Source organism: Aquimarina aquimarini, from assembly GCF_900299535.1.
GTDB classification, from domain to species: domain Bacteria; phylum Bacteroidota; class Bacteroidia; order Flavobacteriales; family Flavobacteriaceae; genus Aquimarina; species Aquimarina aquimarini.
In genome coordinates, this window is record NZ_OMKE01000058.1 from 1 (window position 1) to 115,343 (window position 115,343).

Annotated in this window: 98 protein-coding genes and 2 tRNA genes (1 of these 100 running past the window's edge); 49 read left to right on the forward strand and 51 right to left on the reverse strand. The window is 31.4% G+C overall.

Annotation, left to right across the window (positions count from 1 at the left end; genetic code table 11):
• Positions 1 to 165: 165 nt before the first annotated feature.
• Positions 166 to 1,011, reverse strand: a complete 846-nt coding sequence (locus tag DG508_RS19860; protein ID WP_159090941.1) for a helix-turn-helix domain-containing protein — start codon at positions 1,009 to 1,011, stop codon at positions 166 to 168.
• Between the two features lie 703 nt (positions 1,012 to 1,714).
• On the opposite strand from DG508_RS19860, the gene DG508_RS19865 reads away from it, so the two are divergent.
• The 4 genes from DG508_RS19865 (at position 1,715) to DG508_RS19880 (ending at position 11,181) form a co-directional block, all read left to right on the forward strand.
• On the forward strand, positions 1,715 to 3,298 hold the full coding sequence (locus DG508_RS19865) for a long-chain-fatty-acid--CoA ligase (RefSeq protein WP_108870001.1): 1,584 nt from the start codon (positions 1,715 to 1,717) through the stop codon (positions 3,296 to 3,298).
• Between the two features lie 71 nt (positions 3,299 to 3,369).
• Complete coding sequence (locus tag DG508_RS19870) at positions 3,370 to 4,254, forward strand: TauD/TfdA dioxygenase family protein (RefSeq protein ID WP_108870003.1); 885 nt, start codon at positions 3,370 to 3,372, stop codon at positions 4,252 to 4,254.
• 14 nt (positions 4,255 to 4,268) lie between these two features.
• On the forward strand, positions 4,269 to 4,802 hold the full coding sequence (locus DG508_RS19875; protein ID WP_108870005.1) for an FcoT family thioesterase: 534 nt from the start codon (positions 4,269 to 4,271) through the stop codon (positions 4,800 to 4,802).
• A 103-nt stretch (positions 4,803 to 4,905) separates the two neighbouring features.
• The gene (locus tag DG508_RS19880; RefSeq protein WP_108870007.1) at positions 4,906 to 11,181 is read left to right on the forward strand and encodes a non-ribosomal peptide synthetase; all 6,276 of its coding nucleotides are present in this window, start codon (positions 4,906 to 4,908) and stop codon (positions 11,179 to 11,181) included.
• Positions 11,182 to 11,343: 162 nt separating this feature from the next.
• Here DG508_RS19880 and DG508_RS19885 read toward each other — a convergent pair whose 3' ends face one another.
• From DG508_RS19885 to DG508_RS19925, 10 genes are all read right to left on the reverse strand, one after another.
• Positions 11,344 to 12,036, reverse strand: coding sequence for a DUF2490 domain-containing protein (locus DG508_RS19885; RefSeq protein WP_108870009.1), 693 nt, complete (start codon positions 12,034 to 12,036; stop codon positions 11,344 to 11,346).
• A 210-nt stretch (positions 12,037 to 12,246) separates the two neighbouring features.
• The gene (locus DG508_RS19890) at positions 12,247 to 13,110 is read right to left on the reverse strand and encodes an AraC family transcriptional regulator (RefSeq protein WP_108870011.1); all 864 of its coding nucleotides are present in this window, start codon (positions 13,108 to 13,110) and stop codon (positions 12,247 to 12,249) included.
• Positions 13,111 to 13,693: 583 nt separating this feature from the next.
• Positions 13,694 to 14,383: an SH3 domain-containing protein gene (locus DG508_RS19895; RefSeq protein ID WP_108870013.1), complete on the reverse strand. Its 690-nt coding sequence runs from the start codon at positions 14,381 to 14,383 to the stop codon at positions 13,694 to 13,696.
• Positions 14,384 to 14,560: 177 nt separating this feature from the next.
• A complete protein-coding gene (locus tag DG508_RS19900; RefSeq protein WP_234418270.1) occupies positions 14,561 to 15,124 on the reverse strand; it encodes a hypothetical protein in 564 nt (187 codons plus the stop codon).
• Between the two features lie 852 nt (positions 15,125 to 15,976).
• Positions 15,977 to 17,791, reverse strand: coding sequence for a WG repeat-containing protein (locus tag DG508_RS19905; protein ID WP_234418271.1), 1,815 nt, complete (start codon positions 17,789 to 17,791; stop codon positions 15,977 to 15,979).
• Between the two features lie 956 nt (positions 17,792 to 18,747).
• A complete protein-coding gene (locus tag DG508_RS19910; RefSeq protein ID WP_159090942.1) occupies positions 18,748 to 19,434 on the reverse strand; it encodes a hypothetical protein in 687 nt (228 codons plus the stop codon).
• A 1-nt stretch (position 19,435) separates the two neighbouring features.
• On the reverse strand, positions 19,436 to 21,286 hold the full coding sequence (locus tag DG508_RS19915) for an Ig-like domain-containing protein (RefSeq protein ID WP_108870021.1): 1,851 nt from the start codon (positions 21,284 to 21,286) through the stop codon (positions 19,436 to 19,438).
• 445 nt (positions 21,287 to 21,731) lie between these two features.
• On the reverse strand, positions 21,732 to 21,875 hold the full coding sequence (locus DG508_RS21125) for a hypothetical protein (protein WP_159090943.1): 144 nt from the start codon (positions 21,873 to 21,875) through the stop codon (positions 21,732 to 21,734).
• A 95-nt stretch (positions 21,876 to 21,970) separates the two neighbouring features.
• Complete coding sequence (locus tag DG508_RS19920) at positions 21,971 to 22,504, reverse strand: hypothetical protein (protein ID WP_108870023.1); 534 nt, start codon at positions 22,502 to 22,504, stop codon at positions 21,971 to 21,973.
• Between the two features lie 383 nt (positions 22,505 to 22,887).
• Positions 22,888 to 22,962, reverse strand: a tRNA-Pro gene (locus DG508_RS19925).
• A 293-nt stretch (positions 22,963 to 23,255) separates the two neighbouring features.
• Between DG508_RS19925 and DG508_RS19930 the strand changes: the two genes are divergently transcribed.
• The 22 genes from DG508_RS19930 to DG508_RS20030 all read left to right on the forward strand — a co-directional run bounded on the left by DG508_RS19930 (position 23,256) and on the right by DG508_RS20030 (position 38,847).
• Positions 23,256 to 24,554 (forward strand): cytochrome ubiquinol oxidase subunit I, encoded by a 1,299-nt coding sequence (locus DG508_RS19930; RefSeq protein ID WP_108870025.1) that lies wholly within the window; start codon positions 23,256 to 23,258, stop codon positions 24,552 to 24,554.
• A gap of 6 nt (positions 24,555 to 24,560) precedes the next feature.
• The gene (locus DG508_RS19935) at positions 24,561 to 25,598 is read left to right on the forward strand and encodes a cytochrome d ubiquinol oxidase subunit II (protein WP_103867196.1); all 1,038 of its coding nucleotides are present in this window, start codon (positions 24,561 to 24,563) and stop codon (positions 25,596 to 25,598) included.
• Positions 25,599 to 25,634: 36 nt separating this feature from the next.
• A tRNA-Pro gene (locus tag DG508_RS19940) sits at positions 25,635 to 25,709 on the forward strand.
• Positions 25,710 to 25,961: 252 nt separating this feature from the next.
• A complete protein-coding gene (locus DG508_RS19945) occupies positions 25,962 to 28,151 on the forward strand; it encodes a tetratricopeptide repeat protein (RefSeq protein WP_234418272.1) in 2,190 nt (729 codons plus the stop codon).
• Positions 28,148 to 28,885 (forward strand): LytR/AlgR family response regulator transcription factor, encoded by a 738-nt coding sequence (locus DG508_RS19950; RefSeq protein WP_108870027.1) that lies wholly within the window; start codon positions 28,148 to 28,150, stop codon positions 28,883 to 28,885. Before DG508_RS19945 ends, DG508_RS19950 begins: the two co-directional genes overlap by 4 nt.
• Positions 28,886 to 29,047: 162 nt before the next feature.
• The gene (locus DG508_RS19955) at positions 29,048 to 29,614 is read left to right on the forward strand and encodes a hypothetical protein (RefSeq protein ID WP_159090944.1); all 567 of its coding nucleotides are present in this window, start codon (positions 29,048 to 29,050) and stop codon (positions 29,612 to 29,614) included.
• A 29-nt stretch (positions 29,615 to 29,643) separates the two neighbouring features.
• Positions 29,644 to 30,030: a hypothetical protein gene (locus tag DG508_RS19960; protein WP_108870031.1), complete on the forward strand. Its 387-nt coding sequence runs from the start codon at positions 29,644 to 29,646 to the stop codon at positions 30,028 to 30,030.
• A gap of 56 nt (positions 30,031 to 30,086) precedes the next feature.
• Positions 30,087 to 30,566 (forward strand): hypothetical protein, encoded by a 480-nt coding sequence (locus tag DG508_RS19965; RefSeq protein WP_108870033.1) that lies wholly within the window; start codon positions 30,087 to 30,089, stop codon positions 30,564 to 30,566.
• 741 nt (positions 30,567 to 31,307) lie between these two features.
• On the forward strand, positions 31,308 to 32,591 hold the full coding sequence (locus DG508_RS19970) for a PA3715 family protein (RefSeq protein WP_108870035.1): 1,284 nt from the start codon (positions 31,308 to 31,310) through the stop codon (positions 32,589 to 32,591).
• Between the two features lie 11 nt (positions 32,592 to 32,602).
• Positions 32,603 to 33,337 (forward strand): hypothetical protein, encoded by a 735-nt coding sequence (locus DG508_RS19975; protein WP_108870037.1) that lies wholly within the window; start codon positions 32,603 to 32,605, stop codon positions 33,335 to 33,337.
• 84 nt (positions 33,338 to 33,421) lie between these two features.
• Positions 33,422 to 33,592 (forward strand): DUF7677 family protein, encoded by a 171-nt coding sequence (locus DG508_RS21130; RefSeq protein ID WP_159090945.1) that lies wholly within the window; start codon positions 33,422 to 33,424, stop codon positions 33,590 to 33,592.
• Positions 33,582 to 33,773, forward strand: coding sequence for a hypothetical protein (locus tag DG508_RS19980; protein WP_108870039.1), 192 nt, complete (start codon positions 33,582 to 33,584; stop codon positions 33,771 to 33,773). The genes DG508_RS21130 and DG508_RS19980 overlap by 11 nt, the downstream gene beginning before the upstream one ends.
• A gap of 96 nt (positions 33,774 to 33,869) precedes the next feature.
• The gene (locus DG508_RS19985) at positions 33,870 to 34,109 is read left to right on the forward strand and encodes a hypothetical protein (protein WP_108870041.1); all 240 of its coding nucleotides are present in this window, start codon (positions 33,870 to 33,872) and stop codon (positions 34,107 to 34,109) included.
• A gap of 17 nt (positions 34,110 to 34,126) precedes the next feature.
• Entirely contained in the window at positions 34,127 to 34,627 is a 501-nt protein-coding gene (locus DG508_RS19990; RefSeq protein WP_108870043.1) for a hypothetical protein, read from the forward strand.
• Positions 34,628 to 34,745: 118 nt separating this feature from the next.
• A complete protein-coding gene (locus DG508_RS19995; protein ID WP_108870045.1) occupies positions 34,746 to 35,027 on the forward strand; it encodes a hypothetical protein in 282 nt (93 codons plus the stop codon).
• The gene (locus tag DG508_RS20000; RefSeq protein ID WP_108870047.1) at positions 34,993 to 35,304 is read left to right on the forward strand and encodes a hypothetical protein; all 312 of its coding nucleotides are present in this window, start codon (positions 34,993 to 34,995) and stop codon (positions 35,302 to 35,304) included. The genes DG508_RS19995 and DG508_RS20000 overlap by 35 nt, the downstream gene beginning before the upstream one ends.
• A gap of 4 nt (positions 35,305 to 35,308) precedes the next feature.
• Positions 35,309 to 35,614, forward strand: a complete 306-nt coding sequence (locus tag DG508_RS20005) for a hypothetical protein (protein ID WP_108870049.1) — start codon at positions 35,309 to 35,311, stop codon at positions 35,612 to 35,614.
• A 9-nt stretch (positions 35,615 to 35,623) separates the two neighbouring features.
• Complete coding sequence (locus DG508_RS20010) at positions 35,624 to 36,130, forward strand: DUF6678 family protein (protein WP_108870051.1); 507 nt, start codon at positions 35,624 to 35,626, stop codon at positions 36,128 to 36,130.
• 45 nt (positions 36,131 to 36,175) lie between these two features.
• Complete coding sequence (locus DG508_RS20015) at positions 36,176 to 36,874, forward strand: DUF6304 family protein (RefSeq protein WP_108870053.1); 699 nt, start codon at positions 36,176 to 36,178, stop codon at positions 36,872 to 36,874.
• Between the two features lie 3 nt (positions 36,875 to 36,877).
• A complete protein-coding gene (locus tag DG508_RS20020; RefSeq protein ID WP_108870055.1) occupies positions 36,878 to 37,864 on the forward strand; it encodes a hypothetical protein in 987 nt (328 codons plus the stop codon).
• Between the two features lie 19 nt (positions 37,865 to 37,883).
• On the forward strand, positions 37,884 to 38,165 hold the full coding sequence (locus DG508_RS20025) for a hypothetical protein (RefSeq protein ID WP_108870057.1): 282 nt from the start codon (positions 37,884 to 37,886) through the stop codon (positions 38,163 to 38,165).
• 4 nt (positions 38,166 to 38,169) lie between these two features.
• On the forward strand, positions 38,170 to 38,847 hold the full coding sequence (locus tag DG508_RS20030; RefSeq protein ID WP_108870059.1) for a hypothetical protein: 678 nt from the start codon (positions 38,170 to 38,172) through the stop codon (positions 38,845 to 38,847).
• A gap of 53 nt (positions 38,848 to 38,900) precedes the next feature.
• On the opposite strand, the gene DG508_RS20035 is transcribed toward DG508_RS20030, so the two are convergent.
• Positions 38,901 to 40,988: a thioredoxin domain-containing protein gene (locus DG508_RS20035; protein ID WP_108870061.1), complete on the reverse strand. Its 2,088-nt coding sequence runs from the start codon at positions 40,986 to 40,988 to the stop codon at positions 38,901 to 38,903.
• A gap of 254 nt (positions 40,989 to 41,242) precedes the next feature.
• Here DG508_RS20035 and DG508_RS20040 point away from each other — a divergent pair, with 254 nt between their 5' ends.
• From DG508_RS20040 to DG508_RS20055, 4 genes are all read left to right on the forward strand, one after another.
• Positions 41,243 to 44,566, forward strand: a complete 3,324-nt coding sequence (locus tag DG508_RS20040) for a VCBS repeat-containing protein (RefSeq protein WP_108870063.1) — start codon at positions 41,243 to 41,245, stop codon at positions 44,564 to 44,566.
• 51 nt (positions 44,567 to 44,617) lie between these two features.
• On the forward strand, positions 44,618 to 45,091 hold the full coding sequence (locus tag DG508_RS20045) for a hypothetical protein (protein WP_108870074.1): 474 nt from the start codon (positions 44,618 to 44,620) through the stop codon (positions 45,089 to 45,091).
• Positions 45,092 to 45,214: 123 nt separating this feature from the next.
• A complete protein-coding gene (locus tag DG508_RS20050) occupies positions 45,215 to 45,667 on the forward strand; it encodes a carboxymuconolactone decarboxylase family protein (protein WP_103865987.1) in 453 nt (150 codons plus the stop codon).
• A gap of 122 nt (positions 45,668 to 45,789) precedes the next feature.
• Positions 45,790 to 46,074 (forward strand): YciI family protein, encoded by a 285-nt coding sequence (locus DG508_RS20055; RefSeq protein ID WP_103865986.1) that lies wholly within the window; start codon positions 45,790 to 45,792, stop codon positions 46,072 to 46,074.
• Between the two features lie 137 nt (positions 46,075 to 46,211).
• Here the strand turns inward: DG508_RS20055 and DG508_RS20060 are convergent, their stop codons facing one another.
• The 6 genes from DG508_RS20060 to DG508_RS20085 all read right to left on the reverse strand — a co-directional run bounded on the left by DG508_RS20060 (position 46,212) and on the right by DG508_RS20085 (position 58,183).
• A complete protein-coding gene (locus tag DG508_RS20060; RefSeq protein ID WP_108870076.1) occupies positions 46,212 to 48,140 on the reverse strand; it encodes an Ig-like domain-containing protein in 1,929 nt (642 codons plus the stop codon).
• A gap of 50 nt (positions 48,141 to 48,190) precedes the next feature.
• Positions 48,191 to 50,485, reverse strand: coding sequence for a family 20 glycosylhydrolase (locus DG508_RS20065; RefSeq protein ID WP_108870078.1), 2,295 nt, complete (start codon positions 50,483 to 50,485; stop codon positions 48,191 to 48,193).
• Entirely contained in the window at positions 50,485 to 51,345 is an 861-nt protein-coding gene (locus DG508_RS20070; protein ID WP_108870080.1) for a BadF/BadG/BcrA/BcrD ATPase family protein, read from the reverse strand. The genes DG508_RS20065 and DG508_RS20070 overlap by 1 nt, the downstream gene beginning before the upstream one ends.
• Before the next feature lie 132 nt (positions 51,346 to 51,477).
• Entirely contained in the window at positions 51,478 to 53,394 is a 1,917-nt protein-coding gene (nagB, locus tag DG508_RS20075; protein WP_108870082.1) for a glucosamine-6-phosphate deaminase, read from the reverse strand.
• Positions 53,395 to 53,520: 126 nt separating this feature from the next.
• A complete protein-coding gene (locus tag DG508_RS20080) occupies positions 53,521 to 55,128 on the reverse strand; it encodes a RagB/SusD family nutrient uptake outer membrane protein (protein ID WP_234418273.1) in 1,608 nt (535 codons plus the stop codon).
• Between the two features lie 31 nt (positions 55,129 to 55,159).
• On the reverse strand, positions 55,160 to 58,183 hold the full coding sequence (locus tag DG508_RS20085; RefSeq protein WP_108870086.1) for a carboxypeptidase-like regulatory domain-containing protein: 3,024 nt from the start codon (positions 58,181 to 58,183) through the stop codon (positions 55,160 to 55,162).
• A gap of 450 nt (positions 58,184 to 58,633) precedes the next feature.
• Here DG508_RS20085 and DG508_RS20090 point away from each other — a divergent pair, with 450 nt between their 5' ends.
• From DG508_RS20090 to DG508_RS20115, 6 genes are all read left to right on the forward strand, one after another.
• Positions 58,634 to 59,455, forward strand: a complete 822-nt coding sequence (locus DG508_RS20090; protein ID WP_234418274.1) for a sensor histidine kinase — start codon at positions 58,634 to 58,636, stop codon at positions 59,453 to 59,455.
• Positions 59,452 to 60,180, forward strand: coding sequence for a LytR/AlgR family response regulator transcription factor (locus tag DG508_RS20095; RefSeq protein ID WP_328515284.1), 729 nt, complete (start codon positions 59,452 to 59,454; stop codon positions 60,178 to 60,180). Before DG508_RS20090 ends, DG508_RS20095 begins: the two co-directional genes overlap by 4 nt.
• 5 nt (positions 60,181 to 60,185) lie before the next feature.
• Positions 60,186 to 62,021, forward strand: coding sequence for a sodium:solute symporter family protein (locus tag DG508_RS20100; protein ID WP_108870090.1), 1,836 nt, complete (start codon positions 60,186 to 60,188; stop codon positions 62,019 to 62,021).
• Positions 62,018 to 63,112: an acyltransferase family protein gene (locus tag DG508_RS20105; RefSeq protein ID WP_328515285.1), complete on the forward strand. Its 1,095-nt coding sequence runs from the start codon at positions 62,018 to 62,020 to the stop codon at positions 63,110 to 63,112. The genes DG508_RS20100 and DG508_RS20105 overlap by 4 nt, the downstream gene beginning before the upstream one ends.
• A gap of 240 nt (positions 63,113 to 63,352) precedes the next feature.
• Positions 63,353 to 66,013, forward strand: a complete 2,661-nt coding sequence (locus DG508_RS20110; RefSeq protein WP_159090946.1) for a glycoside hydrolase family 19 protein — start codon at positions 63,353 to 63,355, stop codon at positions 66,011 to 66,013.
• Positions 66,014 to 66,103: 90 nt separating this feature from the next.
• The gene (locus DG508_RS20115) at positions 66,104 to 68,578 is read left to right on the forward strand and encodes a glycosyl hydrolase family 18 protein (RefSeq protein WP_108870094.1); all 2,475 of its coding nucleotides are present in this window, start codon (positions 66,104 to 66,106) and stop codon (positions 68,576 to 68,578) included.
• A gap of 473 nt (positions 68,579 to 69,051) precedes the next feature.
• On the opposite strand, the gene DG508_RS20120 is transcribed toward DG508_RS20115, so the two are convergent.
• Positions 69,052 to 69,768, reverse strand: a complete 717-nt coding sequence (locus DG508_RS20120; protein ID WP_108870096.1) for a LytR/AlgR family response regulator transcription factor — start codon at positions 69,766 to 69,768, stop codon at positions 69,052 to 69,054.
• Between the two features lie 341 nt (positions 69,769 to 70,109).
• Here DG508_RS20120 and DG508_RS20125 point away from each other — a divergent pair, with 341 nt between their 5' ends.
• On the forward strand, positions 70,110 to 74,507 hold the full coding sequence (locus DG508_RS20125) for a glycosyl hydrolase family 18 protein (protein ID WP_108870098.1): 4,398 nt from the start codon (positions 70,110 to 70,112) through the stop codon (positions 74,505 to 74,507).
• Between the two features lie 145 nt (positions 74,508 to 74,652).
• Entirely contained in the window at positions 74,653 to 75,027 is a 375-nt protein-coding gene (locus tag DG508_RS20130) for a hypothetical protein (protein ID WP_159090947.1), read from the forward strand.
• A gap of 510 nt (positions 75,028 to 75,537) precedes the next feature.
• Here DG508_RS20130 and DG508_RS20135 read toward each other — a convergent pair.
• The 7 genes from DG508_RS20135 to DG508_RS20165 all read right to left on the reverse strand — a co-directional run bounded on the left by DG508_RS20135 (position 75,538) and on the right by DG508_RS20165 (position 83,481).
• The gene (locus tag DG508_RS20135; protein WP_108870102.1) at positions 75,538 to 76,359 is read right to left on the reverse strand and encodes an OmpA family protein; all 822 of its coding nucleotides are present in this window, start codon (positions 76,357 to 76,359) and stop codon (positions 75,538 to 75,540) included.
• 69 nt (positions 76,360 to 76,428) lie between these two features.
• Entirely contained in the window at positions 76,429 to 76,863 is a 435-nt protein-coding gene (locus DG508_RS20140) for a hypothetical protein (RefSeq protein ID WP_159090948.1), read from the reverse strand.
• 232 nt (positions 76,864 to 77,095) lie between these two features.
• Positions 77,096 to 78,343, reverse strand: a complete 1,248-nt coding sequence (locus DG508_RS20145; RefSeq protein WP_108870106.1) for a PepSY-associated TM helix domain-containing protein — start codon at positions 78,341 to 78,343, stop codon at positions 77,096 to 77,098.
• Positions 78,344 to 78,412: 69 nt separating this feature from the next.
• Positions 78,413 to 80,746, reverse strand: a complete 2,334-nt coding sequence (locus DG508_RS20150) for a TonB-dependent receptor domain-containing protein (protein ID WP_108870108.1) — start codon at positions 80,744 to 80,746, stop codon at positions 78,413 to 78,415.
• Positions 80,747 to 81,249: 503 nt separating this feature from the next.
• Positions 81,250 to 81,636: a hypothetical protein gene (locus tag DG508_RS20155; RefSeq protein ID WP_108870110.1), complete on the reverse strand. Its 387-nt coding sequence runs from the start codon at positions 81,634 to 81,636 to the stop codon at positions 81,250 to 81,252.
• A 97-nt stretch (positions 81,637 to 81,733) separates the two neighbouring features.
• Positions 81,734 to 82,666 (reverse strand): TolB-like translocation protein, encoded by a 933-nt coding sequence (locus DG508_RS20160; RefSeq protein WP_108870112.1) that lies wholly within the window; start codon positions 82,664 to 82,666, stop codon positions 81,734 to 81,736.
• Positions 82,667 to 82,854: 188 nt separating this feature from the next.
• Positions 82,855 to 83,481, reverse strand: a complete 627-nt coding sequence (locus tag DG508_RS20165; protein ID WP_108870114.1) for a trimeric intracellular cation channel family protein — start codon at positions 83,479 to 83,481, stop codon at positions 82,855 to 82,857.
• Positions 83,482 to 83,653: 172 nt separating this feature from the next.
• Here DG508_RS20165 and trxB point away from each other — a divergent pair, with 172 nt between their 5' ends.
• On the forward strand, positions 83,654 to 84,622 hold the full coding sequence (gene trxB, locus DG508_RS20170) for a thioredoxin-disulfide reductase (RefSeq protein ID WP_108870116.1): 969 nt from the start codon (positions 83,654 to 83,656) through the stop codon (positions 84,620 to 84,622).
• A gap of 191 nt (positions 84,623 to 84,813) precedes the next feature.
• Here trxB and DG508_RS20175 read toward each other — a convergent pair whose 3' ends face one another.
• Positions 84,814 to 85,680: a GIN domain-containing protein gene (locus DG508_RS20175; protein WP_108870118.1), complete on the reverse strand. Its 867-nt coding sequence runs from the start codon at positions 85,678 to 85,680 to the stop codon at positions 84,814 to 84,816.
• Between the two features lie 270 nt (positions 85,681 to 85,950).
• Between DG508_RS20175 and DG508_RS20180 the strand changes: the two genes are divergently transcribed.
• Positions 85,951 to 86,703, forward strand: a complete 753-nt coding sequence (locus DG508_RS20180) for a DUF5995 family protein (RefSeq protein WP_108870120.1) — start codon at positions 85,951 to 85,953, stop codon at positions 86,701 to 86,703.
• 81 nt (positions 86,704 to 86,784) lie between these two features.
• Here the strand turns inward: DG508_RS20180 and DG508_RS20185 are convergent, their stop codons facing one another.
• From DG508_RS20185 to DG508_RS20200, 4 genes are all read right to left on the reverse strand, one after another.
• The gene (locus DG508_RS20185; protein ID WP_108870122.1) at positions 86,785 to 87,504 is read right to left on the reverse strand and encodes a head GIN domain-containing protein; all 720 of its coding nucleotides are present in this window, start codon (positions 87,502 to 87,504) and stop codon (positions 86,785 to 86,787) included.
• Between the two features lie 65 nt (positions 87,505 to 87,569).
• A complete protein-coding gene (locus DG508_RS20190) occupies positions 87,570 to 89,336 on the reverse strand; it encodes a PspC domain-containing protein (RefSeq protein ID WP_108870124.1) in 1,767 nt (588 codons plus the stop codon).
• A 1-nt stretch (position 89,337) separates the two neighbouring features.
• Complete coding sequence (locus DG508_RS20195; RefSeq protein ID WP_103866433.1) at positions 89,338 to 89,673, reverse strand: PadR family transcriptional regulator; 336 nt, start codon at positions 89,671 to 89,673, stop codon at positions 89,338 to 89,340.
• 161 nt (positions 89,674 to 89,834) lie between these two features.
• Positions 89,835 to 90,287: a DUF4870 domain-containing protein gene (locus DG508_RS20200; protein ID WP_103866432.1), complete on the reverse strand. Its 453-nt coding sequence runs from the start codon at positions 90,285 to 90,287 to the stop codon at positions 89,835 to 89,837.
• Positions 90,288 to 90,444: 157 nt separating this feature from the next.
• On the opposite strand from DG508_RS20200, the gene DG508_RS20205 reads away from it, so the two are divergent.
• The 3 genes from DG508_RS20205 (at position 90,445) to DG508_RS20215 (ending at position 92,290) form a co-directional block, all read left to right on the forward strand.
• The gene (locus tag DG508_RS20205; protein ID WP_108870126.1) at positions 90,445 to 90,903 is read left to right on the forward strand and encodes a DUF4442 domain-containing protein; all 459 of its coding nucleotides are present in this window, start codon (positions 90,445 to 90,447) and stop codon (positions 90,901 to 90,903) included.
• Positions 90,904 to 91,159: 256 nt separating this feature from the next.
• Positions 91,160 to 91,960 (forward strand): TIGR00266 family protein, encoded by an 801-nt coding sequence (locus DG508_RS20210; protein ID WP_108870128.1) that lies wholly within the window; start codon positions 91,160 to 91,162, stop codon positions 91,958 to 91,960.
• Between the two features lie 132 nt (positions 91,961 to 92,092).
• A complete protein-coding gene (locus DG508_RS20215) occupies positions 92,093 to 92,290 on the forward strand; it encodes a hypothetical protein (protein ID WP_025664664.1) in 198 nt (65 codons plus the stop codon).
• An 18-nt stretch (positions 92,291 to 92,308) separates the two neighbouring features.
• Here DG508_RS20215 and DG508_RS20220 read toward each other — a convergent pair whose 3' ends face one another.
• The 11 genes from DG508_RS20220 to DG508_RS20270 form a co-directional block, all read right to left on the reverse strand.
• A complete protein-coding gene (locus tag DG508_RS20220; protein ID WP_108870130.1) occupies positions 92,309 to 93,259 on the reverse strand; it encodes a LysR family transcriptional regulator in 951 nt (316 codons plus the stop codon).
• Between the two features lie 34 nt (positions 93,260 to 93,293).
• Positions 93,294 to 94,301, reverse strand: a complete 1,008-nt coding sequence (locus DG508_RS20225; RefSeq protein ID WP_108870132.1) for a hypothetical protein — start codon at positions 94,299 to 94,301, stop codon at positions 93,294 to 93,296.
• 380 nt (positions 94,302 to 94,681) lie between these two features.
• Positions 94,682 to 95,326, reverse strand: a complete 645-nt coding sequence (locus tag DG508_RS20230) for a hypothetical protein (protein ID WP_108870134.1) — start codon at positions 95,324 to 95,326, stop codon at positions 94,682 to 94,684.
• A 3-nt stretch (positions 95,327 to 95,329) separates the two neighbouring features.
• On the reverse strand, positions 95,330 to 96,022 hold the full coding sequence (locus DG508_RS20235) for a HupE/UreJ family protein (protein ID WP_108870136.1): 693 nt from the start codon (positions 96,020 to 96,022) through the stop codon (positions 95,330 to 95,332).
• A gap of 14 nt (positions 96,023 to 96,036) precedes the next feature.
• Positions 96,037 to 96,249, reverse strand: a complete 213-nt coding sequence (locus DG508_RS20240; protein WP_108870138.1) for a hypothetical protein — start codon at positions 96,247 to 96,249, stop codon at positions 96,037 to 96,039.
• A gap of 162 nt (positions 96,250 to 96,411) precedes the next feature.
• On the reverse strand, positions 96,412 to 97,743 hold the full coding sequence (locus tag DG508_RS20245) for a DUF58 domain-containing protein (protein ID WP_108870194.1): 1,332 nt from the start codon (positions 97,741 to 97,743) through the stop codon (positions 96,412 to 96,414).
• A gap of 5 nt (positions 97,744 to 97,748) precedes the next feature.
• Positions 97,749 to 98,789, reverse strand: a complete 1,041-nt coding sequence (locus DG508_RS20250; protein WP_108870140.1) for an AAA family ATPase — start codon at positions 98,787 to 98,789, stop codon at positions 97,749 to 97,751.
• A 30-nt stretch (positions 98,790 to 98,819) separates the two neighbouring features.
• Positions 98,820 to 100,034, reverse strand: a complete 1,215-nt coding sequence (locus DG508_RS20255) for a DUF4350 domain-containing protein (RefSeq protein WP_159090949.1) — start codon at positions 100,032 to 100,034, stop codon at positions 98,820 to 98,822.
• A 1-nt stretch (position 100,035) separates the two neighbouring features.
• Complete coding sequence (locus DG508_RS20260; protein WP_159090950.1) at positions 100,036 to 100,785, reverse strand: DUF4129 domain-containing protein; 750 nt, start codon at positions 100,783 to 100,785, stop codon at positions 100,036 to 100,038.
• Position 100,786: 1 nt separating this feature from the next.
• A complete protein-coding gene (locus tag DG508_RS20265; protein WP_108870146.1) occupies positions 100,787 to 101,659 on the reverse strand; it encodes a hypothetical protein in 873 nt (290 codons plus the stop codon).
• Positions 101,652 to 102,614 (reverse strand): stage II sporulation protein M, encoded by a 963-nt coding sequence (locus DG508_RS20270; protein ID WP_108870147.1) that lies wholly within the window; start codon positions 102,612 to 102,614, stop codon positions 101,652 to 101,654. The genes DG508_RS20265 and DG508_RS20270 overlap by 8 nt, the downstream gene beginning before the upstream one ends.
• 36 nt (positions 102,615 to 102,650) lie before the next feature.
• On the opposite strand from DG508_RS20270, the gene DG508_RS20275 reads away from it, so the two are divergent.
• Together DG508_RS20275 and DG508_RS21135 are read left to right on the forward strand one after the other, a co-directional pair.
• On the forward strand, positions 102,651 to 103,367 hold the full coding sequence (locus tag DG508_RS20275; RefSeq protein WP_108870149.1) for an RDD family protein: 717 nt from the start codon (positions 102,651 to 102,653) through the stop codon (positions 103,365 to 103,367).
• A 98-nt stretch (positions 103,368 to 103,465) separates the two neighbouring features.
• Positions 103,466 to 103,627, forward strand: coding sequence for a hypothetical protein (locus DG508_RS21135; protein WP_159090951.1), 162 nt, complete (start codon positions 103,466 to 103,468; stop codon positions 103,625 to 103,627).
• Between the two features lie 37 nt (positions 103,628 to 103,664).
• Here DG508_RS21135 and DG508_RS20280 read toward each other — a convergent pair whose 3' ends face one another.
• Positions 103,665 to 104,423, reverse strand: a complete 759-nt coding sequence (locus DG508_RS20280; RefSeq protein ID WP_108870151.1) for a peptidylprolyl isomerase — start codon at positions 104,421 to 104,423, stop codon at positions 103,665 to 103,667.
• Positions 104,424 to 104,461: 38 nt separating this feature from the next.
• Here DG508_RS20280 and DG508_RS20285 point away from each other — a divergent pair, with 38 nt between their 5' ends.
• Both DG508_RS20285 and DG508_RS20290 read left to right on the forward strand, forming a co-directional pair.
• Positions 104,462 to 105,061, forward strand: coding sequence for an NUDIX hydrolase (locus DG508_RS20285; RefSeq protein ID WP_234418275.1), 600 nt, complete (start codon positions 104,462 to 104,464; stop codon positions 105,059 to 105,061).
• Between the two features lie 44 nt (positions 105,062 to 105,105).
• Positions 105,106 to 105,909, forward strand: coding sequence for a lysophospholipid acyltransferase family protein (locus tag DG508_RS20290; protein WP_108870156.1), 804 nt, complete (start codon positions 105,106 to 105,108; stop codon positions 105,907 to 105,909).
• 44 nt (positions 105,910 to 105,953) lie between these two features.
• On the opposite strand, the gene DG508_RS20295 is transcribed toward DG508_RS20290, so the two are convergent.
• The 7 genes from DG508_RS20295 to DG508_RS20325 form a co-directional block, all read right to left on the reverse strand.
• Positions 105,954 to 106,709 (reverse strand): LytR/AlgR family response regulator transcription factor, encoded by a 756-nt coding sequence (locus tag DG508_RS20295; RefSeq protein WP_108870158.1) that lies wholly within the window; start codon positions 106,707 to 106,709, stop codon positions 105,954 to 105,956.
• A 55-nt stretch (positions 106,710 to 106,764) separates the two neighbouring features.
• Positions 106,765 to 107,073 (reverse strand): 2TM domain-containing protein, encoded by a 309-nt coding sequence (locus DG508_RS20300; RefSeq protein ID WP_103865431.1) that lies wholly within the window; start codon positions 107,071 to 107,073, stop codon positions 106,765 to 106,767.
• Between the two features lie 77 nt (positions 107,074 to 107,150).
• Positions 107,151 to 107,498, reverse strand: a complete 348-nt coding sequence (locus DG508_RS20305; RefSeq protein WP_199912821.1) for a 2TM domain-containing protein — start codon at positions 107,496 to 107,498, stop codon at positions 107,151 to 107,153.
• Complete coding sequence (locus tag DG508_RS20310) at positions 107,498 to 108,838, reverse strand: 2TM domain-containing protein (RefSeq protein ID WP_108870162.1); 1,341 nt, start codon at positions 108,836 to 108,838, stop codon at positions 107,498 to 107,500. Before DG508_RS20310 ends, DG508_RS20305 begins: the two co-directional genes overlap by 1 nt.
• A 49-nt stretch (positions 108,839 to 108,887) precedes the next feature.
• The gene (locus tag DG508_RS20315; RefSeq protein WP_108870164.1) at positions 108,888 to 109,520 is read right to left on the reverse strand and encodes a tetratricopeptide repeat protein; all 633 of its coding nucleotides are present in this window, start codon (positions 109,518 to 109,520) and stop codon (positions 108,888 to 108,890) included.
• Positions 109,521 to 109,660: 140 nt separating this feature from the next.
• Complete coding sequence (locus tag DG508_RS20320; RefSeq protein WP_108870166.1) at positions 109,661 to 111,814, reverse strand: TonB-dependent receptor; 2,154 nt, start codon at positions 111,812 to 111,814, stop codon at positions 109,661 to 109,663.
• A gap of 662 nt (positions 111,815 to 112,476) precedes the next feature.
• On the reverse strand, positions 112,477 to 113,772 hold the full coding sequence (locus DG508_RS20325) for an NAD(P)/FAD-dependent oxidoreductase (protein WP_108870168.1): 1,296 nt from the start codon (positions 113,770 to 113,772) through the stop codon (positions 112,477 to 112,479).
• Between the two features lie 145 nt (positions 113,773 to 113,917).
• Here DG508_RS20325 and DG508_RS20330 point away from each other — a divergent pair, with 145 nt between their 5' ends.
• A complete protein-coding gene (locus DG508_RS20330; protein WP_108870170.1) occupies positions 113,918 to 114,412 on the forward strand; it encodes an RNA polymerase sigma factor in 495 nt (164 codons plus the stop codon).
• A gap of 5 nt (positions 114,413 to 114,417) precedes the next feature.
• A complete protein-coding gene (locus DG508_RS20335; protein WP_103865424.1) occupies positions 114,418 to 115,041 on the forward strand; it encodes a hypothetical protein in 624 nt (207 codons plus the stop codon).
• 8 nt (positions 115,042 to 115,049) lie between these two features.
• On the opposite strand, the gene DG508_RS20340 is transcribed toward DG508_RS20335, so the two are convergent.
• Positions 115,050 to 115,343, reverse strand: partial view of an LETM1-related biofilm-associated protein gene (locus tag DG508_RS20340; protein WP_108870172.1) — the 3' end only. 891 nt of this gene lie beyond the right edge of the window; 294 of the gene's 1,185 nt are visible here — the last part of the coding sequence; its start codon lies off the right edge, out of view; it ends in the stop codon at positions 115,050 to 115,052.

The following is a 115,343-nucleotide window of genomic DNA, read 5'->3' on the forward strand; positions in this document are numbered from 1 at the left end:
TCTTAAATTCAAGATTTAAGATACAAAAAAGGAGCGAAAACATTGTCGTTTTCACTCCTCGTATTTTAATCCTTTTAAAGGACTTTTTCAGTGCCCTCCTAATTTTTAGCCCTCTCTTACTTAGAGTTAACTATACTATTATCTAGTATAAAAAGAAAATGTTTGTTATAACACTTGCTTTCTGTATGCCTCTGGGGTATTTCCTGTTTGATTTTTGAAAAAAGTAGAAAAATAAGAAACATTTTTAAAACCAAGTTCTACTGCTATCTCACTAATCGAATAATTTGTATGATACAGTAATCGTCGTGCTTCTATACACAAATGATTTCTAATAAAGGTTCCTGCAGTTTTTCCTACCTCTTGTTTACACACCTTGTTTAGGTGATTTGTTGTAATATTTAATAGGAAAGCATATTCAGAAGGAGATTTTTTGTTCTTATAATGAACTTCTATCAACTTCCGAAATCTAGAAACCCTGCTTTTGCCCAATGTGTTTCTTTCAATTGGTCTTTCTGGTCTATGATTTCTTTCTAGTTCAAACAATATAATATTTAGGTAAGATCGCAATGCTTTCTTTGTATGTTTTGCATAATCTGTGTATTCTTTATCAAGTAAATCCATAATATGAACCCATTTTTTATGCTGACATTCATTAAAATCTACAGTAGGAGTCGTGTAGTTTTTAATAAATGAAAATTCATTGAGTACATTACTATTGTATCTCAAAGAAAAAAAATCTTCTGTAAAGCATATAACCTTTCCTTTTGCATCATCATCAATTCTAATTCTGCTTACACTACCAGGTTTGATAAACAATATTTTTTTTGAATCTATCGAAATATTAAATTCATCAATTACTATAGATCCAAAAGCTTTTTCTATGTAAATAATTGAATAAAAATCTTGGGTACGTGGTAGCCTTAGTTTAGGAAAACGTTTGGTAATACCATGTAAATCATAGATGCAAAAATCTTCTATATTGTTACCTAGAAACCTCATAGAGCAAGCCATAAAACAGGTGGTTTGCATTTTAATATATTTTAGGTTTATAGTAAATAATTATGTGCAAATAAAGAAAGAGTTAAGCCGAGGAGGGTGAAAAATAGAGGCTTTATAAAAGTAATGATACAATGAATTAAATGATAAAATTTTATCTGTTTTTCCTGTTGAAAAATCAAGAATAGAACACTCTTTGATCAGGATGCATAAAAAATCTTTAACTTCTATTTTCTTACAGCTAGGTGTTTTTGTTGAAGAAGTGCTTTTCCTATATTTTTTTAACCTAGAAGATAATATACATTTTCCGTTGCAAGCAGACTTTATGGTAAACCTGTTTACACATTCATTTTTGGAAATGTACTCTTGATTGATATAGAAATCTACTAATATCCATATGTTTAATGCTAACTGATTCAAAAACAGCACACAAAAAAATACGGATATCAATTTTGTCATTTTTGTTTAAAATTTAAGAGAAACAATAATCAATGATATATTCTATTTTACATCCAAGGTAAATACTTTCATCTTTATTTTAACAGTTTCTCAAGATAAATTTAAACCATTTGATAGGTGATTGATTGGTTTTTGAAAAACATTCCCTTTTTTGCGATATTCTTAGATTGATTATTGAGAAGTATTTCTTTTTTTTCAGAACGATTAGCTCATCAGATAATAAGAAATTTACAATAAAAACAAATCATATTTTATTATAATGAGTCATGATGAGATAATAAATAAGACTTTAGCAGGGGCAACTGCTTTATTGTCTGAATCTTACAAAGATAAAATAGCAATTATTGCTCAAGATACATCTTTAACCTACTTAGAATTTGATGAGCGTACCAATCAAATCGCTAATGGATTATTAGAAGAAGGAATTAAACCAGCAGCTCGTGTTGCCTTTTTAGGAAAAGACACTCATATTAATTATGAGCTATTATATGGGTGTGCCAAAGCAAAAGGAGTTCTTGTACCTATTAATTGGCGATTAAGCCCTCAAGAGGTTTTAACTATAATAGAGGATGCAGAAGCAGAAATCCTTTTTGTAGATCAGGCATTCTATACAATTATCTCACAGATAGAAGAACAACTTGTATCGCTTGTCAAAATAATAGGGTATAACAAACCACATGCTATTTGGAGTGAGTATGAACAATGGAGATCAAAACAGAAAAAAACAACTCCAGATGTATTCTATGATAGAAAAGATGTTGTGCTACAAATGTACACCAGTGGTACTACAGGAAAACCAAAAGGAGTACAATTATCAAACGATAGCTTTTTTAAGTTACTAGATACAATGCGATCAAAACATAATGATCCTTGGATGGATATTAATGGTGAGGATATTTTGTTACATTGTGTACCTTTTTTTCATATCGGTGGCCTATGGTGGGGAGTTCAAGGTTTGATTACAGGAGCAACGCTCATAATGCAGGAATCTTTTATTGCATGGCAAGCACTTGAGTATATAGAGAAATATAAGATTACTAAAATGGCAATGGTACCAGCCATGCTACAATTCATATTATCAGAACCCAATTGTGATACAACAAATCTATCGTCATTACAAGGGTTTCTCTATGGTGGTTCACCAATTAATCCGCCGCTTATGCGCCAAGCTATAGAAGTCTTGAATTGTGATTTCTATCAGATTTATGGTATGACAGAAACAGGTAATATGGCAGTATGTTTAAGGCCAGAAGATCATACTGATATTGATAAAAACTGTATAAAAGCTGCAGGAAAGCCATTGCCAGGAGTAGTATTAAAAGTGGTAACTCCCGATTTTATAGAGGTTCCGTTGGGTACTATTGGTGAAATCTGCATACAATCTCCTTCTAATATGATTGGGTATTGGAAAAGAGAAGAAGCTACAAAAGGCACATTGATAGATGGGTGGATACGCACGGGAGATGCAGGATATCTCGATGCCGATGGATATGTGTATATCTGTGACCGTATCAAAGATATGATCATTTGCTCAGGAGAAAATATATATCCCGCAGAAGTAGAAGCTGTATTGAGTGAGCATGAGGCAATACAAGAAATAGCTGTGATCGGTGTTCCTGATGAGCATTGGGGGGAAACAGCAAAAGCATTTATAGCCCTCAACACAGGATATTCATTAAAAAAACGTGAATTAATGAATTATGCCAGAGGAAAAATCGCAGATTATAAAATCCCACAGTCAATAGAGATTATAGAGAGACTACCAAGAAACTCTAGTGGCAAAATTATGAAGCGTGAATTGCGAAAACCGTATTGGCAAGAAAAAGAGCGATTGGTAAATTAAGATACAAATCTCGTATTATAAAAAATAACAATTATCAAAACCAGATTAATCATTAATATATTAAAATCTTTATGGAGATCACACAAAAAATTAATATTCAAGAGGCTAAACCTAATGAGATAGGTGGAATTATTAGCGGGGTAGATATAAGAGATTTATCCCCAGAAAGTGAAGAGATCACAGAAATAAGAAATGCCATTTATAGAAACAAATTGGTAGTGATTAGAAATCAAGACTTTACTCCATCAGAATATGTAGAATTCACAAAAAAATTAGGAACTCCTCAAATTTATTTTCAAGAAAATTACCATCACCCTGATTTTCCAGAAATTTTTGTATCCTCCAACGTAAATAAAGAAGGAGAGAAGGTAGGAGTTGCAGGAACAGGACATTATTGGCATACAGACTGTCAGTTTGAACAAAATCCTTTGTCATTTACATCGATTACTCCTATAGTGATTCCAAAAACAATACGAGAAACACGCTACATTGATATGCATCAGGTATATAATAACCTCCCTGATCACCTTAGAGAATTTGTAAAAGATGGAACGCTTATTCATGGTGGAAACAACCGATATAAAGTAACCCCAGAAGATATCGATCAATCAATACAGCAACTTATTGATAAAATGAACGAAATGGTTCCTTTTGTAAAACATCCAGCTGTAATCAAGCATCCTGTAACTGGAGATAAAATACTATATGCTAGTAGAGGGTTTACCATAAAATTTGATGGTATGACATATGAAGAAAATCAAAAAGTTTTGAATGAATTGTTTGATTTTATAGAAAGAGACGAACACATACATACACACTCATGGGAAAAAGGAGACCTTATTATCTGGGATAATAGATATTTATTACATATGTCTTCACCTCTAGTACCTGGAGATAAAAGTAAAAGCTATCGCATAGGTATTTATGATGATCAACCTTTTTATGTAGGACTATAAAATCTAAGGTATTTATGAAAACGATAGTCGAAAAAAAAGCAAAGAAAATCACAATCGATCCTGAGTTTGTAAAAAAAATATTACAACCTTATACAGAGGATGCATGTTATCTAAAAAAAGCAGTTTTTGAATATGATAAGAAGCATAGCGAATATCCTATTGTAAAAGGAGAATTTGAGATTAAAGAGTCATGTTATATCGATGATACAGGTCATTTTAATGCCGTAGAATTCAATATCTGTTTTAATCAATTAGGATATACATATCTGGGGTATTGTATCAAAGAAGGATTAATACCCGGACTAGAAGGATTCTCTAATAATGATTGTAATGATTTTTTTGAAAAACAATTATCACATTTTTTAATTGCTAATATCCAATCATCTTATAAAAGACCTATTAACTCTAATAAGTTCTACGGTGAAATTGGCATTAAAAGTATTATCAGAAAAGCAAATTGTACATTCATTGTAATACCATGCAATTATTATGATGATGATGAGGGGCGATCTTTTGGTGAAGTAACACTTGCAATATTACACCCTTAGATAACACCGTTTTATAAACAAACAATGAATAGTAGTATCACATGCATACTACTATTCATTTTTGATTGAATACACCACTTATTTCTTTTTACTCTATAAACATATGGCTACCTCTTTGATTATTAAACAACTTAACAATAGTAAAGCAGCATCAAGAATAGATGTTTTTACAGAATACATACGAATATCATTGGCTGAATTTTTAGAACTCGATGATAAAAACGAAATAGCGATTGATCAGGATTTTGTAGCGTTAGGAGTAAGTTCTATGGAGGCAGTAAATTTTAAAATACAATTAGAAAATGAACTGGAATGTTCTCTAAAAACCACTTTATTTTTTGATTACCCAACATTGGATGTTTTGGTCAAGTATATAGTCAAAGATATTTTGAAATTTGAGATAGAAGCTCCTGAAATAGAAACCAAATCAACTCAAGAAAAAGAAAATAGATCTACAGTATTAAAAAAAGATACAGAGCCGATTGTTATTATAGCAATGGACTGCATGTTTCCAGACGCGATGACTCCCAATGAATTATGGGAACAGTCTATAATTGGTCAAAGTGTTGATAAAGAGATGGCAAGCAAATCATTTTTGTATAATAAACTTCCTGCGATAGCCTATCAAAAAGAATTATTATCATTAGGAATAACAGAAGAGGCATTCCTAAACATGTCTAAGCAGCAAAAAATTGCTTACACCACGATCAACAATGCTATATGTGAATATAAAGTTTCTGTAAATGAATTAACTGTATCAAAAACGGGCGTGTTTTTTGTCTCTGATGGAGTAACAGAAGATCTTTCTACAAATACCCCATATCAAATACCATTATCTAACGAAATATCATTTGAATTAAACTTAAATGGTCCTAGTGAAACTATAAATACATTTTGTACCAGTATCTATGTTGCCATGCATAGAGCAATACAAAGTATACAAGCACAAGAATGTGAACAAGCGATTGTAGGTGGTGTAAATACAGTTTCTAAAAAAACATTTCAAAGACTAACAAATCAAGGGATATACAATGATTTGTTAAGTATTGATAATAAGATGCTTAGTTTTAGTGATCAGGCAAATGGATTTGTAAGAAGCGAAGGCGCTGGTGCTATCATAGTAACCACATTATCCAAAGCCCTAAAAAATAATGCGCAGATTCTGGCACTAGTAAAAGGAACAACAGTTGGTCATGGAGGAAGAAATTTTTCTATAGAAGCTCCCAAAGCAACAGGTATAAAAAATACAATCAAGTCATGTATTCAGAAATCTGATATTGCTGTAGCTACCATAGATTATATAGAGGCACATGGTATTGCCAATCCACTTGCTGATGCTGTAGAGTTATCTTCATTACATGATAGTTATACATCATTATGTGATCAACAAGATAAAAAATGGCATATAAGTACCGTAAAACCTGTAGTGGGACATCCAGAGTTGGTCTCAGGAGTAGCTTCATTGATAAAAGTAATAAAGGCATTTGAGTATGAAATGATCCCAGGAGTAAGGAACTTGCAAACGATCAATACAGAGATTCCTAGTGATAATAATTTATCAATTCAAAAAGAAACAATCCCATGGGTGAAAACTTCCTACCCAAAACGTGTAGGACTTAATAGTTATGCGATTGGAGGTGTAAATGCTCATATGATTTTAGAAAAATATAATGATGCAGCAATTGATAAGCAAACACAATCACAAGAAAACAATATAAAGAACTCAGATGATGTTGTGATTCGTTCAGAAAAAAGAAATACAACGATTATCGCAAATACCTTGTTAGAGGTTTTTGATTTGGAATTAGAAAAAATAGATGTCTCACTATCTCCTATGGAGTATGGTTTTGATTCTATAAAGATGATACAATTCATCAGACGAATAAATGAAAAGTTTGCAATCGATATAAAAATAGGAGAAGCATTGGGAGTGAATAGTTTTGAAGATTTTTTTCAACTAATAGCGACCAAAAAGCAAGTATCTTCCTCTACTTTAGAAATCACCCCTGTAGAATTAAACGTGTCACATGATTTTTCTCATGAAGCAAGCTTGTTTCAAAAAGGGCTTTGGTTGACTCATGAATTAGACCCCTTATCAAGCACTTACAATTTACCTATCATTTTTTTAGTAAAAAAAGAAATTCGATCCAATATCGTATTACAAGCCATGACTTTTTTACTAGAAAAACATCCCGTTTTGAGAGTCTATTTTCAGAACGAAAAAGAGCAAATTGTTCAAAGAATACATCCAATATCTTATTGCCTGAATATAGATGAAGATATTTTTACAACGACTCCAGAAGAAGCGTTTAAAAAATTAACCAGAAGACCTTTTGATTTACAAAAAGACTGTTTACTTAGGGTTTATAAAAGAGTTGATAAAAATAATGAGCAACAATTTTTAGTATTTGTAATTCATCATACAATTTTAGATGGGTTATCGGGGACTCTATTTATGAAACTCTTCTGGGAAACATACCATACAATAGAGAAAGGAGAAAAAAAGAACTTAGAAAAAGTAAATACTCATTTTTTTGATTTTGTGACCTGGGAACATCAATATATGAAAAGCTCTCAGGCTAATATTGATGTATCATGGTGGAAAAAACAATTGGCAAATATTTCTCCAATATTACTACCCTATGATCATACTAAGAATATTGCAGTACCATATCAAGACAAAGATATTGTAACTACTCAAATCAAAGGAGTAGCATTACAAAAACTCAAAGAGACAGCTACTAGAATGAAGGTAAGTTTGTCTGTGTTATTAATGGCAGGTTTTAAGATATTACTTCATAAATTAACCTTGCAAGAAGACATTACCATTGCTACCCCTACAGAAGGTAGACAAAAAACAATCTATGAAGATAGCTTAGGGTGTTTTGTAAATGTTATTTTGATGCGATCACAACTCGATACTCAAAAAACAATAGCGCAAAATGTGCTGAGTGTAAAAGAAAACTTTTTATCAAGCTTGGATCATGCAGCATATCCTTTAACAGGTTTACTGGCTGAGTTATCAGAAGAACAAGAAAGATCAAAAGAATTTAATATTGCAGTATCATATACCTACCAAAATATTTTTGATACAATTCTAGATACTACACTTCTAGGAGATACAATTACCCCAGTATATGACGTGTATCAAGAAACACAAGATGAATATGCAATGGAGGTATATGATTTTAGAGATACATTACAGCTAAATTTTAAATACAAAAAGCTTCTTTTTGAAAAACAAACAATAGAAAAACACCTACAGTACTTTATACGTATTATCGATCAAATTATTACCAATGAAAAACTTTTACTGGGAGAGGTAGAAATCCTTTCTAAAGAAGAAAAAGCAACCTTTTTTACTGATTTTGATAAAACCAATATAGGATACCCAAAAGAAAAGACACTAGTAGATTTGTTTGAGGAACAAGTAGTGCATGTTCCTGATCATAGTGCATTAACTTATATAGATCAGCAAATCAGTTATCAGGAACTTAATATAAAAGCAAATCAATTTGCCAATTACTTAAGAAGAAAAGGAGTTGCCCAAAAAGATAAAGTAATTCTCTGTATCGATAGGTCGATAGATATGATAGTAAGTATTTTGGCAGTGGCCAAAACAGGAGCTACATACGTTCCTATAGATCCTTTGTATCCGATAGAACGTATAAAATATAGTATTGACGATGCAAAACCTAAAGCTATTGTTTGTACTGCTGTTTTATCTGAAATTTTAAAAGAAATAGATGCCAAACCTGTTATTATTAACAATGTAGAAGGTAAAGAGATAGCAAAAGAAGCATCAGAAAATTTAGACCTCACGATACATCCAGAAGATGCTTTATATGTGATTTATACATCTGGAACTACAGGATACCCAAAGGGAGTAGTAATTACACATAATAATGTAGTTCGATTATTGAAAACGGATCAAGCTTTATTTGATTTTAATAAAAAAGATGTCTGGACACTCTTTCATTCCTATTGTTTTGATTTTTCAGTATGGGAGATGTATGGGGCTTTACTGTTTGGTGGTCGTTTGGTGATTGTTCCAGATCATATAAGAAAAGATACAGTTTTGTTCTATCAACTATTAGTCTCTCAGGGAGTAACAATACTTAATCAGACTCCATCCTCTTTTTATGCATTACAGGATCAAATAGGCATACATCCAGAGAAATTAAATGTTAGATATGTGATTTTTGGTGGCGAAGCATTACAACCCGCATTATTAAAACAATGGCATACGACATATCCAAATTGTAAATTGATCAATATGTATGGGATAACAGAAACAACCGTACATGTAACCTATCAAGAAATTACAGCTACAGAAATTAATGAAGCAGTTAGTACTATTGGAGTCCCAATCCCAACACTTAGTTGTTATGTACTGGATAAAAATATGAATTTGTTACCTAATGGAGTAGCAGGAGAATTATATGTAGGAGGAGAGGGAGTAGCAAAAGAATACCTAAATAGACCCGAGCTTACCAAAGAACGTTTTGTAAGAAATCCTTTCAACAGAAATACACGATTGTATAAAACAGGAGATATTGTGAAATACAATTATAAAAATCAGCTAGAGTATATCGGTAGAATAGATGAACAAGTAAAAGTAAGAGGTTATAGAATCGAATTAGCAGAAATAGAAAATGTATTACTCAAAAACCCCACGATACTACAATGTGTAGTTGCTATCAAAGAGATATCAAAAGATAATCAGCAAATTATAGCATATATAAAACAGAAAGAAGCTATAGATGAAAAGCTAATTTTTGAATTTCTAGAGAGTCAAATTCCGAGCTATATGATACCAAACACCATATGCTTAATAGATGATTTTGTATTGACTTCTAATGGGAAAATTGACAAAGAAAAACTACCATTACCTGATTTTACAGAAATAGAGCAAAATTATATTGCGCCGACAAATGATATCGAAAAAGAAATAGTCACAATTTTTGAAGAGATATTAGAGGTAAAGAAAGTAGGAATTTTGGATCATTTTTTTGAATTAGGAGGGCATTCACTTCTAGTGATGAAAACTATACATAAGATAAATACAATTGTACATTCTAAACTGGCTGCAAAAGACCTGTTTAAGTTTCCTACCCCTCAGGAACTTGCAGTATGTATAAACAATGGATCGAATATCGATCAGGCAGTAAACTTACAAGAAGAAATACAATTTGATCCTACTATTCATTTTCCGTTAACCAAATTTGTTTTTCCTACAACGCCTCAACATATTTTTGTGACAGGGGGGACAGGGTTTGTAGGCGCATTTTTACTTCGCGAGCTATTAGAAAATACCAACGCTCAATTATATTGTTTGACCAGAGCAAACTCTAAAGAAAAGGCTTTTTTAAAAATCAAAAACGTGATGATCACCTATGATTTATGGTTGGATGCGTATACAACACGAATACAGAGTATGGTGGGAGATATCGGAGCTCCATTACTAGGACTCAGCCCTGAAACATTTGATAAATTATGTACAACCATTGATGTGATTTATCACAATGCTGCACATATGAATCATATGGCAACCTATCAAGATCTTAAACCTGCAAATGTAGAAGGTACGCTAGAGATCATTAAACTTGCATCAAAGCACAAAATAAAACCATTGCATTATACCTCAACTCTGGCAGTGTTTAATAATACAGTTCGCAAAGAAATTCAAACGATAACAGAAAAACACACATCGGAAAATGAGATTCATTATGAAAGTGATGGGTATCCTACGAGTAAATGGGTTGGTGAGAATGTAATTTTAAAGGCGCAAAAAGCAGGATTACCTTGTGTTATTTATAGACTAGGGTTAACAATTGGAGATACCATAAAAGGAAGATTAGATGATAAACAATGGTTTTATGGTTTTATGAAAAGTTGTGTTAGTCTAGGCGCTATGATTAATCAAGATCTAGATATAGAATTACCAATGATGCCTGTGGATATAGTTGCAAAATCACTGGTATATTTATCTCTCAAAAAAAATACGTTGAATCAAACTTTTCATTTAGTGGGAAAACCATCTTCATTACATACTATTTTTAAAAAATATAGTGTGTCAAATGATGGTGTATCGCTCAAGGAGTTATCTATGTATGATTGGTTACAACTTATAAAATTAAATCCAGAACTTCCCGTTCCTCCGTTTATGCTTGAGTATTTAGAATTAGATAAAGAAGAATTAATAACACGCAAAAATAAAGAACTTACTGCCAAATTAGAGTTTGATACTACATTTACAGAGAGAGAAATAGAAGAAAGTAACATTTTGTTTCCTAATATTGATTCTGAAATTGTATTGAAGTACTTTGATTATGTAAAAGAAAAAGAAAACCTTGTAAGAGATATCATCACTCAATAACAGCTAGGAGTTTATGCAAATTTGTATAATCAAAATTAGAAAATATTCATTTTATATAAAAATAGACTGTAAGAATAGAAAAAGAGATAGACTACTGCCAAGATTTATGGCTTTGTAGGATAATATAGATTACTAAAAATAAAATGTTTAGTTGTATTTTGTTCAAAAACCTAACTTATGAGATAAACTAACCATAAGTGTATGATCATTCTCAATACGGCTATCATTTATTATAATGTATTGATTCATATAACCTATTCCTACTGTTAAAGAATTATGGATAGGAATATCGAAACCTCCATAGATTCTATTTTGTCTTAGATGTTTTCCATTAGCATATGTATCGATGTCAAAAAATAAATGATTAAAAAATGAGATACCTAGTTTTATGTCTCCTTTTTTGCTGTATACAATAGGCATTTTTGCTCCCAGTAATACTCTTAATCGGTGTCTTGTTATAGTTTGCATAAAACGTTGTTCTAGCAACACTCCATAATTGAGAGAAATATGTTGAATCTTATTTTTTAAACTAAGTCGTTCATAAATACGGTGTTCAGTTCTTTTTTTGGAAACAGGATGTTTTCCATATGGATAAAGTACCACCCATTCATATCCCGTATCAAAGGAAGCATTTTTAAAAAGAATATAACCTGCACCAAGTTTTAATTTTGATTGTTGCCAATCTTTTACAAAATTGTGCCTGCTCCAAGAGTAAAGGGATTGAAGATTAATTCCCTGAGTTATTTTATACTTTCCAGAGTAATACCACCAAGAATTAAATTGATCTGCTTTTTGAGCCTTTATATTTGAACATATTGAGATTAAAAGTAATATTTTTAGAAGTGCTCTTTTCATTATTAAAATTTATAGGCAACAAACCAACTTTTATTATAACTTAAAACTTGCAACTACTTATTGGTAAAGCTTTGTTGTTTTTAAGAATATAAAAATGAACTCAAGATGAGCTTAACGTGATAAATAGAACGTTAGTTGATTATTTTGTAATAGCAAAACTATAACTAGATAGGACTATCAGGATAGGATAAAACTAAAGTAGTATTGGACTTATTTTAGGTTATTTCTAAAAGCTTCAGGAGAATAGCCAGTATGTTTTTTGAAAAATCTAATAAAATATGAAACATCATCATATCCGAGATGATATGCAATTTGATTTATTTGATTGAATGTTGCCAAAAGATATCTTTTGGATTCTAGTATAATTTGATCATTTATAAGCTCAGAAACAGTTTTTCCTACTAACTGCTTTGTGATGGCATTGAGCTGATAATTTGATAAATTCAACATATCTGCATATTGAGACACTTGTTTCTTACTAGTGATATTAGTTTCTAAAAGTTGTAAAAACTCTTCGAGACGTTCTTGAGCATATAGATTTTTATTATTTGATTGGGGAAGGTTCTTATTTCGCAACCGAATCAATTCTATAAAGAAAATTCGAAGATACGATTTTACCACCTCTCGATATTCTTCTTGTTTGTTTTTGGATTCATCAAAAATGGATGACAATAACACATCTATTTTTTTGAAACGGTGTTTTTGAAACTGATAAAAATTCTTAGTACCAACCTTTTGTAATAAAGTGCATAGTTCTTTTTCTATAGGGGAGCAGAATTCAGAATTAAATTGAATCATAAAACCAATACTATCACTTTTGATTTTTAATTGATGCACTTGACCAGGACGAATCATAAAAACAGAATAATCAGTAACTGTATAATTAATAAAATCTATCTCATGAGTACCAGATCCTTTTTTTAAAACTAAAATAAAATGAAAATCATGTCTATGAAGTTCATGAATCATGTCTTTACCACCAAGCATCTCTGGAAGGCTTTTTATAATAAAGTTCCCTAATAAATTGGGTGTTGTTTGAGTATCATCAAGATGTCTTACAGGAATAGTTTTCATTCAAAAAAAAAGAATTTGAAATGATTTAATAATACTTCAAATTTAACTAAAATAAAGATAGTGTTTGGTTAAAAATGTAGTGATAGCATCTTTATTTAAAAAATGGAGATGTCTTTGATACATCATTTAATAGTTGATTTGATATAAATGATGTATTGAAATTAAAAGCTAGATGTATTTTTTGTAAAAAAAAATCAATATCAAGAAAAGGAACTAAGAAGATGTATTATTATTACGTAATTATTTATAAACACTTGTAGAATTAGAATAATAAATAAGTATAAAGTATAGATTTTTCATGAAACTAGTATGAGTGAAAACAATATCTGATATCTTATAATAAGATAAAAATGATCAATGAGAAAAATAATAATTACTATCATAACAATAATAGTAGCAAGCACTTTATCGGTGCAAAAACAAAAAAACTATTAAAAGCACTTCCCTTTTCAGTATAATAATCTTTGGAGTATTGTTGATGCAATACAAAACATTGTTATAAAACCTACTTATAGAAATATGAGAGTACTAGGTGATATGGATTTTATTGTTTTTGATGATAAAACTATTCTTAATAGTTATTTTAACATCCTTTTCCATAATTCCATACATTAAGGGTTTCTTCTTCTGAAATAAGTTTAACCCAACCTGAGTATGTTTTAATAATAAGATTGTCTTCACCTGAACATGGGTGTTTCCGATATTCTGTAACTTTCACTTTACTCCATTTTCCTTTTTTTTCAGCTGTCAGAGTAATTCCAAATAAATCTCCTTTTAGTGTTGTTATTTTTTTAAAATTAGTTGAAGGACCTTTTCTTAAATTTAATCCAGGTTTATTCGCATACCATTCTGTATTTTTTTCAATAGCGTAATTCATCCAAGAAACTAATCTTAAGTTTTTAGATTTTAGTTCTTTAGAACTAATCCAGTACCCGTTGTTAAGTTTTACGAATCCAAATTTTGAGTTGATAAATACCAAAGCCATTATTTCATAACCAACCATTTCAAGATTTGGGTATTCTAAGTTTTTCTTAATTCCGTTTTTTTCAATAAGAGCTGTGTAAAATTCATTGTTATTATCAGCCTTACCTAAATAAATTTTTCCTTGAGTTTTTCCATTTGGTCTGTCATAAATTTTAAGTCCAGAATTTGGGATGTAAATACAACATAATTTAAATTTTTTATTTGGTATTATAAGTCCAGCTTTAAATTCTTGAGAATAAATAGCGTTAGAATTAATTATAATAAATATTGTTAATAGAAGGTTTTTCATTTTTTTTTGCTGTTCGTCAATCGAGATGGTTTATACAAGTTAAAGATTAGGGTTTACACTAAATTAGTTTCTGTTATTGTTTGTTTTTTTTAAAATCACTACAAAAAATGAATTTTTTTATAAGAAATCATAGGCTTGCGCAATAACGTTTACTGGTGTTAGTTGTAGTTTTTTACATCATTCTGATATTCTCTTTTGGACTAAATTATTAATTTTTTCACTATCACTGAAAGGACTAAATATATAGACTGTTCCGAATTCAATCTTTTTAAAGTCAGTTATTATGTTGTTGTCTTTTAAATATCCAATTCTGAATTTTGATGAATGATAGGAATTCAACATAATTGCTGGAATTATATACATTTTTCTATTTTGTTCAAAATATCCATTTTTTACTTTCCCCTTAATTACATATGATTTTAGAATTATATCCTCAACTTTAATTTCAACTTTCAAATTATTTTCATTGAGTACTTTCAAGGTAATGAAATAAGGGACTTTTTTTTTATGAACTAATTCATAAACAGATTTATATTCTTTCATTTTGTAAAATGAACCCCAAAAATATTCTAATGGGAATGATCCTTTGCTTTCATTATTTTTATAAGTACCGTTTATCAAGTTTAAGTTTTCGTTAGTCAAATAGATTTGATTTTCAGCTAATTCACTTTTCTTAAATGAAGCACAGGAGGATAGTGATATGATTCCAATTACAAACATAATGATATTAATAAATTTCATATTTTAATAGGAATAAGAAGTTTAATTATTAGTTTTTTATTGTTGTAACTTCAGTTTATCTAAAAACCTCGTTATTTTGATTTTATTGGTTAAATATAAGCTGATTTACGAGTTTTTAAATATAAACTACTCAATCTATTCAGATATATGGAAGCCTTAAAATAACTTATTTTCCTTATAGTTACACTTAATTATGGGAACTAGATAAGAAATGATCTTTTTGAAGTACTCTTTTTAACTCGTTTTTGTCTAGGATATTGAATATTCTTTTAAGGTTTTATGCTAGAAACATCAATCCTACATCTGCACTGGTTCTTTGTTTATATTTTTTGTCTTGATAAAAGTAGATATTCCAACCAACATTCTAACTCCAGTTAGCAGATAAAGAGGTAGAAACCATAGCTGAGTAGTAGTAGATCAGAAAATCTTACACCAACGTTCTAGGCTTTATAAAAAAAAGACTTTAATTATCTTAGTTACCTTTGATAGTTGTGGACTGCCAAAAAACCATAAAGTAACAATAATACCTAAAATACTCAAATACAAATGATAAGGCTATAACACTATGCCATACAGGAAACTATTGCCTAAATTATGGTAATTGAATTAAAAACAGTGAATTATAAATTATTGAGAATAAAAATAGTTGCTAAATAGATACTTTTATGGAAGTGAGTAGGTTTTTGTTTACTCATTCCTAAACTTTTTTCTTTTAATAGAGGGTTCAAAAAAACGTATTCCTCTTACTCAAATCTGGATCAGTCAACAAGACATATAGTGCTAGCCTATCGGCACGCCATATGTTTAGTTACTGTGTGTTCGTTTTTATTCTTTTTTTAGTGTGTTAAGAGTTTAGTTTTGTTCAACTTCTATAATATGTTCTGCTTCAATTTCTTTTTTGTGAAAGTCTTTTTTACCTATTAAATCATTATTTGTATCGATAAAATATGATGTTCTATTTCCTTTTTCATCTACAGTTGAAACACTGGCTTTAGCAGGGGTTTCTTTGCTAAATTTAACAAAACGAGTAGCAGTAGAATACATAAAAGGTATTACTAAATTTCCTTTTTTATCGAGATAGCCGTATAATCCTGTTGTTTTATTTTTGGCTTGAAGTAAATAGGCACTGTATTCTGATTTTGGAATAATGTTCTTATCTAATATCTTGATTAGTTTTCCAAATTTATCTAAAATTGAAAAAATACCCTTTTTATCTTTTACAATAAATCGATCATAAGATTTTATTACTTGACTATATTTTTCTCCATCAATTGCTATTTCTCCATTGTTTGTTAAATAATCTGAAGCTTTACCGTCATTTTTTGACGCTCTAAAAAAAGGTTCTTCCTCTAATTCTTCAATAGTCGTATTATAGTGGGGAGCATCAATTTTAGAATAATCTCTTGATGTTAATAATTTTGGCTGTTTATTAATTGTATCTAACTTAAATAAAAAATCTTTTTCGTTTTTTGTAATAATAACTAAATTATTAGCACATATCTCAATATCATGATTTTCTAAACCAAAAATTATGTTTCCTTCTAAATCATATAGCCCTTTTAAAACAAGGTTTTTTTCAAGATTTTTTTTAACGAAATAAAAAGATTTATCAGCTTTTATAAAAATTTCTTTCTCTACAGGTAAAATTATTTCTTTTTTAATAGCATCAAATAATCCATAACCAGTGGTAGTGGTATATTCTCCTATTTTATATTTTTTTTCAATAAGCATATTATTTTTAGAAATTACAAAATCGTATTTTGTTTTCTTTTTATTGTCTGGACTAATCCATATTGTTTCGTTGTAATTTTTACTGTAATAATCTGGGAAATATTCGTTTTCTGATAAACGACCATCAGTTGGCTTTATAATCCAATTACCATTAGTATCTATAAGTCCATATTTGTTATCAGATTTTGCTATAAAATTATTTTTATTCAAATTTTCTGAAAAAGAAACCACTATTTGCTTGTTATATTTATTTCCTAAAACTCTGAAAATTATTTCTTTTGGATAAACTGAAAAATCAAAATTATAAAGCTTATTTTTTTCTGAAATGCTAACTTCTTCAGGTTGTTTTTCTTTAATATATTTTTTAAGCTCTTTTTCGTCTATAAATTTATTATTATTCAATGCTATTTTTAAATCTTTCAAAAACAATAGTAAAGAGTTATAATAAGCAATATCCTTATTCGTAAGTTTGGTTACAGATGAAGAACTTATTGATTTATAAAAAAGCCCTTTTTCATCGGATACATAAATTTCAAAATTATTTTCATTATCAGTTTCCTTTTTAATAAAAGAAATTGTTTGGTCATTTATCTGAATATCTTTAACTTGTAAAGTATCTATAGAAGTCTTCTTGTTGTTAATTGTGAAATTGAAGTATTCTTCGGCTTCAATTAAAATTTTTAAATCAAAATTCTTAATTCTTTTTCTTTTAACATTTAAAGGAAACTCTATGTTGTAATGGTTGTCGGCTTCTATTTTTTTATAATCCTTTTTATTGTTATAAAATTTTATATTTTCAAGTACGATCTCTTTAATATTTACATTAGGGTAATCTCCAAATATTGTTTTTTCTAATGAAATAATTGTTTGATTATCAATTACATGTTGTTCCCATTTTGAAGCTTTAATTTTTGATTTTAATTCCTCAAAATTCATTTGTAATGGAGGTAATTCTATTGGCTCGGGATGTAAAGAAACTCCTGATGAAAATTTTAAAGGAGTGTCATTTAGTGTGCCTAATTTTATTATAGATTGTAATTGTTCCTGAGATTTTGATATTTCTTTTAAAATAGATATTTTTTTCTCTTCAAATTCAGAATTTTGAGCTTTTACAGAAGAAATAGAGCTTATAATTATGATTACTAGTAGTATTTTTTTCATTTTAAAGTTTGATCAATTGATTTATTGAATATATTTTTTCTCAATGCTTAAATAATGGTGAATAATTGAATGGATGTAGTTTTTATTAAAATGCTCGTTAAGGGACATGATTTACACAAGTTAAAGATAAGGGATTACACTAAATTAGTTTCTATTCTTGTTGCTTGTTGTTTCTTTCTGAGGTCCTTTTTATCAAAAAAACTAAAATACATTTCTAAAAAAGACTTACCAAATCCTAATACCAATATCTTCAATAGATATAGATTTTCCTTTTAAAGCAGTTGATACATATGCCCAATAATATGATTTCCACCTCACGGCTCTGCTCTTAGTTACTTTTAATATTTTATATTTAGAATCATAGTGAAAATCTTTTATTTTTTCAGGGAATGATCTGGATACATTACTATGGTAAAATAAAGCGTAACTCACTAAAACCTGTCTTTTATTACCTGCATCATCGAATCCTTAAATGGATTTTGAACAAGTATAAACGCTTCAAAAGAAGTCGAGTTTTATCCGTAAAATGGTTAAAGCGTATTACGAGAGATTATCCAAATATGTTTTATCATTGGGAGTTAGGTTTAACGGTTGACTACATAGTAAAAGCCGTATGAATTGAGAGATTTAGCAGTGAAAATCCCTTTTTTCTATTCGACTAGTAGTAGGCTTTTTAACCTCAACAATTTGGTCGACTGTTCAACGTGGAAATTAGAGGGAATATAAATTTGCTATTTAATAGGGATGGCTATGCCGACACTAGTTCTTAATCCCGTCCAATTTGTTTTAACCTTATCACCGGCATTATTTTCTAGATGAAATTCGCTATTCTCTTGAAACTTTAAGGTTCCGCCAAAAGTAAGATCAAAACCTAAAGATGCTCTTATGATAAAAAATGAAACTGGATATTCATATAATACTCTAGCTCCAACACCCAAGTTAATCGATTGAAAATCTATGCTTTCTTTGGTTATATCTTCCAATATTTCGTTGTAGCTCTTTAATTCCATAGTTGAAAACATACCGAAACCTCTCAATCCTAATGTGAAATTGTTATTTGTTTTAGAGAAATGTATTAAATATTCTCCACCTAAGGTATACGATTTTAGGATTTCCGTAATTCGTACTACACCAGAAAAATCTGAATAAGATAATTTTCCACCAGTGGTATTGTAACTGGCAAAAATAGTAACATTCGCACCTACCATCTCATAACCTAATGTAAAACCTATATTCCCTGAAAAATCATCCGTTGTCTGAATAGGTATTTCCTGAAGGTCATCTTTAAATTCTTTTTGAAAATCTGAAAGTGATGCGTGCGAAAAAGTATTGTAATTGATTTCAAAAAGGACTTTTCCATTTTGAGAAAAAACGCCTGTCGTTGCAAACATAAGTAGTATTAAAATTATTATTCTCATATTATTGGAAATTTTTTATAACATATCCGTTAGGCGAAATTAGAAAGTCTTTTTGCGCTAAATAAAAGTACGCGTCATCTTGTATTTCTATTCTTTTTCGGTTCTCTTGATTCGAGTTTAAATCATAGAAAACCAAATAGTATTCCGAATGCAGCGATAGAGTTTTACCTTGCGAGGGTATGTAATCTACCCGATCCATATTTGAATGATTAGGTATTTGATTTATTGATGATGTTAATAAACCTATTTCTCTAACAAAGCCTGTTGCTAAATACACTTTATTCGTTTCGGTGCTATAATCCGTATGCAACTCGTTGTTATCATATTCATGAGCATAGACCTCTGAAAAAGTAGTATTTGTTTTTCGATATATCTTACTATTAATATTGAAATAATCGCCGTTGGTCGACATACCAAACGTATTACTCTTTCTTCTGTAACTTTTTAAAACTAATGTTTTGGAAGGAATATCATAGACCAATACCGTCTTAAAATTCTCTACATCATCAATAGCTAAAGTGTTTGCTCTAAACCGAACAATAGTAGTCGCGGTTTGTGCTTGGCTATTAAATTCTGTAAGGTTGTATTCTTTGATTATTTGAAACGAACTATTGACTTCCATAGATTTTGTGTTTAAGTCAATAACAAAATTCTTGTTTTCATTAAAAGAAAAATCACCAACTACATTGTTTGAATTTGTGATAAAGTTTCTATTTATTAGAGCTAAGGTATTTGAATTTAATTCATCTATATAAACCAAGCCACTCTCATTAATACTTAACGCATATAGTTTATCTAACAGTTCATCGTATAAAAAATTCTTATAATCATTTACTTCAAACTGTTCACCTCTATAGAATTCACCCTCGATATGTTTTCTTGGCGTTTCATAGTAGGATAGGTTATTATCGTTCGCAGTTAACTCTAAACGATATTCATATTTTCTACCAAAAACATAATTACCAGAAGATGTATTATTAGATATTAATTCATTGTCTGTAATATTGATATCAATTTCATCTCTAAAGCCATACTTGTCATATACTAAGAGTGCCCTTTTTATATTATTATATAAGGGATAATCGGTCCATTTAAAATGAAAATAACCTTCAGCTGTGGAAGGTACGGTAAGACTAAAAGTATCAGGGATATTAATCTCTTTCACTTCGGAATCAATGAAACCAAAACTGTTCTCAATTCTTATAATATAGCGTAAATTAAGGTCTAATGATATATTGTCATTTACAACACCACTTTCTATAATTTCTTTTGTTAAATCTAATTGACCTATAAGTTGATTTACTTCATTATAGATTAAAAGCCTTGGAGTTAAAGTTTTTCCTATTTCATCGATTAACAAATAGTCTTCAAGGTATACGAAAATAGTACCATATAACAATTCAACGCGCTCTATTTCTAAGGCAATTCCTGTTTTATCTACAGTAAAAGAAAACTCTTCAACTTTAACAAAAGATTCTACTCCAGTAACTTCAGCCAAACTGCCCGAATTGGTTTTAAAATAATATTTAACTTTTAAGGTGTGATCTCCGTCTGCTAAACTTTCAATAGCAAGAAAAAACGATCCAACAGCTTCGGTATACGTTTCTACAAGCGTATCATTTACATAAAATTGTATTTCGTACAACTTATTACTGCTTGAAGCTGAATAGTTATATTCAATATTTTTCGAATCTCTTAAAGTATCACCGTTACTGAAATTGATTAGACTTAGACTACCAGAAGATTCTTCTAGCTCAATTTCTTTATAGTAATCATCAGAAAATTGGTACTCGCAGCTCAAAAATAATACTACTACAGCAACTGATAAAAGACTTAAAAATTTGTTTTTCATTAAAATGTTTGTTTTAAACGTATTAGATTTAGTTAATCTAAAGTAGTACAAAAATAGTTTTTAAAATGGTTTCAGTATTTCTGTCAAGGTCTTATTTTTTAGCTTACTGGTAACGCTAAATATATGAATCGGAGCAAGGCAAGTATTGATCTATCTGCGCATTTTTATTTCTTATTCAATTTATAAAAATTCGACGCCACTGCAAAAAGGAAATGACCTTTCAATTAATACCGAACTTTGCTCTGATTTCATATATTATGTTACAGCACGTACTTTTTTTTCAGATTTCGTTTGAGTTTGGATATTTAGTTGTTGGATTTTTATTCAGATTCCAGAGAGATTTCCGCAATAGGTTTTATATTTTCCGACCTAGTCTTGTCCGCTTTGCATTCAGCTTGCATTTCGTTTATCAGATTCAATTTGTTAGTTTTTTGATACTAGCTAATTAAAAACAGTCACTTCCAGCTCCTTCAACAGGTTTTTCTATGCAATTTCCATCACCAAAACATACAGTTTCAGTACAAGGTTCGTCATCCTGAGAACAAGAGAAAAAGGCAAAAGCAAAAACAGTCAAAAATAGATATTTCATTTGTATAATAATTTTAGTGTAAACATATGTGTCTTAGTAGAGAAAAATGTTACCACGTTGTTGATATTTTTGTTCTAACATTGTAGGTGACTTTTTTAAATACAATTATTATTGTAGAAATTAACAACTTTATAAATGTCCTTTTTTTTGAATTCCTTTTTCTTTATTTTCTTAAGTAGCAAAGGGCAATCTTCAAAAAATTTTAGCTCATTTTTATTAAGTTTTCGTCCGACTCTAATGGTTACTTTATTTTTTTCCATAAAATATAGTAAACTTGTTGATACTTTTACTCCAGTTGAAATTTCTCTATTTGCAACAATTATATTGTAGAGATTAATTTTTCCTAATCGCACTACTTTCATAATTTGAGGAAAATTACTTCCAACTTTTTTGTAACGATATTTTACAACTCCTTTTTCCGTAATGTCATAACCAGTTATATGCTTATAATCATATGGTTTGGCCTTTGAATTCTCATTGTCTTTATATTTTATTCCTCCAAATTTTCTTTCTTTAATTAGTCCATTTTTAATGTTTCCATCTTTTAGATAAATTTTTCCTGCCTTAAATTGTGCATTGGTAATTGAAAAAAATAACATTAAAAAAAAAGTAATATATCCTTTTTTCATTGTAGATTTTGATTTAATTATTTGTAAGATTTTCTTCTTTCGGGAAAGATCATTTTATTCCATTTTGAACTATGTGCTGTAACAATGTTGTAATAGCAATTGCTATTACATTCCATGTATTTTTCACAAATTTAGCAGATTTTTAATTGATTTGAAATTGTTTACTACTATGCCCTAAAAGAGTTTGAATATATCCTAAATCTGTGGTATTTCCTAATAGAGGAGTAGTGAAACTATGCCTTAGATATGTTTTTTAAAGATACTCTTTTTTCGGAATCTTTTGTTATTTTCTAGGTCTATTTACTGACGCCAAAACTGACGACAAATCACCTTATAAATAAAAAAATCCTTGCTATCTATTGATAACAAGGATTTTGATTCAGTCGGGGTGGCAGGATTCGAACCTGCGACCTCCGCGTCCCAAACGCGGCGCGATAACCGGGCTACGCTACACCCCGAAGTATAGTGTTTCTCTTTCGAGGGTGCAAATATAGGTAAATCATTTAAAATAAAAACAAATAGTTTCATAAAGTGAAAAATATTTTAAAAAGTTAGTTATTATATAATTCTATAACACTAGAAATATCGAATTATTCCATGAATTATAATAAAGATATTTATCGTTAGTTTTCAGAATGTTAAAGTGTATCTTTTTAATAAAAAACACTAGTAAGATCAAGTGATAAACCACACTTAGATTGTATCTTTGTACTATTAATTTTGAAGTCAATTTCTTCTCTAAATTTTATCTATGGAAAATCTTGATGCGGCAAGACTCCAAATGGCATTTACCCTTATATTTCATATTGTTTTTGCTTGTATTGGTATGGTCATGCCTTTTTTTATGGTGGTATCTCATTATAAATGGTTAAAAACACGAGACCAGATATACCTCACTTTGACCAAATCATGGCAAAAAGGAGTCGCTATATTTTTTGTTACTGGAGCGGTCTCGGGCACTGCATTATCTTTTGAGTTAGGATTACTCTGGCCAGAGTTTATGAAACATGCTGGGCCGATTATTGGAATGCCTTTTTCATTAGAAGGAGCTGCTTTTTTTGTAGAAGCAATAGCGCTGGGGTTTTATTTATATGGATGGAATAAACTACCAGAAAAATTTCATTGGGTTACAGGGATTATTATAGGTCTATCTGGTGTAGCCTCAGGGATTTTGGTTGTAGCCGCAAATGGTTGGATGAACTCTCCCAGTGGATTTGATTATATAGATGGTCAATTCTTGAATATAGATCCTATACAGGCAATGTTAAACCCTGCTTGGTTTACACAGGCACTACATATGACTTTGGCTGCTTTTACAGCTACTGGTTTTGCCGTTGCAGGAATTCATGCATATCAAATATATAAAAATAGAAAAGTAGCCTTACATAAAAAAGCTTTCAAAATAGCAATCACTTTTGGAGCCATTGCAGCAATTTTACAACCTATAAGTGGTGATATTTCTGCAAAAGATATAGCAGAACGCCAACCTGTAAAACTGGCTGCAATGGAGGCTCATTATACTACCGAAAAGAATGTTCCATTATATATAGGAGGAATTGTAAATGCAGAAAAACAAGAGGTAAACTATAAAATAGAACTTCCTGGAATGTTATCTTTTCTTGCTTTTTCAGATTTTAATGCAGAAGTAAAAGGGTTAAATGATTTCCCTGAAGATGAACGTCCTAATGTAGCTATGGTACATTATGCTTTTCAAATTATGGTGGGTATAGGTACACTATTACTTTTTGCAGGTATTTTATATTTTGTTTCCTTAAAAAAGAAGCATTGGTTTAACAATAATAAATATTGGTTGCTATTTATTGTATTGGCTCCCATGGGATTTTTAGCCTTAGAAGCTGGGTGGATAGTTACAGAAGTGGGAAGACAACCTTGGATTATACATAAAGTTATGAGAACTAAAGATGCTGTGACACCAATGCCTGGTATTGTATTTAGTTTCTATATGTATATTGTCGTGTATCTGGCATTATCGGTTGCAGTTACATGGCTAATGCTAAGGCAGATTAGAGTATTAAATAATTCAAATTAGTAGATTATGTTATATGTAGTATTATTCTTTTTGATGTTTTCTTTATACCTATATGTCGTTTTAGGTGGCGCCGATTATGGGGCTGGAATTGTAGAACTTTTTTCATCTAAAGAGAATCAAAAAATCACTAAGAAGACTATTTATCGTGTAATGGGACCCGTTTGGGAGGCTAATCATATTTGGATTATTATTTTGATCGTAATTTTATGGATTGCCTTTCCTGTCTACTACAATATTATGGTAGTCAATTTACATATACCTCTTACTATCGTATTATTAGGAGTTACACTTAGAGGAGTAGCTTTCGTGTTCAGACATTATGATGCTGTAATCGATAATTCTCAAAAATTATACGATAGTCTTTTCATGATATCTAGCTTGATCACTCCTATATTTTTGGGAATGGTTTTTGGTGCTTTAATATCAGGTAAAATAGAAGTGGTAGAAGATGTAACAGCATTGACATTTTATGAAGCTTTTGTACAACCTTGGTGTAATGTTTTCAGTATTCTGGTTGGATTATTCTTTGCCGCACTTTGTGCCTTTTTATCTTCGATTTTACTAATTGGTGAATCAGATGAAAAAAATGAAAACATATATATTAGGAAATCTGCTATTGCTACAATTGTGGTATTTACTATAGGGTTACTCACTTTTGGGTACGGATATAGTAATGGAAATGTATTTATTCTAGATTTTTTGAAAAGTCCATTTGCAATAGTTGCTGTTATTTTTTCTGCAATGTTATTGATTCCACTATGGAGAACTATTAAGAAAGGAAATAAAATATGGAGCCGTTTTTTTGCAGGATTACAAGTGTTTTTAATTCTACTGGCCGCTTTGATATCACATTTTCCAGATATACTTATTACCAAAACAGGAAGTATTAGTTTGATAGAGGATATAGCTCCAGATAGTGTTATCAAAGTCTTAGGAATTTCACTTATTATAGGAGGTACAGTCATTTTACCTGGGTTATTTCATTTACTGAAATCTTTTAAAATGATAAAAATTTTAGAACGAGATAATAATCCTCTAATTTAAACTGAAGATTATTATATTTGCTATCTAAAAATTTTTCGGGTAGTAGCTTAGTCCGGTTAAAGTGCTGGTCTGGGGGACCAGAGATCGGAGGTTCGAATCCTCTCTACCCGACTGAACTAAAACCCTATTTGTCAATAGACAACGAGGGTTTTTCTGATTATATAGGGTAGTTCACGTCAGTAAATTGTATTTTAAGCTCTCTTTTTTAAGGAAAAACGACAGGAGTAAAAAAATGATATTACCCCTTTGATGATTTCTTCATAATTTTTTTACGATAGAAAGTTATTCTACCCTAATCTAAAAAATAGTAGATTTAGCACAGCCTATTTATATGAATACTAAAAATTAGTTTAATAATTTATTATGAGTCCTATCAGCAGATATATTCTTTCTTTACTTAGTTTTTTGTTTTTGGTAGGGAACATGCAAGCGCAAAATAAAAAGATAGATAGCTTAAAGAATGAATTAAAAATCTATACAAAGAAAGATACGGTTCGTGTAAAAATTCTCAATCACTTAGCTTTTTATCATTATAGAAGTAATCCGCCACAATCATTAGTATATGCTGAACAAGCAGGTAAACTTGCAGATGAAATAAAATCAACAAAAGGAAAAGCCCGCAGTTTTTATATGAAAGCGATTACCTATATGGAACAAACTAAGTTTGCAGTTTCTATTACAAATTATGAAAAAGCAATAGAGCTATATGCCTCAATAGATGACTTAAAAGGAATAGCTGGTTGTAAGAACGGTATGGGAGCTTTATACAATTATAGAGGTAATCAGAAACTTGCTTTAAAATATTTTAAAGAGGCATTGGCTATAGATCAGAAACTTGGAATAAAAAAGAACATGCCTAACTACCTCTATAATATAGGCAATATTTACTCTGGTATGGGAAAATATAAAGAGGCTTTAATTAATTTTAAAAAAGCATTAAACGCTTATACAAATAGTAATAATAAACATGGGATACTTAGTTGTTTAAATGCAATAGCTGTGGTATATATAGAGCAAGGTAATTACCCATTATCTTTGGAGTATCATAACAAATCATTAGACGTTGCTGAAAAGTCTAATGATTCTATTGGTATTTTTCAATCCCTAAATAATATTGGTAACATCTATAAACAACAAAAATTTTATGATAAAGCATTAAGTTTTTATAATAAGGCTTTGAGTATTCAACAGGCTAAGCATAATACCAAAAACATTAATTCTATAACAAATAATATTGGGAGCATCTATATCAATAAAAAGGAATTTAATAAAGCTATCCTTTATTTTAAAAAATCTATTAAGGTGAGTAAAGAGATTAATGATAATGATTATTTAGCCATTAGCCTTAATGGTTTAGGTTTTTCATATTTGGGAATTAAAAAATATTCAAAAGCTTTAGCTAGCTTTCAAGAAGCAAATAAAATCACTAATACTACCCAAAAAAAATACGAATTATTAGAGTCTTATATAGGTATTGCAAGTGTGTATTACTACATGAATAAATACAACTTGGCATTAATTAATGCTGAAAAAGGAGCTCAATTAGCAACTAAATATAAATTTTTAAAACACCAACGAGATGCTTATGAGTTACTCTCCAAAATAAACAATAAAATAGGAGAGCACGAAAAAGCTTTTTTAAGTCATCAACAGCTAAAAAAATTAAATGACAGTCTTTTTAATAGAGAAAACATTAAGAAAATTACAGAATTAGAATACGAATATAAATACAAAAATGAGTTAGCATCTGCAGAAAAAAGAGAATTAAGGTTGACCAAAACGGTAAAAACAACCTCTCAAAGTTTAGAAAAATCACAACGTAACTTATTACTTGGTGTAATAGCTTTTTTAATAACAATTTTAATTTTCGGAGCAACAATTTTCTTTTTAAAATTAAGAAACGAAAAATCTAAAACACAGAATATAGTAATTGAACAAAAATTGTTACGCTCGCAAATGACACCTCATTTTATTTTCAATTCACTTTCTGTATTGCAAGGCATGATTTTAAATAAAGAAGAGAAAAAATCTGTTTCTTATTTATCAAAATTCTCAAAATTGCTTCGAATTATTTTAGAAAACTCAAGAGACAAAATAGTTTTACTTTCTCAAGAGTTAACTGCCATAGAAAACTATCTAGCACTCCAGAATTTGGAAAACGAAGCATATACATATACTGTTTTTGTAGAGGACACCATAGATGTATCTGTGTTTAAAATCCCGCCAATGCTTATTCAGCCATTTGTTGAGAACGCCATAGAACATGCATTTGTGGATCAAAAAGAAAATAGAATACTTGATGTTCATCTATCCTATTTGAATAAAAAGTTAATTTGTACGATTACTGACAACGGTATTGGGGTTGACTCTCTAGTAAAGGGTAAAAATCAAGGTAAAAAATCATTGTCTACAACAATAACCTCTGAACGATTAAAAATGTTATCTAATGATTTTAAAATGAAAGGCTCGGTTACTGTAGAAGATAGACAGAAATATAACGAGCAAGGAACCATAGTTACTTTAATAATTCCTTATAAAATTTTAACCACATGAAAACATTAATAATAGAAGATAAGGAATACATAAGAAAAGGCTTACTCAACCTATTACAATTAATAGATGCAGAGATAGAAGTAATAGGAGAGTGTGAATCGGTAAAAGATGCTGTTGTCGTAGCAAATGCTTGTAAGCCAGAATTAATTTTTCTAGATATCAACCTTACTGATGGTACTGCGTTTGATTTTTTAGAACAAACAGAAAACTTATCTTTTAAAATTATCTTTATTACCGCGTATGAAGAACATGCCTTACAAGCCTTAAAAATTGGGGCAGTAGATTATCTTTTAAAACCTGTAGATATAGAAGAACTGCAAATGGCATTACAGAAAGTGGCTGAATTACCCATAACAAAACAAAAACAGCAGGTTAAGATTGCAAAAGAAGCTTGGAGCAATGAAGATTCTAAATTAATATTGTCACTCCATGACAGTTTTCAAGTCGTAGATTTAAATGAATTGTTATTTTGTGAATCAGATAAAGGGTATACAACATTTTATTGCAGTGACAATAAAAAATATATGGTTTCCAAAACCTTAAAAGAATTTGAAGAACGTCTTTCTAAAGCTAGTTTTACACGCCCACACCAATCATTTATGGTTAACTTGAAATTTATAGATAAATACGACAAGTCTGGTATTATTTATTTAAAAAATGGAAAAAAAATACCAGTATCTTCTCGTAAAAAGGAACACTTTCTAAGTACATTTTTAAATTGGAATAATCACTAAATTTCTTCCTTTTACAGATATTTAATCAAATATCTCATTTATTTGTTCTACTACCTCAGAAATAGATTCTCTATTTTCTAATACATCCTTACACACTACTTTTATTGGTATATAAATAAAATCATTATAAATATTATGATGATAAACCAAAAACAAATTAAAATGAAAGTATTAAAATTTACAGCACTAGTAGGAGTAATAATTACACTACTATCTTGTGGAGGAGGAACTAGTAAACAATCAGCCAATGCAGAAGGATTTGCAGTATTAGAGAAGGAAATAAAAAGCAAATTTGGGGATGAAGCTTATTTTACAGATTTATCAATTGCATACAATAAATCTATTGGCAATATTATTGGAGTAACTGTTACAGAAGATCCAGAGTCTTTAAAAATGGGGCAATGGAATTTATCCCAAGATAACTGGACACAAAATTCAGAAATATCTTTAGAAGTTCCAGAAGGAACAAAAGCTGTAGACTTTATGTTTCAGTTAAACGAAAAAATTACTCTCTCAAAATTAGGAGAATTAGTTGAGAGTTCTTGCAAACAATTAAAAGAAGAAAAAAATATAGAAAATCCAATTTTGAGTATGGCACAGATAAAATTTCCAAAAAATGGAGATATAACCAAAACTGAATATATTGTAATAATAATACCAGAAAATGGAGGAACTAATTTTATCTTTAGTTATGAGCTAAACGGAGATTTTATTGGATTGAATTACTAATCTTTCTTACTATCAAATTTATTATACAGATGGAAAAAATAATTACAGTTAATGATCAGTACAATTCATTAGATACACTTCATGGTTTTTTGAAAACAGCATCTTCTTTTGAATGTTCTAAAAAGTATGATATCTGGGAAGTTAGAAAAGATCATAACGGACAAATAGCGGAATGTGTAATTCTTAAAAAAAGCGCCATGCATGGAGTTAAACTATATTTTATAGACGATAATATGGTGAAAATGAATCATGTTATACCAAGTTCGATTATGAATGTTTATTTTGGTAAAAGTGTAAAGATACGAAGAGGGATTATTGAATTAATTGCTGGAAAAATAAAAGACGTGTTATTAGAACCTGCTCAGAAAAAAGCGTTTCAAGAGTTGGAAACGGTGGTGAATAAAGTAGCAGTATAATATAATAAACTTCAATAGTGGAAGAGAATAGTAAAAGGTTTCATATATAGTAAACTATGAAAAGGCTTTTAATAATTGTAATAGCAATAAGCTTGATAAGTTGTGGAAATGGTTATTTTTTTGAGACAGAAGCAATATATCAAGCAAGCATTTCAAACCTTAAAGTTAATATCACCGCAACAGGACATGTCTTAGATGGTGATGATCTTACTGATGGATTGGCAACAGGTATGATTACAAGTGTGAAGTTTTCAGATACTATTTATTTTAAGGCAAATTCGATTAAGTTTATATCACTTAGCTGCAAGAAAAATAAAATCACTACTCCAATAAGCTTTACAACTTCATTAGAGTATTGTCTTAATAAAATTGGATATTTAAGCTATAACAGACAAGAATTAATAGAGCTTGGAGAAATTATTAAATCAACAGCTTATGGTCCAAAAGGAACTTATATTGATGGGCAAACCGATTTAGTTAAGATACTAAGTGTAAATTTTGAAACACATAGAGGATATCAAAAAAAGGAAGAGTAAACTATTGTAATTCGTCGCGAATTTTGAAACTAAACCTATAAAAAAATGTCAATTTGAGCGTTTTTTTATAATAAACTACCTCTAGGAAAGCGCATGAAGTTTTTGTTTGAAAGGAACCTTTAATTTCGAAGCAAGCTTCAGAGTATTAAAATCTCTTTAGTAAGTAAAACGAAGAAAAACTGTATCGAGAATAGCTTTTTGATCTTATATTTAATGATTAATTTAGTACTAAACCCTATTCTCGATACACTTCTTCTTAAGGGCGAAGTATTTGAATTGACGAATTTGGGATTCAAAAACGTCAAAACGCAGAGTAAGTTATTATATATAATCTAAAAATATATGAATATCTTAAAACAAATTCTAACCTATATAATTTGGATACTATCGGCGCTGTTACTAGGTATCTGTTATATGTCGATTCTCTTAGGACCCCATAAAGAATCTTCAACACGAGTATTACATCTGTCTGATGTACTTTATGACTTAGCCCTGTTTTATGTAGGTTTGATAATCGGGAGTATTATAGCAGTGTTGTATATATTTATTGACATTTTTTACCTGAAAAAAAAAACTGAAAAACAGCTTAAAGTCAACAACTGTTCGTTTTATTGTTCTTCTTGCTATTACTATAGTTGTAGGAATAATACATTATACATTAGAAAAGATTATAGACATCATTTAAAAGTAATAGAATTGAAGAAATTTTAAACCACTTCACTATATAGCAAACTTAAAAAAATGAAAATAAAATATCTTTTATACGTACTTATACTGCTAATCTCTTGTACTCAAAACACAAAAGAAAAAAAAGAACCTGTAGTGAAGGTAGAAGACGCTATTAGAAAATCAATAGATGCGCAAAAAAAGAGTGATGCTGTAAGTTTTGATGAAATCAGTACTGACATTATAAAAACACCTCGAATAGATATTACAAAATTTGATAATGTTATAGAACAACTCAATATAGAAAAAACAAAGATTAATACTGATTTATTGGTCACCAAAATAATGTCTGATAATCCTGATGAAACCATTATGGTTATTCCAGAATATGCTAATAAAGACATCGATCTTTTTGAACTTAATAGTTACATTGTAATCGTAAATAGTAATACAGGAAAAATAACACATAAATACTTTGAAAGCTATAAAACAAATGGTTGGATATCAGATGCAATTCGCCTAGATGAAATAAAAATTGATACTGCGTCATATTTTGTAGATAACCATACAAGAGCTTTTGGTATACGTGTGCATTATTTTGGCTCTTCTAGAGCCAATCCTTATTACAATCAAACTCTTTCTTTGTTTATAAAAGAAGGCGACACTTTAAAAAAAGTACTACATAATTTTAGTGTTGAAGAAAATACAGGTGAATATGATGGAGCTTGTTCAGGTCAATTTCTAGCCGAAGCTAAAATACTGATCATGGCAAAAGAAAAAACCAATGGATACTTTGATATTGTAGTAAAAAATAAAATTACTAAAACAAAAAAATATCAAGACGAAAATGGTGATTGTGATAGCAAAGAAAAAATTATTACCAAAACTTCGGTATTAAAATTTAATAGTAAAGAGTATAAAAAAAATACCTGTACATTTTCATCATTAGATGTTTATATAAATGATGCAGACCCAAATGGAACAAATATTAGAGGAGAACCTAATGGAAAAATAATTCTGAACCTTAATAATCAAAGTGAATATTTTATTTTAACAATCACTGAAGCTAATAATGGATGGTTCAAAGTTTTAAATATTAAAGATTTAGAATACAAGAAGATAAAAATTCCAGGTGACACAGGTTGGGTTCACAATTCTGTTATTGAAGCATCAACAAGTAAAAAAGTAACGCTGGTCGACACCATAGAAAGCAATACGACAACAGGAGTAATAGATGTAGAAACTCAAGTTCGCATAAAAGACAAATGTGCTGATTGGGTAAAGATAGAATATAAAGATTTAAACGGATGGATTGAGTCAAAATGGCTATGTGGAAATCCAGTTACAACCTGTCCTTAAATAAAAAACGTATGAAAATTAAAGTATTTTTTTTAAGTATAGGGAGTATGTTTTTAACCCTGTCAGTGTGTGCTCAAAACAGCACTTTAAAAACGCAATTACAACTATTACAAAAACCACCAACATATAAGTTCGTTTTAGATAGTACAGGTTTTTCAAAAATTAAAGACGCTACATTCTTTACGATTAATGGTGATACAGATGTGTTTAATATCAATAGTGAAAACATACATTTGGTAGACTTTACTAATGATGGCCAAAAAGATATCATCTATCAAGATACTCGACGTTATCAAGCAACCGTATTACTAGCAAAAAAGGGCAATGATTTTTTTGAAATTTGGAGTGGGCCAGGAGCATTAGTAGATATACAACAAGGAGAACAAAAGACTATCTATGTTTTAAGCAGTCCTATCGGTTGTTTTAATATTATTTTGTTGTCAGAGCTTATTATGAAAAGCGATAATACCTTTATTACAGAGAATACAATAACCCTTCACCCAGATGTAAAACTGAATAAACTTGAAAAAATATTTAAGCAGGAAATACTGTCAGGAATACTAAGAACGCAACCTATAATAAATGATGAGAAGAAGAAAGATCCTTGTACTGGAGATTTCATAACAGGAAATCAGATAAGAACTATAAAAAATAAAGAAGTGATGGTGATAAAAAAGCAGAAGGAGTGGTTGTTGGTAGCTTTACAAGAAAAGGATACTAGTATAATAGGTTGGATAAAAAAATAAAAAAGATAGTGTAACGTCCGTTTTTGCAGAACTTACAAGATGTAATAGATTTTCTAATACATAAAGCGGGTTAAATATAAATATATGAAATTGAGTAATTCATTTAGTGGAGCATTAAGAACATTCGCTTATTTTATGGCTAGCGGTACGCACTACCAGTTAGAAGGAGTGAAGTACCTAGATCTGTACGGAAAAGAACCTAGCGCCATAGAAAAAACATTTCAGACAGGAAAGCAATTTGAAAATGAAGAATAAGATAAAATCACTTTTGTTATTTACCGTTTTATGTAGCATTTGTTTTAATGCTTGCAAAGACAAACCTGTAGAGGTTGAAAAAAGTGAAAAAAAGACAAATCAAGAATTAGAGAAAAAAAACGCTATTCCAAGTGAGTTTAGTAGTGCGTTAAGGCCCAATGAAAAAATTAAACACAGATAACATAAAATTAATTAGTAAACACAAAAATACGAACTCTTAGAATCAGGATTAAAAATTTATGGATTTGGAAAAATATATAGAGATACAGTAAACTATTTGAAATTTAATGATGATTATGATGAGTTTCTCATTTTTGTAGAAACAAATAATGATACCATCACATTGATTTATAATAATGAGAAACAAAACAAATACAATAAAGGAGATAAAATCACTATAAATTGGAAAATAGACAGTATACGATATGCAGGTGATAGTGAGTTTTTAGGCTTTAAAGAATTTTTAATTTCATCAAAAAAAATAGAAAATAGCACATCGTCTAAACTCTATCAATAACCCTCAAAAGAAGAAAATTGAAAACACGCATAGAAATCGATGTGCTTGAATTTTTTAAAACAGGAAAATTTGATAACTTAAAATTAGGACAAACCAAAGAATGGATTCTAAATAATTTTCCACATCCAGATAATTATGGAGATGATTTTTTAAGTGAAAAAGTTAATATTTGGACCTATGGAGGGATTGAATTACATTTTGAAAAAGGAAAACTCTATTTAATATATTCTGATTATTGGTATGAAGGGAAACTAGATAGTGGTTATCAATTAAAACTAAATAAATGGATTTTTGAAGATATAAGTAAACTAAACCTGTTGTATGTTTTAACTAAATTAAATGAACACGATATAGATTACAAGAAAAAAGCTGACAACTTAGGGGTTTTACTTAGACTAAAAAGCGGAGTTGAATTGACTTTTGAAAATATAAATGATATTGAAGGGTTAAAATCAAATGACTTTCATATTACATCATTTGCACTGGTAGCAGAAAACCCATACCGATGGAAAGAGTAAAGTTTTTATAAAAAAGTGATTAAAAGTGTCTAAATTGTATGTAGATTTTAATGAAAACATAGAAAAATTTGGGAAGCTACATATAAATAAAAAGAATAGTTACTAAAATAAGTATCAGATGAAATATATACACTACATAGTAATCATACTAGTGGGAGGATTTACCACTTTGTGTAGTTGGATTTATATCAAAAGAGCAAACTTTGACTACAACACTCAAGGTAAATTTTTATCCCCCGAAGATGGAGTTGTTTATAATGAACAAGCAAAAGAAATATATGGGTTTCTAGCTCTTTTTGGCCTGATTTTGATGGGAATAATTGTTAATAGATTGATAAAAAAAGCAAAAAAAAAAGAAAAAAAAAATGCAAATAAAACAAGCCCGAGAATTGATACATAAAGAATTTATTTCTGATAATGGTTTGGATGTGCTCTTTAGAATGAGTGCAGATGTAGAAGCAGAAAGAATTGCAAAATTTATAAAGGCTTTAAAATGTCTAGAACAACATTATCAGCATAAAGATGTTATAGAAAAAGAATTGATCTATCAACTTTTTAGTATGCATCAAACTCTACAAGCAAGTATGGGGCATTGGAAAGTGAGTAACCCAGAAGGTTTAAATAAGCGTACTTGTTTTCAAATTTTTGATAGTATAAAAAGTATTTTTACAAGTTAAATTTATGGCACTAGATTTTCATAGACTCGACAATAATGAGTACTTATTCGGACTCGATGACCACATTTATACACATCTCGAAGTAATATTTACAGAATATAAACACCAAACAGGGATTTTTGTAGATCCATATGGAGATACTGAATTAACAGTAGACAAGCAAAAAATAATTCTAAAAATTATTGATACTTACATTAATACAACAGATTTGAATGTAAATAAGGAAAAAACGATTGAGATCATGTGGTTTAGAGCATTAATTAGCTATTTCTCTGATAAAGAAATTATCATTAAAATATTAGGAGATTAAATTGATTTTATGACAAACAAAGAAAAATATAATCTCTATAAATCGACAAATGCAAAGGCCATGACAAGGTATGAACAATATAAATATTTTACTGAAAATGATAAAGATATTGTAAAGTTGAAACAGGAAATAGAAGAAATTGTAGTACGCAAAAACCTGTCATCGATAATGAATGATACCAAATGGCTCGAATTACAAAAAAGAATTGAAACCCTACCTTTTCCTCCAGCATACAATGAAAAATTGATGCATTGGGAGAAAAGAGAATTTATTTTTAATAATTTAAAAAATGAACCAGGGTATTTAGGGGATTGGTCAAATTACTGGGAAGAAGGCTTTCCTATTTTTTTTACTATCGAATGGCTAGAAATTAGGCCTAAACACAGAAAAAATCAAGGCCGTTTAGTACCACCAAAAATAGTAGATGAAACAGAAGAATTGATTCAATTATTAAACAATTTAAATATCCCTTTTGAGCAAAACAAAGGTTCTATAATTATATATGGCTATAAGTAAAAATAAGTGCAGTCATGAATTAAATACTGTTGAAAGAAAAGGACTATGCGAGAATATTTAGCAACATATCAAGACAAAAGAGGAGCAGAAACTATCTATATAAAATCAGATGGGAGTGATATGTTTTTTACTTTACGAGGTATTGACTTTGAAGGTCATGATTTTGAGATATTAACTGCTACTGAAATTGATGAAACAAAATTTGATTATGAACTATTTGCAGATGGTTCAGGTGATTTAACCAACTTTAGGCTTACAATTCAAATTCCTATACTACTTTTTAATGCAGTTACTAAGAATACATTTACAGAAACCTTAATCGCTTATATTGAAGTAGGAGAAACCACAACAATAGAAGAAGTAGATAGTGAAATAAACAGTTTGCTAATAACCACATCTTTTGGTGAATTTGGAGTTAAAAACAAGTTAGAATGGATGGAAGACGCTTTAATTGCTTTGCAAAAACAATTACCTGAAAACATCTATCTAAAAACCTGTTTAAGTTGTAAGTACAGTAATTACAGCCCGTATGGCAATGGAATGTTTGGAAATATATATTGTTTTAAAAATTTCAAAAAAGAATTAAAGCGAGTAAACGATAAACATGATCTGTTAGATATATGGACTAAAGAAGCTATGGACGAAGGAAATATATTTTCGGTTCAAGAAACCTTTGATTGCCCAGAGCACCATATACCTAATAATGGTGATTGGTATTATAAAAGTTGGACAAAAACTATTTAAAATATGAATAACTTAGAAATTGTAAAAAGAAGTGAGTTTTATATCATGCTCAATACAATTTTAAGAGAACAGCTACCCAAAATAAAACAACGTATTACTCCGATATACAGTCAAATTTTAAAAGATAGAAAATTTCAGCACCCATTACCTATTATTTATCAATTTGAATATACCACTTGGGGAGGGAATTCGCAATGGCGATTAGAATTAGACTTTGATGATTACCAATGGTCAAACAAAACAGTAAAACCACATTTTTTAATAGCCTTTGTTAATATAGAAATAGCCAAAGATGAAGTTCATTTTAAATACCAATTTGGTAATTCGTTTAATGATGCATTACAACCAATACAACCTGAAAAAATAAAAATAGACCTACTAAACGATGCTGCCTTTGTAGCAGAAAAAATAAAAGAAGTAAACCACTTTTTAGATAATCTAGCTAAGCGTTTTATCCAGGAAATAGAAAAAATAAATTTTAACGAATTAGAATTTCTAGAAGATGATGTAAGAATGAATAAAAAGATACAAGAGAAATGGAAAGAAGGTGCAGTCATCGGGTATGACTGTATTACATATGGAGACGGTAGTGTAATTATGGGCGATACATACTGCGTAAAAGATAGTGAAACAAAAGAAGTAAAAAGGTATTGGTTTCCACTATGTGATACTACACTTACAGGTATTGAAAGGCATAACGAAGATATTTGGACAGAGGTAGATATTTTTCACGGAGCGTTTGAGTATGAAAATCAAAAATTTGTATTTGGAGATGGAGCAATGGGGAATGAAGGTTATATTGCCTCTATAGCATTAAACGGAGAATTAAATTGGGTCATCTTTTTTACATTTTCAAACCCTATCAATAAAGCAGAAGTAAAAAACGAACACCTAATTTGCTATGGAGATACAGGAGCAATTATTGATATTGATCTAAACAATATTACTAAGATAGAAATAGTAGAACAAAACGATTGGACTAATCAGTAAGTCCTATAGACTATTCAATATGGAAGACTTATTTCTAGATTTAAAAAACAGATATGGGCAAGCAAAAATTGACTTAATCGGTTCAGAAACGATAGAAGTTTATTTTAGTAAAGCTAAAGAATCCGTAATAATTCAAAGAAGTATAACCTCAAATCATTTTATGGTTTCCTACCCCAAATTAACACTTGTTCATACTAAGAAAAAGGATGAGTATGTAACACACCATAATATAGTATTAGAAGGCCTTCTTTGGATTTTAAAAAAAGTAAATCAAGAAGGGAAAGTAGTCCCTGAAAATTAAAGGAATGAATTACAATTTAATAGCTGTTTTACAACAATTATCCACCACATTTTTTAAAGAAATAGAGGGTAATTTTACAATCCAAGAATTGTGGGAATGGATGCTTTTTGATCAAGAGAATAGTCTTCTAAATGATACCTTGCAAATTCATCAAGCATCTGGTGTGCCTACCAAAGGCAGAAATATTGAATTGGATAAAAATACAAGTATTGCAGGTGATTATTATTGCTTTACATATATAGATCATCAACCATCTTATCACCTGCAAAAAGTAAAATCCCCTGATGATTTAGCAAATTTACTACTCTCAAAAAGTGGCATAACCAATATGTTTACAACAGTAATAACCCCTATTGTTAAAGGAAAAATATTACAGATTACCAAAAAAGAAAATCTAACACAAATGGAATCAGAGTTAATCAACGAAATACAACAACTTATAAATTGTTTTGATGATTCAAATTTTGATAAACTTGCAAAAAAAGGACATTCTTGTTTAGTAAAATATAAGAAATTCGGGCTATCTCAACAAGACACGTATGATACAGTACATTTTATCGCAAAAGTATACCAAACATTGGACTTAGAGGCTAAAAGTGATTTAGTACATGAATTTTTAGATTATATAAGTGGGTATATAGGAGATAAAAAACGTTGGATTTGGAGTAATCAATTATTATAAATTTAGAAAAACTATAGGTGTTCTATTTTCAAAAAGTTCATAAAGAATCTCGATTACAACTGTTTTAGCGCCATATCTATACTTTGCACAGGAAGTTTACATGCACCTTCTTGACAGACATAAATAAACGTTTCATTTTCTACATATTTATTTTTAAAAATAGGCAATGTACTTTCTACAGTACTACCCACCACAATAGTATTAGGAAGATAGAGTGAACTAAAAACTTTGGCAATAGAATCAGCTTTTGGCCCTACAATCACAATCTCATAAAAAGGATAAATTGTATTGAGTTGCAAAGCACTCCACTTTGAAAAATCTTTGGCATTATCATTTACATATGCATTCATAGCAGATAACATCTGATCAGATTTTTTTGTGAAATCAGTATTGTAATTTAAAATCCCTAGTTTTTTTAGATTATGAGCCATAACAGCATTAGGTGATGGTATAACACCGTCATCAACTTTGATAAGAGGAGAGATCAATTTGCTTTCTCTTGTATAAGTATACATGGGGGTAACCTTATCTGTAAAATGTGCTGTAACAGTTTTATGCAATTCATTTGCTAGATCGAGATATTTGGTATCCAAAGTAGCGCTATATAGATCGATACATGCATCAGTAAGAAATGCATAATCTTCTAAAAAACCTTCTTGTTTCTTATCTCCTTTTTTATAACTGTGTACAAGAAAACTATCTGAGGTATTATTCTCTTTAATAAAACTAGACAATGCAATAGCTTTGTCCAAATATTCCTGATTTTCAAAAGCTTTGTAAGCATCAATAAAACCCTTTATCAATAAGGCGTTCCATGATGTGATAATTTTATCATCAATAGCAGGAGATGTTCTTTCTTGTCTTTTTGTAAGAAGAGTTTTTTGCCAGCTATTTTTTAAAGAAGTAAGCTGTCTTATAGAAATATCATTCTGAATAGCAAAAAGACTATCATTATAAGCTTGAGTAATGATTACTGCTGTATTTGTTGCAGTATCTTCGGGAGTATCAAGCGTGTAATATTTTGTGAAATTTGAATATTCATTTTTTAAAATGTGTTGCAAATCCTTTTTGTTCCATTGGTAGTATCCACCTTCTGTACCCTGACTATCGGCATCGATAGCAGCATAATACCCTCCAGCTTGGCTTTTCATTTCACGTTCCAAAAAAGTAATGGTTTGCATCACTACTCTTTTGTATAATGGGTTTTTATAAATAGTATAAGCCTTGGCATATAAACTTATTAATTGCGCATTGGTATAGAGCATTTTTTCAAAATGAGGAACTTTCCAATGTGGATCAGTACTGTATCTAAAAAAACCTCCCCCAATATGATCATAGATTCCTCCAGAAATTATGTTGTCTAGCGTATTTATAACATGCTTTTTGGTTTCTTGGTCATTAGTTAATTGAGCATAATCAATTAAGAAATCAAGACTTTGTGGTCTGATAAACTTTTGATTTTCGATATTCCCTCCTGAGATAGTATCCCATTTTTTTTGCCATTTTTTGACACTAAGACTCAATGTGTCTTTAGAGAATTTCGTTATTTTTTCTTGAGGTTCAATAAGGTTGGTTGCTCGAATTCCTGCAGCGATCGAATTAGCGTATTTATTAAGTTTTTCTGGATCTTTTTTATATAACTCATTAAGTTTGGCTAGTACCTCTGTCCATTGTTCTTTGGTATGATACGTTCCTCCGTATACAGGTTTACCATTAGGAAGAATGATAACATTAAGAGGCCACCCACCATTACCCTGCATTAGTTGTACCGCGGTCATATATAACTGATCCAAATCTGGTCGCTCTTCTCTATCAACTTTGATATTTACAAAGTTAGCATTCATCGATTTGGCAACACCTTCATCAGTAAATGTTTCTTTTTCCATTACATGACACCAATGGCAAGAAGAATATCCAATACTTACAACCACTAATTTATTACTTTGTTCAGCTTCTTTGAGAGCCTCGTCACTCCAAGCTCTCCAATCAACAGGGTTATGAGCATGTTGTAGTAGATAAGGACTGGTCTCATCAATTAGTTCGTTTGTGAATTTATATGCGTCATGTTGAGGTTGATTGTTCTTACATCCTAATGTACATACTAGTAAGAATAAGGAAAAAGCAAGTTTTGTAATTCGCAAATCTGTAAGTGTTTATTTATAAAAAATCTAATGTCTACGACCAAAATACAATATTCTATAAAATATCTCTCTTTATGTAAGTAGAGAATTATCATATTGAGATAATACGTAATTTTACTTTGCTTACATTTGTTTATAGGCAGATGTTGTTTGTCTATAAAAATAAGTTGTTTGGGAGATAAGTTTATAATCAAATAAAATGTTTCCTATTTTCAGTATTTCCAGAGGGGAGTCGTAAATTATCTAAAAAAACCATGCATAAAATATCATACTTACTAGTATTTGTTCTAGTGTTTTCTGCCTGTTCAAAAAAACAGAATTCAAAAAAAACAGTCACCAAAAAAGAAGATAAAGAAGTAGTAGAGAACCCTATTTTTGAAACAATTCCTGAAACACAAAGTACTATTGGTTTCAAAAATAAAATAGAAGAAACACTGTATTTTAATTTTCTAAATTATTCATATATCTATAATGGAGGAGGCGTATCTGTAGGAGATATTAATAATGATGGTTTTGAAGATATATATTTTAGTTCAAATCAAGGTAGTAATAAACTGTATTTGAATAAAGGAGATTTTATATTTGAGGACATTACAGAAGCAGCAGGAGTTACAGATCATGAAGGTTGGTCTACAGGAGTTTCTATGGTAGATATTAATGCAGATGGTTGGTTGGATATCTATGTGTGTAAAGCAGGAGCATTAAAAAACCCTATAAAAAGAAAGAATAAATTATATATCAATCAGAAAGATGGTTCTTTTAAAGAGCAAGCTGATCAATATGGAGTAGCTTCTAGTGCTTTTTCTACTCAGGCATACTACTTTGATTTTGATAAAGACGGTGATATAGATATCTATTTATTGAACCATAGACCAGATTTTAATAATAATGTAACCATAGATCCCAGAATTCAACAAGATTATCGTCCAGAAAGTACAGATCAGCTATTTGAGAATATCAACGGAAAATTTAAAGACATAACTCAAAAATCGGGATTATTGAATAAAGCATGGGGTTTGAGTGCCTCTATAGGAGATTTTAATGATGATAATTGGCCAGATATTTATGTAGCAAATGATTTTTTAGAATCAGATTTTCTATATATAAATAACCACAATGGTACATTTACCAATACAATACTCAATACATTTGACCATATAGCAGCCAATAGTATGGGATCTGATTTTGCAGATATAAATAATGACCTGAAACCTGATTTGGTAGTGTTGGATATGGTAGCGGCAGATCATAAAAGAAGCAAAGAAAACATGGCAACGATGAGTACCGAAAATTTTAATGAGCTAGTGAGATCAGGCTATCATCATCAATATATGTCTAATATGCTACAAGTCAATCTAGGTAATGGAGTATTTAGTGAGATTGGGCAACTATCAGGAATAGCAAAAACAGATTGGAGCTGGGCACCTGTATTAGCAGATTTTAATAACGATGGGTTTAATGACCTTTTTGTTACCAATGGGATACACCATGATTTATCTAATCAGGATTTTAGAAATAGAATGAAAACGAACATTCTGAATAGAAAAAAAGTTACGCTAGAAGAAGCTATAGGAATGATGCCTTCTACCAAGATAAGTAATAAAATGTTTATTAATAATGGAGATTTAACTTTTGTAGAAGCGGATCAAAAATGGGGATTAGATAAAAAAGTAAACTCAAACGGAGTGGCCTATGCAGATCTTGATAATGATGGGGATCTTGATCTAGTTCTTAATAATCAAATGCAAATAGCAAGTGTTTATAAAAATAACCAAAAGAAGAACTATATTTCTATAACTCTTTTAGGGAGTAATAAAAATCCAAATAGTATAGGAGCAAAAATTAATGTCTATACAAAAGAACAACAACAATCAAAGGAATATTATCCTGTAAGAGGATTTCAATCCTCTGTTACTCAACGATTACATTTTGGAGTAGGAGATATAACTACAATTGATAGCATATTGATAAAATGGCCAGAAGGTACTTATAGTGCTTTCAAAAATGTAGAAGCTAATCAGATGCTTACCATAGATCAGAAAAAATCAACAATAACAAAAGCTATTTCTAAAAGCAAAGAAACTAAAGAAGTAATTCTGGACGCTACTCAATTTGGAATAACTTATAAAAATAAAGAACGTAATTTTAATGATTATGAACTCCAATTGTTATTACCACAAAAGCAAAGTGAAAAAGGAAAAGCCCTTGCTGTTGCAGATGTAAATAATGACGGTAAGGACGATTTCTTTGTAGGAAATGCCAAAGGAGCATCAGCCTCATTATATCTACAAAAAAAGGATGGAACATTTAGAGAGTCTAGTAGTTCTGTTTTTCAGAGTGATATAGAGTTTGAAGATAATAAAGCTTTATTTTTTGATATAGATAATGACAACGATCTGGACTTGTATGTTGCTAGTGGAAGTTATGAAGATGCACAAAATAGCAAATGGCTTCAAGATAGAATCTATATCAATGACGGAAAAGGAAATTTTAGAAAAGGAGAGGCGCTTCCAGAGATGAAATCAGTGTCATCCACTATTGCAACATATGACTTTGATAAAGATGGAGATCTAGATCTTTTTGTAGGAGGAGGAGGAGTACCAGGTAAGTATCCGATAGCATCATCTTCGTATATGTTAAGAAATGATAAAGGAACTTTTGTCAACGTAACCCAAGACATAACAAAAGGTTTTGAAAATTTACGTATGGTAAGTGAAGCTATTTTTTCTGACTATGATGGAGATGGAGATAAGGATTTGTTGGTAGTAGGAGAGTGGATGCCAATAACTATTTTTGATAATGAAAAAGGTGTGTTTTCTAAAAAAAGTAACACCATATTAGAGAACTCTTATGGATGGTACTTTACAATAGAGTCTATTGATATTGATAAAGATGGCGACATAGATTATTTGATAGGAAATATAGGAGAAAACACCAAGTACCATCCTAAAAAAGATAAACCATTGCATGTATATGCCAAAGATTTTGATAATAACGGAAGTTTAGATATAATTTTAAGTAAAGAATCTAAAACAGGATTATTACTACCAGTAAGAGGAAAAGAATGTTCTTCTGAGCAGTTACCTATGTTAAAAAACAAATTCAAAACGTATGGGGCGTTTGCCGATGCATCTTTGTCTGATATCTACGGAGATGCAGACCTACAAGAAGCAACTCATTATACCGTAACAAATTTTAGTACCGTATTGCTTGTTAATAATGGAAAAGGAGACTTTGCAATGACTTCGTTACCAGTACAAGCACAGTTTGGTCCAACAACAGATTTTATTATAGAGGATTTTGATGGGGATCAAGTTGATGATATTATGGGATTAGGTTCATTATATGAAGCTGAAGTAGAAACGATACGATATGATGCCAATAAAGGGTACTTCCTTTTTAAGAATCAACAAAAACCGACGAATGAATCATCAAAAGAGAGCATAAGTTTTTCAGTAAAACTACCCACAGGGTTACAAGGGTTACAAATAAAAGTTGCAAGTCCTATTGAGATTAAAGGCAAGAAATATATTCTCATGCAATGTAAAAATGAAGGATTGAAATTATTAGCCATATAGGTTTGAGAAGAATTTCGTAAGATTATTTAGATAAAAACAATAATAGATAAAATGAAAAAAGTATACTTGTTGATGATAGGCATAACAGCTTTTATGTCCTGTACTTCAATAGCCGAAAAAAAAGAAAATTCTTTAGAAAAAACATCACCATTAGTAGGTACATGGAAATTAATTTCTGGTACTACCATAAAAGGTAATGATACTATAACCACTGATTACACAAAAAATCAGGAAATGATCAAAATATTTAATGAATCTCACTTTTCTTTTTTAAGACATGATTTAAATCAAGGTAAAGATTCTACCAATACTATCTATGTAGCTGGGGGAGGTAGGTATACTTATAAAGAAAATGAATATACCGAATATCTTGATTACTTTAATATAAGAGAATGGGAGAATAATCAATTCAGTTTTGAATTTGAAATATCTGGTGATACGCTAATAACTAGAGGTGTAGAGGAGGTCAAAGAGTTAAATGTAAACCATATCAATATAGAAACTCTGATCAGAGTAAAGAAATAATATATATAACCATTTTTTACTAGGAATGGTATGATTGAAGGAGTGTATTTCTTAATCTTGATTAATAAATATAGAATATTATCTGAATAATTTTGTGGTATTAATATATAAAAACACATTATTATGAGTACAAAAAGGATTAATATTTATCAAGTAACCCCAGAATATTACAAACCATTACTAGAATTAGATAAAATGTTAAGAGAAAAATCTCTTACAACCACAGAATTATTATTAATCTATATTCGAGGTTCGCAAATTAATGGTTGCGCATTTTGCATACAATATCATATCAAAGAAGCAATAGAGCTAGGAGAAAAACAATATAGAATTCATGCATTATCAGCGTGGGAAGATGCTCCTTTTTTCACAACAGAAGAGCAACTTATTCTTAAAATGACAGAAGAAGTTACTCTAATTGCAGATGCAGGGCTATCAGATATAACATATAAAAAAGCAATACAAGTATTGGGTGAAACAAAAGTAGTAGATGTACTTATGGCGATTACTTGTATAAATGCATGGAATAGAATGGGTAGAGCTACTTTATTAGTTCCAGATAAATCTCAGGATTAAGAAAGGTTACTTTTTCTTAAACTAATACTACATTTGGAATATATATGCTGTTTTTTGTAAATGAAAAATGAATGTATTATTTTATACAGATTAGTGAAATTATAAAAACTTGAAGAAGTAGTATGTATATTATTAATATAACCTATAAAGTGCCATTAACAAAAATTGATAGTTATCTAAACGATCATATTATTTTTTTAAAAGAACAGTATCATTTAGGTCATTTTTTGGCTTCTGGAAGAAAAGAACCGAGAAATGGAGGCATTATCTTGTCTACTGTAGACAAGAAAGAAGCATTGTTAGATATATTAGAGAAAGACCCATTTAAGATTCATGATCTTGCAGATTACGAATTAATAGAGTTTATTCCAGCAATGACCTCTAAAGAAATGGAATTTTTGTTGTAGCACTAAAGATAGTATGAAAAAATCCTCCTTCACAATTTAATTGTGTCGGAGGATTTAACAATCAAAAACTAATTTTTAATACTATTTTTTGTTTTGAAAAAAGGCTATAGGGGAAGCTTTCAAAACGATATCTTGTGTTAATTACAAGTTCCTATGGTTTTCCACCAATGCTCACCACTACCTGGGGTAATCCATAAAGGACCAGTTTGTGCTTCGTATAGAGTACCTTGGTATACTGCACGATCTCCTTGGTTATAGATAGATGGATATGGAGCCCAATTTGCTACACCAGCACAAGAACCTCCACCACCAGAAGGAGTAATAGTAATTGATACTCCAGTAGAAGTAGTCGTTGCATTTTCATTATCGGTAGCAACTGCGGTTAGATTATAACTCCCCACAGGAGCATTAGCCCAAGAATAACTATAAGGGCTACTTGTATCCTCACCAAGTTTTGTATTACCTTGATAGAATTCAACCTTGCTTACAGAACCGTCAAAATCAGATGCACTTGCTGTAATACTGATTGTTTGTCCTTGGGTTACGCTTTGATTATTTGTAGGAGATGTAATTGATACTATAGGTGCTTGGTTATTACCACCACTAGTAGTCACCGTTACTGATACAACAGCAGATGTAGCTGTAGCAGTAGCATTATCTGTTGCGACAGCGGTTAGGTTGTAACTTCCCACAGGAGCATTAGCCCAAGAATAACTATAAGGGCTAGAGGTATCTTCTCCCAGTTTTGTATTTCCTTGAAAGAATTCAACCTTACTTATAGATCCATCGGTATCAGAAGCATTTGCTGTAATATTGATAGTTTGTCCCTGAGTTACACTCTGATTATTTGTTGGAGACGTTATAGATACAGAAGGAAGTTGATTACCATCGCCTGGATAAGGAGAAAGCGGGTAATTTTCTGCATTAGCAATAGCTTGAGATTGCGATACACCACTTAATATCTGACTAGATATGTATAAATATCCATAAGCAGAAGATGAGGTGTTACCCAATAATAATTGCCATATCATGACACCATGATTAGCAGTATTATTTACAGCAATGTGGGCTGATAAATCAGCTACAGTTTGGTAGGTATATTCATAATATGGCCCCCATGGTTCATTCGGATAATGTACCCCGGCAGCAATAGAAAAACCATATCTATCTGCATAGTATTTGTATGCATCGTACATAATTTTTCTGTTACTAGCAGCCCCTGTATTATATCCTTGATAAGCAATAAGATCTATTTTATCACCAACAGCTTCCATTACAGGGATCATATGTCCTGTAGTAGCAAATCCATATAAACTAATTGCTTGATTAGGAGTAGTCGCATTATACAAATTAGCATCAGATTCTCCTGTAACAGCATTTCTTTTACTGTATGCATAAGGAGAAGCAGGGTCATCATTGTTTTGACCGCCTAAGGCTCCAACTCCAGCAGGGGCACAAGCAATTAGATATTGCCCTTTTGGCATGATTGCTCTTGATTTTGTAAAGAATTCGATAAACCGTTGTACATTAACAGGGTTACCAATTGTAGCAAAGCTACCATTAGGCTCAAAATCCCAGTCAATACCTTCAAATCCCATGTCATCTACCAAATCTTTGATTTGTTGGTAATTAATGTCATAAGCCGCATTAGAACCCCAGTAGGTTTCTCCACCAATAGATAGAATTACTTTGATTCCTTTTGACTTCAATGCAGCAACAGATTCCCTTAGAGTTTCTCCTCCGTAAGGAGTTTGTATTCCTGTACCCGTTATATCCAGAGATCCTTTTTGATATCTAAGATTAGGTCTAGCAAATGCTAAAAAAACATGAGTTACATGGGTAGGGATATCTCTAAGTGTCGACCCCTTTCCTGGTTCTGCCCAACTCTCTGACCAGGAAGGAAAATATCCTAGTACAATAGGTTTGGTTAAAGCGGTTTTGCCGACCGAATTTGATACAGAATCTTGAGGTTCCAGAACTTCGTCCTCAACTAAGTTTTCATTTGTACACGAAAATAAAAATACATGTACAAGCAAAACAATTGTCAACTTTTTAAATAAGTCCATAATGTTTAAATTTAAGAGTTTGTGAATATGGCTGAAGAGAGTACCTCCTTTTAATGAAAAATCATATTTTCATCAACTTCCCGGTAATCTTCTTCAGAAGCTTTTCTATATTTTAGTTCGACAGTATTCCAATCTGTTGCCCAGCCTTTGGCAATGTTATTTAGATATACAATCTTTAGTTTATGTTTTCCTTTTTGTAATGCAATAGAGCTTTCTATAGGATGTTTTTTTAGAGGAGTGTTATAATCAAGTACTAATTGTCCTGCGATCCATACCTGATCTTGTGCACTAGCAAAATAGTATACCCCATCTTCAGGAATATCTATATACCCATCTAGAAAAACAGCTTTGAAATTATCTTTGTTAAGCTCATGACCCCAATCATATGTAGTATTAGCATCTTTGATTTTTGTGATTGCTGATGTACGTATGTTGGTTGTATCTTTTATTTCTGTAATATTTGTAAAATATCCTTTTACCTCCTTCATTAATAATCCCTTTGATTCTTTTGAAAGAATTACAGGAGCTATAGGTTTCTCTTTTACTACTGATATTTTTCTTATAGCACTCATTTTACCATTTTTTAGGATAGAGGCTATTCTAAGGTCTGTATTTTTGGTGAAATTTAATGTGTCTGTATATACATTACTGTTAGCATCAGGATTAGTTCCATCTGTAGTATATACCATTTTTACAGGGTGCGTTGTTGTAAATGATACACCTACACTATCTATAAAAGCAATCTTATTAGATGTTGGTCCTTCTGGTAGAGGTATATGATACTCTATATTGTTATAATCTAATAGGTTGTATACCTCGTGTAATCTATTTAAGAAGTCATCATATTTTTTGTTTTCTTTCTGAGTCCAAGTAGTTTCTGCTATTGCGATGATACGTGGATATAATAGATATTCTATAGTTTCATCTTTATAGGTATACTCGGTCCAGACATTTCCTTGTGCCCCTAGAATATGTTTTTTCTTATCCTCTTCAATTTCTTTAGGTATAGGATCATAGGTGTATACTTTCTCTAATGGAATATATCCTCCAAAAGCTAGTGGCTCTACTTTGAAATCTCCTTGATAGAAATTAAAATAACAAAATTTTGCAGGAGTCATAATAACATCGTGTCCTTTGTTGGCAGCTTTAATACCACCTTCTTCACCTTGCCAGGACATAATATTTGTTGTAGGGGTAATACCCCCCTCTAAAATCTCATCCCATCCAATCATTTTTTTCTGATATTTAGATAAGATTTTTTCTACGCGAGACATAAAATAACTTTGAAGTTCATTCTCATCTTTAAGACCTTCACGTTTTTTTAGATCTTGGCACAAAGGCGAATCTTTCCATTGATCTTTAGGAACTTCATCTCCTCCCATATGATAATATTCATAAGGGAATAATACAGAAAGTTCTTTGACCACATCTTCTATAAAACTATATGTTTCTTCTTTTCCTGCACAAAGGATGCTAGATTCTACACCCCATAAATTTCGTACCTCATAGTTGTCTTTATGACAAGAAAGTTCAGGATATGCAGCTAAAATTGCAATAGCATGACCAGGAGTATCAAATTCAGGAATAACATCTATGAATCGTTCTTTAGCATATTGAACCACTTCTTTGATTTCTTCTTGAGTATAATAACCCTCATGAAACGAACCATCATTATTTTTTCTCTTTGATCCTATCTCAGTAAGTTTAGGGTACTTTTTAATTTCTATTCTCCAACCTTGATCATCGGTCAAATGCCAGTGAAATTTATTGATTTTAAACAAGGCTAATATATCAAGTTGTTTTTTTATAAAATCGATAGAGAAAAAGTGCCTGGAAACATCAAGATGCATACCTCTCCATACAAATCGAGGTTTGTCATTAATTTCTACAGCTTGTATTTTTATAGGGAGAACCATGGTATCACTTTCATATAACGGAAGAAGCTGTAAGAAAGTTTGCAAACCATAAAATAAACCTTTATCGGTCTTAGCTTTTATTTGTATTCCCTGTTCTTCTATAGATAAATGGTATTCTTCATCACCAAAATTTGATGTACCTTCTTTTGTTAATTTGATACTGTTTTTAACGGTGGTATCTGTACTTACAGAAAAAGTGAGATTAGCTACCGTTTTAATTTTTTCGATAAAAAAATTAGCAACCATTTTTGAAGATGCATCACTACATACAAAAACAGTCTCTTTGGTAAGTTCAAAATACCCTTGTTTGGTATTTGTTATTAGTGGCTTGGGAGTGACACTTAAAGATTTATTGATAGGAGAGGAGGTATCAGGGCTTTTACAAGCCATGATCATTAAAAATAGAAATGGTACGATTCTTAAATTCATTATTGACTAATTTTTTGTGTGGTAATATGACTAACTACTTGATCTATTGGTTTTTTTACAAAACTCTTTACTCGATATCCTTGGTTGTCTAGTAATGTTTTTATAATATCTTGTGAATAATAGGCTACAGAGCCTACAAAATGTATGGGGTGTTGAGATAATTCTTTTTTATAATGAAAGAGGTAGGTGTCGATAAAATCAGAAATACCTTGATGTAATACACTTTCTATATAAGTGTTACCTCTATTTCTAAAAATAAACTGAACATAAGAAGCTAAATATTTATTAGGATGATTGGCTGTATATAATTTATCCAAAAGTTGGTCTATTTCTGAAGCATAATCATTTTTAAAGAGTAATGCTATATCAGACGGCATTTTACCTAAGAAATAATCTTTGATTATTTTTTTACCCAAATAGTTGCCACTACCTTCATCAGCAAGAAGATATCCTAATGCAGGAAATTTTTGAATGACTTTTTTTCCATCAAAAAAACAACAGTTTGTTCCTGTTCCTAGTATGCATACAATGCCTGGTTTGGTTGTTGTAGCTTTTACAGCACCTATGATGTCTTCCTCAATTGTTATTGATTTTACATTCTCGAATATAGATCGTAATACTTGATCTATTTTTTTTTGACAATCAATTTGACCACAACCTGCACCATAAAAATGAATCTCACTAATCAATTTGCTTTTTTGAGGTATTACATCAGCATTCTTTATGATATCTATGATAGTGTCATCAGAAAGTAAAAAAGGGTTTATACCTTGAGTTTGGGTTTTATGAATGATTTCACCATTTTCTTTGGTAAGAACCCAGTCACATTTTGTAGAGCCACTATCTGCAAATAATATCATTTTAAATAATTTGTTTTTTTATTGTATTGAAGGAAGGTAAAAAGAAGGCTTTTTTTTAAGAATCCCTTTCTTCGAGTGTTGAAGAAAGGGATTCTCATGCAAAAATTTATCTAACAAAAAGCATATTAATTTTTAAAAGATATATCTTTTAAAAGCTTCAATGGCTTCATAATCTGCAAGACCTAGCTTATCATATAGCTCTGCCGTATTTCTATTTCTTTCACGTGCTCTTAACCAGAATTCTCGAGAATCTTCACCTTGAAACATTACTCTATCTTTTTGAGACTGGTGATATAAAATAGCATTTGTCTTTTTGCTCACTTCATGCGGACTTAACGGTACGGCCATTTCAATTTCAGAAACATCCCATTCTTGCCAAGCACCTCTATAAAGCCATACCCAGCAATCATTCATAAAATCTATAGTTTTTAAGTTTTTGACTGCATTAAAAATCGCATCCAGACATACCTTATGAGTTCCATGAGGGTCAGCAAGATCCCCAGCAGCATATATTTGGTGAGGTTTTATCTTTTTGATAATATCTTCTGTGATTTTTATATCCTCTTCTCCAAGAGGTTTTTTCATGATTTTTCCAGTTTCATAAAATGGAAGATCAAGGAAATGAACTTTTTCATCATCTAATCCAAAATATCGAGTTGCCCCAACAGATTCCATTCTTCGTATCAATCCTTTGATTTTTCTAACTTCTAGAATATCAATATCTCCTTGATTTTTTGATCTAAGGAATTCGATAACCTTTGTATAAGTATCATCATCTTTGTCAGAGTGGAAATTCTGAGCTACTTCAGCAAATTTTAAGGCTTCATCATCGGTAACAGCAATATTACCTGATGTTTGATAAACAACATGTACATCATGACCTTGATCAATTAACCTTAAAAAAGTTCCTCCCATTGATATCACATCATCGTCAGGGTGAGGACTAAAGATTAAGACTCTCTTTTTTGCAGGTAATGCTCTTTCTGGTCTATTGGTGTCATCTGCATCAGGTTTTCCTCCTGGCCACCCTGTAATAGAGTGTTGTAAATTATTAAAGATTTTAATGTTTAGATCATAAGAAGACCCTTCAACAGCAAGAAGACCAGACATCCCATTGTCATTATAATCTTTATCAGTAAGTTTCAATACTGGTTTGTTAAGCTCTTGACTTAACCAGGTAACTGCCTTGAATTTTAATTGTTCATTCCAGATACATTGATCAACGACCCATGGTGTTTTGATACGAGTCAATTCTGAGGCCGCTTCATCATCTAGAATTATGGTTGTATTTTTATGTTGTTGTAAGAAAGATGCAGGAATATTTGATGTGATCTCTCCTTCTACGGTTTGTTTAACAACAGAAGCTTTTTTGTGTCCCCATGCTAATAATAGTACTCTTTTAGATTTTAAAATAGTACTAATTCCCATTGTTACCGCTTTTTTAGGAACATGCTCTAGACCATTAAAGTCAGAAGCTGCATCTGTTCTGGTAACATGATCCAAAGTGATAATTCTGGTACCAGAATTTGGGTGAGATCCTGGCTCATTAAAACCAATATGACCTGTTCTCCCAATTCCTAAAAGTTGAAAATCTAATCCACCATACTTTTTGATTTTCATTTCATAATCAATACAGTATTGATCCATTTCTTGAAGAGGAACCGTACCGTCGGGGATATTTATATTTTCGGGGTTGATATCAACATGATCAAATAAATGTTGATGCATAAAATGATAGTAACTCTGTTGATGAGAAGCATCCATAGGATGATATTCATCTAGGTTGAAAGTTACTACATTAGAAAAGCTCAACTCTCCAGAACGGTGTAGGCTTACTAATTCTTCATATACCTTTATAGGCGAAGAACCTGTGGCCAAACCAAGCACGCAAGGTTTACCTTCTTGTTGTTTTTGTTTAATTAAGGTTGCAATTTCGTGTGCAACTAATTTTGAAGCAACCGATGAATCTGGAAATATTTCGTTATGAATTTTTTCAAACTTCGATTTTTCAAATTGTCCTACCTGTTTATATTCAATTTCCTGAATCATTTTCTCAAGAGTTTGATCTGTTTTTGTTGTTTTTATTATTTCAAGGCTTTTGGTAAAAAAGAGATGGAGTTTATAGTTCCTATAGTATCCATCTCTTTTCTAATTATTTATGGCTAACTCAAATTCTTAAAAGTTTCCACCTGCTATATCCCACCATAATCGTGTTCCTCCATGATCAGGACCTTCTAGTAAAGTTCTCGCTTGCTCCACTCCTTGTGGATTTGCAGCTCGTTGACTAGCAGGGAATGGTAATCTTCTTACCTGGATATTACTATCTATAGTTCCTCCACTATTATTTACAGCAGGAGGGAATAATTTTGGATATCCTGTTCTTCTAAATTCACTCCATGCTTCTTGACCATCAGGGAACATTGCAATCCATTTTTGAGTAATAATTTTTTCTAATTTTTCTTCATTTGTTGCTCCACCATTCCAAGCGATGGTAATATTACTTACAGCAGCAATGTTACTAGAGGCGTTTAATGGATCTACATAATCGATAGCAGTAGAGGTGTTATCTGTGATATAGTCAGATAGCTCACCACTAACTTCATGTTGAGCAAAAGAAGTGGTAATTCCCATTTCATAATTGGTTTGTGCATCACCAGCACCAGTCCATCCCCTCAAAGCAGCTTCTGCTTTAAGAAAGTAAGCTTCTGAAGCCGTCATTAATTGAATATCTGTAGTTGGGTTTCTGTCAGAAATATAAGCATCTCCTAATCTTGAGAAAGCAGCATTATAGGCATCTCTTTGTTCGATTTCTGTATTATAAGCTGGTAATACAGGTAAACCACCTCTAATTCCTTTTAATTGCCCAGGTGTTATATTAGAGTCTTCAAAAAGTACATTCCCTCTTGGGTCGTCATATCCTTCCAGAATAGATTCCATAGATGCATTCATACGTACGTCATTCCAACTAGAATTAAAAATAGTTAAAGGGTGAGTAGCTCCTCCTTTAATAAGGAAGTTATCTTTATTACTCTCTAGTAACCCTGAACTATGAGCTAATGATTTTTCTCCTTCTAATTGTGCTTTGGCTGGTTCTACTTTAGAAATTCTAAGAGCCAAACGTAAACGTAGGGTATTGGCGAATTTAATCCATTGTGAGAATTCACCACCATAGACTAAATCAAATTCAACGAATTGTCTGTTTGTAACATCAGTTGATAATGTTGCCATAGCTTCTTCTAGCTCTGTAAAGAATTGATAGTATACTTCTTTTTGAGAATCATAAGTTACAAATGAAGCTCCTTCCACTCCAAATTGAGAATATACAATAGGACCGTATACATCAGTAACTCTATGCATAGCTTCTACTCTAAGTATTTTTGCTATAGCATACATTAAAGGGAAGTCTTTTTCTGCACGTTCTTTAACTATTGCAGCGTTTGTCATTACTCCTCGTTCAGAATAAGGAACATCCCAAGGGAATTGATCCCAAAAATCTTGAAAAGCATAATTAGTTGTATTTGCTCCATTTACAAAAGGTCTTGGTGGAGCCATATATCCGCAAAACGTATCTGCATTCAAATTATGTTGCAATTGCGTATGCCAAGCAGGGTCATACCTATAGATGTTTAAAAACATTGGTTGAAACGGTCCTCCAATATGAAAGAAATCTGCTTCAGTTTGTTGATCGGTAACACCGTTTGGATCTGTATTTAATGCTTCAAAATCATCGGTACACGAGAAGACGAGTAACGCAACAAAAGCAGTAATAATTGTTTTTTTCATTATATTTTTCATAATATTTTATTCCTTTTTATTAAAATGATAACCCTACATTAAGTCCAATACTTCTTGTAGAAGGAGCTCCATATATATCTACACCTTGTAGCCCATTACCAGTACTTAAAGATACGTTTGGATCGTATGGTGCATCTTTATAAAAGAAAAATAAGTTTCTACCTACTAAGGATGTATTAATAGATTTAAAAAAGCTGTTTTCACTTAACTTAAATTTATACCCTATTGAGAGTTCAGCTAAACGCACATTGGTGGCCTCATAAACATACTCACTAGTAAAACCATTTCTTCCTCCAATTAATTGATAGTATTCAGAAGCAGGTATGGTGGTTTCTGTATTAGTACTACCATTAAAAACTCTAATATCTCCAGTTCTATCTGATGTACCTTCAAGATCTGCTTGTGCTTGTGTTATACTCATCACTTCGCCACCAAATTTACCATCTATCAAAAAGTTTAAGGTAATGTTTTTATAAGTAAAAGAGTTATTCCATCCAAGAGAAAAATCAGGATTAGCGTTTCCTAATTTTTTATACCCCCCAGAAATAGTAGGGTCATCCTCAGTAGTATCAATGTGAGCAAAAGTTCGAGTATCACCATCTACAGTGAATATAGGTAATCCATCTTCATTTTTAAGAAGCTGTCTACCATAGATATCACCAAAAGAACCACCCTTACGTATTAATAAGGCATATGAATTTACGCTGAAATTTGTAATAGGTATAAAATCACCTTCTAATCTATCATCTAATTCTTTGATAGTATTTTTATTACTTGCATAATTTATAGAAGTATCCCATGTGAAATTGTCATTTTGTATAGGAGTAGCCGTAACAGAAATTTCAAAACCAGTATTTTCAAAATCACCTGCATTAATAGAAAAGAAGGGAGCTGTTTTTCCTCTATAATTTGGTTGCCCAGAGGGAGCTCCTATTTCCATATATTGATCTTTGGTGTTAGTTTTATAATATCCAATATCAAATCCTAAACGATTATTAAAAAATTTCCATTCTGTACCTACTTCAATAGAAGTTTGAATTTCTGGAACTAATGGAACGAATGGTATTACACTAGGGGGGGTTAATCCACCTTGACCTGTACCAATGGTACTAATAGGATTGTTAGCAAAACTTTGTACATCATTACCTACTTCTGCATACGATGCACGTACTTTTGAATAGCTAATAGCTTCGGGCATTTCTATCATTTCTGAGAATACTGCTGTAAGACCTACAGATGGGTAAAAGAAAGATTCTAATACACTAGAAGACCAGTCGTTTCTGGCTGTCAAATCCAAAAAGAGCATATCTTTATACCCAAGAGTAGTACTAGCAAAGATAGATTGCACCTCTTTGTTTTCAGCTTGTGTTTGTTGTATGATTGGGTTAAGCCCTTCTGTCCCTACTTCAAAATTAGAGAATGTAAAAATATTAGGAAGTTTTAAGTTACCAGCAACACCAGAATCTAATAAGATAGATTTACCTAAATCTGATTTTCTAATACTAGTACCAATATTAGCAGTTAAGTTAAAACTATCAGAAAGTGGAGTATTGATGGTTGCAATGATATCCCCATAAATTTGATTATCTTCTACTTCATTATATAAGTAACGCCCTCTGTTTGCAGACAAAGTTTCATTTGTGGTAGCATGTAGTTTTCTTTCAAATTTGTAAAAATTTTGATCATAACTACCACGAGCCTGAACAGATAACCATGGGTTGAATTTATATTTTAAAGAAACAGAAGCTAATACTTTTTGATTCAAATCATCACTTGTATTTCTGTTGATAATCCAATATGGGTTTTGCTCTATATCAGAAGTTCCATTAATCCAACGTTGTGCCATTAAGTTTCTAACTGGGTCAAACTCTTCAAAAACTTCATAATCTCTTAATGTCTCATTTGGAGAATTAAAAGCATATGCACCTACTAATGGGTTAAAAAAGAACCCTGAAGTTGGTTTATTATGTATTTTTTGAGTTGATAATAAGATATTTGCATCTACAGTTAGTCTGTTGTCAAACAATTTTGCAGTTTCTCTTACGTTTAATGTATGTTTTTTTACATTATGTGTTGGTATTACTCCTGTTGCCTGTGTGTTGGCGTATGAGAAATATGTTTGTGCAGTTTCTGTTCCTCCTGAAACAGATACAGAATTGATTGCTGTTGTTCCTGTATTCAAGAAATCTTCAACATTTTTTTCGGCAGCTGGTTTTAAATCAATTAAATAAGCAGCGTCATCTACTGTGAAATTTGAAGATACGTTTACTCTAAAGCTACCAGACTTTCCTTTTTTGGTAGTGATCAAAATAACCCCATTAGAACCTTGACTACCATACAAGGCAGAAGCAGAGGCTCCTTTTAATACAGTCATACTTTCTATATCATCTGGGTTGATTAGTGATAGAGCATCTCCACCATCTCTGTTACCTCCATTCTCATTGTCTCCAAAAGTATTATTTGGTTGGATAGCAGAGTTATTTAATAAAGGAATACCATCTACAACATATAATGGTTGATTGTTTCTGGTAGAAGTGTTACCCCTAAGAGTTACTTTTACAGATCCTCCTACACCAGAAGAACTTCTGTTTACAACTACCCCAGCTACTTTACCAGAAAGGCTATTGATAGGGTTGGCGTCTTTTACTTTGGTTAATTCAGCAGCATTAATGTCTTGAGCTGCATAGGTAAGTGACTTTCTGGTCTTTTTAATACCCAGTGCAGTTACTACTACATCGTCAAGTTGTTCAGCGTCTTGCTCTAATTGAACATTGATTACCGTATCGCTTCCTACGGTTACTTCCTTACTAGTCATTCCTAAATAAGAAAATTGAATTACATCTCCAGGAGATGCTGTAATGGTGTAATTCCCATCAAAATCTGTCTGTACCCCATTTGTAGTCCCTTTTACAATAATATTCACTCCAGGTAATGGTATATTATCTGAAGCTCCTGATACTAGCCCTGTAATTTGGGTTCCCTGCCCAAAACTCAGTAAGGAGGAAAACAATAAAATGGTTAAGGTTAAAATTTTTTGTTTCATATTAATATGTGGTTTTTTTGAATGATCTGAAATTAGCGTTTTAATTATTTAACAAAATTTTTTTTAGACCAACGACATCGTTTGAGTAATAATCGACATACATTAATGGATAATGGTTTTTTGAAAATTTGATATCTTTATTTTTTTTGTTTTTCTCTACAAATAGTCTTACATTTTTCAAAAATTTTTGTTAAAAAAAGCAATTTTAAGAGGTATTGTTTGATAATTTTTTAAATAAAGAAGGGAAGAGTGCAAAGAACTATTAAACAGAAATATCACCTGTATTTTTGGAGTATTTATTTTTTATTTAATGTAATTCGCTGGGGGAGCTATTTTAATGATTATTGGTATTCATTAAAATCTAACTTGGTGGAGTTTCCTTTGCATATAATTTTGGTTTATTTTAACATTTATTTTTTAGTGCCAAAATTTATCTTCAAAAAGAAATATGTGTATTATATATTTTTTTTATGTTTGTCTTTAGGAGTTCACTATATGTTGAGATCAGGACTTAATCTTTTGTTGGTAACAGAGGATATTTGGCCTGAAGTGGAAGGTAGACTCGCTCCGTTTGGATTTAATCATGTTGTGGCGGTGATGATAGGAGAGTTATATGTAGTGGGACTGACCTCTGCTATAAAATATACGGCAGATTTTCTAATTGTACAAAGTAAAAATAGGTATTTGAGTGAACTGCAGTATAAGACAGAACTCAAATATCTTAAAGCACAGATACAGCCCCATTTTTTTTTTAACACTCTTAATAGTCTCTATTCACTTACTATAAAAAAATCTGATCTAGCACCTAATCTTGTATTGAAATTATCTAACTTTATGAGATATGTAATTTATGATACAAGTAAAAAGAAACTACCTCTTTTACAAGAAATTGATCATATCGATAATTATATAGAACTCGAAAAAATGAGATATGGTGATCGAGTAAGCTGTATGATAGGTATAGAAGGGAATATTGATGATGTAAAAGTGGTCCCTATGTTGTTTTTACCTTTTATAGAGAATGCTTTTAAGCACGGACTTAAGAATAATGATAAAATGGAGTTATCAATTTCGTTTGAGAGAATTCAAAATGAATTGATATTTATGTCTAAGAATAATTATGAAGAAGAACTCGAACCTAATAATTCTAATAATGGAATTGGAATAAAAAATGTAAAAAGAAGATTGCAAATTCTTTATCAAAAAGACTTTACACTAAATATATTACAAAACAATAATGAATATTCGATTTTGCTTAAAATTCCCATATGATGATGATTAAATGTATCATAATTGATGATGAGCCGTTGGCAATAGATGTTATAGAATCTTTTTTAAAAGAATTTAAAAATGTTCAAGTAGTTGGTACTTTTAAAGATCCTATTGAAGCATTGTCTATATTAGAACAAGGTGGTGTAGATGCGATATTTTTAGATATTAATTTACCTAGAATGAATGGCTTAGAATTTTTAAAAAGTCTACAAGAATATCCCCAAGCAATTATTACCACTGCTTACAAAGAATATGCATTAGAAAGCTATGAATTAGAAGTCCTTGATTATTTGGTAAAACCCATTTCTTTTAATAGGTTTTTGAAATCGATAAACAAGCTGACAGCGAGACTTATTGCTATAAAAAAGCATGAACCTTCTATTGACTTAATCCAGCCAGCTCATGTTTTTTTGAAAGTAGATAAAAAACTTGTCAAAATTCTTCTTAGCGATATCCTTTATATAGAAAGTCTTAAAGATTATATTAGAGTAAGTACTTTAGAGGATACCTTTCTTTCACATAAATCTTTGTCAAGTATTAGTGAAGAACTTCCTTCTGAGAACTTTATAAGAATCCACAAGTCATATACCATAGCCATAGATAAGGTGAAGTCTGTAGAGGGAAATCTTATAGAGGTAGGGGATAAAAGAATCCCTATAGGAAGGAATTATGCAGCTCATGCCAAACAACGAATACTAAAAAACAAATCAAATTTATTAAAATAAAAATAATGGTTTTAACAACATTAGATTACATAATTATAGCTTGCTTTTTCTTAACCACTTTAGTTATTGGTATTGTGGTTTCTAAGAGATCTGGAAAAAATACCGCAGAGTATTTTTTATCTGGTCGTAATATGCCATGGTGGTTACTTGGTTTTTCTATGGTAGCAACTACCTTTTCTACAGATACCCCTAACTTGGTAACAGATATTGTAAGACAAAATGGTGTTGCTGGTAACTGGGTGTGGTGGGCTTTCTTGCTTACAGGTCTTTTAACGGTTTTTGTGTATGCAAAATTATGGCGTAAATCAAACGTTACAACCGATTTGGAGTTTTATGCATTACGGTATAGTGGTAAACCAGCTCGATTTTTAAGGGGGTTTAGATCCATTTATCTAGGAATAGTTTTTAATATAATTGCTATGGCTGCAGTAAATTTGGCAGCTATCAAGATAGGACAGATTATGTTGGGGTTATCACCAATACAAACCGTCTTGATAGGAGGTGTTGTAACTACAGTTTTTAGTTCTTTAGGAGGATTTAGAGGAGTTATTTATACTGATTTTGTACTTTTCTTTGTAGCTATAGTAGGAGCAGTTGGAGCTTCGTACTATCTGGTAAATCTTCCAGAAGTAGGAGGGTTGTCTAATATGATCACACATCCTAATGTATCTGATAAATTATCATTTTTTCCAGATTTCTCTAATACAGAAGCATTGATAGGAATATTAATTATACCATTGGCAGTACAATGGTGGAGTTCATGGTATCCTGGAGCAGAGCCTGGAGGAGGTGGTTATATAGCACAACGTATGCTAGCCGCCAAAAATGAAAACCATGCAATAGGAGCCACTTTCTTTTTTAATATCATGCATTATGCATTACGTCCTTGGCCTTGGATTTTGGTTGCATTAGCCTCTTTGGTAGTGTATCCTGATATTGCAAGTATTCAAGAAGCTTTTCCTAATGTAGAAGCAAGTAAGTTAGGAAATGATTTAGCGTATTCTGCAATGTTAACAAAATTACCAGCAGGATTATTAGGACTTGTTTTAGCATCTCTAGGAGCTGCATATATGTCTACGTTATCCACACACCTTAACTGGGGATCATCTTATATTGTGAATGATTTTTACAAACAACAAATTAAAAAAGATGCTAGTGAAAAAGAATTAGTTAATGTAGGAAGAATTACTACAGTGATTTTGATGGTTGCTAGTGCAATATTTGCACTGTTTCTTACCAATGCCAAACAGTTATTTGATATTATATTAATGTTTGGAGCAGGAACAGGATTAGTATATATTTTACGTTGGTTTTGGTGGAGAATTAATGCATGGAGTGAAATCTCTGTGATGTTTTCAGCAATGATTATTCCTTTACTTCTTACTTTTACACCATTAGGAGATACTTTGTTTGGATATACTAATGAAGCTGGTGAAGTAATATCAGGTGTGTTGCCTTCTTGGTTTAGCTTTATAGCAATGGTGATTATAACATCAATTGTGTGGGTAGTAGTTACTTTTTTCACAAAGCCAGAATCCAAAGAAACATTACAGTCCTTTTATAAAAGCATTCAACCAGGAGGTCCTGGATGGAAAAAAATTGTAGATGAAGCAAAAGCTGAAGGTGTAGAGATTGTAGAATCTAGAGAAAAATGGACGGTACCTTCAGGAATTTTGGCAATGCTGTTAGGTTGTGTTTTAGTATATAGCTGCTTATTTGCTGTAGGAAACTTAATTTATGGTGATTATACACTAGCAGGGATTATAGCATTAATTGCGGCTGTTTCAGGTTTCTTGTTAGTAAAAGTATGGAGATCACTAGGTAAGAGTATGATGTCGTGAAAATAAATAAAAGAGTACAATCAGTAGATTTTTTAAGAGGCCTTACCATCATGCTTATGATTCTGGTAAATACACCAGGAGATTGGTCTTTTGTATATAAACCTTTATTACATGCAGAATGGAATGGTCTTACTTTGGCAGATTTTGTCTTTCCTTTCTTTTTGTTTATTGTAGGTATTTCTATAGCATTTGTATATAGAGGAAAAAAAGGAAACCCAGCGATATATAAGAAAATTGTAGTACGGAGTATGAAACTAATTCTGTTGGGGTTATTTATCAACGTGTTTTTACCATACTTCCCATTTATACAAACAGAAGCAATACGTATTCCTGGAGTCTTACAACGTATAGGGATTGTATTTTGTATTACCTCTATACTGTATTTGAATTGTAACATAAAACAATTAATTTTTATTGCAATTTTTATTCTTGTAGGATATTGGATATGGCTAGCATATATTCTGTTACCAAATGGGGTGTCTCCAATTTTAGAGAGAAGTACAAATAATTGGGCAAATTATGTAGATTATCTATTGTTAAAAGGACATATATGGCAACCAGATTACGATCCAGAGGGGATTCTTAGTACATTACCTTCAATAGTATCTGCAATTACGGGGGTCTGTATTGGTGAAATATTGACGGGAGAGATAAAACAAAAGTTAAAAATATTGACAGGTGTTGGAGTAGGCTTTATTCTTGTTGGTTATTTATGGAGTATTTTCTTTCCTATAAATAAAGCATTATGGAGTAGTAGTTTTGTACTTGTTACATCTGGTTATGCAACTCTATTCTTAGTTTTGTTTCATTATTTATTAGATGATAAAAAGTATAATTTTGGCAATATTGTTAAATACGTAGGGGCTAATGCTATTGTTATCTATTTTTTATCAATGATAATTTCCAAATCTTTTTATTTGATAAAAATAAATGCACAAGTGTCAGTGCATCAATATTTATATGACACTATTTTTGTTTATCAATCTATGGATAAACGATTATCTTCTCTTTTTTATGCTTTAGTTGTAGTTGCTTTTTATACTATTATGGCGTATTTCTTATACAAGAGAAAGATTTTTATTAAAGTTTAAGTATTCAGAATTACTATATAAACTATACCAATTGAGTGTTTTTTGTGCTTGATTGGTATAGTTCTTTTTTTATAGACCTGTGTGTTTCATTCGTTATTAATCTGATGGTCTTTGTATGTAAAAAAGTGTTGCTCGTATATTTTATTTCTTCAATAAAGCTTAAAAACAGAACTTTAATGTTGTGTTTATGAATAACTTAAAATAAATCGAACAAATCTTATAAACAAAATAACCTTAACAATGACACACAAACTCATTACTCCAAAAAACTATATGGTTTTACGGGAAAAATCATGGATGATGCTTTTTGCCGTATTATTTTTGACAATTAATTTAACATTTTCTAAAGACATATATCCAGAGAAATCTAATCAAGATTATTTCTCTATAATGGACTACTCTTCTACACTGCCAATCCCTGTTCAGGTTAACGAACTGATAGATAAAAATATGTGGGATACTTTGTTTCCTTATCGTTTTGGGGCCAAGGATACAGGGGGTGGTGTATGGGTGCTAGACCCCAAAGACGATTTTTATACATTTGATTCTTTTGTCGAAGCTATAAATAGAATGAGTAAGATAAAAGTCATTTTTGAACGACGATGTGGTACAAATGCATATAGAATTACACGCATAGATAAAACAACAAACATATCAAAATTACTAAGAACAGATGTAGATTTTGATGCACCAAGAAATATAGATAAAGAGATTATTAAAGAAGAAATTGATTATGCATCTTTTTTAGAGGAAGGAAGTTTAGAGACTAGAAAAAGAGAAATTACTGCCTTTTTTGCAAATATTTCTCATGAAACAACTGGAGGGTGGTCTACAGCACCAGGAGGACAATTCTCATGGGGGCTTCATTTTAGAGAAGAACCTACAAATGCATCGTATGCTTATCCTGATGTTAATTACCCACCAACACCTGGTAAATCATATAAAGGTAGAGGACCAATACAGTTATCATATAACTATAATTATGGACCTGCAAGTGAATTTATATTCGGAGATAAGCAAGTATTACTAGATAATCCAGATTTGGTGATTCAAGATGCAGCATTAGCTTTTCAAACAGCGATTTGGTTTTGGATGACACCTCAGTACCCTAAACCATCTGCTCATGATGTAATGGTAAGTAGATGGGTACCTAATGAATTAGATATTACCAAAAATAGAGTTCCAGGATTAGGAATGACAGTAAATATTATAAATGGTGGAGTAGAATGTGGACAAGGAACAGAGAAACCTCAAGTATTAGATAGAATAGGGTATTATGAAAGGTTTGCTGGAATTTATGGAATAGGAACAGATATGGATGGAGTACATGATCTTTCTGATTGTGGATGTAAAGATATGTCAAAATACGGTGGAGATGCAGCTGATTTAACTGCTGAGCCATGTGCCCAAAAACCGCAAGTAACGTTTTCTTCTCCAAAGAATAATCAGATGCTAGAGCAGGTTACCTTTGCTTCAGTACCAGTAAGTTTGGTAATAGATGAAAAAAATACGAGATTAACTAGTGTTACCACTACAGTTGGAAGTCAATCGTTTACTGGTGTTACGTTTAATTGGACACCATCTAGCTATGCAAGTCATATTCTTACAGCCAATGCTGTTTTTGAGAATGGTGCAACGGCAACGTCTAGTATCAAAGTTATTGTATGGGATGGGGTAAACCTTAATTGTCAAGAAATTCCTGAGTGGAATTCTACAAGAATTTATAAAGACAAGGATAACTATGTTAGATATAACAATAAAATATATAGAAATAAGTGGTATGCAGGTAGCGGTAGTGTTCCAGGAACTGCTTCTGTATGGGAGTTTATAAAAGATTGTGCTACATCAGGAGGAACTGCACCAGTAATTACATGGGAGTCTCCTGCAAACGGACAGATTATAGAACAGGCAACTTTATCCGCTGTTGCATTGAGAGCAAGTGCTACAGATGATGGAACAATACAATCATTTACCTTTAGACATAATACAACAGACCTTAGTACTACTGCTTCTGGAAATAGCTATACAGCAAATTATACTCCAACAGCTTTTGGAGAAGTTACTATAATTGCATCTGCTACAGATAACCAAAATAAAACAACAGAGAAAACAATTACATTTACTGTAAAAGAAAAAGTGGCAGGAGGAAATAACAATGCACCATCGGTGAATATTACTTCTCCAGCTAATAATGCATCTTTTACTGCTGGAGCTGCTATTGATGTAACAGCCAATGCTTCTGATACAGATGGTACAATAACCAAAGTAGAATTCTTTGATGGGAACAGTAAGATAGGAGAGCGTACCACAAGTCCATACAATTATACTATTACTAATGCAGTAGTAGGTACCTATGTGTTAACAGCAAAAGCAACAGATAACAAAGGAGCAACCGCTACTTCTTCAGTTGTTAATGTTGTAGTTTCTGGCGGAGGAAATGGAAACTGTACTGGCGTACAACAATATATAGCTGGTACTTCTTATGGATTAGATGATGAAGTTGTTAATGCTGGAGAAAAATTCTCATGTGATATACCAGGATGGTGTTCATCTGCTGCAGCATGGGCATATGCTCCAGGAACAGGTGCACATTGGGAACAAGCATGGACAAAAGTAGGAGCATGTGCTACAACTCAAGCAAGATCTAATGATTATTTCTTGTACCCTACAGTTACAGAAGATATAGTAACACTAAGAGTTAAGACAAAGAAGGTTTCTCAAGTAAGAGTTGATTTATATCATATCTCTGGAAAGCTTGTAGAGACACACTCTTTTAAATCAAATCAAACAAAAATTACAAATTCATTTATACAAGATCTTTCAAATCTCAAAAATGGACTTTATATTTTCAAAATTTATGTTGATGGCAACATCTATTTTGAGAAAGTTCTAAAAAAGTAACCTTTTTGAGATTTTATATCGGGTAGTTGTTTACTACAACTACCCGTATTACTCTTTTACTTTAATCAAACTCAAAATTTATTATTTATTATGAAAAGTTTTTATACCTTTTTTAGTCTGTTTTTTTGTGTCCTGTTTGTACAGGCGCAATATAACTTCCCAACATGCGCACCCGCATGGAGCGCAGCCAATGTTCCTTATACGCAAGGACAGGAAGCCTCTGTAGATGGCAAAAATTATAGATGCAAATATTACACCAACGACCAGCCAGGGGCTGCTTCATGGGAACTAGTAAGTCCTTGTGGAGATGGAGGTCTTGGACCAGGATATGCAGGTAAACAGAAAATTATTGGATATCTACCTACATGGATTGCCAAATATGATATTAAGAACAACTTTAATCCAGAAGTAGTTACACATTTGAATATTGCATTTTTATTATTTAAACAAAACAATCAAAATTACAATAGTAATGATTTTGCTTCAGTTGCTTTTGATCAGTTTCATGTAAGAAAAGTAGATTCTGTATTAACCGATTTAGGAGTACTTCAAAAAGCTAGAGCAAAAAATGTAAAAGTTTCTGTCGCTCTTGGAGGAGCTACTGATTTTGCATTTTTATGGTTAATGAATAAGTATCATAATAATGATGCTAAACTAGAGCAAATAGCTACTTTGATTGCAGACTATGTTTCTGTAAATCAATTGGATGGTGTTGACTTGGATATGGAGTGCTGGTGGGCAGATCCAAATATTGCAGGAACTTCTGATCAAGGAGGACGTGTACGAGGAAGCAAATGGGGAGATGCCGATCAAGGACCACACCCTGCAGGAATTGGTTTAAGAAAATTAAGCCAGAAATTAAGAGTTAAAATGCCAAATAAACTGATCACAGCAGCAGTATTCGGAACTTCGTGGTATGGTAATAACTATGATGATGGAATTGCAGATTATATGGATTGGGTAGGTCTTATGTCATACGATTTTACAGGTTCATGGGATGCATCTCCAGAAGGACCACATTCTTCTCTTTATAAAGTGCCAACAGGAACTTATCAAGGACAAACAGCAGATAACCCTATTTACAGCGCAGAAGATGCGTTAGAATATTGGATGGGATTTGCTCCTCCTGCTTGGAATCATGCTGGAGGGTTTAATGTGCCAAAAGCAAAACTAGCTTTTGGAGTGCCTATGTATGGATATGATTTTTCTGAAAAGAAACCTGATGGAGGAAATGGAGCAAAATTTGTTCCTTATAACGAAATATTAGAAGAGTTTCCTAATGCGGCAACAAGCTACGATCCTAAAGATACTAAGAAGTTAAGTGGATTTATAGGAGAAAAAAATAAGAAGATATATTTTGATACTCCTAAGTCTGCTGGAGCAAAAATGAAATATTCTAAAGACTATGGACACCAAGGGTTAATCATTTGGGAACTTACTCAAGATGCCAATTATAACTCTTCTTCAAGTATATTAAAAGCGATCAATGAGGCAGCAGGAAATAATAATACAATCAATAATCCACCAACAGTTACTTGGCAATCTCCAACAAATAACCAGATAATAGAGGTTGCAGAGCTTTCACCTGTTACATTACAAGCAAGTGCAACTGACTCTGACGGAACTGTTCAATCTTTTACTTTTAAGCATAATAATACCCCTATTAGTGCTACGGCAAATGGGAGTAATTATACAGCTACTTTTACACCAACAGCATTTGGAGAAGTTACTTTGGTGGCTTCTGCGACAGATAACAAAAATGCAACCTCTGAGAAGACTATTGTTTTTACTGTAAAGAAAAAAGGAACAGGAGGAAACAATGTAGCACCTACTGTAAATATAACCGCTCCTGTAGATAACGCATCTTTTAATGTAGGAGATCCTATTTCTATTACGGCAAACGCAACAGATAGTGATGGTACAGTTACCAAAGTAGAATTTTATAATGGTACAGTAATGTTAGGCGAGGATACGACAGCTCCATATGAGTATACATGGCAAAATGTTGCCGCTGGGAATTATTCAATTACAGCAAAAGCAACTGATAACCAGACAGCTTCTACTACATCTACTGCTATTGCAATTACTGTTACTGAAGTAGGAACTGGTAGTTGTGCTGGTATTGCTCAATATGTAGCAGGAACATCTTACGGATTAAATGAAGAAGTAACCAATACAGGTGAGAAGTTCTCATGTGATATACCAGGATGGTGTTCTTCTGCAGCGGCATGGGCATATGCTCCTGGGACTGGAGCACATTGGGAAATGGCTTGGACAAAAACAGGAGTTTGTACAACAGCACTAGAAGCTAGTAAGTACTCTTTATATCCTACTGTGACTCAAGATGTAGTAAACCTTAGCGTACATACAGAAAATGCTTCTCTAATCAAAGTTGATGTATATCATATTTCTGGAAAATTAATTGACACACAGTCTTTTAATGGAGGTAATGCAAAAACAGCTAAGTCATTAGTAAAAGATCTTTCAAACCTCAAAAATGGACTTTATATCTTCAAAATTCATGTTGATAATAACGTTTATTTTGAGAAAGTGCTTAAGAAATAACTTGTTAATTTTTGTTTAGGCAATTGCTTAATTACTAGTTGAGTAATTGCCTTATTTTACAAGGATGTATAGAACTCTTATGAAAGCAAAAATGTATATGTTTTTATTAAAAAAATATATAAGGAACTGTAATTGGAATTACATACAGTGTCAAAATATAGGGCCCCTGAACATCAGGTCTATAACCACAAACTCAACTTCGAGGGTCCTTTTTGACATTTTGAATTACAATTCGTAATGTTCCATATTTAAGCATTATGAGTTTTCTTTTGAGAAGTTACAACTTGTAAATCAGAAAAAAATGAAGATTTACTTAGAAAGAATATAGTGCTACACGATATTCTAATTAACACCATATTATTGCTTATTACATTGAAAATAAACAATAATTAATTATTCTTTTTTTGGTTTAAACAAAAAATCCAGAAACATGTTTCTGGATTTTTTAATTTATAGAATAAAGCTGAAGTATATTAGCATGCAACTCCATTTATAATTTTATACTTAGCTTCTTTGATGTAATTTCTTCCCATAGGAAGTAATTCTCCATTAACTTCTACACAGTTTTTATCGATCGCTTTTACTTTACCAATTGCAACTGTGTATGAGCGATGAATTCTTGTAAAAAGATATTTAGGAATTAATTTTGTTATTGCAGAAAGGTTATAGTGGGTAACATAATCTTTATGAGCCGTTTTTATAATAACATAGTCTTTAAGGCTCTCAATATAAAATATGTCATTATAATAAACCTTAATCATCTTTTTATCTACTTTTATAAAAATATGATCTTCTGACTCCAAATCTGATAGAAGGGAAGGTTTATTTATATTATTTAGTATTTTGGAAGTTTTATGTAAAGATTTAACTAATCTTTTAATAGATATAGGTTTTATTAAATAATCTACAACCCCTAATTCAAAACCTTGTACAGCATATTTCTCATCAGAAGAGGTTATTATAATTAAAGGAGGATTTTGTAAACTTTTTATAAATTCTATACCATTTACTATTGGCATATTAATATCCACAAAAACTAAATCGATTGAGTTTTTACGTATAAAATCAAAAGCATCCACAGCATTACTACACATAGCAGTCACTTCAAAGTTTTCAAAGTAATTCAAGTGTTTTTTTATAATATTAATCGCTAATGGATCATCATCAATAAGTAAACATTTTACTTTCATTCTATAGTATTTTAACAATTATTCTAAGTTAAAATTCCTTATTTACGTGATTTATCCCTAATACGTTTTGATTTCCTATATCATCCTATTTAACCAGAATTATTACTTTTTATTGTTCTTTTTGATAAAGAGTGTCTTAATAATCTTGTTTCTCTATAGAAATTATAGAATATAACTAATTTACGTCTTATTCTTGTTTTTCTTCTGAAAATCTATGAATTATAGTCATTTAGCTATTTAGTTTTCTGGAATTTTGAGTTTTTCTTAATTTTTCACTGGAAACAAAAGTTTGTTTTCAGAAATAATTACACAAACCATTTTATAACTTAAGGTAAAAAATTATGAAAAGATTAAACGAGACTTTTGAAGTCAGGTGTTTTCAAAAGAAGTATTTGAAGACATTCTTACTTTTAATTTTGTTATGTGCATGGAGCATTGGCTCTGCACAAGTAAACACAGGAGGAACTGCAACGACAGCAAACCACCAAAAACAGATAATTGGTTATATTACCAATTGGGATGCTTGGAAAACGAGTACAGCAGGTGTTCCAGGCCCAGGTGCATTAACGCACCTTAATATTGATTATTCTAAGTATACCATTCTTAATTATTCATTTTTTGGCGTAGCCAGAGATGGATCATTACATAGTGGAGATCATAGAAATAAAAAGATTTACCAAGATGGCGTTTCTCAAGAACCTGCTGATATATTCTTTACTGATATTTACAGTAGTTGGGATATGCATATTCTTTTTGGAGAGATTGATCCACTTCAATATATCAATGAGGATGCAAAAAGAAGAGCAGAAGCTCAAGGTTTTCAAGTTGCTGTTGGCGGTAGTACGTGGACACACCCAGCATGGGGGTTAAGTGGATCACTTCCTTTACCACTGCATAAAGAAACTGGAGCACCAGGGCTTATTGAGTTAGCGCATCAAAAAGGAGTTAAGGTAATGGCTTCTATTGGAGGATGGAGTATGTGTAAACATTTTCCTGAAATGGCTGCAGATCCTGTAAAAAGAGCAAAGTTTGTAGAAGATTGTAAAAAATTGATCGCTACTGGATTTGATGGAATTGATCTAGATTGGGAATACCCAGGACCTTTTGAAGGAATGAATTTTCTTGGAACTCAGGCAGATTTTGCAAATTTCGAAACATTATTGCAAGAAATACGTACAGCTATTGGGCCAGATAAGTTGATCACATCGGCTATGTCTGCAGATCCAAGAAAATTAGAAGGATTTAACTGGGCAAATGTTGTAAAGAATATGGATTACTTTAATATGATGACCTATGACTTCAATGGAGGATGGTCTAATATTGCAGGACATAATGCACCAGTATACCCATATACAGGAGCAGAAGTACCTTTCTTTAACTGGCAATCTACATTACAAAAGCTAAACGAGTTAGGAGTACCTTCAAATAAAATATGTTTTGGAGCTCCATTTTATGGTAGAGGAGTAATTACTACGGGTAATGCCGATCTAAATGTTGCTACAGTAAAAAGGTCAGAAAATGTACAGCCAGATGGACCAATAGAAACAGCAGCTGATTATACAAACTGGCCAAAAGAAGTATATGATGGTACGCCTAATTACTTTTTTATAAAACAAAAAGCATTATCTGGTACTGGTGGATGGACTAGAAAATGGGATGATGAAGCAAAGGTTCCTTATTTAGTAAACGGAAAATACTTCTTAAGCTATGATGATGAAGAATCTATTGGTATCAAAGCCCAGTTTATAAAAGATAATAATCTTGCAGGTACTATTGTATGGACTGTATATGGAGATTTAGAAATAAGTGGTTCTGCTACTTCATTTGGACCTAAATTAAAAAGGTGGTCTAATGTAAAATCTCCTTTAGTAAACAAAATGAATGAAGTATTTGCAAATGGAGTAGTAGTAAATCCTGCTCCTACAGTAAATATTACATCTCCTGCAAATAATGCTAATTTTGCTCCTGGTGCAACCATTGCGATCACAGCAAATGCATCAGATTCAAATGGTACCGTAACCAAAGTAGAATTTTTTAACGGAGCAACAAAATTAGGAGAAGATACAACTGCTCCTTATGAGTACTCATGGGTAAATGTTGTAGCGGGTAACTATTCTATTACAGCAAAAGCAACAGATAATGAAGGTGCTACAAAAACATCTTCAGCAGTTGCTATTTCTGTAGGTAGTACACCAAATGAACCACCTACAGTAAGTATAACATCTCCTACAAATAATGATTCTTTTACAGCAGGAACATCTATAGCTATAGCTGCAACAGCAGCAGATAGTGATGGTACTGTTTCTAAAGTAGAATTTTTTAATGGAACAACAAAACTAGGAGAAGATACTACTAGTCCTTATTCTTATAGTATAGCTAGCGCGGTGGTAGGTACTTATACCTTAACAGCTGTGGCAACAGATGATAAAGCAGCGACTACGACTTCTGCTGTGGTAACAGTGAATGTTACTACTGATGGTGGTGGAGGTAGTTGTAGTGCTTTTCCAACATGGTCTGCTTCAGAAATATATACTGGAGGTATGGATGTAAAATATAACAATGTACACTACCAAGCTAGATGGTGGACACAAGGACAGAATCCTGAAAACAGCTCTGTTTGGAAAAAGATAGGACCTTGTGGAGGAGGTGGATCTAATAATGTAGCTCCAACAGTGAGCATTACATCTCCTGCTAATAATGCATCTTTTGTAGAAGGAACTTCTATTTCTGTTACTGCAGATGCTTCTGATTCTGATGGTACTGTTGCTAAAGTAGAATTTTATAATGGTGCTACTCTGTTAGGAGAAGATACTACTAGTCCTTATTCTTATACAATTGCAAATGCAATAGTTGGAAATTATACACTTACTGCAAAGGCTACAGATAATCAAGGTGCTAATACAACCTCTTCAGCAGTGTCAGTTTCAGTTACACCAACTGGTGGTGGAGGTGGAAATTGTGATGGTGTAGCACAATATGTAGCAGGTACTTCTTATGGACAAAATGATGAGGTACAAAATGATGGAGCAAAATATTCTTGTGATGTTCCAGGATGGTGCTCATCTGCAGCAGCTTGGGCGTATGCGCCTGGTACTGGGGCTCACTGGCAAAATGCATGGACAAAAACTGGTGACTGTACTGGTGGCGGAGGATCAGGGACTTCTCCTGTGGTAAATATTACCTCTCCTCTTAACGGCGCTACATATCCTGTAGGTAGTTCTGTAATTGTTTCAGCAGATGCAACAGATGATGGTAGTGTAACTAAGGTTGAGTTCTTTAATGGAGCTACTAAATTAGGAGAAGATACTACAAGTCCATATTCTTATACAATAGCAAATGCGCAAACAGGAAGCTATTCTTTGACAGCAGTAGCTACTGATAATGAGAATAATCAAACAACATCTGATGCGATTACTATTAGAAGTCAAGCTCCAGGAGGAGGAAATAATAACCTTCCTGGTAAGATTCTTGTAGGATACTGGCATAATTTTGATAATTCATCAACTACTCCAAGATTGAGTGAAGTGTCTAGAGAGTGGGATGTAGTTTGTGTTGCTTTTGCAGAACCAGTAAGAGGTAGTGCTTCTGATATGCAATTTAGCCCATATAGCATCTATGCAGGAAATACTCAAGCATTTATAAATGATGTAGCTACTTTACAGAGTAGAGGACAGAAAGTATTGATTTCTATAGGAGGAGCAAATGCTAGAGTTGAGCTTACTAATGCAGCAGAGAAAAACGAGTTTATTAGTTCTATGACTAATATCATTAATACTTATGGGTTTGATGGACTGGATATTGATTTAGAAGGAAGTTCTCTTTCTTTAAACCCAGGTGATACTGATTTTAGAAGTCCAACGACCCCAAAGATCATCAATCTTATAGATGCTACAAAAGCGATCAGATCTAGTATAGGAGCAAACCGTTTCATTTTGAGTATGGCTCCAGAGACAGCTTATGTACAAGGTGCTTATGGAAATTACTCTGGGATATTCGGAGCATATTTACCTGTTGTGCATGCATTGCGTAATGAGATGAATTATATACATGTACAGCACTATAATACTGGATCTATGTTTGGTAGAGACGGACAGGTATATCAACCAGCAACGGCTGATTTTCATGTAGCAATGGCAGAAATGTTGATTACAGGATTCCCTATTGCTCAAACAGGACTTACATTCCCAGGGCTTAGAGCTGATCAAGTAGCAATTGGTTTACCATCTACTACACAGGCAGCAGGAAGTGGTTATACTTCTGAAGCAGTAGTGCAACAAGCATTAGATTATTTGATCAAAGGGGTGTCTTATCCTGGTAGATCATACACTACTAGTGCAACATATCCTACTTTTAGAGGATTGATGACATGGTCAATCAATTGGGATTTAGTAAATAATTCTGCATTCTCTACAAGTCATAGTGCTTACTTAAAAGGAGTTGCTAGTAGAAATGCTACAGCTAGTCAGAATGTAGGTAAAGTATTCCCTAACCCTCTGTCTGGTAATGTAATTAATGTAGCATTAGATAATAGTGCTATTTCTAAGTCTGGAGGAGCTAATTATTTCAGATTCCAAGTATTTAATACTAGTGGAATAGAAGTTTTTAATTTCCAAAATGATAACCTAAGATCAGGGCAAGAGACTATGAGTTTTGATATAGGTGATTTAGAAGCAGGAATGTATTTTTATACAATTTCAGTAGCTAAAAATAAAACGACTGGTAAAATAATTAGAAAATAATAGACTTTAAATTTTAAGACTATAATTGATTGAATAGGGTTCGGATATTCCGAGCCCTATTTTTTTAATAATAAGTCGATTGCTATATATTATAATTTATATATATTACAGATATGTTATGTATAATTATAAATATTATGAAAAAATGAAATTCTTTGTTTTACTGTTTTTTTTGACTTTTAATATCACACTTGCCCAAAGTTCAAAAACTAAAAATATTCCTTCTGATGGAGAATATAAGTATGATATTGCGTTTGCAGAGTGGGGAGGGAAATCAATGGGTGAAAAAGTGATTGTGATAATTAAAGAAGGAGTTGTAAGAGTGCTTTATGATGGTGATGGAGAAATGATATTGAAAAAAAAGGGCGAAATCATAGATGAAGGAAAAATTTTAAGACATAAATCAGGAGTTTGGATAATAGGAACCAACAAAAAGGATATTAATATTGAAGAGGTAGGAGGATGTTCTGATGGGCCAAGAGTTATTGACTTTGAAAAAAAGAAGTTCTGGATGTGCTAATTAATAAATGAGATACCAACAATGATACTTATTGTTTCTAAATTAGATATTTGAACGTTTGTAATAAGTAGTATATATGACATGAAGGAGTTGAGATAAAACATTTAAACAAACCCATTATGAAGGGATTTTAATAATTCAACTCCTATCAATGCCTCAACATTTCTATTTAGTCGATTACATAGGACTATTCTTACATATTTCATTTATATTTTTATTTTCCATAAAATTTACTTAATTATTTTATGTATTGTTTTGCTTACAAAGAGATATGAATTGTAGTTTAGATATTGTTTAGAGAATAGATGTTTTAAGATGAAATGTAGTGATAAAGAAACCAATCACACTATGATTTTTTGTAGGTTTTTAAAATTGAGTATTGTGCCTTTTCGTTAGCAATGATTATAATTTTTTATAATTTGATTTCTTTGGCAAAAGAATGTAGCTATTATTAGTATAAAAAAGCCTGATCAAATTGATCAGGCTTTTTTATACTATAGATATGATTTTTTATTCTTTGGAACCGTTTTTCATATTTTCTTTTATAAGCCCGTAGAATTCATCAAATTTTGGATCGATAATAATTCTAGTAGCAGTTTCTATACTTTGAGAACCATATTCACTTTTTCCTAGAACTTCCATTCTTTTTGGATCTACTTTATGATCAATTTGAAGTGCTCTCACTACTGCAGAAGCTTGTTTTGAACTAAGGTCCCAATTGTCTTTGATACTTTTGTCCTTAAAACTTATAGCATTACTATTTCCTTCTACTATGATTTTAAGATCAGGTTTTGAGTTTAAAGCCGAAGCAATTTTTCCTAAAACACCTTTTGCCTTAGCATCAATAACAGCACTATCATCATTACCAAATAAAGTGGCATTGGCTAACGTGATTAATACAGCTCCATTTTTTAAAGCAATATTAGCTTCACCACCAAGAGCATTTTTAAAAACAGTTAATGTTGCCAGCTTGATAGAATCGCTTTTTCCAATAGCATCATTCACGACTTTTATTTGCTTGTCTTTTTCCTGAAGACTCTTTAGAGAGGTTTCTAGGTTTTTGGCTTTTTGATTTGATAACTGGGTAAAACTACTCATGTTATTTAAAAGAGAAGCATTTGTCTCTTTAAGGTCTTTCACTTGAGCTTCCATAGTTTTTACTTCTGTCAAAGTAGCTTTCTCTTTTTTACGAGAATCATTTAATGATGACTTAGTAGTATTTAGCTCTTTTCGTAATTTATCTATTTCTTCTAGAAGATCCTTTTTTTTCTGTGCATGAATAGATAGAGTAGACATAAACAATACACAAACAAGTAAAATTATTTTTTTCATTGATTTTTAATATGATTTGTTGCAATTGCTAAAGTAAAACATTTTTATAAATAACATAGTAACCAGATGTTACGACTTTTGTAATAATTGTTTTGCGTTTTCTATACTTGAATTAATTTGTTCTTTGAGTTTCGTAACTTTTACTTCTTCTTCTTTAAGTAGTTTCATTTGAGAAGATAGTTTTTCTGGGTCTGTTTTAGAACTTTCTTCCTCATGAGGAAATTGATCACTAAAATCACTCATCCATGTCATCATAAAGTCATACGCATCTTTTACATCTTTTTGAGCTTTGGCATACGATTGCCCTTGGGCAGTAGTATCTATTTTTGATTCTAAATCTTTAATCAAGCTACTCATTTCTCCCATTTTTGGCATTACTTCGTCATGTACATCAATTACTTTTTGCATGAGTACATCAAACTCTTGTTCTTCTTTTGATAACTGGTTGCATGATACACATATAAGAAGTGCTAATAAAGCTGAGTATAAGAAAGATAATTTCATAATTATGATTTTTTTAAATGTTATTAATGTTTTTTGTTTGTAATTGTTTTGAATAATAAAATGGATCATTCTATTTCTGTAGAAAAAAACGAACCAAAGATATTATTTTTCCTTTTTTTGAGGAAGTTTAGCTTCTTTGTATTGTTGTTCTATTCTATTCATTATACGCAGTTGTATAATAATATGGAATAAACTAAATAAGATGGCTAAAATCAATATGTATAGTATTATGTCAATCAAGGTGTACGTTTTTTTTATTTCTTAAATATTCTATACTTACTATAAAAAGAAGACTGATACCAAATAAGGGGAATAGAATTGCAAGAATTCCTATAATACATATGATACCATATCCTATCTTAAAAGTTGAAGGTACTTTAGGAATTCCCCATGATCCTTTTCGTTTTCTTTGAATATATGATATGAGTGCAGATATACTCATAACAGTTAAGGCTATGGCAGTAAAAAGCATTAACCACCAATTCCATAGACCAAACTCTCCTTGATGAAAAGCCATCACCCACATACGCCCTCGCATTAATATACCTACATCATCCCATTGGTTTGCTAAAATTTGTTTACCAGAGTATTGATCAAAATGAATCTTTTTTTGGGTATTCAAATCAGCAGGGTTACTATTAGAGATACTATAGACTCCTTTGGGGCCTTTAGGGAATTGAATAGTTACTGTACCTGGCAGATCAAGTGATATTGCTTGATCAGCAATTTGATCAAGAGTCACCATTTTTCCTGTTGTTTGAGATTGTATATGGTGAGCATTCCAGCTAGAAGGATATCCAGTATTAGTTATTTTTTGAACTTCCTTGAAGTTTTTACCAAACACATCAGTCCAAGGAAAACCCCCTGCTAGAATAAGGATTAATAAACCAGAAGTCCAAAATCCTGTTATTGCATGAATATCTCTAAAAAATATTCTTCTACCTTGATTTATTCGTGGTATAAAATACCCTTTTATCTTCCAATCTCGCACAGGCCACCATACGTATAGACCTGTAATGATCAAAACCACCATCCAACTTGCAATAAGTTCTATGATTTTGGTTCCAAATTTACCAGTCAATAGTTCTCCATGTAATTTTCTAATCAGGTACATATCTGTTTGGTTACTAATGATCTCTCCCGAGATTTTACCTGAATATGGATTTATGTATAAACTACGTTTCCCACTAAATCGGCCTGATACAAATTCTGTTGCCTGATTTGTAGCGGTAGATAAGATCATAGCATTGGGTTTTTTGCTAGCATTCTTGTTTGCAATTTCCCATTGCTGTTGAAGAGAAATAGGTTTTTCCTGTATAGCAACTTCTTTTATATGTCGTTGTCTAGGAGCTTCATAATCAGTTTTAAATAAATATACAGCTCCAGTTATAGATAATACAGCTATAAACGGAAGTGATATCAATCCAGCTATAAAATGCCATTTCCAAAGCCATTGATTTAGTTTTTTGTTTTTTTTCATTTTTTTAAGTAAAAATAACCCCTACAGGCATATTGTATCAGGCCAAAATAGTCCTGTAGGGGCTGGTTACTAGAAATTATATCGTACTCCTAAATGAAAAGCTCTAGGGTTACCGATGGTATAACTATTTTCTCCTCTGAATCGATTGAAAGAGGCTCTGGTAGCATACAATTCATCAAAAATATTAAGTGCATGACCCCATACCTCAAAGCCTTTGTATTGTACAGATGCTCTTAGGTTAAAAATAGAATGACCACTATAAGTTTCTGTACTAAAAGTACCGTCTTCATTATCGATTTGATTTTCAAAACTGGTGTTGTATTCACCTATTAATTCTTGCTCTGCAGTTATACTAAACCCAAAAGTGTTTTCAAAATTCTTTTGATATGTTATTAAAGAAGTACCCATAAGATTCGGAGCTGTTTTTCTATCCGTATCAGAGTAGTCTATTCCTCGGTCAAAAAAGTCGACATATCGGTGTTGTGCATAACTACCATTATGAGTAAGGGATAATTCTTTTATTGGTTTCCAGGTAATACCATATTCAACACCATATGACCTTGTTTTACCTGCATTAGTACTAAAAAAGTTATCGTTTTCATCCCTCATTGTTACCAATGTATTTTGCCCATCTAGAAGATATACTGCTAAATCAAATTTTAACTTAGAAGGAATACTAAAATATCCTCCGATTTCATAATTATGATAACGGCTAGGAGTAATGCCTCGTAATTCATTTCGATTACGATATAAAGTAGAAACTTGAGGAGGCGTAAACCCTTGTGAATAATTTGTGTATACTCCTGTTTTAGAATTAAAATTATAATTGATTCCTAGTTTTGGAGTCAGGTTATTAAAATTATCAACAGCATCTTCTGCTCCAGAATTTTCTATTTGATTATCATAATCGTATTCAAATCCATCATAGCGTAGTGCTGCGGTTATTTTTAAGGCATCTATTGGTGATATCTCATACTGGAAAAAACTTGCATAATTAAGGATGTCAGCCTCATAATTAAGAATAAAGTCTCCCGAATTAATAGTGTAGTCAAGATTTTTTCTTGTTTCAGGGTCAACAATAACTCTTGTAGTCTCTGAGACATAGTCCTGAGGAGAATAATCTGCTGTTGCTCCAATAATTAAAGAGGAGTTTGCAAAATTAAAATCTAATTTATGTTGAATTAACCCTACAAAACTAGTGAATCGATTAGAGTTTACTTCTCCTGATCCAAGCCCTGTTAATTGACCTTGATTTCTGAATTGTCTAATTCTATATGAAGGAATTTGATCCATTCGGTTATTTCTTACCAAAAAGTTGAATGAGGTTTTATTGTTGTCATTCCAGAATTTATCGAGAGTAGTCCTTGCTCTAAATGAGATTGCTTCTCTCTCTGTAAAGGTTTGATCACTTTCATAATTTCCTTCGTTATAATTTCTTTCACTTAAAGAACCAGACATATCAGAGCGAAAATCAATTATATCAAAAACAGTAGTCCATTTTGTTGAGGTATTGATATCATATACAGTTTTGAAGGTAACGGCTAATTTTTCATAATCACTATGACCAATAGGTCCTTCTTTTCTCTTGACAAAATGACTACCAAGATAGAATCCGAATTTTTCACTTGTTTGGTCAGAAACTTCAAGCTCATATCGGGATAATCCTAGATCATTTGTTTGAAAAGCAAGGCTACCACTTAAATTTTCTGTAGGATTTTTTGTGATAAAATTAAAGCTTCCTCCTATAGCTTCACTACCATAAATACTAGAGGCAGGTCCTTTTAGAACTTCAATACGACCAAAAGACACATTATTCATTTCTAATAATGCATTGTGGTTGAATACAGAGGTAGGTCTAATTTGTAATCCATCTTCTAGAAACAAGAATAATGCTTTTGTAGAAATAGGAGAACGTACCGCCATAAAATGTTGCTCATTGCTAGCTGCTCTAGAGGTTGGCATAAATACTCCAGGAACTTGATTTACTAATTGATCAATACCAAAAGCTTTGGTTTCTGCAATTGCTTGTTTGTTTATTGATGAAATAGATCCTGGTACTTCAGAACGTTTTTGGATTTCTCTATTAGCCGAAGTAACTAGAACTTCTTCTAATAATACATTGTCAGATGTAAGTCTAATGGTATTGAAATCACTGGTTAAACGTATTTTTTTGGTAATATATCCCAAAAAACTAATGGTTATTTCTGTCGAGTTTTGAAGAGAGATGGTAAAGAGTCCATCGGTATCACTCATGACCCCGTTCTCAATGTTGTTTGATTCGATAATAGTTGCTCCAGATAATGGGTTATTAGAGGTGTCAACTATTTTTCCTTTGTAGGATTGTTGTGCGTAGCTATATGTTCCTAGACAAAGGACAATAGCAAAAATTAATATGTTTTTCATTTTGTGTAATCTATAAGCGTTTCTATTACAGGTGAATAGATGTGCTTTTACTTTTTAAACCTATTTTTGTTTTTTATATTGTATCCTGTAAATCAGTAGTTAAGGTTTTTTTTAACCTTTATCTGTATTTATTAGATACTTTGTAATAATGGTAAAGCAGTTTTTAATATATAACCGATATTTTCCTATATATTCTATTTAGGATATGGAAATTAAAACCAAGCTAGCATTGGTATTATTTCAGAATTTTTTGATAATAACTGCGATTACAATTATTGCATATAAAAGTGAATTGTATTTTATTATGCGATTTATAATCCTCATTTTAATTCTAATAATAAACTATAACCAAATTCATGATTTTGGTTGTAGCTTTATGAAATAGAGTATGGTAGTATACAATCAAAAAACATCATGCTATTTAATAAATGCAAGGTTGTTTTTTTACAATATTCAACTTTTGAATCGATTATCATAAGCGATTCAAAAAAATAATAGAATAATTATGAGAGGTGATGTTGAGGAGGGTGGTCAATGTCTTTTGAAACATTTTTTATATGGAAACATTGTAATTTCCAGTTTTGAACAGGTTCTGTAGTTAGCGAATTTGTGTTTTCAATTCCTATTGTATTTTCTTGAAAAAATAAAGGTAAAAAAGCTTCTGTTATTAATGTAGTATCTGTGTTTTCTGATGATGATTGTGTTTTTGCATTTAGTTGATTCATCAGGTAACATTTACCATTACAATTAAGACGTGGACGCTCTTTGTTGACACAATATTTTTCTACAATAGTATCAATATTAAGCTGGTAATAGAGAACAGTACTGATTTCTATAGCGGGTCGTATAGCAAAAGAAATAAATAATAGTATGGAGAATAGAATTCTCATCAATACGGTTTAAATTTCGTGCAAAAATACAAAATTGGATTCTTCTTTTGCTCTAGAAAGTAATAAAGGTAATGTTAAAAATAAAAAATACTGATTATTAAAGTTTTATATGAGTTTTGTAGATTCTACTTAATCCATTTTGATATGAGTGCATCATTTTTAAAAGATGTTTTAGCTCAAGTGATTTACTCCTTTTGGTAATAATCTCGTTTCTTTTGCTGGTAAAGTAGAGTATTTGTGTTTTTGAGTCATAAAATGGACAATAATCCATCTTATCTGAGTTTATTTTTGCAGAGAGATTTTTGGCCTTAGACCAAGTTCCTTCTGTAGAACGATAAGAGATATATAAATCACCACTGCCTATGCCATCTTTACGTTTATAGGCTCCAAAAAGTAAAAATGACTCGTCTGGAGCAATATATGAATTGTATTCATACCCTTCAGAATTAATAGCTTCACTTAGAGAGACAGGATTTGTATACGTATTATTTTGCCATGTGCTTACAAAGATATCATCTTTTCCTTTTGAAGCAGTAGCTGTACTGGTAAAGTATAAATTTCCGTTTGTGGCTACAGAAGGATAAAACTCATCTCCTTTTGTATTGATTGGGTTTCCTATATTGATAGGAGCAGACCATTTAGCAGTAATATCAGATCTTTTAATATACCAAATATCGTAGTCTTTTGCTTTTGTATCTGTATTTTCTAAAGGTCTGTTGGATACAAAAAATAATTTAAGCCCATCAGGAGAGAACATTGCTTCTAGATCGTCAAACTGACCAGAAAAAGGTGCAATCTCTGGTGATGACCAATTGCTATCCTTTTTTGTGATTTTTATAATGGTAGATAGTTCACCAGCGTATCCTTGAACTGTAAAGTAGATTTCATCATGTGTAGAAGAGATTGTATAATCTCTAACTGAAGGGAATTGTGAGAGAATCTCTGGAAAAACTGGAGAAATTGCGGTAGTGGTTTGGCTTGTAACACAATATGTAATTACAATAAAAAGAAGTGTAGTAATTTTTTTCATTCACTTAATAAATATAAGGATTGGGTATGTGTTTAAACAAAACGACAAGCGAAATATAAGGATTAATACAAGCTAAGACTATTAAGGTTTTTATAAAATAATCGATTTACACACTAAGTGAGATTTTAATGCTCCGAAATTAAAAGTTCGTTTCAAATGAATACTTTGTGAGCTTACCCCGAGGTAATTTATTTTGCTGTATCTTGATTTTTGGTAGTAAATAGGGGTAACGATACTTTGTATTTTACAACAAGTAATCGAATAATAATAATAAGAGTTGCAGTAGAGATATAGATTATATCCTGATCTAGATGAAGGTGATATAAAATCATATAACAAATCCCTCCGGTTATAGATGCGGTTGCATAAATTTCTTTTCTGAATATTACTGGGATTTCATTACATAAAATATCTCTTACAACTCCTCCAAAACAACCTGTTGTTGCTCCAAGAGCTACCGATATTATAGGAGCAAGATTAGTTTTGATCCCTGCTTCTACACCAATAATAGTAAATATACCTAATCCGATGGTATCAAATAAAAAAAGAGATTTTTTAAGATAATCGATTTTATTTCTAAAAACAATTGCAAGTATTGTAATTCCACCTATGAGATACATGTTTGTGGTATTTTGCATCCATGATACAGGGGTATTACCTATTAGTATATCTCTAATTGTACCTCCTCCAATCGAGGTAACAAAGGCAATTATAAAAATCCCAAAAAGGTCAAACTTTCTGTTCATAGCACTTAATGCTCCTGATATTGCAAAAGCGGCTGTACCCAAAATGTCTAAAGTGTCAAAAATTATCATTTTGTTCTTATCCTTAATCTGGTGTAAATGTAATAGTATTGTAGCAATACTGATACTTTCTTTTGTTTAATTCTGATAATTATGCTTTATAGGCTTATAATAATTCTTAATAACTTTACTGTAAGGTTTGTGCGCAAATTGCTACTTTTACATTATAAAAAACGAAACGGATATGTCTAATACAATAGAAAGAATCAAGTGCCTTATTATAGGTTCAGGACCAGCAGGATATACTGCGGCAATATATGCATCGAGAGCAGATCTTAAACCTGTTATGTATACTGGTATGGAACCAGGAGGGCAATTGACTACCACAACAGAGGTAGATAATTTTCCTGGATATCCAGAAGGGATAGATGGACCTACAATGATGGTACAATTGCAACAACAAGCAGAACGTTTTGGTACAGAAGTACGTATTGGGATGGTGACAGCTGTTGATTTTAATAAAACGGCTGGAGGAATTCATAAAGTTACTGTAGATAATACAACAGAAATTGAAGCAGAAACTGTTATTATTTCTACAGGAGCTACTGCAAAATATCTTGGCTTACCTAGTGAGCAAAAGTTAAGAGGTGGTGGTGTTTCAGCATGTGCCGTTTGTGATGGGTTTTTCTATAAAGGACAAGATGTAGCAATTGTTGGAGCAGGAGATACTGCTGCAGAAGAGGCTACCTATCTAGCGAATATATGTAAGAATGTTACTATGTTGGTACGTAAAGATCATATGAGAGCTTCTAAAGCAATGCAACATCGAGTAAATAATACATCTAATATAAAAGTGATGTATAACACCGAGGTTGATGAGGTTCTTGGAGAGCAAGTGGTAGAAGGATTACGAATGGTAAATAATCAAACAGGTAGTAAAGAAGAAATAGAGATTACAGGTTTATTTATTGCAATTGGCCATAAACCAAATACAGATATTTTTAAAGGGCAATTGGATATGGACGATACTGGTTATCTGATAACAGAAGGAAAATCTACTAAAACAAATATACCAGGTGTGTTTGCTTCTGGAGATGTTCAAGATAAAGAATATAGGCAAGCTGTTACAGCTGCAGGTACAGGATGTATGGCTGCACTAGATGCAGAGCGATATCTGGCTACGATAGAAACAAATGAAGAAGTTTCTGCTTAAAGTCGATATAACCGATATAATTTAGAAATAAAAAAGCTATCAAAAATGAACTCATTTTTGATAGCTTTTTTTTGTAATAAAGTTAGATTAAACATATTTCACAAAACTTCTATTGGGTGAAAAAGAGCATTTTTATAGCGAATTGAAAAAAGTTTAAACCGCTTTTATATGTTTATTTGGTATAATATATCTTAAAGGAACTTATTTTTAAACTTGTTGGGAACATAGTCTGCGTTTTTCTTATATAATGTAGCCTCATTGGCAAACGTATCTATGGTAACTTTTGGTTCTCCAAGAAGATATATTTCTGTCTTATCTTTGGCTGTAATCTGTATATTTTCATTGGTTAAAACATAGCAATCACTAGACCCTTCTGCAATTAAAGTGGTGCTATTTGCATTTAATTTCTCGCCATAAAAATCAGTATCATTATCTGCTCTTACCAATAAAGATTTCACTTCTCCTTCTAGTATTGCATTTCCTTTTTGGTAGAGGTCAATAGTAAGACTGTCGGTATTAATGATACCTTTTAACTCAGAGTTTTCATTAATTTGATAATTCACTTGTTGGGCTGATACATGTAGTTCAGCAAGAGCTTTTTTGTTGGTAATACATTTTATTTGTGAAACTTCTGTAGTTAGAAATACCTCGGCGTGATCATTTACTTCTATCTCTAATTTTTTGGTTTGAATTGGAGATAGTGATTTTATCGATGCTTTGTCATGTAAAGTGATTTTTTTTAATTCTGTAGTATAGAAAATATCAAGAAGTAATGCTTTTGCACGTTTAATATCTTTTTCTGTTGTAATAGTTAAGATACTATCGATTACTTCTACTTTTATGATTTCCTGCAGGTTACTATCGGCTTCAATTCTGACTTGATTGTCACTATTTTCATCTAGAGTAACTTCAAAACCTTCATAGATTTCTATGCTATGAAAGCTTTCAATATCTAATAATTCTGTGCTTACAATTTTGTTACCTTTAATTTTTGCTTTTTGCCCATATGTGTTCCCTAATGCGAATACTACACATAGTAATAATATTGATGTTCTCATATTTGTGTAAAAATTATACTAGTATAAACTAAAAATTTTATGTTTAAGTATAGTGGTTGTATATAGAGAAGCGGTTTAATTTTTTTGATTCTCATCAAAGTTGAATAAAAAGGTTTAAATCACTTCAGAACTTGTCTACAAATATAAATAGACTTATATTATAAATAAGAATTACATTTAAAGTTAATAGAATGGATGCCGATTATAAAGGAACCATTTGTAAGAGAGATAAATACCGTATTTTTTAAAACCTAAAACCAACCTATAATTTTGAAACCTATTCATACCATAGATGATGTTATTGATACACTGGATCATATTATAACAGAATCAAAAACAACTAATAATCCATTAGGTTATTTTGCAGCATTGTATAAAAAGGTAACTGTTGAGGTTAAAATGGGGATAGAAAATGATTTTTTTGATGATGGCCCAAGAATGGAAATGCTTGATGTTGTTTTTGCAAGTAGGTATTTGGATGCTTATGATGGGTATAAGAATAATAAGGAGATTACCTTGTCTTGGAAAAAAGCATTTGATTTATCAAAGGAGTATTGGCCAATTGTTTTACAGCATTTATTAATTGGGATCAATGCTCATATTAGTCTTGATCTGGGAATTGCTGCAGCTCAAGTTTCTAAAGGCGATACTATCGAAGAACTAAAAGGAGATTTTGATAAAATCAATGAGATATTATCATCATTGGTTACAGATGTAGAAGATGATTTGTCGCGAATTTGGCCAACTTTGAAAAAGATATTGAAATTTACCCGTAAAGTTGATGATTTTTTAATTGATTTTAGCATGGAGTTAGCTAGAGATGGAGCTTGGCGATTTGCAAAAGAAGTTGCTAGCACATCGCAAGATAAAATTGATATTCTTATAGAAAATAGAGATGTAAAAGTAGCTAAGAATGCTGATATTATAACCAACCCAGGAAGTATTGCAAAGATGATTTTGATGATTGTAAGACTTGGAGAAAAAGGAACTGTAGCTGATAAAATTAATACTTTGACTCGATAAAGTATATAAAAGATAACTGCCTGAATAATGATAGTTTATCATTTGATCAGGCAGTTTTTGGTTGATTAGATTGATTAGTCTTTAATTCCTTCTTACATTCCCTCCAGAGTTATCTACTTCTGATACTTTTTCTGGGTTACCGTAATAGACTACATTTCCTCCGCTAGTTGCCTTTCCTGTAAAATCGTTTTTTGCATAAATTCTGATAGAAGCACCACTGGTCGCTTTTGCTTCTGATACAAGACTTAGTAATTCCTCTGCTCGAATATTTGCTCCACTAGTAGCACTAGAGTTATGGTTATTTACTTTTCCTGAAAGATCCATAAAAGCACCACTGGTTACAGAGGTAGTTATGGTTTCGGCTTTTACCCGTAGATTAATATCTGCTCCACTAGTTGCACTAAGGTCAAGATCTTTTTGTACAACAGCTTTATCAGAAGATATACTTGCTCCGCTATTGGCATATATCTTATTTATTTTTGCATAAGATACATATACATTTTTTTCATCGGCAGAGAAGATATTTTTATCAGAGGTTACATACAATGTATTGTCTTTTACATATACCTCTATAATATCATGCAGGTTTTTATTTGCTTCTACAATAACTTTTTTATCTGAACTATTTACTAAGATAACATCTAAACCTCTACTTGCTTTAACAGCATCAAATTTTTGATTGATTGTTCTTTCTTTTTTCATAACATCTCCTTTGCCTTTGACCCCATTAAAAGAGACATTACAAGAACAACATGCTATTGATAAGAAAAGGGTTGTGATAATTTTGGCTAGTGTAGTCATAGGTATTAGTTTTTTAATTATTTAACTGTTCGTTTTTTTGATTACCCTGTGATGTGCAGGTTTGATTAATTATCGGTTTTTATTTCTATTCCGTTCTCGTCGATTTTTACTTTTACAGGTTCGTTATTAAGCTCTACTCCATTTTCATTGATTTTTAGTTTAAAATCCTCGTCATCAGAATTGATATTTATTTTTATTTCATCTTCGTCGTCATCGTCATTATCATCTGAATCACTGTATTCCCAATCATCTTCAATTTCAGGACAGGTATCACATTCAAGCTTTCCATCAATAAGTTGTATGTATTTTTCTTCATTACCATCTACCGTAATATAGTCATCATATTTCCAAGAGTTATTGTATGCTGATGTATTATCATCTGCAAATAATGTAATCCCTTCTGGTAATGTAAGTGTTACTTTTACTTCTTGATCTCTAAATTTATTGGCATATTCTGTAATAGCATATCCGTCTAATAAAAGAGTATTACCATTTACTATATATCCATACTTAAGATCTTCTGCTCTTTTTGAGGCTTCTTCATAGGATCTTCCTTCTGCTCTTTTTTCTATGATGATTCCTACTGTTGAATCCTTTTTTGAAGCTTTTAAGTATAATTCGATATCCTTAATAACTATTACTTTATTACCTTGAGGATCTCTTTTTATATTGTAATTATTTCTATGGCTTAAATGTTTTGCATATCTGTTGTTTCCTTCCATTTTGATAGTAAGTGTATCGTTACTAGTAAAAGGAAGCATTTTTTGTTCAGAAATAACTTCTGCATCATAAGCTTCTAGAGTAGCTTGTCTGATCCCAAGAATACCTAACCCGATTAGTGACAATATCCAAACTCCTAACAAACCTATTTTTATAGGGGTTCCTACCGATTTTAAGTTTTTTATCAGCATTTTTAATCCAACAATAAGTAGAAAGAAAAATGGGATTCCTACAGCAAAGAATGATAAAAGAGAGATCAACCATAGAGGAACATCAGGGTGACTACCTACTTCAAAATATTCTATCCAAGGGGTATCCATAAATCCAAATGTACCTATGGTAAATAGACCAATGAATAAACCGATTAACGTAAATCCAGCAGTTATGATAAAAAGTACTCCAACCAGTTTTACAAATACTTTTAGTACTACTAATAGTACATCTCCTAATGCTTCAAAAAAAGTAGTTGAGCTATTTTTTACTTTACTACTATATTTTTGATAGTCTACATTTTTTACAGTGTCTGCAACACCATCAAAGCCTTCTTTTATCTTTTTTTCTATATTACTTATATTGACAGCTTCTCCTTTCATTGCCAAAAAATCTGCTGTAGTTTTAGCTTCTGGAGCAAAAATCCAAAATGCGATATAGATAAGTATAAATGCACCACTAGAAAATACGGTAAACAAGATCCATGCTAATCGAATCCATATGGGATCAATTCCAAGATAATGACCTAATCCTGAGCTTACACCTCCAACATAAGAATTTGTAGTATCTCTAAATAATTGTTTAGATATTTTTGTTTTTTGAAGAGGTTCTTTTGGTTCATCCTCAAAGATTTCATCATCTAATTGATAGTCTTCTGGTTGTCCCATTACGGCAATAACCTCTTCTACCTCTTTGTTTCCGATAACCTGTCGTTCGTCTTTAATTTTTTCACTAAACAATTCTGCTATTCTAGCTTCAATATCTGATATGATCTCATCTCTACCTTGAGAGTCGGTAAATGAGCGTTTTATAGCACCGAGATAATGTTGCAGCTTTAGATAAGCGTTTTCATCTATATGAAAAAATATGCCTGCTAAATTTATATTGACTGTCTTGTTCATGTTACTTCTTTTTTTGTTTGGTTACCAGATTTACAGCGTGCTGTAATTCATTCCAGGTGGTGTTTAATTCTTTTAGAAACAATTTTCCTGTTTCTGTAAGGCCATAGTACTTACGCGGTGGTCCAGATGTAGATTCTTCCCATCGATAACTCAATAACCCTGCATTTTTAAGCCTAGTTAATAAGGGGTATATAGTGCCTTCTACCACAAGCATCTTTGCATCTTTAAGGGTTTCTAAAATTTCAGCTACGTACGCATCATCGTCCTTAAGTATAGAAAGTATGCAATATTCCAGAACACCTTTGCGCATTTGCGCTTTTGTGTTTTCGATCTTCATAAAACTAATTTTTAATTGTTAAACTGTTCATTTTTTGATTGATGATTATTAAAAAAAAGTAGATCAAAGTATACTAGTACACCAATATTAAATTTAGATGTTGAACTAGTTGATTAGGCTAGATCGTATACTATTTCTCTATTCTTTTTTAGAAAGGTTCACTATTTTATAAACCGAATTGATAATGGGTATTTATAATCTTCTCCTTTATTTGCTTTTAATGCTGCGCTAATAGTAAAAATTATTTCAAGAAAAAAACCAATTAATGCTATTATCCCAATAAAAGAAGCGCCAATGAGTGTTCTAAATCCTCCTGCTTCAGAAAAATTAATGGATATATCATTAAAGTGAAATAAATTAGAAATAGTTGCATCTCCAAATACATTGAAAATAAAAAAAGGAAATGAAAATATACCTAGTATTACAGTATATAATAAGATACTTAACTGAAAGTTAATAGCTTCTTTACCGTGAGTATCTATAAAACTTGATTTTTCTTTATTGGTAACCCATAATAATATTGGTACAATATAATTTCCAAAAGGGAAAAAATACTTGGAGAATGTACCAAGATGCATAAAGGTTGCAATATTTTTGTGATTTTTGATTGACATTTTATAAAGTATATAATAGTTGCTTATGCAAATATATGGTTAAAAAAAGGTATTATGCAAAACATAGTACCTAAATTTAACAAAAATTTAAGATATTGAATAACTTTTGCTAACTATTTCTTTTGCTTATATTGTAATTCTTAAAAAAAATGAATTCATGAATATTACTCCCAGAAAACTTAATACATTCTTATTAGTAAAATTACCTTCTGCATGGTTATGCGGTGTACGTGTAAAAAAAATTGATGAAACGACTTGTAGTGTTAGTGTAAAACATAGGTGGATAAATCAGAATCCATTTAACTCTATGTTTTGGGCTGTTCAAGGAATGGCTGCAGAGCTTACAACTGGTGCATTGGTCACTGGGTATATACGTAATAGTGGAAAAAAAATTTCAATGCTTGTAGCTACTAATAATGCAACATTTACAAAGAAAGCTACAGGTAGAATTTCTTTTGTTTGTACAGATGGGCATTTGGTAAAAGATGCTATAGAAAAAGCAATTGAAACTGGAGAGGGACAAACAGTATGGATGAAATCTGTTGGAACCAATAAAGAGGGGATAGAAGTATCTGTTTTTAATTTTGAGTGGACAATCAAAGTAAAAACAAGCTGATTGTAAAATGGTATTGTATCTATATAATACCAATTAGATATAAAAATATAGTTGGTATAACTAGTTCTTTTACATTAAAGGAAATAAAGAGTTTCTAAATCGTTCAGAAAAATTTAATGAAGAAATAAAAGGTGTTCTTAAGTAAAAAACTGTAGCAAACTTTTATCATTTACGAAGTACAAGTGTAACATTTTGTGAAAAACATTTACCAATAAAGAAACGATTTATTAATCAATAAAAAGTAGTATTAAAAAATATGACAGCACACGAAATCGATTATGAGATCATAGGTGAAGAAATGCAGTATGTAGAGATAGAACTAGACCCACAGGAAGGAGTAATTGCAGAGGCGGGAAGTTTTATGATGATGGATGATGGTATAAAGATGGATACCATATTTGGGGATGGTTCTTCAAAGGATACAGGTATTATGGGGAAGATTTTTGGAGCAGGTAAGCGATTGTTAACAGGAGAAAGTCTGTTTATGACAGCTTTTTATAATCAAGTAGGGGGTAAAAAGAAAGTAAGTTTTGCGTCACCGTATCCAGGTAAGATTATACCAGTAGATTTAACAGAATATGGAGGGAAATTTATTTGTCAGAAAGATGCATTCTTGTGTGCAGCCAAAGGGGTTTCTGTAGGAATAGAATTTTCTCGTAAATTGGGTAGAGGCTTGTTTGGAGGTGAAGGGTTTATTATGCAGAAACTAGAAGGTGATGGTATGGCTTTTGTACATGCTGGTGGAACTACTTGTAGAAAAGAGCTACAGCCTGGAGAAAAATTAAAGGTAGATACGGGTTGTATTATTGGTTTTTCTAAGGGAGTTCATTATGATATAGAATTTATAGGAGGTATTAAGAATACCATTTTTGGTGGTGAAGGATTATTTTTTGCCACATTGACTGGGCCAGGAGTTGTTTACATACAATCATTACCTTTCAGTAGACTTGCAAATAGAGTATTGGCATTAGCCCCCAGAGGAGGAGGTAAAAGTAAAGGAGAAGGTAGTATTTTAGGCGGTTTAGGAGATATTTTGGATGGCGATAATAGTTTTTAACAATGTTAAATAAGCGCTAAAAGACATTTTTTTTAGTTTTATTTACATATATTAGCTAGAACAACTTTAAAAACTATAAGATTATTCCTACAGCTATTTGTTTAAACCTAACATTTAAACCCCTATTAATTTATGGCTAGAGCAATGTTTGATTACACAAAAACTGTGCTTAAAAAAGTGAGTTTTGATGTTAATCTATTTACAAAGGAAGTTTTAAAAGCACTAAACAGACTACTTCCGCACGAGATTGAAGAATTAAAAATCTGGATTCAATCATTAACAGTAAAACAACCAGAATTACAATCTTGTCTAATCTATTTAAAATCATAATAAAAAAAAAGCGACTTTTTAGTCGCTTTTTACTTTTGATATAGGGCTTATGATTTGTACATTTTGAAAAGTAATAGCGCCTTTTACTACTCCAGCTATAGTAGTGTGTAAGGCATCAATGATCTGCATTTTGAGCTCACTTTTATTAAAGATTAAGCTAACTTCTCTTGCAGGTGAGGGTTCATTAAAATAATGAAGATTATCTTTTTCTGTATTTTTTATGTCTAATGTATGTAAGTACGGCAGGAGCGTCATTCCTAGTCCTTCATTGGCTAATTTTACAAGTGTTTCAAAACTACCACTTGCTAGTTGAAAATGATCTTCATCATAGCTCCTTTTGGTCTTACATAGATTGATAATACCATCTCTAAAGCAATGGCCATCTTCTAGAAGTAACATATCGTCAATATCAAGATCAGAAGTATTAATTTTTTTATTCTGATGTAACCTGTGTGAGCTAGGGATATATCCTACAAATGGCTCGTAATATAATACACGTTCTTTTATATTTTCATCTTCTAATGGGGTTGCTGCAATTGCGGCATCTAAGTGCCCATCTATTAGCCCTTCAATTATAGCTTCTGTATTTAGCTCTTCTATTTTTAATTTTACTTTAGGATATTTTTTTATAAAATTGTTTAAGAACATTGGTAGGATTGTAGGCATTACTGTAGGAATTACTCCAAGTTTAAATTCACCACCAATAAATCCTTTTTGTTGATCAACAATATCTTGTATACGTTCACTTTCGTTTACAATATTTCGTGCTTGAAGCACAAGTTTATTACCTACTTCTGTCAACTCAATAGGTTTTTTGCTACGATCAAAAATAAGAATATCTAATTCTTCTTCTAGCTTTTGAATTTGCATACTTAATGTAGGTTGCGTTACAAAAGTCTTTTCTGCTGCTTTGGTAAAATTTTTATGTTCTGCTACTGCTAAAACATATTTCAGTTGCGTTATGGTCATAGTTTATATTTTGGATAGCGTTTTTAAATGGTATTTATTTTTTTGTTAGATGTTGTGCATCAAGTTCTTTAAAAATATTTTTTAACTTATATTTTAATTGTTTTTCTTCAATATTTAAAATAATTGATTTTCCTTGAATCAAAGAAGTTTTCTTGTCATCATCAATAGTGTTGTTGGAGCTTGAGAAATCATATTTTACCCTTCCGCAGATACCAGTTTCAATATTTATTACATATAACCTATAGGTACCAGTAGGAGGTAGGTCTTGTCGAACTATTAAATAGTCATCAAAAAGCTTTACTGATTTTATTGATTCCCATCTTAATTTTTCAGGAGCTCCCGTTAGTGAGAAATCACTGATGAATACCCATTTATAAAAATCTTCTTTTTTTACAACTACTCCATGAGATGTATGAAATGTTTTATAAAGAGAATTACTATCAGAAACTTGTAAGCTATCTCCTGCCTTATTTCTATAATGGTTATGGGCATAATAAACTAGGAATCCTTTATTATCTTTTTTAGTAAATCTTTTAGGAGTATTATGCAATTGATTAAGGGTGTCACCTTTGATATCAATATAATAATTATAGGGGTATTCAAACTTATTATTTACCCAGTTAGTTTGAGGATCAATGATAAGATCAAAAAAGGAGTTATTATCTAGTTTATTATTAGAAAATGAACTTCTAATTATCCAATCTAGCGAAGGATCAGGAACATTCTTTTTTTCAGGAAGCAGTTGTTCTTTAATTGTTTCAAGAAAAAGTTGATTTTCGGTTTTATTAAGTTCAGAGGGGATCAGTATAGTTTTTTTGATTTCACAAAAACATCCGTCATTTGTGAGCTCATGCATTTCGTTTGTTTTTCCATTTATAATCTGAACATGCTTTCCTCCAAAACTGCTTCCTCCTTCATAAAAGGATTTTAGTGTATCAACGGCCTTATCATTGTTAAAATCACCTAAACTAATTTTACTATCTGATTGCCCAAAAACTTGACAAAAAATTAAGTAAAATATTAGAGTTAGTGTTTTTTGCATAGTATATAGTATATAGTACCATTTTTAATTTGATGTTATTTTTATAAGCAAACTCAAATTAGAAATGATATAACAAAAGTATAAAAGCTATTGATATTATTTATTAAATAATTGCTAAAAATTTATTTTATCTATTGCTTTCTTTTAAAAAAAAGAGGTTTAGTGTCCAAAATACTCTTTATTACGAGTATTTATATATACGATTAGAATACTTTATTTACTAAGTGAGATTTTAATGCTGCGAAGTTGATTTCAAAATTAGAAGTTCGTTTCAAACGAATACTTCCTGCCCCAATGTAATTATCAATAACCTATATATGAAGGGGGGAGAGTAAGTAACTTTTGTTTATAGATAGTACTGTAGAAGTTAAAAAGAGTATTTACTTATCAAATAATTTGTATTGTCCTTTTAGTCTTATGGTTATAGTAATATCTTCTTTGTTGTGGTTTCTAAAATACCAACCGTGTTTTCCTTCAAAAGGAGCAGTAAATGTTCCTGCCATATTGTTAGAATATGCTAGCGTATAGCTTTCATAAAACACATTTTCTGGAGGGTTTTCTTGTAGTACCTCTCCATGAAAGTCAATATAAACGATAGCGTCATTTGTAGTGCTCCATTCATACTTTACACTTCCGTATTTTAATGCTTTAAACTTGTATTCTATACCTTTTCCTGCAGGAACTGTTACTTGTATAGTATCGTTTTTCTCAGTGAATTGCTCTGATGGCGCAGGGTTGTCTGCTTCTATTGGTTTTGGAACACTTGCAGGAGACCCTAGTTTTTCTAATTTTAGTTTTTTAAAATTTAATAGAGAAACAGACTGTGTGTTGGTTTGTTCTATTTCTTCAGTATCATTTACATATAACTTACTAAAACCAAAAAGTTTTCCTGTACCTAGTGGGTCTATATTGTATTCTGCTGGTAATACTGCAGTGATAAGTACAATAAGGCCAATAAAAAATGCTATAAAAACTGATTTTATAAGTTGCTTTTTATCCATTGTGTTGGTAGTGCTTGTAGTCATAATTTAGTAGTATGTCAAAAAATATCCTGTTATTTGAAATCCAAATAATAGAAAGCCTGCAGCCATGAGAAGTATATTAGTAAGGTTAGAGAATTTGATATAACTGTTATATCTTCTCCAAATCCCTAAGAGTAAGAGAACAAGTCCTAATGCTAAAAATTGCCCTATTTCTACTCCTATATTAAAACCGATTAGGTTTATAAAAAGTCCTTCCTTGTCAAATTTAAATTCTTGTAATTTGGTAGCTAATCCAAAACCGTGAAATAATCCAAAAATAAGCACAGCTATTTTGGTATTTGGTTGTTTACCAAAAAATTGCTTAAACCCTCCTAAGTTATCAAACCCTTTATATACAATTGATAACGCGATAATAGCATCTATTAAAAAGGCATTTATATTAATATCTGCCATTACACCAAGTAGTAGTGTGATACTATGACCTATTGTGAAAAAGCTTACATATAAGATTATTTCTTTAGTTCGATACAAAAAGAAAATAACCCCTACCAGAAAAAGTAAATGATCGTATCCTGTGATCATATGTTTTGCACCAATATATAGAAAGGAGCCAAAAGCGATTCCTTTATTACCTAATAAGAAAGATTGCGTTTTATCATCTACCCCATGCGCATTTGCTGTTATTGAAATGAGTATAAGGAATAGAAAAATAAAAAATCTGGTAGAGTTTTTAAACATTGTTTTACTATAAATTAATGAGCGTGCCCGTGTTCTTTTATTTGTTGGATACTATCTAATCTTCTTTTTTCGGCTTCATCAATTTCTGTAGTTTTTTTAATATCGGATGCTGCTTCTTGAGTAGTTTCTGATTTAGTTGAATCTGTTTTTTCTTGTTTATTTTCAGCGCAAGCTCCTAGAATTGCTAGTGCAAAACTAGCTATAATTATTGTTTTTTTAATCGTCATGTTTGTGTTTTTTTAATGATTTAATTTATTGAATTTTCAATTAAAATATACTTTTTAGTTACCTCTTAAAAACAGAAGTAACTCATTTTTATTATATATAATTAAGGGTGAGGGGGTAGCATATTACTCTTTAAGAAACGGGAGAGGTTAACCAAGGTTTAATCATAGTAATCCTCTAGCTTTAATTTCAAGGTACTTGTTGATTGTATTAATAGTTAGGTTTTCTGGAGTAGTTAACACCGTTTGTATACCATGTTTTTGTAATTCTTTTACCATTAGTTTTTTGTCATAAGCAAATTGCTGAGCTATTGTTTGATCGTATATAGTTTGCATGTCGTCTGCTTTTTGCTCAATAAGGTGATCAAGTTCTGTGTTTTGAAAGAAGACAACAACTAATAGGTGTTTTTTTGCCAATGCTTGTAAATAAGGAAGTTGCCTTTTTAGTGATGAAATATGCTCAAAATTAGTATATAACATTAATAAACTTCTATGATTTATTTGCCGTTTGATATGCGCATATAGCAACCCAAAGTCGGCATCCAAAAATTGTGTTTTTACATTATATAAGGTTTCAGATATAGAATTTATATATGTTTTTTTTCCACTTGATGGTAAAAAATCTTTTACTGTATTAGAAAAAGAAAGCATTCCTACTTTGTCATGTTTTTTTAGTGCTATATTAGAAAATGCCAAGGTGCTATTCACGGCATAGTCCAAAAGACTCAAGCCATCAAAAGGCATTTTCATAACTCTACTGGCATCTATTACAGAATATATTGGTTGTGATTTCTCATCCTGAAACTGATTAATCATTAGGTTACCGTGTTTTGCTGTTGCTTTCCAGTTGATGGTTCGAACATCATCACCAATAACATATTCCTTAATTTGTTCAAACTCCATAGTATGACCAATACGTCTTATTTTTTTTAGGCCTATTTGGGTTAGTTTATTATCTATAGCCAAAAAATCATACTTTTTCATTTGTATAAAAGAAGGGTAAACTTTTACCATTGCTTCGCTATCAAAGCTATAACGTCTTTTTGCAAGTTGTATCCTTGTCATAGTGTAGACGTATAAGTTTCCAAAAACATATTCTCCTCGTTTTACTGGGCGTAAGGAGTATTCAAAATCCAACACTGATTTGGGAGTAATACTTCCTTTCTTTAGGAAATCACGTTTTTGGAATTGTATAGGGATTTCATCTATAATTTCTACATGAGTCGTAAAGCGGTATTTATTTTTGATTCGTATAGGTACTGCATTAAAGTCACTATTAGAGAATTTATCAGGTAGAATTCTGGTAGCATCAATTCCATGTTTTGTAGTATACAAAGTAACAATATCAAATAAAAAAATGATAATAAGTCCCCATACGAGTAACCATGCGATAGGGTATAGGGGTTTGAGCCAGTATGATATCAAAAATAGTACTGATATAAGTGTGAGTATATAAAATACTCTAGGGCTTAGGTATAGCGACTTTATAAACTTGATCACAACTAGCGTGGTATTTCTACAGATTGCAAGATCATCTCTATCACATTTTCTGTAGTCATTCCTTCCATTTCACGTTCTGGTGATAAGATAAGACGATGACGAAGCACTGGAAATAATGATTTTTTGATATCCTCTGGTGTTACAAAATCCCTTCCGTTTATTGCTGCAAATGCTTTTGAGGCGTTCATAACTGCGATTGATGCTCTAGGAGAACCTCCTAAATACAAATGAGGATGTGTTCTTGTTTTGGTTACGATTTCTGCAATGTATGTTAGTATTTTTTCTTCGATGATGACTTCCTGAGTTTTTGCTTTAAACTCTACTAATTTTTCTGGAGTCAATACAGTACCAATCATTTCTAATGGTTTGGTAGTTTTTCTCTCATGATGTGTTTTCAAAATATTGATTTCATCATCAAGAGTAGGGTAGTCTACTTTAATTTTAAAGAGGAAACGATCCAATTGTGCTTCTGGTAATGCATATGTTCCTTCTTGTTCTACTGGATTTTGAGTGGCTAATACCATAAAAGGAGGTTCCATAGGATATCTAATTCCATCAATGGTAACTTGTCTTTCTTCCATCACTTCAAACAAAGCGGCTTGAGTTTTGGCAGGAGCTCTATTGATCTCATCAATGAGTACCATATTAGAGAAAATAGGTCCTTTTTTGAATTCAAAATCACTGGTTTTCATATTCAATATAGAAGTACCTAATACATCACTTGGCATGAGGTCTGGTGTAAATTGAATACGATTAAAATCAGTTTTTAGTGTTTTTGCAAATAATTTTGCAGTGACTGTTTTTGCAATTCCAGGCACTCCTTCAATCAACACATGTCCATTGGATAAAAGAGATACAATCAATAATTCTATAAAATCATGTTGTCCAATAATTACTTTTGCTAATTCTGCTTTTAGTTTTTCGACAGATTGCTGTAATTCACTAAGGTCAATTCTGTTTTCAAAACCAAGACTTTGCTCTGATGATTCAATCTCTGGAGCTTGTTCTGGATTTGTATTATTTGTAAATTCTTCGTTTTCCATGTGTAATTCGTTTATATGCTATATTTTTTTCTATGATTGCTGTTTGAATTGAGTAATCAACTCATATAGACGTACTAGTTCTTCTTTTTCAATCTTTGGTTTTTTATCGAGTTCATCAAAGTATTTGAATAGTACTTTGGTATCTTCAATACTATTATTACTTCTTGCAGCAATATCGGTTATTGTTTTCTGGCTTAATGTGTCTGTTGGGATTCTAAGTACATCACGCACATAATCTAGAAATAAGAGGTTTTGTTTTCTTACAATTTCTTTATGTTTTCCTTTTTCAAAATACATACCACTTATTGTTCTGGTAAAAGAAAGGGTTTGATTTTTTAATGGTACTATAATTGGGATACTTCTTTGCTTTCTTTTTCCTTCAAAAATTACAAAAAGGACAACACCAATAAGAAGAAAATAATAAGCCCACTTTAGGTATCTGTTGTTGATAAGAAAAAAAAGAGGAGATGTATAAAATGTTTTTCCTGACTTATAATAATTATCCCAAAAAATATGTTGGGTTGGATGTATATATGCCAAAAGATTTTGAGTGTATAGATGGTTTTTTTCTTTCAGTATAAAATAATTTCCAAAAGCTTCGGGAAAAGTATGTAGTAAGATTACTCCATCACCAAAGGACTGTTTAATATAATTAACTTGAGGGTCACTTATTTTTAATGTATCGTTGTATAATTGAGAGACTCCTAGCACAGTAGTATTTGCAGAGTCTAATTTACTAAAATAGGAGTTGTATATATCACGGTCATATAAAAATGGAGTGTCATTTTTGAGGTTTTTATTTGTTAATTCAACCAGTGGTTTGCTAGAAATTTTATCAAGAGATAATAGATTATCGGTTTCTATATTGAGCGTATCTAGTAATCTATTTTCTATTGTTTTTGCAGAAATAAACAATGTATTCCCATTTTCTACCCATTTTAAGATTGTATTTAATTCATTTTTATCAAAATGTATAGAGCCATTAATAAAACAATATGTTCCTGATATAGTATCGTTGTCTGTAAGAAATTCATATGGAGGTTGATTGATATCTTTAAGTTCCTGACCTGCTAAAGATTCTTTTATAAGATTGTAAGAAGCAAAAGTTCCTAAAGGGATTTTATCGGTTTTAGCATAGCTAGGATACCAATTAATAGGGTCAGGCTCACTAGCTTCATAGTAAGTAAGAAAGCCAATGATAGCAATAATAATAATGATAAATATTTTAGAACTTTTTGAGATCAAATTAATGTTGAATATGATTGGTTATTGCTATAAATTCTTTTTCTGCTTTTTGATATGATTTTTCGTTCACTTCAAAACTTCCGTACCAAATAAAATCGTATAGTTTAGTAATAGATTTGAATTGGTTACGTACTGTATCATCTGTTAATTCTTTAATATAATCTGTATTAGTTTTTTGGGCTTCCCATTGAATCAATTCTACATCAGATAATTTTTTTAATACAAATAAATAATAATACCGAATTGCCAGTCTATAATTTTTTTGTTGTAGGGCTTGATGAATTAATTGCTGTATGTCTTTATTGTGAATAATATCTTCATCCTCTGTAAGCGATATTTGAGGAGCTGTTGGCTTTTCTAGCAGCATATCTCTTGGATTTACCCTCATAAATAACCACCCTAATAAAAATAAGACTCCTATAACTAATGTATACATTAGTATATGTAATAAGATGGTCCAAAACTCGCTAGTAGCTACTGCTGTTCCAAAAAATGATTTTAGGATTTTTTTAAAATACTGGTTTATCCAACTTTTGAATTGAGTCCACCAATTATCAGGTTCTTGATATTCTGTATAATTAAAATCTTCCTGAGATCTAAACTCTTCTATTTTTTGATCATCAAAATCCAGTGCTTTTTGATCAGAGTTGAGATCATATACAGGTTGCTGTATATTGGTAAGAATACTATCCTGAGTATTGGCAGACATCAGGATAGGTATATATAATAATACGTAGTATAGAATTTTCAATTTATTCTGATTTACCTAAAGAATCTATTTGTTCTAATGCTCCAGTAGCATGTTTTCTTTCATTTAGATTATAATAAATAAAAGCAGTAGCTACTGAGGTTATGATATATAATAAATATTTTGCTGCCGATGATAAAGTGTTTAATAGTATAAATACCCAATCAATAGATGATGATGCATCATTCATTGATGTTTCAGAAGCGAGTGCTAATCCTTTCATAAAAGAATAAACTATCGCTGGGATCGAAAATACAGCACTTATTACAGCAATTAAAATACCAAGAACCAAAAGAGTGGCAAAAGTGATCCACCATTCATTTTTGATTAATAAAAAACTATCATTGATAGCATCAGAAATACTCGTTTTACGAAATACCAAAATAGAAAAAACCAAGCTCATAGGTACATAAAGGTAGATTCCTGGAATAAAACATAATAAAAACCCTACCCCTGTAATCAAACCAGAAAGAAACCCTAAACCGATGATTTTTCCAAAATCTTGTTTTACTCCTTGTGTTACTGTATTTATATCTACTACTCCTTTGTTATCAATATAAGTCTTTATAAAATGTAAGACAGTACCACATAACAATCCATAAAAAATAAGTAGTGTAGTAAACATTGCAAAAAGAGCAATAGCAAACATTCCCATATTGGTAACCTCATTATTACTTAACCTTACTGGGTCTAGAAAAGAAGTAGAGATATGTGTGTAAAATGCAGATGCCAGTATAAGTAATACAAATGGAATACCAGAGGTCTTCATTAATACAGATAACAAAATTTTACCGTTGTTTCTCAAAAAAGCAAAGGTATCTGTCAGGATATCTCCTAATTCTCTTTTTTTCTTGAATTCTATGTAGTTGTTATTCATTTTTCAATTTGTTATACAATTGTTTAGGGTAAATTACGTAATAAAATAAAATCAATGCCAGCGATCCTGATATAATTATAACAGCAAGCCAGTCTGGCATTTCTGTATGTCTGGTTACAAAGCCTTCTAAAAAACCCGCTATTACAAAAAAGGGAATTGTACTAATGACAATTTTTAATCCTGCTTTTATTCCTCTTACAAAAGAGGTAAGTCGAGTATATGTTTTGGGAAACAAAATAGAGTTACCTACTACTAGCCCTGCGCATCCTGCAATGATGATAACCGAAATTTCTATAGTACCATGAATCCATATCGTACGAGCACTATCCCATAACAACCCTTTTTCATAAAAAAAATACTGAAAAGACCCTAGCATTATAAAATTACGCATCAACATATATATGGTTCCAATACCAAATAATACTCCTAGAATAAAGCAATTAAGAGCAACGCGTATGTTGTTTATAGTAATTCCTAAAAACATTTTGGTTTCTTCCATTTTTTTGTAAACAGCCATAGGATCATCATTGGCAATGTTTTCTAAAGTCATATTTACATAGGCATCTCCTAATATAGATCTAGCAAAAGCACCATCGGTGGCAGAAGAATATGCACCAATGATTGTAAATAATGTAGCAATCAAAAATGCAATTAATAGTTCTTTTTGGTATGCATAAAATTCTAATGGGAATTCTTTGACCCAAAAGGAGTATAATCGATTTTTTTTCTCTTTTTTTGTCTTATAAATCTTTTGATGTGCATTAGATGCTAGGCCATTTAGATAGCTAAGTGTTTGGCTATTGGGATAAAATGTTTGAGCATAACTAAGATGATCAGTTATTTCGATATATAAATTAGAAAGCTCATCTGGTGTTATTTGAGTATTATTTACCAGAACACTTTCAAATTTTAGCCATTTATCTTTATTTTGCTTTACAAAAGCCGCCTCACGCATGTATCGAAGATTATAGAGGATCAAAGAAACATAATAATGGATAATTTTCAAATAGAAACAGCTCAAAATGTTAGTATACAACAAAACGTTGCAGGAATAGGAGAACGTATTCTAGCATATCTTATTGATCTTTTGGTGATCATAGTTTATTTTATCATCATCATTTTTCTAAAAGGAATGTTGAGTGATAATAGAGGTGATCAATGGGCTTTTTGGATGACAATGGGGCTACCTCCGTTTTTATACTTTTTGATGTGGGAGACATTTTGGGACGGAAAAACACCTGGTAAAGCTACTATGAAAATAAAAGTTGCCAGATTAGACGGGTCAAGACCTGCTTTTTCAAATTATTTAATAAGATGGTTACTTCACTTATTAGATGTTACTCTTGCATTTGGTGGGGTTGCTGTGGTTACTATTTTATTAAACGGAAGAGGGCAACGCTTAGGGGATATGGCGGCAGGAACTACAGTGATTAGCGAACGACAACGAGTACAGTTTCATCAAACCATTTTGGTAGATATTCCAGAAGACTATGTTGCTGTATATCCGCAGGTAACTGTTTTTAATGACCAAGAAATGCGTAAGATAAAGGCGATCTATACAGATGCAAAACGGCATGCGGATCATACTATAATTCTCGAACTTTCTAAAAAAGTAAGCACTTTGATGGATGTAACTCCACAAGAAAAACCTTTGCTGTTTGTAGGTAAAGTAATTGCAGATTATAACTATTATACGCAGAAGTTGTGATGTTAAGAACAATAGGTTGAAGATATCTTTTACTATAAAAGGGGTAACATTTTTTTATTAGCATTGATATAATGATATAAATCATAAAAAGCTATATCATGAAAAAAAAGGATTTCAAAAAATTACAATTGACAAAAAAGACCATATCACAGGTAAGAGGAGGTTTGTCTCACCCAATGGGTGAGTATAAAGAACGTGTAAAATGGTATGTAGGAACAAGAAATACATGTCAATGTGAAACTATTGCCTCACCATGTTAAATTCTATAAGCGAACTTAGGTTCGCTTATTTTTATCATTACCTAATCACTTCTGCTTTTATAAAAATATTTTCTTTTGGCCATTCACTACTATCAGTAGGTACATTAGATATTTTATCAGCGATCTTCATTCCTTTTACTACTTTTCCAAAAATGGTATGTTCTCCATCAAGATGAGGTGCTCCTTCTTTGGCAATTACAATAAAAAACTCATAGGGGGTAGATCTATTTGATGGGTTATCTACCCATTGCTTAGATAGAGCAACGGCGCCCCTAACATGTTTTAAACCTTTTACAGGTTCTTGGGGGATTGTGTATTTTCCAATTTCAAAACGTTTTACAGCCATCTCCTGACGGTCACTATTACCTCCTTGTATTACAAACCCCTTAGCAACTCTATAAAAAAAAGTTTCGTCAAAATATTTTTCCTTTACCAGATAAATAAAATTGGCTCTATGTATGGGAGTTTCTTTATAGAGTTGTATATGAATATCACCATATCTAGTAGTCACTTTTACCAAGGTTTCTGGATTTTTTTGGCCATATGCAGTCATAAACTCAATAAGGTTTTCATTTGTGAGTTTAAAAGGCGCTTTGTCTATTTCTTTTTGCAGAGAGGTGTTTATGTCTATAGTTGTCGATATAGAATCACTTTTTTGTGTTTTGATAGTAGTAACAGAAACAGTGTCTTTATTTATTTCAGGACTCTGTTTATTTTTTTTAGAATGTGTATCTTCACAATTAGAGAAAATGATGCTAAATAAACAAAAACATAAAATTGATTTGGTAAATGACATTTGAAACATTTAAAAATTTGATTCCAAAAATAAAGAAAATGTCAGTACCGGGAGAGGCCTCCCATTTTATCATGACTCCTGAGGCTCGATCACGAGAATTAAAGAGTTTAAAAATAGAGGAGAATACTGCCCGTAATGCTGCCGTAATGATGCTTTTTTATCCAAAGGATGTAGTAACTCATCTGGTATTAATTTTAAGACCAGAATATGAGGGTGTACATTCTGGGCAGATTGCTTTGCCAGGAGGTAAGGCAGAAACTTTTGATCAAAATTATACAGCAACAGCATTGAGAGAAACTCAAGAAGAGGTAGGAGTGCATACAGATACAGTTACAGTAATAAAATCGATGACAAAAGTATATATCCCGCCTTCTAATTTTTGGGTACATCCTTTTTTGGGATTTACAGATAACAGACCTGATTTTGTAGCTCAAAAGGAAGAAGTAGCAAAAGTGATAGAAGTACCATTGACAGAATTATTAGATGAAGGCAATGTAACTTCTCAAAAATTAACAACTTCTTACGCGAAAAATATAGAGGTACCTTCCTTTGAATTAAATGGTTATGTGGTGTGGGGAGCAACTGCAATGATGTTAAGTGAGCTTAAAATGCTTTTAAAGACATCAATAGCGTTATGATTTTGTATATTTGGCATTCTTAATAAAAAAGAGTTTTCAAGTATATGGGACTGTTTAAAAGAAATCCATTTGGACATGTATTATTTCTGAAAAAATGGCTCATCCGTATTATGGGAGGGTTAACGCATAGGCGTTATAGAGGTTTTAATGAACTACAGATAGAAGGAAGTGAAGTTTTTAGAAATCTTCCAGATAATAATGTGTTGTTTGTTTCTAATCATCAAACATATTTTGCAGATGTAGTAGCAATGTTTCATGTATTTAACGCAAGTTTAAGTGGCCGTACGGATTCTATAAAAAATGTAGGATATCTATGGCAACCTAAACTTAACTTGTATTATGTTGCGGCAAAAGAAACAATGAGAGCAGGGTTACTAGCAAGAATTTTGGCTTATGCTGGAGCAATAACTGTTGAGCGTACTTGGAGGTCTAAGGGAAAAGAGATCAATCGTCAGGTAAAGATGAGTGATATCACCAATATTTCTAGAGCCTTAGAAGATGGGTGGGTAATTACTTTTCCGCAAGGGACTACAAAACCTTTTAAACCTATCAGAAAAGGAACTGCACATATTATTAGAAAATATAAGCCTATAGTTATTCCAATAGTCATAGATGGATTTAGAAGATCTTTTGATAAAAAAGGAATTAGAATCAAAAAAAGAGGAATTCTACAATCAATGGTAATCAAAGAACCTTTGAAGATTGATTATGAAAATGATTCTATAGATGATATAGTAAGTCAACTAGAATATGCTATAGAGCAACACCCATCTTTTCTTAAAGTAATTCCACAAAAAGAACTAGAAGCAGAAGAAGAATTGAATAAGAAAAGACAGTGGGAGTACTAGATGTACTATGTTTATTACCTACATTTAAAAATACCAGACTTATTTTATTCTAACCACAGTTTAAAGTCTTTTACACGTTCTCTTGCTACAATAATTTCTTGGTCATTGAAATGATGTAATTTTATTTGTAGTCTTGAATTTGTGTATGAAACAATATCTTTTATCGCATTGATATTTATATAAAACTTTCTACTAGTTCTGAAAAACTGTTGAGGGTTTAGTTCATCTTCTAAGGATTCTAAGGTGGTGTCAATCAAATAATTTCTATTATCAGTTGTATGTAGATATGTCCCTTTATTTTCAGAATAAAAACATTCTATATCCTGAACTGTAAATATTTTTAGATGTTGTCCAACCTTGGCAGTAAATCGCTTTTTATAAACTCGATCAATTGGGTTTATTAATAGCTTTTTGATATCATCAAAATCTACTTGCAACTGTTGTTTTTTGGGGAGCTGCTCTTTATACTTTTGTACTGCAGTTTCTAACTCCTCATCATCTATAGGTTTTAATAGATAGTCGATACTATTTAGCTTAAAAGCTTTAAGAGCATATTCGTCATAAGCTGTGGTAAAGATGATAGCACTTTTGATAGTTATTATATCAAAAATTTCAAAAGACAAGCCATCACTCAGCTGTATATCTAGAAAAATAAGATCAGGATGCTCATTATTACTAAACCATTCTATAGATTCTTTTACAGAATGTAGCATTGTATGCACTTGCATATCAAGTTCGCTGAGCATTCTGCTTAAGCGTCTAGCAGCAGGTTTTTCATCTTCAATAATTATAACATTCATTTGTTTGGTATAGGTTAAGGTTTGTTTTTATGTTCAAATAACAGGTTTTTTTAAATTATTCCCACAATTGTTTTTGATCATCTTTTTCTTCATCCATGTACTCTCTGATTTTCCGTTCTTCCCAGTCTTCATTAAACATAGGGTTAATTCTATAGGCTTTCATTGCATGAAAAGCAATTCCGATTCCCCATCCAAAAGCAGCCCATAGAAACCAAGTATGACTCCATTGGTTTTGGTAGTAGTTTATTCCTGCAAGAAAACTTATTACAAGAATATATGAGAGGAGGTTGTTATAGAATTTCTTTAATATTTCCACACGGGTTTTAGCTTTTTCGTATCTTTTTTGTTCGTCTAAATCTTTCATAATTTCTTTTTATTAGTTTATGTTGATTATTACTATGTTATGTTGGTTTCAATATGGCTTAGGAAATTGTTTTATTTCTAAAAATCATCCTTATCCATTAATTCTTTAATCTTGCGTTCTTCCCATTCTTTACTAAAAACAGTTTTTGAAAAGAAAGCGTTTTTTCTAAAAGTTCGTATTCCATGAATTGCTAAACCGATTCCCCATAATACTGGTGTAATAAATAAATTCCAGTCTAACCATTCTGTAAAATTCTGATTGGTAGTGAATCTACCTGAACCTACATTGGTATTCATATTTACCACAAAGATTACTATATTGATAATAATGTAAACAATAAGGTGGTTGTAAAACCCTTTTTCATCCTCTACACGTTTTTTTGCTTTATTATAGCGATTTTGTTCTGTTTTGTGATCATCCATCATTAGTCATGTTTAGAATTGTTCATATATTTTTGAATTTTCTTTTTCTCCCAATCTTTACCAAGTATGTGAAAATTAAATGCATCAGAGGCATGAAAGATGAGTCCAATTCCCCACCCAATCATTGGAAATAAAAACCATGGTAGGTCAAATCCTGTTGTCTTGTAATTAATAAATACAAGAAATGGTATAACAATACAGTATGAGAGTAGACTACCGTAGAAATCTTTTATCTTTTTTACCTGGTCTTTTGCTCTTTTATATTTTAGTTTTTTTATAGTTTCTATATCTTGAGAAATTGTCATATCAATTGCTTTTACTTGTTTTGTTAATATTGGTAACGCTGCAATAAAAGTGTTTTCTGTCTTGTATACAGAGAATTTTCTTTTTGTCAATAATGCGTAGCGCTGTTGTATATTACCTAATCCAACTCCACTACTTTGTTTTATTACTTCTTTGGGTTGTAGGTTGTTCTCTACCATAAGAAACCCATCTTTTTCGTAAATTTTTATGTGTAGAGGCATTTCTGGCATTACAATATTATGTTTTACTGTGTTTTCTAGTAAAATTTGTAATGACAGAGGTACTACTTTGGCCTCTGGGTTAACCACTTGTTTTGGCGCATCAAATACAATACTATCTTCAAATCGTAATTGTAGTAGCATCATGTAGGTTCTGGCAAACTTTAATTCTTCATCTACAGTAATCAGTTCTTTATCCTTTTGCTCCAACACATAGCGATACACTTTTGATAAAGAAGTAGTAAATTTTTGTGCCATTCTTGGGTTTTCTTCTATCAAAGAAGTAAGAACATTTAGGCTGTTGAATAAAAAATGAGGGTCTAATTGGTTTTTTAGTGCTGCAAATTTTGCAGACGCTGTTCCTGCTATTATTTTTTGTTCTGTAACCTTTTTCTCCTGTAAAGCTTTATAAAAATATACGGTGTGAAGAAAAAGAGAAACAATGATAGTGAGTAGTAACGGGAACAGATATTCTTTTATTGATTGATCTGCTATAAACTGTTCACTAGTTTGATTTTTGAATATAATAACAGTAAGTGTAAAATTACATAGTATATACCCAATCATTGTTAAGATAATAGACCCTCCTGCACCTATAAGAACTCTTTGTAAACCACGATTTTTCCATTCGAATTTATGATTGATGATATCGAAATATAAAAAATTGAGATAGGCCAAAAAGAAACAGTATGTGTATGAGATCATCCACCATTTTATAGTAAGAATTTCTTCAAAATTAAACCCATTTGATACTAAGGTAATTAGTGCAATTACGATAGAAATTATCAAGGATATAGAAACTGTTTTTTTTAAAATCTTCATTGTTCGTTATTTTATAAAACTATCTTCGGGGGTTGATTTTAGATATTTTTTATTCTTTTTTACAACTTTCCTGAATAGATGATAATTGTTCCTTACCCCATTGTGGGTAAAAAGGGATGTCGTGTGATTCGTTTTCAAAGTACAATATAGCTTTTTCTATTTCAGGGCAAAAGGTTTTAGGGTCTTTGCCAAAGAATTTTGCACTCCCCATTTTCCATTGCGCATGGTTTAAAGTGGCTCTAGGGTTTTTGGGGTCTAGCACTTTGGCTTTTTGATATAGTTGCTCAATTTTGGCAGATAAGGTCATCCCGTATACAGAAGGGTTATAGGATACATATGCAGTATTGAGCATTGCTTCCATAACTAATACTTCTGCATTGTTATTGGTCATTGTATTTACTTCATTTAGATATTCCTGTGCTTTTTTTAATCTGGACTCTATTGCTTCTGCTTCTTTTAAACCAAAGGTTGTAAAAATATGAACCTGAGCTGCATAATAGTATGGTAACCAGTTTTCTTTTTCAACCTTGGCAATGCGTTCAAAAAGATGGATTGCTTCATCAGGCTTTTTATCCTTCCATAGCTCAAAAGCTTTTGACATTCCTTTTTCATAGGATGACGGCGTTTGTGAATTGAGAATTGAAAGTGTGAAAAAGGCGATTAGAACTGCTAATGTTTTCATAGTTGTAGTTGTTTTTATAATTATAGTGTAAATGTCTATTGATTTCTGTTGATTATGAATTAAGAAGTACCCAAGTGTAATTTTATATGGATGAATTGTGAATTTTGTTTACAATCTTTTTTCGGATAAGATGTATTAGCTTATAAATTATCTAATTGGTTATCTTTTTTATCATCACTAATAGTCCAAAAGAATCCGATAATAAAAAAGCGATCAGCATTTGGGCGTATTGCTCGTCTATTGAAATTTCCTTGGGTATTAGGAGTATTCGAGTATTGATAATTAAACACATTATTAGATCCCAATACATTTGAAACTGATAGGTAAAGAATTTTTTGTTGGCTAATAAGATATGCCCAGTTTAGGTTGAGAGAATTATAGGTACGTGTTTTTTGATTCTGAAATATGGATTGATTGGGGTCATTGTAGGGTCGTCCTGAAGCAAAATTATAGGTTGTACCTATCATAGATTTCCAGTTCTCTATCCAATATTTGGTAACAAGAGATACATTGTGTTTTGCTGCAAAATTAGGTGTTGCTTTTTCTGGATAATTCTTATAATCTCTTTGAGTATCTAGATAAGAATAACTTGCCCAATATTCAAAGTTTTTTATAGAGCTGTTGTCTCTCCAGAAAACATCTAATCCTGCCGCATATCCGCTACCATTATTGTTATATAAACTAGTAAACTCTGGAGTGTTGGTATTGTATTTTATAAGTGCATCATATGATTTATAATAGGCTTCTGCTCTCAGAGTTCTTTTATTGTTTTGATATAAGTAATTAAATATATAATGAGAAGATTTTTCAGGCTCTAGTGTCGAGGTATATTTTAATATGTTTTGTTGTGGATTTTGATAGAAATCACCGTAGGCTAATGATATCTGAGATTTTGATGAGGTTTTATAAGCTAGAGAAGCTCTGGGAGAAATTTTGGAATATGATAATAAGCTATTATGAACCCCTCTGGCTCCTAATTGCATAGCAAATTTTTTACTTAAAAATATATTGCCCTCTGTAAAAATAGCAGTACTGGTGTTGTTAAAAGTACTTCTGAAAGTATCCAAATTAGGAATTGACGCCTTTTCTGAAAAAGTGGTGATGAATTGTTCTGCACCCATATTTAGTTTGAACCTATTACTAAAACGTTTTCTAAGTTTTAGTTTAAAATGAAAACTATTCTCATTGTTATCTATAGGAGTATTTACAATTTTAATATCATTATGATCATTTGCAAAGCTAGCACCAGTAGTTATAGTCCAATCATTACCCAGATCACCTTTGTAAGAAGTATTGAGGTATAGGTTTCTGTTTTTTAGAGCAAAATTGATTCCTTCTGGGGTATCGATGTCTTCTTGAATCAGATCAAAGTTTGTATAATTGATTCCTCCATATACCTTTAATAATCCGTTCTCAAATTTATGACGGTATACAGCCTCACCAGATAAAGATTCATAAGGCTTTATCCATTTCATACGTTGCGAAATAACTTCTTGATATGGTTTTAGATTAAGATAAAAAGCATTCACACTAAGCGAGCTTTTTTTCCAACGTTGAGTATTACCAATACCTAATCCTACATTGATAATAGAAATATCTGTTTTTTCCTGATTAGGCTCATCGATAGTATTTAATAATAGAACACTTGATAAGGCATTACCATATTCTGCAGAGTATCCTCCAGTAGAAAAGTTGGTTCCTTTAAAAAGAAAAGGCGAAAAACGACCTCGGGTAGGGACATTATTGGTAGTTGCATTAAAAGGTTGAAACACTTTGAGCCCGTCGATATATACATTTGCCTCACTAGCATCTCCACCACGTACAAAAAGTCTACCATCTTCTGCCACAGTAGAGGTGCCTGGTAATGTCTGGAAGGCACCTATGTAATCTCCTGCTGCACCAGCAGTAGTAACAATATCTATGGGAGTAAGTACAGCTGTTTTGCTGTTGTCTCCAGCAGAAAAAGTTCCTGCATTAAGAACAACACTACCAAGAGAGTTAACATCTTCTCGTAGTACAATTTTTAGATTTTGCATAGCAGCAACATCAGATACTAGTGTATATGTCTCAAAAGAGAGAAAAGAAATAAGTAATGTTTGTTCTCCTGTTTCTGTAGTAGTAAAAGAAAAAGATCCATTCTCTCCAGTAGACCCGCCATCATAAGTTTCGTTGAGGTATACATTGGCGCCAGGAATAGGAATTCCAGAAGAATCGGTTACATTTCCGCTAATTGTGGTTTGTGCATTCGTAGCTATAAAAAGAAATATAAAAGTAAAAGTAAGGAGTAATTTCATGAGTATATTGTTTTTTATTGACAGGTCAAAAATGTACTATGTACTGATAAAATAGAATTCAATTTTACCGAACTGTAGAATTTTAAGGACTAACTGTATTGTAGCTGTCTCATGATAATATGATGTTAAAGAAGATATCTCAAAAGGCTGGAAGTGCTGTGTTTGAGTAGTGGAATAATAAGGAGGTGACTATGTTGTTGGTCTTAATAATACCAGTTCTGATTTAAATTTACTCATAAGAAAAATGATGGATTTTTGACTTAGATGAAAAAGAAAATTCAAGCATAGCAGGGCTACGGTAGTGTTTTATTTTGAAATATTATACCATTTACACTTTGAATTTACTGTAAAAAGAAAATCAACTATTTTTTGTTTATGCAAAGAAGAAAAATTCAAGCATAGCCATTAGCTACGGTTAATTTTTATTTTGAAGCATAGGCGAAAAAGAGAATTTTATTGCGGTAAATTCAAAGTGTAAATGGTATTAGACAAAAAGGCGCGGTTTTATCGAGTAAATTTAAGTTGGAAATGGTATAAATACATTGTCAGATTAAGAAAAGCAAGGAAAGTTGTATGTAATCTACTGAAATTAAGAAAATAAAAACCCCACTTACAATTTGATGTAGATGGGGTTACTTATTTATTATCTGGTCAATTTGGGGCTAAACCCGCTCTATCGTATCTTTTTTATTTTTGAATGGCCGTACTATTAACCTGGCAGCTTTGTCATAGTTAATATAATTATATACCCAGTTAAAGAAGGTAACAAATCGATTTCTAAAACCTACTAGAAACCATAGATGAATAAACATCCATACGAACCAGGCAAAGAAACCTCCAAACTTAAACTTTCCAATGTCAACTACAGCTTTGTTACGTCCGATAGTGGCCATTGACCCTTTGTCAAAATAAGAAAAAGGAATCATTGATTTACCTCTGATATGTCGTTTTAGGTTTTTTGCCAGATGACCACCTTGTTGTATTGCCGGTTGAGCTACCATAGGATGTCCTTTTGGATAGTCTTTGGTTTGCATTACAGAAATGTCTCCAATAGCAAAAACAGTGTCATACCCATCTATTTGGTTAAACTCATTTACTTTATAACGATTGGCTCTTGGAATTAAAGATGCAGCTTTTATCCCTGTAACAGGAGCTCCTGTTACTCCAGCAGACCATATAAATGTAGCTGTTTTCAGCGATAAATCTGTAGTGGTAGTTACCAGATTATTTTCATAATTTTTTACTTGAGTATTTGTGTGAATATGTACTCCGAGTTTTTTTAAAAATTTAGTTGCTTTTTCTGATGCGTGCTCACTCATGGGGGGGAGTACTCTAGGAGCACCTTCTATCAAATGAATTTCCATGTCGTCAAAATCCATATCTGGATAATCTTTGGGCAGTACATTCAGTTTTAATTCAGCAATCCCACCCGCTAGCTCTACTCCAGTAGGACCAGCTCCTGCAAGGACAAATCGTAATAACTCTTTTCTTTTTTCAAGATCAGTAGTGATAACAGCTTGCTCAAGATTTTCTAGCATCAAACTACGTAAATTTAATGCTTGCGGTAGATTTTTCATACGCATCGCATTATTTTCTATGGTAGTATTGCCAAAAAAATTGGTTCGAGCTCCTGTAGCTATAACCAAATAATCATATGAGACACTCCCAATATTGGTGTGTACGAATTGAGTATCAGGGTCAATAGCGGTTACTTCTGCCATTCTAAAAAAAGTATTTTTACCTTTTTTTACAATTTTACGTAATGGATATGCTATAGAATCTGGCTCAAGAGAAGCAGTAGATACTTGATACAAAAGAGGTTGGAAAGTATGATAATTGTGCCTGTCTAATAATACCAGCTGAACATCTTCTTTAACCATTTTTCGAGCTAATGCAACTCCAGCAAAACCACCGCCTATGATAACCAATCTTGGCAAGTTAGTATAAGGTATATTCATAAGAAATATGTTGTTTTACAAAGATAAAACGATAAAGCAATATACCCTACAGATTCATTGTTTTTGTAACCAAAAAATGATACTTTTTATTTTTATTTGTAACAGATATACTTTTTTGACTACATATAAGATGTAACTAGCCAAAGTGAATAAAGAATTAGAACATAGTTTTGTAGCGAGTCTTGAGCAAAATCAGAATATTGTGCACAAGGTATGCCGTATTTATACCAGTGATAGCGATTCACATAATGATTTGTTTCAAGAAATAACGATACAGCTTTGGAAAGCATATCCTAAGTTTAGAGGAGACGCAAAATTTAGTACATGGATGTATAGAGTTGCATTAAATACAGCAATTACTTTATATAGAAAATCCAAGAGAACTATCAAAACGTCAGATCTTGATACTGTAAATTTTAAGATAAAATCAGAAGAATATGACAATGAGGTAGAAGAGCAATTGAAATTGATGTATGTTGCAGTAAAGCAGTTGAATGATATAGAGAAAGCTTTGGTCTTTTTATACCTTGAAGATAAGTCATACAGAGAGATATCTGAGACAATGGGAATTAGTGAGGTAAATGCTCGGGTAAAGATGAACAGAGTAAAAACAAAATTGAAAAAAATATTAAATCCGTAATATTAATGGATGAATTAGAATTATTAAAGAAAAACTGGAAGAAGCAAGAAGATGTGCTTCCTAAATTGACATATCAACAAATATATCAAATGATATTAAAAAAATCTTCTTCTATTGTAAGGTGGATTTTTATTATTAGTATTCTAGAGTTTTTGTTGTGGGCCTCTTTAGATGTTGTATTTAGGTTAAATGGAATGCATGCTAAACTTCAGAAAGGAAGTATAGAATCATTTGGCACCATAACCACTGTAGTATATTATAGTATTCTTATATACTTTATTGTTCGCTTTTATTTAAATTATAAAAAAATAGAAACAACTGATTCCGCAAAAGTATTGATGAATAACATTCTCAAAACTAGAAAGACGGTTCGGCACTATATATGGGTAAATATTGGTTTTTTTGCCTTTATAATGATGGCTACAGTTGGATATATTATCTTCTTTACAGATGAGTTTCAGAGTCAAGCATTAGGGAACCAACCTCCCGTTTGGCTTATTGTAGTGAGTACATTATTGATTACTCTAGTGTTTGTGGTATTAATCGCCTTATTTTATAGAGTGATTTATGGAATCTTCACTCGTAGGTTACAAAGAAATTATAAAGCTCTTGAAAAAATTGATTTATAAATAATAGACTACTTGTTTTCGTTGAATGCAGAAGGTAATAACTGAGGAATAAATTTAATCAAAATAGGAAGTAAAAGGCTTCCACCTGGTAGAATAAAAATTGCAAGAGAAGGTACTGTTTTACAGATGTCCAATAATTGTTTTTTTACTTGTTGTTTTTCTTCTTTAGATAAATCTCGAGTAGTCGATTGCCCTAACAAAATCATCAGATCTTTACTCTCTGAGATTTCTTTAATTAATCGGTTTTTATTCCTTAAAATTAATATGCTTACCGTTTTAGATGTTTGTTGATAAAAATGTAA

Coding starts and splice junctions, on each gene's coding strand:
- DG508_RS19960 (WP_108870031.1), top strand. CDS start 29,644: ATGGAAAAAATAATTACAGTTAATGATCAGTACAATTCATTAGATACA.
- DG508_RS19870 (WP_108870003.1), top strand. CDS start 3,370: ATGGAGATCACACAAAAAATTAATATTCAAGAGGCTAAACCTAATGAG.
- DG508_RS20140 (WP_159090948.1), bottom strand. CDS start 76,863: ATGAAATTATCTTTCTTATACTCAGCTTTATTAGCACTTCTTATATGT.
- DG508_RS20205 (WP_108870126.1), top strand. CDS start 90,445: ATGAATATTACTCCCAGAAAACTTAATACATTCTTATTAGTAAAATTA.
- DG508_RS20080 (WP_234418273.1), bottom strand. CDS start 55,128: ATGAAAAAAACAATTATTACTGCTTTTGTTGCGTTACTCGTCTTCTCG.
- DG508_RS21135 (WP_159090951.1), top strand. CDS start 103,466: ATGAAAAAAAAGGATTTCAAAAAATTACAATTGACAAAAAAGACCATA.
- DG508_RS20135 (WP_108870102.1), bottom strand. CDS start 76,359: ATGAAAAAAATAATTTTACTTGTTTGTGTATTGTTTATGTCTACTCTA.
- DG508_RS19860 (WP_159090941.1), bottom strand. CDS start 1,011: ATGGCTTGCTCTATGAGGTTTCTAGGTAACAATATAGAAGATTTTTGC.
- DG508_RS20200 (WP_103866432.1), bottom strand. CDS start 90,287: ATGTCAATCAAAAATCACAAAAATATTGCAACCTTTATGCATCTTGGT.
- DG508_RS19910 (WP_159090942.1), bottom strand. CDS start 19,434: ATGAGAATAATAATTTTAATACTACTTATGTTTGCAACGACAGGCGTT.
- DG508_RS20020 (WP_108870055.1), top strand. CDS start 36,878: ATGAATAACTTAGAAATTGTAAAAAGAAGTGAGTTTTATATCATGCTC.
- DG508_RS20235 (WP_108870136.1), bottom strand. CDS start 96,022: ATGTTTAAAAACTCTACCAGATTTTTTATTTTTCTATTCCTTATACTC.
- DG508_RS19995 (WP_108870045.1), top strand. CDS start 34,746: ATGAAATATATACACTACATAGTAATCATACTAGTGGGAGGATTTACC.
- DG508_RS19875 (WP_108870005.1), top strand. CDS start 4,269: ATGAAAACGATAGTCGAAAAAAAAGCAAAGAAAATCACAATCGATCCT.
- DG508_RS20070 (WP_108870080.1), bottom strand. CDS start 51,345: ATGATATTATTTGCAGATAGTGGCTCTACAAAATGTGACTGGGTTCTT.
- DG508_RS19895 (WP_108870013.1), bottom strand. CDS start 14,383: ATGAAAAACCTTCTATTAACAATATTTATTATAATTAATTCTAACGCT.
- DG508_RS20250 (WP_108870140.1), bottom strand. CDS start 98,789: ATGGAAAACGAAGAATTTACAAATAATACAAATCCAGAACAAGCTCCA.
- DG508_RS19965 (WP_108870033.1), top strand. CDS start 30,087: ATGAAAAGGCTTTTAATAATTGTAATAGCAATAAGCTTGATAAGTTGT.
- DG508_RS20100 (WP_108870090.1), top strand. CDS start 60,186: ATGGTTTTAACAACATTAGATTACATAATTATAGCTTGCTTTTTCTTA.
- DG508_RS20275 (WP_108870149.1), top strand. CDS start 102,651: ATGGATAATTTTCAAATAGAAACAGCTCAAAATGTTAGTATACAACAA.
- DG508_RS19930 (WP_108870025.1), top strand. CDS start 23,256: ATGGAAAATCTTGATGCGGCAAGACTCCAAATGGCATTTACCCTTATA.
- DG508_RS20175 (WP_108870118.1), bottom strand. CDS start 85,680: ATGAGAACATCAATATTATTACTATGTGTAGTATTCGCATTAGGGAAC.
- DG508_RS20325 (WP_108870168.1), bottom strand. CDS start 113,772: ATGAATATACCTTATACTAACTTGCCAAGATTGGTTATCATAGGCGGT.
- DG508_RS20290 (WP_108870156.1), top strand. CDS start 105,106: ATGGGACTGTTTAAAAGAAATCCATTTGGACATGTATTATTTCTGAAA.
- DG508_RS20195 (WP_103866433.1), bottom strand. CDS start 89,673: ATGAAGATCGAAAACACAAAAGCGCAAATGCGCAAAGGTGTTCTGGAA.
- DG508_RS20315 (WP_108870164.1), bottom strand. CDS start 109,520: ATGAAAACATTAGCAGTTCTAATCGCCTTTTTCACACTTTCAATTCTC.
- DG508_RS20095 (WP_328515284.1), top strand. CDS start 59,452: ATGATGATGATTAAATGTATCATAATTGATGATGAGCCGTTGGCAATA.
- DG508_RS20310 (WP_108870162.1), bottom strand. CDS start 108,838: ATGAAGATTTTAAAAAAAACAGTTTCTATATCCTTGATAATTTCTATC.
- DG508_RS21125 (WP_159090943.1), bottom strand. CDS start 21,875: ATGAAATATCTATTTTTGACTGTTTTTGCTTTTGCCTTTTTCTCTTGT.
- DG508_RS20050 (WP_103865987.1), top strand. CDS start 45,215: ATGAGTACAAAAAGGATTAATATTTATCAAGTAACCCCAGAATATTAC.
- DG508_RS19900 (WP_234418270.1), bottom strand. CDS start 15,124: ATGAAATTTATTAATATCATTATGTTTGTAATTGGAATCATATCACTA.
- DG508_RS20055 (WP_103865986.1), top strand. CDS start 45,790: ATGTATATTATTAATATAACCTATAAAGTGCCATTAACAAAAATTGAT.
- DG508_RS20120 (WP_108870096.1), bottom strand. CDS start 69,768: ATGAAAGTAAAATGTTTACTTATTGATGATGATCCATTAGCGATTAAT.
- DG508_RS20320 (WP_108870166.1), bottom strand. CDS start 111,814: ATGAAATTACTCCTTACTTTTACTTTTATATTTCTTTTTATAGCTACG.
- DG508_RS20030 (WP_108870059.1), top strand. CDS start 38,170: ATGAATTACAATTTAATAGCTGTTTTACAACAATTATCCACCACATTT.
- DG508_RS20155 (WP_108870110.1), bottom strand. CDS start 81,636: ATGAGAATTCTATTCTCCATACTATTATTTATTTCTTTTGCTATACGA.
- DG508_RS20150 (WP_108870108.1), bottom strand. CDS start 80,746: ATGAAAAACATATTAATTTTTGCTATTGTCCTTTGTCTAGGAACATAT.
- DG508_RS19890 (WP_108870011.1), bottom strand. CDS start 13,110: ATGAAAACTATTCCTGTAAGACATCTTGATGATACTCAAACAACACCC.
- DG508_RS20110 (WP_159090946.1), top strand. CDS start 63,353: ATGACACACAAACTCATTACTCCAAAAAACTATATGGTTTTACGGGAA.
- DG508_RS20300 (WP_103865431.1), bottom strand. CDS start 107,073: ATGAAAGATTTAGACGAACAAAAAAGATACGAAAAAGCTAAAACCCGT.
- DG508_RS20305 (WP_199912821.1), bottom strand. CDS start 107,498: ATGATGGATGATCACAAAACAGAACAAAATCGCTATAATAAAGCAAAA.
- DG508_RS20085 (WP_108870086.1), bottom strand. CDS start 58,183: ATGAAACAAAAAATTTTAACCTTAACCATTTTATTGTTTTCCTCCTTA.
- DG508_RS19970 (WP_108870035.1), top strand. CDS start 31,308: ATGAAAATAAAATATCTTTTATACGTACTTATACTGCTAATCTCTTGT.
- DG508_RS20040 (WP_108870063.1), top strand. CDS start 41,243: ATGCATAAAATATCATACTTACTAGTATTTGTTCTAGTGTTTTCTGCC.
- DG508_RS20265 (WP_108870146.1), bottom strand. CDS start 101,659: ATGAATAACAACTACATAGAATTCAAGAAAAAAAGAGAATTAGGAGAT.
- DG508_RS20230 (WP_108870134.1), bottom strand. CDS start 95,326: ATGACTACAAGCACTACCAACACAATGGATAAAAAGCAACTTATAAAA.
- DG508_RS20010 (WP_108870051.1), top strand. CDS start 35,624: ATGACAAACAAAGAAAAATATAATCTCTATAAATCGACAAATGCAAAG.
- DG508_RS20190 (WP_108870124.1), bottom strand. CDS start 89,336: ATGAACAAGACAGTCAATATAAATTTAGCAGGCATATTTTTTCATATA.
- DG508_RS20015 (WP_108870053.1), top strand. CDS start 36,176: ATGCGAGAATATTTAGCAACATATCAAGACAAAAGAGGAGCAGAAACT.
- DG508_RS19950 (WP_108870027.1), top strand. CDS start 28,148: ATGAAAACATTAATAATAGAAGATAAGGAATACATAAGAAAAGGCTTA.
- DG508_RS20160 (WP_108870112.1), bottom strand. CDS start 82,666: ATGAAAAAAATTACTACACTTCTTTTTATTGTAATTACATATTGTGTT.
- DG508_RS20045 (WP_108870074.1), top strand. CDS start 44,618: ATGAAAAAAGTATACTTGTTGATGATAGGCATAACAGCTTTTATGTCC.
- DG508_RS20220 (WP_108870130.1), bottom strand. CDS start 93,259: ATGACCATAACGCAACTGAAATATGTTTTAGCAGTAGCAGAACATAAA.
- DG508_RS20125 (WP_108870098.1), top strand. CDS start 70,110: ATGAAAAGATTAAACGAGACTTTTGAAGTCAGGTGTTTTCAAAAGAAG.
- DG508_RS19975 (WP_108870037.1), top strand. CDS start 32,603: ATGAAAATTAAAGTATTTTTTTTAAGTATAGGGAGTATGTTTTTAACC.
- DG508_RS20145 (WP_108870106.1), bottom strand. CDS start 78,343: ATGAAAAAAAACAAAAAACTAAATCAATGGCTTTGGAAATGGCATTTT.
- DG508_RS19980 (WP_108870039.1), top strand. CDS start 33,582: ATGAAGAATAAGATAAAATCACTTTTGTTATTTACCGTTTTATGTAGC.
- DG508_RS20270 (WP_108870147.1), bottom strand. CDS start 102,614: ATGCGTGAGGCGGCTTTTGTAAAGCAAAATAAAGATAAATGGCTAAAA.
- DG508_RS19865 (WP_108870001.1), top strand. CDS start 1,715: ATGAGTCATGATGAGATAATAAATAAGACTTTAGCAGGGGCAACTGCT.
- DG508_RS20115 (WP_108870094.1), top strand. CDS start 66,104: ATGAAAAGTTTTTATACCTTTTTTAGTCTGTTTTTTTGTGTCCTGTTT.
- DG508_RS20210 (WP_108870128.1), top strand. CDS start 91,160: ATGACAGCACACGAAATCGATTATGAGATCATAGGTGAAGAAATGCAG.
- DG508_RS20065 (WP_108870078.1), bottom strand. CDS start 50,485: ATGAATTTAAGAATCGTACCATTTCTATTTTTAATGATCATGGCTTGT.
- DG508_RS19880 (WP_108870007.1), top strand. CDS start 4,906: ATGGCTACCTCTTTGATTATTAAACAACTTAACAATAGTAAAGCAGCA.
- DG508_RS20225 (WP_108870132.1), bottom strand. CDS start 94,301: ATGCAAAAAACACTAACTCTAATATTTTACTTAATTTTTTGTCAAGTT.
- DG508_RS21130 (WP_159090945.1), top strand. CDS start 33,422: ATGAAATTGAGTAATTCATTTAGTGGAGCATTAAGAACATTCGCTTAT.
- DG508_RS19905 (WP_234418271.1), bottom strand. CDS start 17,791: ATGAATTTTGAGGAATTAAAATCAAAAATTAAAGCTTCAAAATGGGAA.
- DG508_RS19935 (WP_103867196.1), top strand. CDS start 24,561: ATGTTATATGTAGTATTATTCTTTTTGATGTTTTCTTTATACCTATAT.
- DG508_RS19915 (WP_108870021.1), bottom strand. CDS start 21,286: ATGAAAAACAAATTTTTAAGTCTTTTATCAGTTGCTGTAGTAGTATTA.
- DG508_RS20335 (WP_103865424.1), top strand. CDS start 114,418: ATGGATGAATTAGAATTATTAAAGAAAAACTGGAAGAAGCAAGAAGAT.
- nagB (WP_108870082.1), bottom strand. CDS start 53,394: ATGATTCAGGAAATTGAATATAAACAGGTAGGACAATTTGAAAAATCG.
- DG508_RS20280 (WP_108870151.1), bottom strand. CDS start 104,423: ATGTCATTTACCAAATCAATTTTATGTTTTTGTTTATTTAGCATCATT.
- trxB (WP_108870116.1), top strand. CDS start 83,654: ATGTCTAATACAATAGAAAGAATCAAGTGCCTTATTATAGGTTCAGGA.
- DG508_RS20130 (WP_159090947.1), top strand. CDS start 74,653: ATGAAATTCTTTGTTTTACTGTTTTTTTTGACTTTTAATATCACACTT.
- DG508_RS19885 (WP_108870009.1), bottom strand. CDS start 12,036: ATGAAAAGAGCACTTCTAAAAATATTACTTTTAATCTCAATATGTTCA.
- DG508_RS20025 (WP_108870057.1), top strand. CDS start 37,884: ATGGAAGACTTATTTCTAGATTTAAAAAACAGATATGGGCAAGCAAAA.
- DG508_RS20060 (WP_108870076.1), bottom strand. CDS start 48,140: ATGGACTTATTTAAAAAGTTGACAATTGTTTTGCTTGTACATGTATTT.
- DG508_RS20005 (WP_108870049.1), top strand. CDS start 35,309: ATGGCACTAGATTTTCATAGACTCGACAATAATGAGTACTTATTCGGA.
- DG508_RS19955 (WP_159090944.1), top strand. CDS start 29,048: ATGAAAGTATTAAAATTTACAGCACTAGTAGGAGTAATAATTACACTA.
- DG508_RS20215 (WP_025664664.1), top strand. CDS start 92,093: ATGGCTAGAGCAATGTTTGATTACACAAAAACTGTGCTTAAAAAAGTG.
- DG508_RS19920 (WP_108870023.1), bottom strand. CDS start 22,504: ATGAAAAAAGGATATATTACTTTTTTTTTAATGTTATTTTTTTCAATT.
- DG508_RS20165 (WP_108870114.1), bottom strand. CDS start 83,481: ATGATAATTTTTGACACTTTAGACATTTTGGGTACAGCCGCTTTTGCA.
- DG508_RS20185 (WP_108870122.1), bottom strand. CDS start 87,504: ATGACTACACTAGCCAAAATTATCACAACCCTTTTCTTATCAATAGCA.
- DG508_RS20295 (WP_108870158.1), bottom strand. CDS start 106,709: ATGAATGTTATAATTATTGAAGATGAAAAACCTGCTGCTAGACGCTTA.
- DG508_RS20000 (WP_108870047.1), top strand. CDS start 34,993: ATGCAAATAAAACAAGCCCGAGAATTGATACATAAAGAATTTATTTCT.
- DG508_RS20240 (WP_108870138.1), bottom strand. CDS start 96,249: ATGACGATTAAAAAAACAATAATTATAGCTAGTTTTGCACTAGCAATT.
- DG508_RS19945 (WP_234418272.1), top strand. CDS start 25,962: ATGAGTCCTATCAGCAGATATATTCTTTCTTTACTTAGTTTTTTGTTT.
- DG508_RS20285 (WP_234418275.1), top strand. CDS start 104,462: ATGTCAGTACCGGGAGAGGCCTCCCATTTTATCATGACTCCTGAGGCT.